General features: G+C 43.7%; 101 protein-coding genes and 1 pseudogene (2 of these 102 running past the window's edge). 42 read left to right on the top strand and 60 right to left on the bottom strand.

Annotated elements, in window-relative coordinates:
- Positions 1-1,012: the 5' portion of a TerC/Alx family metal homeostasis membrane protein gene (locus R8O10_RS03630; RefSeq protein ID WP_213907029.1), read on the bottom strand. Its footprint begins 8 nt before the window's first position; only the first 1,012 of its 1,020 coding nucleotides appear in the window; its start codon is at positions 1,010-1,012; the stop codon falls past the left edge of the window.
- Positions 1,013-1,634: 622 nt separating this feature from the next.
- Positions 1,635-3,377, bottom strand: coding sequence for a bifunctional metallophosphatase/5'-nucleotidase (locus tag R8O10_RS03625; RefSeq protein ID WP_017634173.1), 1,743 nt, complete (start codon positions 3,375-3,377; stop codon positions 1,635-1,637).
- Positions 3,378-3,645: 268 nt separating this feature from the next.
- Between R8O10_RS03625 and R8O10_RS03620 the strand changes: the two genes are divergently transcribed.
- Positions 3,646-5,280 carry an ATP-dependent endonuclease gene (locus tag R8O10_RS03620; protein ID WP_017634174.1) on the top strand — a complete coding sequence of 545 codons (1,635 nt, stop codon included), beginning with the start codon at positions 3,646-3,648 and terminating at the stop codon, positions 5,278-5,280.
- 153 nt (positions 5,281-5,433) lie between these two features.
- Here the strand turns inward: R8O10_RS03620 and R8O10_RS03615 are convergent, their stop codons facing one another.
- Together R8O10_RS03615 and R8O10_RS03610 are read right to left on the bottom strand one after the other, a co-directional pair.
- Positions 5,434-5,916 (bottom strand): DUF1097 domain-containing protein, encoded by a 483-nt coding sequence (locus tag R8O10_RS03615; protein WP_017634175.1) that lies wholly within the window; start codon positions 5,914-5,916, stop codon positions 5,434-5,436.
- A gap of 227 nt (positions 5,917-6,143) precedes the next feature.
- Positions 6,144-7,049 (bottom strand): LysR substrate-binding domain-containing protein, encoded by a 906-nt coding sequence (locus tag R8O10_RS03610; protein ID WP_318191106.1) that lies wholly within the window; start codon positions 7,047-7,049, stop codon positions 6,144-6,146.
- Between the two features lie 301 nt (positions 7,050-7,350).
- Here R8O10_RS03610 and focA point away from each other — a divergent pair, with 301 nt between their 5' ends.
- Positions 7,351-8,802: a formate transporter FocA gene (gene focA / locus R8O10_RS03605; RefSeq protein WP_318191105.1), complete on the top strand. Its 1,452-nt coding sequence runs from the start codon at positions 7,351-7,353 to the stop codon at positions 8,800-8,802.
- Between the two features lie 137 nt (positions 8,803-8,939).
- Here the strand turns inward: focA and R8O10_RS03600 are convergent, their stop codons facing one another.
- The 3 genes from R8O10_RS03600 to R8O10_RS03590 form a co-directional block, all read right to left on the bottom strand.
- The gene (locus R8O10_RS03600) at positions 8,940-9,509 is read right to left on the bottom strand and encodes a YceI family protein (RefSeq protein WP_017634178.1); all 570 of its coding nucleotides are present in this window, start codon (positions 9,507-9,509) and stop codon (positions 8,940-8,942) included.
- Positions 9,506-10,045 (bottom strand): cytochrome b, encoded by a 540-nt coding sequence (locus R8O10_RS03595; protein WP_025767789.1) that lies wholly within the window; start codon positions 10,043-10,045, stop codon positions 9,506-9,508. The genes R8O10_RS03600 and R8O10_RS03595 overlap by 4 nt, the downstream gene beginning before the upstream one ends.
- A 174-nt stretch (positions 10,046-10,219) precedes the next feature.
- Positions 10,220-10,462 carry a DUF2164 domain-containing protein gene (locus R8O10_RS03590; protein ID WP_005390155.1) on the bottom strand — a complete coding sequence of 81 codons (243 nt, stop codon included), beginning with the start codon at positions 10,460-10,462 and terminating at the stop codon, positions 10,220-10,222.
- A 183-nt stretch (positions 10,463-10,645) separates the two neighbouring features.
- On the opposite strand from R8O10_RS03590, the gene R8O10_RS03585 reads away from it, so the two are divergent.
- Together R8O10_RS03585 and R8O10_RS03580 are read left to right on the top strand one after the other, a co-directional pair.
- Complete coding sequence (locus tag R8O10_RS03585) at positions 10,646-11,278, top strand: hypothetical protein (RefSeq protein ID WP_005376385.1); 633 nt, start codon at positions 10,646-10,648, stop codon at positions 11,276-11,278.
- A 187-nt stretch (positions 11,279-11,465) separates the two neighbouring features.
- Complete coding sequence (locus tag R8O10_RS03580) at positions 11,466-12,254, top strand: EAL domain-containing protein (RefSeq protein WP_017820946.1); 789 nt, start codon at positions 11,466-11,468, stop codon at positions 12,252-12,254.
- 27 nt (positions 12,255-12,281) lie between these two features.
- Here the strand turns inward: R8O10_RS03580 and R8O10_RS03575 are convergent, their stop codons facing one another.
- The 3 genes from R8O10_RS03575 to R8O10_RS03565 all read right to left on the bottom strand — a co-directional run bounded on the left by R8O10_RS03575 (position 12,282) and on the right by R8O10_RS03565 (position 14,466).
- Complete coding sequence (locus tag R8O10_RS03575) at positions 12,282-13,541, bottom strand: DEAD/DEAH box helicase (RefSeq protein WP_213877320.1); 1,260 nt, start codon at positions 13,539-13,541, stop codon at positions 12,282-12,284.
- A gap of 67 nt (positions 13,542-13,608) precedes the next feature.
- Positions 13,609-14,211 (bottom strand): ACP phosphodiesterase, encoded by a 603-nt coding sequence (locus R8O10_RS03570; RefSeq protein ID WP_053303599.1) that lies wholly within the window; start codon positions 14,209-14,211, stop codon positions 13,609-13,611.
- An 81-nt stretch (positions 14,212-14,292) separates the two neighbouring features.
- The gene (locus tag R8O10_RS03565; protein ID WP_017820948.1) at positions 14,293-14,466 is read right to left on the bottom strand and encodes a hypothetical protein; all 174 of its coding nucleotides are present in this window, start codon (positions 14,464-14,466) and stop codon (positions 14,293-14,295) included.
- Between the two features lie 314 nt (positions 14,467-14,780).
- Here R8O10_RS03565 and R8O10_RS03560 point away from each other — a divergent pair, with 314 nt between their 5' ends.
- Positions 14,781-16,211, top strand: coding sequence for a methyl-accepting chemotaxis protein (locus R8O10_RS03560; protein ID WP_318191104.1), 1,431 nt, complete (start codon positions 14,781-14,783; stop codon positions 16,209-16,211).
- Positions 16,212-16,641: 430 nt separating this feature from the next.
- On the opposite strand, the gene R8O10_RS03555 is transcribed toward R8O10_RS03560, so the two are convergent.
- Both R8O10_RS03555 and R8O10_RS03550 read right to left on the bottom strand, forming a co-directional pair.
- Positions 16,642-17,310 (bottom strand): HAD-IA family hydrolase, encoded by a 669-nt coding sequence (locus tag R8O10_RS03555; protein ID WP_047103569.1) that lies wholly within the window; start codon positions 17,308-17,310, stop codon positions 16,642-16,644.
- Positions 17,311-17,505: 195 nt separating this feature from the next.
- Positions 17,506-18,015 (bottom strand): hypothetical protein, encoded by a 510-nt coding sequence (locus tag R8O10_RS03550; RefSeq protein ID WP_005376378.1) that lies wholly within the window; start codon positions 18,013-18,015, stop codon positions 17,506-17,508.
- A gap of 145 nt (positions 18,016-18,160) precedes the next feature.
- Between R8O10_RS03550 and R8O10_RS03545 the strand changes: the two genes are divergently transcribed.
- The 4 genes from R8O10_RS03545 to glgC all read left to right on the top strand — a co-directional run bounded on the left by R8O10_RS03545 (position 18,161) and on the right by glgC (position 23,909).
- Entirely contained in the window at positions 18,161-18,631 is a 471-nt protein-coding gene (locus R8O10_RS03545) for a CreA family protein (RefSeq protein ID WP_005397614.1), read from the top strand.
- A gap of 234 nt (positions 18,632-18,865) precedes the next feature.
- Complete coding sequence (locus R8O10_RS03540) at positions 18,866-20,170, top strand: inosine/guanosine kinase (RefSeq protein WP_005376376.1); 1,305 nt, start codon at positions 18,866-18,868, stop codon at positions 20,168-20,170.
- Positions 20,171-20,405: 235 nt separating this feature from the next.
- Positions 20,406-22,154 (top strand): formate--tetrahydrofolate ligase, encoded by a 1,749-nt coding sequence (locus R8O10_RS03535; RefSeq protein ID WP_213880732.1) that lies wholly within the window; start codon positions 20,406-20,408, stop codon positions 22,152-22,154.
- Between the two features lie 537 nt (positions 22,155-22,691).
- Positions 22,692-23,909: a glucose-1-phosphate adenylyltransferase gene (glgC, locus tag R8O10_RS03530; RefSeq protein ID WP_025767797.1), complete on the top strand. Its 1,218-nt coding sequence runs from the start codon at positions 22,692-22,694 to the stop codon at positions 23,907-23,909.
- Positions 23,910-24,006: 97 nt separating this feature from the next.
- On the opposite strand, the gene R8O10_RS03525 is transcribed toward glgC, so the two are convergent.
- Both R8O10_RS03525 and R8O10_RS03520 read right to left on the bottom strand, forming a co-directional pair.
- On the bottom strand, positions 24,007-27,168 hold the full coding sequence (locus tag R8O10_RS03525) for a chitinase C-terminal domain-containing protein (RefSeq protein ID WP_318191103.1): 3,162 nt from the start codon (positions 27,166-27,168) through the stop codon (positions 24,007-24,009).
- 277 nt (positions 27,169-27,445) lie between these two features.
- Positions 27,446-28,327, bottom strand: coding sequence for an AraC family transcriptional regulator (locus R8O10_RS03520; protein WP_017634187.1), 882 nt, complete (start codon positions 28,325-28,327; stop codon positions 27,446-27,448).
- A 206-nt stretch (positions 28,328-28,533) separates the two neighbouring features.
- Here R8O10_RS03520 and R8O10_RS03515 point away from each other — a divergent pair, with 206 nt between their 5' ends.
- The 7 genes from R8O10_RS03515 (at position 28,534) to R8O10_RS03485 (ending at position 35,068) form a co-directional block, all read left to right on the top strand.
- A complete protein-coding gene (locus R8O10_RS03515) occupies positions 28,534-29,682 on the top strand; it encodes an iron-containing alcohol dehydrogenase (RefSeq protein ID WP_017634188.1) in 1,149 nt (382 codons plus the stop codon).
- A gap of 294 nt (positions 29,683-29,976) precedes the next feature.
- Complete coding sequence (locus R8O10_RS03510) at positions 29,977-30,633, top strand: lysoplasmalogenase (RefSeq protein WP_005376394.1); 657 nt, start codon at positions 29,977-29,979, stop codon at positions 30,631-30,633.
- Positions 30,634-30,795: 162 nt separating this feature from the next.
- Positions 30,796-31,530: an amino acid ABC transporter ATP-binding protein gene (locus R8O10_RS03505; protein WP_203345420.1), complete on the top strand. Its 735-nt coding sequence runs from the start codon at positions 30,796-30,798 to the stop codon at positions 31,528-31,530.
- Complete coding sequence (locus R8O10_RS03500; RefSeq protein WP_238959052.1) at positions 31,530-32,327, top strand: amino acid ABC transporter permease; 798 nt, start codon at positions 31,530-31,532, stop codon at positions 32,325-32,327. The genes R8O10_RS03505 and R8O10_RS03500 overlap by 1 nt, the downstream gene beginning before the upstream one ends.
- Before the next feature lie 9 nt (positions 32,328-32,336).
- Positions 32,337-33,155, top strand: coding sequence for a transporter substrate-binding domain-containing protein (locus R8O10_RS03495; protein WP_318191102.1), 819 nt, complete (start codon positions 32,337-32,339; stop codon positions 33,153-33,155).
- 81 nt (positions 33,156-33,236) lie between these two features.
- Positions 33,237-34,157, top strand: coding sequence for an amino acid ABC transporter permease (locus R8O10_RS03490; RefSeq protein ID WP_171342925.1), 921 nt, complete (start codon positions 33,237-33,239; stop codon positions 34,155-34,157).
- Between the two features lie 92 nt (positions 34,158-34,249).
- Positions 34,250-35,068, top strand: a complete 819-nt coding sequence (locus tag R8O10_RS03485) for an EAL domain-containing protein (protein WP_005386068.1) — start codon at positions 34,250-34,252, stop codon at positions 35,066-35,068.
- 106 nt (positions 35,069-35,174) lie between these two features.
- On the opposite strand, the gene R8O10_RS03480 is transcribed toward R8O10_RS03485, so the two are convergent.
- Positions 35,175-35,708 (bottom strand): RNA-binding S4 domain-containing protein, encoded by a 534-nt coding sequence (locus R8O10_RS03480; protein ID WP_053303581.1) that lies wholly within the window; start codon positions 35,706-35,708, stop codon positions 35,175-35,177.
- A gap of 226 nt (positions 35,709-35,934) precedes the next feature.
- Between R8O10_RS03480 and R8O10_RS03475 the strand changes: the two genes are divergently transcribed.
- Positions 35,935-36,888, top strand: a complete 954-nt coding sequence (locus R8O10_RS03475; protein ID WP_053303578.1) for an endonuclease/exonuclease/phosphatase family protein — start codon at positions 35,935-35,937, stop codon at positions 36,886-36,888.
- A gap of 17 nt (positions 36,889-36,905) precedes the next feature.
- Here the strand turns inward: R8O10_RS03475 and cra are convergent, their stop codons facing one another.
- Positions 36,906-37,886, bottom strand: a complete 981-nt coding sequence (gene cra, locus R8O10_RS03470) for a catabolite repressor/activator (protein ID WP_170893210.1) — start codon at positions 37,884-37,886, stop codon at positions 36,906-36,908.
- A gap of 374 nt (positions 37,887-38,260) precedes the next feature.
- On the opposite strand from cra, the gene fruB reads away from it, so the two are divergent.
- From fruB to fruA, 3 genes are read left to right on the top strand one after another with little or no spacing between them, the layout of a single operon-like run.
- Positions 38,261-39,394, top strand: a complete 1,134-nt coding sequence (fruB, locus tag R8O10_RS03465) for a fused PTS fructose transporter subunit IIA/HPr protein (RefSeq protein WP_318191101.1) — start codon at positions 38,261-38,263, stop codon at positions 39,392-39,394.
- Positions 39,395-39,403: 9 nt separating this feature from the next.
- Positions 39,404-40,375, top strand: a complete 972-nt coding sequence (gene pfkB, locus R8O10_RS03460) for a 1-phosphofructokinase (RefSeq protein WP_042520798.1) — start codon at positions 39,404-39,406, stop codon at positions 40,373-40,375.
- A gap of 18 nt (positions 40,376-40,393) precedes the next feature.
- Positions 40,394-42,133: a PTS fructose transporter subunit IIBC gene (fruA, locus tag R8O10_RS03455; protein ID WP_005376409.1), complete on the top strand. Its 1,740-nt coding sequence runs from the start codon at positions 40,394-40,396 to the stop codon at positions 42,131-42,133.
- A gap of 82 nt (positions 42,134-42,215) precedes the next feature.
- On the opposite strand, the gene R8O10_RS03450 is transcribed toward fruA, so the two are convergent.
- From R8O10_RS03450 to R8O10_RS03435, 4 genes are all read right to left on the bottom strand, one after another.
- Positions 42,216-42,926, bottom strand: a complete 711-nt coding sequence (locus R8O10_RS03450) for a hypothetical protein (RefSeq protein WP_005376411.1) — start codon at positions 42,924-42,926, stop codon at positions 42,216-42,218.
- A gap of 175 nt (positions 42,927-43,101) precedes the next feature.
- Complete coding sequence (locus tag R8O10_RS03445; RefSeq protein ID WP_136977130.1) at positions 43,102-46,161, bottom strand: efflux RND transporter permease subunit; 3,060 nt, start codon at positions 46,159-46,161, stop codon at positions 43,102-43,104.
- On the bottom strand, positions 46,161-47,222 hold the full coding sequence (locus R8O10_RS03440; protein WP_136977132.1) for an efflux RND transporter periplasmic adaptor subunit: 1,062 nt from the start codon (positions 47,220-47,222) through the stop codon (positions 46,161-46,163). Before R8O10_RS03440 ends, R8O10_RS03445 begins: the two co-directional genes overlap by 1 nt.
- Positions 47,222-48,295, bottom strand: a complete 1,074-nt coding sequence (locus tag R8O10_RS03435; protein WP_017820965.1) for an efflux RND transporter periplasmic adaptor subunit — start codon at positions 48,293-48,295, stop codon at positions 47,222-47,224. The genes R8O10_RS03440 and R8O10_RS03435 overlap by 1 nt, the downstream gene beginning before the upstream one ends.
- Before the next feature lie 160 nt (positions 48,296-48,455).
- Here R8O10_RS03435 and vdeR point away from each other — a divergent pair, with 160 nt between their 5' ends.
- A complete protein-coding gene (gene vdeR, locus R8O10_RS03430) occupies positions 48,456-49,184 on the top strand; it encodes an efflux transporter transcriptional repressor VdeR (RefSeq protein ID WP_005376423.1) in 729 nt (242 codons plus the stop codon).
- A 71-nt stretch (positions 49,185-49,255) separates the two neighbouring features.
- Here vdeR and gcvT read toward each other — a convergent pair whose 3' ends face one another.
- Both gcvT and R8O10_RS03420 read right to left on the bottom strand, forming a co-directional pair.
- Positions 49,256-50,374 (bottom strand): glycine cleavage system aminomethyltransferase GcvT, encoded by a 1,119-nt coding sequence (gcvT, locus tag R8O10_RS03425; RefSeq protein WP_053303572.1) that lies wholly within the window; start codon positions 50,372-50,374, stop codon positions 49,256-49,258.
- 260 nt (positions 50,375-50,634) lie between these two features.
- Positions 50,635-51,258, bottom strand: a complete 624-nt coding sequence (locus tag R8O10_RS03420) for a helix-turn-helix domain-containing protein (RefSeq protein WP_005376429.1) — start codon at positions 51,256-51,258, stop codon at positions 50,635-50,637.
- A 379-nt stretch (positions 51,259-51,637) separates the two neighbouring features.
- Between R8O10_RS03420 and R8O10_RS03415 the strand changes: the two genes are divergently transcribed.
- The 3 genes from R8O10_RS03415 to gcvP all read left to right on the top strand — a co-directional run bounded on the left by R8O10_RS03415 (position 51,638) and on the right by gcvP (position 56,357).
- Entirely contained in the window at positions 51,638-52,933 is a 1,296-nt protein-coding gene (locus R8O10_RS03415; protein WP_005376430.1) for a serine hydroxymethyltransferase, read from the top strand.
- Positions 52,934-52,985: 52 nt separating this feature from the next.
- On the top strand, positions 52,986-53,366 hold the full coding sequence (gene gcvH / locus R8O10_RS03410; RefSeq protein WP_005376432.1) for a glycine cleavage system protein GcvH: 381 nt from the start codon (positions 52,986-52,988) through the stop codon (positions 53,364-53,366).
- Positions 53,367-53,492: 126 nt separating this feature from the next.
- Positions 53,493-56,357, top strand: coding sequence for an aminomethyl-transferring glycine dehydrogenase (gene gcvP, locus R8O10_RS03405; RefSeq protein ID WP_136977136.1), 2,865 nt, complete (start codon positions 53,493-53,495; stop codon positions 56,355-56,357).
- Between the two features lie 241 nt (positions 56,358-56,598).
- On the opposite strand, the gene R8O10_RS03400 is transcribed toward gcvP, so the two are convergent.
- From R8O10_RS03400 to R8O10_RS03390, 3 genes are all read right to left on the bottom strand, one after another.
- A complete protein-coding gene (locus tag R8O10_RS03400) occupies positions 56,599-57,000 on the bottom strand; it encodes a VOC family protein (RefSeq protein WP_005388788.1) in 402 nt (133 codons plus the stop codon).
- 250 nt (positions 57,001-57,250) lie between these two features.
- Positions 57,251-58,078 (bottom strand): MBL fold metallo-hydrolase, encoded by an 828-nt coding sequence (locus tag R8O10_RS03395; protein WP_225452537.1) that lies wholly within the window; start codon positions 58,076-58,078, stop codon positions 57,251-57,253.
- A gap of 266 nt (positions 58,079-58,344) precedes the next feature.
- Entirely contained in the window at positions 58,345-59,250 is a 906-nt protein-coding gene (locus tag R8O10_RS03390) for a LysR family transcriptional regulator (protein ID WP_136977139.1), read from the bottom strand.
- Between the two features lie 93 nt (positions 59,251-59,343).
- On the opposite strand from R8O10_RS03390, the gene R8O10_RS03385 reads away from it, so the two are divergent.
- From R8O10_RS03385 to R8O10_RS03375, 3 genes are all read left to right on the top strand, one after another.
- Positions 59,344-60,255: a DMT family transporter gene (locus R8O10_RS03385; protein WP_047104114.1), complete on the top strand. Its 912-nt coding sequence runs from the start codon at positions 59,344-59,346 to the stop codon at positions 60,253-60,255.
- A 195-nt stretch (positions 60,256-60,450) separates the two neighbouring features.
- Complete coding sequence (locus R8O10_RS03380; protein WP_042520770.1) at positions 60,451-60,912, top strand: carboxymuconolactone decarboxylase family protein; 462 nt, start codon at positions 60,451-60,453, stop codon at positions 60,910-60,912.
- 104 nt (positions 60,913-61,016) lie between these two features.
- On the top strand, positions 61,017-61,757 hold the full coding sequence (locus tag R8O10_RS03375) for a helix-turn-helix domain-containing protein (protein WP_170960428.1): 741 nt from the start codon (positions 61,017-61,019) through the stop codon (positions 61,755-61,757).
- 79 nt (positions 61,758-61,836) lie between these two features.
- Here R8O10_RS03375 and R8O10_RS03370 read toward each other — a convergent pair whose 3' ends face one another.
- From R8O10_RS03370 to R8O10_RS03355, 4 genes are all read right to left on the bottom strand, one after another.
- Positions 61,837-62,364: a YcxB family protein gene (locus R8O10_RS03370; RefSeq protein ID WP_062731000.1), complete on the bottom strand. Its 528-nt coding sequence runs from the start codon at positions 62,362-62,364 to the stop codon at positions 61,837-61,839.
- 223 nt (positions 62,365-62,587) lie between these two features.
- Complete coding sequence (locus R8O10_RS03365; protein ID WP_005376453.1) at positions 62,588-62,848, bottom strand: DUF5062 family protein; 261 nt, start codon at positions 62,846-62,848, stop codon at positions 62,588-62,590.
- 82 nt (positions 62,849-62,930) lie between these two features.
- The gene (locus R8O10_RS03360; RefSeq protein WP_318191100.1) at positions 62,931-64,007 is read right to left on the bottom strand and encodes a threonine aldolase family protein; all 1,077 of its coding nucleotides are present in this window, start codon (positions 64,005-64,007) and stop codon (positions 62,931-62,933) included.
- A 137-nt stretch (positions 64,008-64,144) separates the two neighbouring features.
- A complete protein-coding gene (locus tag R8O10_RS03355; protein ID WP_258481980.1) occupies positions 64,145-65,005 on the bottom strand; it encodes an immunity 49 family protein in 861 nt (286 codons plus the stop codon).
- Positions 65,006-65,361: 356 nt separating this feature from the next.
- On the opposite strand from R8O10_RS03355, the gene R8O10_RS03350 reads away from it, so the two are divergent.
- From R8O10_RS03350 to R8O10_RS03340, 3 genes are all read left to right on the top strand, one after another.
- Entirely contained in the window at positions 65,362-65,976 is a 615-nt protein-coding gene (locus R8O10_RS03350) for a PolC-type DNA polymerase III (protein WP_165401653.1), read from the top strand.
- 173 nt (positions 65,977-66,149) lie between these two features.
- A complete protein-coding gene (locus tag R8O10_RS03345) occupies positions 66,150-67,910 on the top strand; it encodes an ABC transporter ATP-binding protein/permease (RefSeq protein WP_053349140.1) in 1,761 nt (586 codons plus the stop codon).
- A gap of 492 nt (positions 67,911-68,402) precedes the next feature.
- Complete coding sequence (locus tag R8O10_RS03340) at positions 68,403-68,795, top strand: hypothetical protein (protein WP_213915778.1); 393 nt, start codon at positions 68,403-68,405, stop codon at positions 68,793-68,795.
- Between the two features lie 40 nt (positions 68,796-68,835).
- On the opposite strand, the gene R8O10_RS03335 is transcribed toward R8O10_RS03340, so the two are convergent.
- From R8O10_RS03335 to R8O10_RS03320, 4 genes are all read right to left on the bottom strand, one after another.
- Positions 68,836-69,840, bottom strand: a complete 1,005-nt coding sequence (locus R8O10_RS03335) for a metal-dependent hydrolase (protein ID WP_017820976.1) — start codon at positions 69,838-69,840, stop codon at positions 68,836-68,838.
- 328 nt (positions 69,841-70,168) lie between these two features.
- Entirely contained in the window at positions 70,169-70,627 is a 459-nt protein-coding gene (locus R8O10_RS03330) for a hypothetical protein (protein ID WP_005388759.1), read from the bottom strand.
- A gap of 93 nt (positions 70,628-70,720) precedes the next feature.
- Positions 70,721-71,749 carry a phospholipase A gene (locus R8O10_RS03325; protein ID WP_053349142.1) on the bottom strand — a complete coding sequence of 343 codons (1,029 nt, stop codon included), beginning with the start codon at positions 71,747-71,749 and terminating at the stop codon, positions 70,721-70,723.
- 226 nt (positions 71,750-71,975) lie between these two features.
- Positions 71,976-72,479 carry a DUF2938 domain-containing protein gene (locus tag R8O10_RS03320; RefSeq protein WP_047101474.1) on the bottom strand — a complete coding sequence of 168 codons (504 nt, stop codon included), beginning with the start codon at positions 72,477-72,479 and terminating at the stop codon, positions 71,976-71,978.
- A gap of 84 nt (positions 72,480-72,563) precedes the next feature.
- Here R8O10_RS03320 and R8O10_RS03315 point away from each other — a divergent pair, with 84 nt between their 5' ends.
- On the top strand, positions 72,564-72,971 hold the full coding sequence (locus tag R8O10_RS03315; protein WP_031778925.1) for a helix-turn-helix domain-containing protein: 408 nt from the start codon (positions 72,564-72,566) through the stop codon (positions 72,969-72,971).
- Positions 72,972-73,043: 72 nt separating this feature from the next.
- Here R8O10_RS03315 and def read toward each other — a convergent pair whose 3' ends face one another.
- The 5 genes from def to R8O10_RS03290 form a co-directional block, all read right to left on the bottom strand.
- The gene (gene def / locus R8O10_RS03310; RefSeq protein WP_047101472.1) at positions 73,044-73,550 is read right to left on the bottom strand and encodes a peptide deformylase; all 507 of its coding nucleotides are present in this window, start codon (positions 73,548-73,550) and stop codon (positions 73,044-73,046) included.
- Between the two features lie 234 nt (positions 73,551-73,784).
- Positions 73,785-74,249 (bottom strand): ABZJ_00895 family protein, encoded by a 465-nt coding sequence (locus tag R8O10_RS03305; protein WP_017635325.1) that lies wholly within the window; start codon positions 74,247-74,249, stop codon positions 73,785-73,787.
- Between the two features lie 538 nt (positions 74,250-74,787).
- Positions 74,788-76,233 (bottom strand): AGE family epimerase/isomerase, encoded by a 1,446-nt coding sequence (locus R8O10_RS03300; protein ID WP_047101469.1) that lies wholly within the window; start codon positions 76,231-76,233, stop codon positions 74,788-74,790.
- A 107-nt stretch (positions 76,234-76,340) separates the two neighbouring features.
- Positions 76,341-76,883 carry an AAA family ATPase gene (locus tag R8O10_RS03295; RefSeq protein ID WP_047101468.1) on the bottom strand — a complete coding sequence of 181 codons (543 nt, stop codon included), beginning with the start codon at positions 76,881-76,883 and terminating at the stop codon, positions 76,341-76,343.
- A gap of 289 nt (positions 76,884-77,172) precedes the next feature.
- Entirely contained in the window at positions 77,173-78,516 is a 1,344-nt protein-coding gene (locus tag R8O10_RS03290) for a magnesium transporter (protein WP_047101467.1), read from the bottom strand.
- A 215-nt stretch (positions 78,517-78,731) separates the two neighbouring features.
- Between R8O10_RS03290 and R8O10_RS03285 the strand changes: the two genes are divergently transcribed.
- On the top strand, positions 78,732-79,607 hold the full coding sequence (locus R8O10_RS03285; RefSeq protein ID WP_047101465.1) for a universal stress protein: 876 nt from the start codon (positions 78,732-78,734) through the stop codon (positions 79,605-79,607).
- A 43-nt stretch (positions 79,608-79,650) separates the two neighbouring features.
- On the opposite strand, the gene R8O10_RS03280 is transcribed toward R8O10_RS03285, so the two are convergent.
- Positions 79,651-80,040, bottom strand: coding sequence for a MazG nucleotide pyrophosphohydrolase domain-containing protein (locus tag R8O10_RS03280; RefSeq protein ID WP_047101463.1), 390 nt, complete (start codon positions 80,038-80,040; stop codon positions 79,651-79,653).
- Between the two features lie 26 nt (positions 80,041-80,066).
- Complete coding sequence (locus R8O10_RS03275) at positions 80,067-80,495, bottom strand: PaaI family thioesterase (RefSeq protein WP_031781242.1); 429 nt, start codon at positions 80,493-80,495, stop codon at positions 80,067-80,069.
- A gap of 211 nt (positions 80,496-80,706) precedes the next feature.
- Here R8O10_RS03275 and gloA point away from each other — a divergent pair, with 211 nt between their 5' ends.
- Together gloA and R8O10_RS03265 are read left to right on the top strand one after the other, a co-directional pair.
- Positions 80,707-81,093: a lactoylglutathione lyase gene (gene gloA, locus R8O10_RS03270; RefSeq protein ID WP_005376490.1), complete on the top strand. Its 387-nt coding sequence runs from the start codon at positions 80,707-80,709 to the stop codon at positions 81,091-81,093.
- 11 nt (positions 81,094-81,104) lie between these two features.
- Entirely contained in the window at positions 81,105-82,205 is a 1,101-nt protein-coding gene (locus R8O10_RS03265; RefSeq protein WP_136977151.1) for an alkene reductase, read from the top strand.
- A gap of 117 nt (positions 82,206-82,322) precedes the next feature.
- On the opposite strand, the gene R8O10_RS03260 is transcribed toward R8O10_RS03265, so the two are convergent.
- Positions 82,323-82,598, bottom strand: a complete 276-nt coding sequence (locus R8O10_RS03260) for a nitrogenase-stabilizing/protective protein NifW (RefSeq protein WP_033906505.1) — start codon at positions 82,596-82,598, stop codon at positions 82,323-82,325.
- A 241-nt stretch (positions 82,599-82,839) separates the two neighbouring features.
- On the opposite strand from R8O10_RS03260, the gene R8O10_RS03255 reads away from it, so the two are divergent.
- Positions 82,840-84,690, top strand: a complete 1,851-nt coding sequence (locus R8O10_RS03255; protein WP_318191099.1) for an acyltransferase family protein — start codon at positions 82,840-82,842, stop codon at positions 84,688-84,690.
- An 80-nt stretch (positions 84,691-84,770) separates the two neighbouring features.
- Here R8O10_RS03255 and R8O10_RS03250 read toward each other — a convergent pair whose 3' ends face one another.
- The 4 genes from R8O10_RS03250 to R8O10_RS03235 all read right to left on the bottom strand — a co-directional run bounded on the left by R8O10_RS03250 (position 84,771) and on the right by R8O10_RS03235 (position 89,763).
- Positions 84,771-85,241 carry an RES family NAD+ phosphorylase gene (locus tag R8O10_RS03250; protein WP_064369281.1) on the bottom strand — a complete coding sequence of 157 codons (471 nt, stop codon included), beginning with the start codon at positions 85,239-85,241 and terminating at the stop codon, positions 84,771-84,773.
- A 1-nt stretch (position 85,242) separates the two neighbouring features.
- Positions 85,243-85,695: an antitoxin Xre/MbcA/ParS toxin-binding domain-containing protein gene (locus R8O10_RS03245; RefSeq protein WP_017820987.1), complete on the bottom strand. Its 453-nt coding sequence runs from the start codon at positions 85,693-85,695 to the stop codon at positions 85,243-85,245.
- A gap of 165 nt (positions 85,696-85,860) precedes the next feature.
- Positions 85,861-88,035, bottom strand: a complete 2,175-nt coding sequence (katG, locus tag R8O10_RS03240) for a catalase/peroxidase HPI (RefSeq protein ID WP_065275255.1) — start codon at positions 88,033-88,035, stop codon at positions 85,861-85,863.
- A gap of 186 nt (positions 88,036-88,221) precedes the next feature.
- Positions 88,222-89,763, bottom strand: a complete 1,542-nt coding sequence (locus R8O10_RS03235) for a glutamate synthase-related protein (RefSeq protein ID WP_318191098.1) — start codon at positions 89,761-89,763, stop codon at positions 88,222-88,224.
- Between the two features lie 156 nt (positions 89,764-89,919).
- Here R8O10_RS03235 and R8O10_RS03230 point away from each other — a divergent pair, with 156 nt between their 5' ends.
- On the top strand, positions 89,920-90,399 hold the full coding sequence (locus R8O10_RS03230) for an aminoacyl-tRNA deacylase (protein ID WP_005376501.1): 480 nt from the start codon (positions 89,920-89,922) through the stop codon (positions 90,397-90,399).
- A gap of 176 nt (positions 90,400-90,575) precedes the next feature.
- Here R8O10_RS03230 and R8O10_RS03225 read toward each other — a convergent pair whose 3' ends face one another.
- The 3 genes from R8O10_RS03225 to R8O10_RS03215 form a co-directional block, all read right to left on the bottom strand.
- On the bottom strand, positions 90,576-91,988 hold the full coding sequence (locus R8O10_RS03225) for a coniferyl aldehyde dehydrogenase (protein ID WP_151515627.1): 1,413 nt from the start codon (positions 91,986-91,988) through the stop codon (positions 90,576-90,578).
- Positions 91,989-92,113: 125 nt separating this feature from the next.
- Entirely contained in the window at positions 92,114-92,686 is a 573-nt protein-coding gene (locus tag R8O10_RS03220) for a GNAT family N-acetyltransferase (RefSeq protein ID WP_031781379.1), read from the bottom strand.
- A gap of 104 nt (positions 92,687-92,790) precedes the next feature.
- The gene (locus tag R8O10_RS03215; protein ID WP_226084127.1) at positions 92,791-93,249 is read right to left on the bottom strand and encodes an NUDIX hydrolase; all 459 of its coding nucleotides are present in this window, start codon (positions 93,247-93,249) and stop codon (positions 92,791-92,793) included.
- 169 nt (positions 93,250-93,418) lie between these two features.
- On the opposite strand from R8O10_RS03215, the gene R8O10_RS03210 reads away from it, so the two are divergent.
- On the top strand, positions 93,419-94,324 hold the full coding sequence (locus tag R8O10_RS03210) for a DMT family transporter (protein ID WP_318191097.1): 906 nt from the start codon (positions 93,419-93,421) through the stop codon (positions 94,322-94,324).
- A gap of 79 nt (positions 94,325-94,403) precedes the next feature.
- Here R8O10_RS03210 and R8O10_RS03205 read toward each other — a convergent pair whose 3' ends face one another.
- Positions 94,404-94,718 carry a DMT family transporter gene (locus R8O10_RS03205; protein ID WP_005376506.1) on the bottom strand — a complete coding sequence of 105 codons (315 nt, stop codon included), beginning with the start codon at positions 94,716-94,718 and terminating at the stop codon, positions 94,404-94,406.
- Positions 94,719-95,112: 394 nt separating this feature from the next.
- On the opposite strand from R8O10_RS03205, the gene R8O10_RS03200 reads away from it, so the two are divergent.
- Positions 95,113-96,477, top strand: a complete 1,365-nt coding sequence (locus R8O10_RS03200) for an endonuclease/exonuclease/phosphatase family protein (RefSeq protein ID WP_318191096.1) — start codon at positions 95,113-95,115, stop codon at positions 96,475-96,477.
- Positions 96,478-96,761: 284 nt separating this feature from the next.
- Here R8O10_RS03200 and R8O10_RS03195 read toward each other — a convergent pair whose 3' ends face one another.
- The 4 genes and pseudogenes from R8O10_RS03195 to R8O10_RS03180 all read right to left on the bottom strand — a co-directional run bounded on the left by R8O10_RS03195 (position 96,762) and on the right by R8O10_RS03180 (position 99,615).
- Entirely contained in the window at positions 96,762-97,295 is a 534-nt protein-coding gene (locus tag R8O10_RS03195; RefSeq protein ID WP_318191095.1) for a DNA mismatch repair protein, read from the bottom strand.
- Positions 97,289-97,675: an MAPEG family protein gene (locus R8O10_RS03190; protein ID WP_005376510.1), complete on the bottom strand. Its 387-nt coding sequence runs from the start codon at positions 97,673-97,675 to the stop codon at positions 97,289-97,291. The genes R8O10_RS03195 and R8O10_RS03190 overlap by 7 nt, the downstream gene beginning before the upstream one ends.
- A 212-nt stretch (positions 97,676-97,887) precedes the next feature.
- Positions 97,888-98,790: pseudogene (gene rarD, locus R8O10_RS03185) on the bottom strand (EamA family transporter RarD); the annotation flags it as partial.
- 102 nt (positions 98,791-98,892) lie between these two features.
- Positions 98,893-99,615, bottom strand: a complete 723-nt coding sequence (locus tag R8O10_RS03180) for a sulfite exporter TauE/SafE family protein (protein WP_005390054.1) — start codon at positions 99,613-99,615, stop codon at positions 98,893-98,895.
- 445 nt (positions 99,616-100,060) lie between these two features.
- On the opposite strand from R8O10_RS03180, the gene R8O10_RS03175 reads away from it, so the two are divergent.
- Complete coding sequence (locus R8O10_RS03175) at positions 100,061-100,591, top strand: prepilin-type N-terminal cleavage/methylation domain-containing protein (RefSeq protein ID WP_005376513.1); 531 nt, start codon at positions 100,061-100,063, stop codon at positions 100,589-100,591.
- A gap of 49 nt (positions 100,592-100,640) precedes the next feature.
- On the opposite strand, the gene R8O10_RS03170 is transcribed toward R8O10_RS03175, so the two are convergent.
- Complete coding sequence (locus R8O10_RS03170) at positions 100,641-101,621, bottom strand: chemotaxis protein (RefSeq protein WP_025998672.1); 981 nt, start codon at positions 101,619-101,621, stop codon at positions 100,641-100,643.
- Between the two features lie 684 nt (positions 101,622-102,305).
- On the opposite strand from R8O10_RS03170, the gene R8O10_RS03165 reads away from it, so the two are divergent.
- Entirely contained in the window at positions 102,306-102,914 is a 609-nt protein-coding gene (locus R8O10_RS03165; protein WP_017635344.1) for a response regulator transcription factor, read from the top strand.
- Here the strand turns inward: R8O10_RS03165 and R8O10_RS03160 are convergent.
- The 5 genes from R8O10_RS03160 to R8O10_RS03140 all read right to left on the bottom strand — a co-directional run bounded on the left by R8O10_RS03160 (position 102,911) and on the right by R8O10_RS03140 (position 110,740).
- The gene (locus tag R8O10_RS03160; RefSeq protein ID WP_025767842.1) at positions 102,911-103,798 is read right to left on the bottom strand and encodes a LysR family transcriptional regulator; all 888 of its coding nucleotides are present in this window, start codon (positions 103,796-103,798) and stop codon (positions 102,911-102,913) included. The genes R8O10_RS03165 and R8O10_RS03160 overlap by 4 nt on opposite strands.
- Positions 103,799-103,955: 157 nt before the next feature.
- Positions 103,956-105,326, bottom strand: coding sequence for a GGDEF domain-containing protein (locus R8O10_RS03155; protein ID WP_005376517.1), 1,371 nt, complete (start codon positions 105,324-105,326; stop codon positions 103,956-103,958).
- Between the two features lie 9 nt (positions 105,327-105,335).
- On the bottom strand, positions 105,336-105,932 hold the full coding sequence (locus R8O10_RS03150; protein WP_017635347.1) for a response regulator transcription factor: 597 nt from the start codon (positions 105,930-105,932) through the stop codon (positions 105,336-105,338).
- Complete coding sequence (locus R8O10_RS03145; RefSeq protein ID WP_318191094.1) at positions 105,925-107,091, bottom strand: EAL domain-containing response regulator; 1,167 nt, start codon at positions 107,089-107,091, stop codon at positions 105,925-105,927. The genes R8O10_RS03150 and R8O10_RS03145 overlap by 8 nt, the downstream gene beginning before the upstream one ends.
- A complete protein-coding gene (locus R8O10_RS03140; protein WP_285384828.1) occupies positions 107,075-110,740 on the bottom strand; it encodes an ATP-binding protein in 3,666 nt (1,221 codons plus the stop codon). Before R8O10_RS03140 ends, R8O10_RS03145 begins: the two co-directional genes overlap by 17 nt.
- A 447-nt stretch (positions 110,741-111,187) precedes the next feature.
- Between R8O10_RS03140 and ylqF the strand changes: the two genes are divergently transcribed.
- Entirely contained in the window at positions 111,188-112,132 is a 945-nt protein-coding gene (gene ylqF, locus R8O10_RS03135) for a ribosome biogenesis GTPase YlqF (protein WP_005376521.1), read from the top strand.
- Between the two features lie 337 nt (positions 112,133-112,469).
- On the top strand, positions 112,470-113,651 hold the full coding sequence (cqsA, locus tag R8O10_RS03130; RefSeq protein ID WP_258470474.1) for an alpha-hydroxyketone-type quorum-sensing autoinducer synthase: 1,182 nt from the start codon (positions 112,470-112,472) through the stop codon (positions 113,649-113,651).
- 103 nt (positions 113,652-113,754) lie between these two features.
- On the opposite strand, the gene R8O10_RS03125 is transcribed toward cqsA, so the two are convergent.
- On the bottom strand, positions 113,755-115,343 hold the 3' portion of the coding sequence (locus R8O10_RS03125; RefSeq protein WP_318191093.1) for a response regulator. 457 nt of this gene lie beyond the right edge of the window; only the last 1,589 of its 2,046 coding nucleotides appear in the window; its start codon lies beyond the right edge, outside the window; its stop codon occupies positions 113,755-113,757.

Below are 115,343 nucleotides of genomic sequence, written 5' to 3'. Positions count from 1 at the left end.
TTTGATTAGTAATATTAACGCTAGTTTGACGCTTCGCTTTATTTTTTAGGAGTGATGCCACCACTGCCGATGTCATCACAACAACTAAAAATGTGAGAGACCATGTTGTCGGAATCTCATATTCTGTTCCAACCAATAGCATTTTTACCCCGATAAACATCATGATTACTGATAATGCTGGTTTTAAGTATACAAACTTGTCTAACATTGCTTGAAGAACAAAGTACAGCGATCGCAAACCCAATAATGCAAATACGTTCGCGGCTAAGACTAAAAATGGCTCTCGCGTTACCGCGAATATAGCTGGTATAGAATCCAACGCAAACATAACGTCCATTACTGCAATGACACCAACAACGATCAGCATCGGTGTTGCCACCCACTTACCAGCTTGCTTTAAGATTAAGTGATTTCCTTGGTAGTCATCTGTAACTGGCAATACCTTTCGAATCAACTGCTCCGGATATGGATTAACTTCTTCTGCTTCGCCTTTGTCGCGAGCTAGCTTAACACCTGTCCAAATAAGGAAAGCAGCAAATAAGTACAATACCCAATGATACTGTGCAAGTAACTGAGCACCAACCGCAATCATGACAGCGCGTAAAACTAGCGCACCTATCACCCCCAAAAGCAATGCTCTCGGACGCAAATGCTCCGGCACACTGTATTGTGCAAAGATGATGGCAAACACAAACAAGTTATCAACGCTTAACGACTTCTCTAGTAAGTAACCAGTTAAGAATGAAATCGTTGCTTTGTCGTTCGTATAAGCGCTATGTGGCGCGTAAAAGTCCCAGAATAAATAAATAGAACCTGCAAAAACAAAGGCAAGCAAGAACCAAAAAACACTCCAAACGATGGCTTTTTTCATCGTGATAGCGCCACCACGTGTTTGATAGATATCAAGCGTAACAAGAACAAGGGTAAATAAACCAAAAGCACCATACATCGCTAATGATTCTTGAAGAGGCACCGATTGGCTCAATTGGGTGGTATTTTCGATAAGAGACATATTTCCTCCCATGGCGGAAGGACTTCGTTTGGTGACCTTCCGCATACAATAACAACCAACAGCCACATAACGATTATGTGCTGCTAGTCAATGAATGCGTTGGTCTCGTTGAAGTGTTGATGTGAATAAACCACGTAACACCTTTACTTACCGGATAAGCTGATGCTTAACGAGATGACGATAAGTAAACTTGCGCTAACTACTCCCCAAACGTCGACATAATAACGCCGAGCGTCAGGCTTTCCAACAAAAAAACCTTGTCTTATCGAAATAAAATTCTTATTAAAAATCAAGAAGCACTATAAAAAGAAAGAAATGGATTCAACCACCGCAACTATAGTAAACAGACAAAAAGCAGCAAATGGCTCAAGACAAACTCTTCATTGGTTAGAGGCCTAACGGGGAAGATAGATACAAAAAAGGAGCATTACTGCTCCCTTTTGTAGCATCCACATTCTTAGCAATTCAAAAGCCGCTTAGAGGCACAAAGTAGACCAGTGTTGACCAAATTGCGATCCAGGCAACCACGACTGCCGTATCTGCCCAATCTTTATTCCACATACTGCCATCCTCATCAACCCATGTAGTAAGTGGACAGCAGCAAAATCAATACCAATATCTATTATCGACGTCGCTTTGTGTAAAGTTTGTGACTTTGATTCAAACAGTTTGGCTCATCGGTCAGGAGTTCAATAAAACAATCAGCCATGGACAAACTGGTCACACGCCCTTCTCCTTTCATCTCCTGCAATGCGTCGTACCCCTCTTTCCCTTTCATCGTATAGGCAGAAGAAGTCCCTCGATACCAAACATCATCTTGAACACCTACCCATTGTTTACCATCAAAAATCACTAATGATTGAACTCTTTCACCTTTTGGGGCATCTGCGTGGTACTCGAAGTTTAAATTGTAAGTGTACGGATAACTGCCAGATCCAGTGCCTTCTACGCCATTGTTGAGTGCATTATTTATCGCGCCTTCAAGTGCACGGCGAATAGCGTTGCCTTTTACATCGTAAAAGCCGATAGGAACGGCAAAAGGCAACAGCCGTCCGGCAATGTCTGCCACTGTGATGTTGCCAGGGTTCAAAGAGGTTCGCACGCCACCCGCATTATGAATTGCAAATTGAACGTCATATCCACGTTTGTTTAAACAGTGCAGAAATGATCGGGCAACGGAGGAAGCCAACTCACTCTCACCAAATTCATCGGGAATTCTCACATGACGCTTTTTGGTGTCAACACTAGCAATGACTTGTGACTGTAACTGCCTGACCTGAGGAATATATTTATCGCTCAGGATCGCTTGAGTTTCCGGGTGTTTCTTACAAACCACGACATTCGGTTGACCATGGATGAAGTCGCACGCGGTTTCGAATACACCTTGGTCGAGCTGTTGGTTTAGCGTTGAGTCCCAAAAAATACGTCGACCAAGCAACAGTTCATTTTGTCCACTCAACATCGTTGCTTTACCGTGTTCATCAAACTCAATGACGCAGTGCCCCATTGTCAAAGCATGGAAACCCGCTTGCACCACATAGGTATCATTAATTTTGATACCGTAGGGATCGTCTTGTCCTAACCCTATTGATGAAAAATCACCTTGCAACCGGTGGCTGTGTCCACCAACAATTATACCAATACCTGCGACTTGCTCAGCTAACTCTAAATCACCTTCATAACCTAAGTGGCTCAGAAGAATAATATTTTTTATACCTGATGAATGGATTTGTTTTACGGTCGCCTTGGCGGTTTCAAGTGCTGAGTGAAAAGGCGTGTCTGCATCAGGGTTTGCGATGTCGCTCATTTTATCTATGGATAATCCGAAAATCGCGACCCGCTCACCATGGAATTCTTTAACAATGTATTGAGCGCTCTGTGTATCCGGTTGGTAACTATATACATCCTTACAATCACTGATACGGTGAGGTTTTTTAAGTGATTCATTGGATAAATCCCAGTTGCCAGCAAGCAATGGGAACTGAGTACGTTGGCAAAACAATGCAACTGGCTCATTCCCCATATCTAATTCATGGTTACCTAACGCCATTGCATCAATCTTTAATGCGTTCAATAAGTCGGCATTGGCTTTGCCTTTAAATAGTGAGAAATACAGCGTACCTTGGAAGCAATCTCCGGCATGGAGGAACAACATCCCATGACCTTGGCGCTGAGCATCATCTCTTAACTGCTCGACTCTGGTTGCGATACGAGAAAAGCCGCCAGCACTGACATAGGGTTCTAGCGTGAGTTCATTGTTTATCTTAAGCTTTAACTGTAATGACGTTGGTTCAAAGTAGGAATGTGTGTCATTGATGTGTGCCAGTTTGATTCTCACTGGCTTATGATTGTTATTCATCTTCATCTTCTCTTTTTTCATTCCTTATAATAATAAGAAGTGAATCATGACAGAATCATGAATTTTATGAAACTGCGATTTAGGATTTCATGTTTAAGTGATCACGATGCTGTCCCCCGGCTTTGAAAGCAAGCCTCGCTTGTAACGGTCTCTATTCAGTAAGAGGCTCTCGTAATTTTGTGAACTGAGCTTAACTCAAAAATTCCGAATTCATATATGCTTAGGAGTAGCAAAATAACTCTCGATAATTCAAATAATTGCAAGGAGGATTGAGATGAGACTAGAACGCATCGAAATCTCCGGGTTTAGAGGCATCAAACGCCTTTCACTCTCTTTTGACGAACTCACCACGCTCATCGGTGAAAACACGTGGGGCAAATCATCATTGCTCGATGCCCTTTCCATCGCACTACCTGCCAATGGCTCATTGTATCAATTTAAACTGAAAGATTTTCACGTTGACTACTCAATTTCTCATCCACAAACACAACACTTACAGATCATTGTTTGTTTTAAAGCACAGGATAAAAACGAAGTAAAAGCGGGACGCTACAGACGCATAAAGCCTACATGGTGCACCAACGAAGATGGTGAGCAAGTCATTTACTACCGTATTAGTGCGTCTCGCGATGAGCACGGCATTAATACAAAGTACGCGTTTTTGGATCATAACGGCAAACCCAAAAAACTTCACCACTCAGAGAAACTCGCTATTGAGTTAATGACACTTCATCCTGTAATTCGACTACGTGACTCCCGACGCTTCCCAGATTTAAACCATGTCAACGGCGATGGTAAAAATGCTCGGATTGAAAAACGAATCAACAACACCTGTCGACGCTTATTGGCTATGCCTGGCCATGTGAATAAAGGTGAGATTCGTAGTAGCCTCGACTCAATGCAAACGCTTGTTGAACACTATTTCGCGTTCAGAAGTGTCAGTAAAGGCAACCCACGCAAACCTCGTGATGGTCTTTTCTATACAAGCCCTTCCTCTGATAAAGGCTTGAGTCAGTTCTTGAAAGAAACCAATGACAAACAAAGCCGCTTGCTTTTAATGGGGTTACTCAATGCCTATCTTCAAGCTAAGGGTCCCACCGATTTAAGGCGCTGTGCGAGACCAATACTGATCATTGAAGATCCAGAAGGTCGACTGCATCCAACTCATCTAGCGAGAGCGTGGTCCTTATTGCAATTGTTGCCAATGCAAAAGATATTAACCACCAACAGTGGCACGTTACTTGGTTCTGTTCCACTGTATTCAATCCGACGTTTAATTCGGTTATCAGACAGAACCATCGCTAAGAGTTTAAACTCAACAAAGTTTGGTCGAGACGAGTTGCGCCGAATTGGTTTCCATATTCGTTTTCATCGTTCAGGAGCATTATTTGCGCGGTGCTGGTTACTTGTTGAGGGCGAAACCGAAGTTTGGCTTTTTCATGAACTGGCTCGTCAATGCGGGTATGACTTGGCTGCCGAAGGGGTTCAAATCGTTGAGTTTGCTCAATCAGGTCTAAAATCACTCATCAAAGTAGCAAAAGAGTTTGGTATTGATTGGCATGTCGTTACTGATGGCGACCCAGCAGGGAAAAAGTACGCGCATGCAGTGCGAGCACAGCTCGACCATGATCAGGAAAGGCATCGACTTACGGAGTTACCCGACCGAGACATCGAGCACTTTCTGTACAACAATGGTTTTGAACTTTTCTTTAAGGACATCATCAAAGTTCCTCATGACCACCCTATCCCTGCTAAAAAAGTCGTAAATCGTGTTTTGAAAAAACATGCAAAACCGGACTTAGCTTTGGCTATTGTTTCTCATTGTGAAGAGAAAGGCATGGAGTGTATTCCTGTTCTTCTGCGCTGGACACTTAAACGCGTTGTTACCATGGCCAACGGCAATACATGAGTTAGGCGTATTTCACACTCAGCGTATTGTCTTGTAATACAAAAAAAGCACACCAATTTGGTGTGCTTGTATCAAACATCATTAATTTTGATTAAGGGTATTGAGAGGGATAAAACTCAATACACAGTGGATACCAATAAGATCGGGGGTTCACTACTGTGCTTGCTCAGCAAGCGAAGAAGAAGTAGCGGTTGATTTCGTATGCAACCATAGCCCTGTCGCTTTCATTAGATAGCCAAACACACCACCTAGCAACAACGATGGAATGACAAGTTGCCAGTTTCCGTCAGCCGCAAATGTTGCGCATGAACCAATAAAAGTACCAGGGATGTACGCGAGCCAAGCCTGTTTAGCTTGAATACACATGAAGAATGCCACAATAGCGGTAATCACATAGCCAATAATTTCCAACCCCACGTAAGTGGAACCGTGAATAATTACCATTGCCCAGAATACGCCTGTCATATTGGTGATTAAGCTGATGCCTAGTCCTTTCAATCCGCTCGTTGGCGCTGCAAAGTAGCTCGTGCAACCTAAAAAACCAGCCCAAGAAAGCAAACCTAAAGAGATGGCGATCCAACCCCATACGCCAGATAAAATTCCAGTAGTAATAGAAATAGCTAAAAGTGTCGTCATGGTAGTCATACCTACTCGGCTATTATCGTACCTATATGGTTCAATAACTGCCTTCATACATTGAAATCAAGGACACATGTTAGATACATCAGCTCAGCTTATCGGTGATATTGATCACAATAAGATATTATTATTTTCACAATTTACATTAAAAGTTTGACGCAACCGATAAATCAACAGATTTAGGGAATAAACCAACTCATCTCGTAGGCATATTTAATCAACCTTTAAAGAACTGAAGGCTTCCCTTTCATCATTCGCAGCCCCTCTCTTTTAATGCAGTCGACTAATGGGTTTTCTGCCATATCTGAACGCCATATAAATGAAAGCGTCCTTTCCATTTTTAACTCAGGTACATTTAATGCCACAAGGTGACCTGCTTCTATATATCGCTCTACATCTAAATACGGTAAGCAAGTAAGGTACTGACCATTAGCAACTAAACTACGTAACACCGGAACGTGTTCGTACTCGCGCCACACATCCAAATCTTCAATAAGGTGGTGAATAGAACTATCAAATGTTTTTCGTGTGCCAGAGCCATGCTCTCTTAGTACCCACTTCGCTTGCTCTAACTGCGCAAGGCTAACAGACTGATTACGCGCAAAAGGATGATGAGAAGCTGCGACAACAGTAAGATGATCACGACACCATACTTCTTGGTGTAAACGGTTATCATCACAGCGCCCTTCAATAATCCCTAAGTCATACTTGTAATCTAATACCCCATCAATCACCCCTTTTGTACTTTGTACACCGAGAGAAATACGCATTTCTGGAAAGTCATTATCAATGATACTGATAAGGCCGGGAACTAAGTGCTCTGCTGGGGTTTGACTCGCTCCCATACGAATCTCACCACTCAATAAATGTTGCTCATAGAAGCCCATTTCAATCTGCAATGCATCTTGTAGCAAGCGTTTTGCTTTTGGTCGTAACCACATCCCCCAATGGGTTAACGCCATTTGCTTGCCTTGCCTCTCAAACAACGGCCTGCCAAGCATCTTCTCTAATTGCGCAAGCGACATGCTCGTCGCTGATTGTGTCAAAGCCAATTTTTCTGCGGCTTGGCTTACACTGCCGGTATCTGCAACTGCGTCGAAAACCGCTAATTGCTTAAGTGAGTAGCGCAAAGTGTCCTCCATTATTAGTGGGTATTTCCCAATTCCCACAATTGTTAAAGCATGCCCCAATAAGCAATAGAGTTCATTTTACCTAGCCCCGTAAAGTTATCAATTAATTTGATGAGGTTTCTAAATATTATCAATTTTACCTTACTAACCGCTCTCCCTATTCTGAGTACGCGGTTCGGGAACACCGCAAGCCTCAATGGTTTTGAAACCGAAGTCATTGAGGCTCTTAATAAAAACAACAATTTCATTTTTGAGTTAATAACCAAGGATTTTTTATGCGATTACAAATTAAGGAGTCAATATGGCGGTGACCAGTTCTCAAAATCACCAGTATTTTTCTCCAAAAGAGATGATGGTTGAAGCGGAAAAATTTGCGTTAAGTAAGGCAAACAAAACCAGCAGTATGACATTAAGCCTCGCCATTATGGCCGGCGCGTTCATCGGGTTAGCATTCTTGTTTTACATCACGGTGACCACCGGTAGTACGGGCGCTGGTTGGGGCTTGAGCCGCCTAGCTGGTGGACTCGCATTTAGCATGGGATTGATCCTCATAGTGATCTGCGGTGGTGAATTATTTACCAGCTCCGTCCTATCCAGTATTTCTTGGGCCAATAAGCAAATATCGTTCGGTAAGATGCTTTCGATCTGCGGCAAAGTTTACGTTGGTAACTTTATTGGTGCGATGTTCCTACTTGCGCTGGTTACTGCTGCTGGTCTTTATCAGATGGATGGCGGTCAATGGGGATTAAATGCGCTTAACATCGCACAACACAAACTTCACCACACTCTCATTCAAGCGTTTGCACTCGGTATTCTCTGTAACCTGTTGGTCTGCCTAGCGATTTGGCTGACATTTAGTTCTGCAAATGCAATGACAAAAGCAGCAATGACAATTTTGCCTGTGGCAATGTTTGTCAGCAGCGGTTTTGAGCACTGTGTTGCGAACATGTTTATGGTTCCACTTGGTATTGTTATCGCGAATTTTGCACCTGAATCTTTTTGGGCATCTGTCGGTGTGCCCGCGTCACAATACACAGACCTAAACATTAGCCACTTTATTACCGCTAACTTAATTCCTGTCACGCTTGGCAACATCGTCGGCGGAGCGGTATTAGTTGGCCTTTCAAACTGGTGTATTTTTCGCCGACCAGAACTAAAAGCAGCGAATATTTCTTCTATCACTACAACTACAACACTGTCGTCAGTTAAGGATTTCACCATGAAAAATGCCTCTTTTGTTAAAGACATTATGAACCCAAAACCAGTCACCATTCGTGCAGAAACGCCAATTGCAGCCGCGCTGGATGTGTTACTTGATAACAACGTAACTAGCGCACCTGTTGTAGACGTACAAAATCGATTAGTTGGCTTCTTCTCTGCTCACGATGTGATGGTAGAACTATGGTGTGAGGACTACATTCCGGTGAAAGACCAAAAAGTCGTCGACATCATGAGCAGAGATGTGGTCGCAATTGACGCTGATGATCGCCTCGTTGATGTTGTGGAATTCCTATGTATCGATAAAGAGCAGTTGTACCCAGCGAGCAGTATGGGTATTGCCACTCGCTTGACGTCTTTGTCTCTCGAAGAACGCGCTAAAAGTATCAAAGTAAGTAAGCCACAAGTGCTTCCTGTGCTTGAAAATGGGCAGATGGTCGGGGTGGTTACTCGTACTGAAGTATTAAAAGCACTACGCCCGATTTTTGGTGAGCGTTTAAACTTAGTGGAAAAAAGTGAGTTAGAAACAGCGTAATTCGCTAAACATTTACAACGTCTATTGGCTTTCAATCGCTATCACTGACTGGTTTATCGATGTTAGTGATGTGATTAAGATAATAAAAAAGCGCTCTTCAAGTGAAGAGCGCTTTTAGTGTATCTAAAAGGAACTAATTACTTCTTAATACCTTCGATATGAAGTTCCATATCGACGTAGCTTGAAGCACCCATTACTGGGATGTCAAAGTCAGCAAGCTCTAGGCGAGTGTTGCCAACAAAGCCAGCGCGCTCGCCGCCCCATGGGTCACTGCCAGCACCAACGAATTCAGCCTCAATAGTAATAGGCTTAGTAACACCGTGTAGCGTTAGATCACCAGTTACATCTAGTTTGCCATTGCCTTTATCAACCACTTTTGTGCTCGTAAAGGTTGCTTCACTGTATTTACCAGCATCGATGAAGTCACCACTACGAATGTGTTTGTCACGTTCAGCATGGTTTGAATCTAGGCTGGTTGTATCAACAACAACATTTACTTTTGAATCAGCAATGTTGTTTTCATCAAAAGAAAAGTCACCAGAAAATGTATTGAAACGACCTTTGATGAAACTGTAACCCAAGTGGCTAACTTTAAAGTTGATTGAAGCGTGAGCACCTTTGGTATCGATGACATAATCTGCAGCTTGCGCACCAAATGGCAGTGCCATAGCGATAGCTAATCCTGTAGCGAAAAGTGACTTTTTCATTTTGAAGCTCCTAACATTTTTCTTAATGTGTTGTCTTTATCGATAAAGTGGTGTTTTAGTGCAGCAATAGCATGTAAGCCTGCAATCAGGATGACTGCCCAAGCTGCATAGAAGTGAATCTCACCTGCAATATCTGATTGGCCTGGGAATAACTCTCCCGCTCCTGGCACGGTGAACCAATTAAACACTTCGATGCCGCGTCCATCAGACGTTGAAATGAGGTAACCTGAAACAAAGATGGTGATCAATAGTAGGTACATGACACCATGCGCTGCTTTAGCAGCAAGCACTTCGTAACGTTTGCCTTCTACCTTTGGTGACGCCGTCACATGTTTCCATACGATGCGTGCCAAAGTTAAAATAGCGAGTAAAATACCGACAGAGCGATGGTAATGCGGCGCAGTTCGATACCATTCGCTGTAATAGCTAAGGTCGACCATCCACAAACCCACTGCAAATAGACCAATAATGCACAGCGCTGATAACCAATGCATCACGCGTGCAGTAAGGTTGTAATTCTTTACCAGTGTATCCATCTCAAGTTCCTAGATATATTCCTAAGTTAATGCTGAGCAAGAAACACTACATTAACCTATTTACGTCATATGAAACAGATTATTTACCATCATTTACATCCAGCCAATGGTACCGTATCTATCAAGTTGTTCGAATTTTTTGAAGGAACTTTAAATCGTTTGTAAAACTGAAACTTACAGCTTAACTTCTTGTTCTATCTCATACAGCTCTTCGGAAACTTCTAACATTCTGCGTTCAACCAGTAACTTAGCATCTTCAACACCCTTGTTATAATAAATTGGCCCTAGTTTTTCTGTAATAAAATCAATTAGAAACTCACTATCGAACTGGCCAATTTCAACATCTAGCTCGTCTTGCATGTAATCTTGAATGGCGGTGGCCAACGCCTCTTTTTGTGCGCGTTCTAGCTTTATCATTTTTTCCCTTTCAAATTTTTGTTCAACTTCTGCTTCTTTCGTGTTGCTCTATTAAAGATTAGACACGGTCATTTGTGAGAAATTTGGTGTTTAGATCAAGAAGTTGCCGAAGTAAATTAGTCTATTCTCAAAAGACTATGCTAACCTTTTGCAGTTCGTTTTGTAATTATTAAGGGATATTCTTTGCTACTCGACCTAGTTATTCAAAGTGTTAATGATTTTCAAGACGACTGTCTTAAGCTGTGTGAAAAGCATTACCCTGCGGTGCATAACCAAGGCATGAGTGAGCATCATCTTGGTCTCGCTTTTTCAAGAAGGATGGAACATACTTTTCGTCACTTTGGATACAACTGCGTGATAAAGCCAATCGAAGTGTTGGATTCTCCAGACCTTCCCCATCACTATCGAATTTCATCCGACATTGGCACTGTCTGGGTTCTGAGTCACCATATGGTCAGTGCCGGAAAATCTTGCCGGGAAAACTTACTCTCATCAATTACGGAATGGCAGAGTGAATATGGTTATGCCTTACAGCCTAATGACCTACTCTTTTTGGTTTGCGATCATTGGATAAGTCGCAGCAAAACGAGCCGAGAATTGCTTCATTGGTGGATGGGTGAACTACCCGATCAGATCAACGAATACACAGAACAAGGAATCACACTGTACACCAGCGAGTCGCAACTCACGCAATCTTTGGACACTCGATTCGGTATTAGCCCTTGTTACATTAAGTTTGGGCATCCTTTACGGCGTTCGAACAAACAGCAGTTAGTCAGAAAATATTTGCAGTTGTATGCCGTACTGCAATGGTAGCATCAAATTGAAGTGCTGAGATTATCAATTATTTCATCAATTTGTTTGATATCACTCGACAAAACTACCCATCCATTACCATCGTTCTTGCTTGAGTTAATGAGCACACTTAGATTCATTGCCAATGAAATAGAAAAATTAGCGCGATAACGCTGATGTTGAGACATTGATTTAGGTTGTGGTAACAATGATGAGCATCTCGCAACTACTTAGTTGCATCCGGAAACAAGCCGACGGGCAGTATATTGCGAAATACGCGAACTTCACTCTCCGCAGTGTCTTTCAACCCATATATAAGAACGATATTTCTATCGTTGGCCTTGAAGCACTGGTAAGAATTAGCAATGCCAATGGCACCATGGTTAGGCCAGATCAGTTTTTCCAATCCAAAGCGACTCCCACTCAAGATTTGCTCAATGTTGAACGCTTAAGTCGCCTAATCCATATCAAAAATTTCTCTCAGTCTCGCTTTCACACAAAACAATTGTTTCTCAATGTATTACCGGTAGCGGCAGAGATACTAGTCAAAGACATCACGTATAACCGACTGCTAAAACAAACCATTTATGAATCGCATTTGATGAATGAACAAATCGTCATGGAGTTACTTGAATTGAAGGTGGAGGATGAACTCTCTTTGTCGCAAGCAGCTCGTGAATTAAGCCAAGGCGGGTTTAAATTGGCGATCGACGATTATGGCGTCAATGCATCGACAACTGAGCGAGTGAGAAGCGTTTGCCCAGATATAATCAAGATGGATCGCTCTTTATTGCTAAGGTATGAAAACGGTGATTTTAAAGCGCTTAACGATGCATTATCACTCGCAAAAGCGTTATGCTCTAAAACCGTTATCGAAGGAATTGAAACCGAGCATCAACTTCGCTTAATGAAAAAGCTCGGTTTCGATATGTATCAAGGGTACCTACTTGCTATCCCCCAAACGTTAGACGTCTATGAAGAGGCAAAAACAGCCTGACTATGTAAGAACAAAAGTTTGCGCGGTTTAGCGAGAGCTACGTGATTTACCACGATTCTTATGAATCGCCAATTTTGCTTTTAGCTTACGCTTCTCAGATGAACGACTACGACGACGCCCACCCCCATTTTGTTCAGGCTCAACTTCTTCTACAAGACTTGGTTCGAAACCTGCCAGCCATTCTTGGGGTAAGCGTTGATCAAGCAGGTTCTCGATAGCTTGCAACAAGTACTCCTCATCTCTACTCATCAGAGAAACCGCCAAACCTGACTTTCCTGCTCTTCCAGTGCGGCCAATTCGATGGACATAATCTTCTGCTTTGAATGGCATATCAAAGTTCACGACTTGTTCTAGCTCTTGAATATCTAACCCTCGTGCTGCCACATCGGTTGCAATCAAAGCACGCACCTTACCTTGTTTAAATTCATCCAAAGCTCTTTGGCGGGCGCCTTGTGATTTATCGCCGTTGATAGAAACCGCTTTGATGCCATCTAACTTGAGCTCTTTCGCTAACTCATCACTGCCTTGCTTCGTTTTTGTAAATACAAGCACTTGCTGCCAATTCCGCGAGCCAATTAAGTACGCTAGCAATTCACGTTTCCGTTTTTTATCCACTGGATAAACCATTTGTGTTACCGTTTCAGCAGTCGTATTTGCTGGTGAAACTTCGACTTCAACTGGCGATTCCATGAGTTTATACGCAATAGTTTTGATTCGCTTCTCAAATGTCGCAGAGAACAATAGGATCTGTTTCTCAGCAGGCAAACGTCGGAAGATGCGCTGCAAGTCAGGCCAAAATCCCATATCTAACATACGGTCGGCTTCGTCTAACACGAGCATACCAGTTTCAGAGATGTTTACGTTACCATTAAACAGGTGATCCAAAAGGCGGCCTGGCGTGGCAATCAAAATATCAGCGCCCTCTTCTAACTTTCTCTTTTGTACGCCAATGCTTGTACCACCATAAACACACACAATGCGAAGTTCTGTTTCTGCCGAGTACTGATTCAAATTATCAAATACCTGCTGTGCAAGCTCGCGTGTTGGAACCAAAATCAATGCTTGAGGTGTGCCGTTAAGTTTCTTTTGCTGAACGGTTTGTATGATAGGTAAACCAAACGCAGCCGTTTTTCCCGTACCAGTTTGTGCAGCAGCAAGTAAGTTTTTTCCTGCAAGGACGTGTGGAATTGACTTTTCTTGCACTGGTGTTGGCGTCACGATATTTAGATTGCCTAGCGTCTCGATTAGCTTTTGTTCGATGCCTAAATCAGCAAAATTAACAGACATGTGTAACCTCATTATTTTTGGAGCGCAGAGTTTACCAGAGCCCCTAAAGCCATACTACTTTTCTATCTCATTGAGTTGAGTCATTAAGCTGTTGCTGAAAATCATACGACTGGCGCAAAACATCTCGATAAAGTGACGAGAACTTCTCTTCTAATTCGGTGTAATCACTTTCAATCACTTTAAATGTTGTGGTTAAGTCTGCCATCCTAGGACTTCTTTGCGACATCCGATGTAGTGCAAATTCTATATTGTCTAGATCTTGATAGGATTGAAGCCATCGGCCATGCCACATTCTGCTGTGGAGCACCAAAAAACGTGGCGGCAAATGTTCATGAACCTCTCGGTTTACTCTCTCGTATGCCGTTTTTACAAAGTGTTCGAGAGACACGGAGTGAAAGTCGTTCCAGTGTTTTGCGAGGCAATGATCCCAAAACATATCTAAAGCGATAGGTGCAAAACGTCTCGCAACACCAGTGAAATGAGGCTTACATTCGTTGACGATTGGATGATGGTCAGTAATACGGTCAACAAATCTATGTAATCTGATGCCATTTGAGATATCGCGATCATACAGCTTGCTTGGATCTCCTTTTACGAAGTCTCCAAGCAAGTTTCCCAATAAATGGCTGTTACTGTGTTCTGCGATATGCAGGTGGGCTAGAAAGTTCATTCGACGCCAGTTTTGGCCTCTAGGGCTTGGTGTGACATGAACCTAGTATAACGTCAATTACGACGAGATGAGAGTGTTCCGCTATTCGGCTTCGTTGTCTGAGCCAACGTATTCCGACAAGATAATGCCAATTTCAAGCGCATCTAGCAGCTCTAGGCTCTCATCGTTTTGGTATTGGTCGCTCATTGTGACCTCCTTTATTTTAAGCTCTCTTGCTTTTACTTGCTGACGGCCTGGCTCTTGCCATATCCACATCAGCAACTCCTTTTTATAGTCTTTATATGACACATTCATGACAGCGAGAAGTAAAGATTTAAAAACCTATGAGCATAATCAAAAGTAAACGATTGCAATTAGGTTTCATATCCACTTAACACTTTAGAGAAATGACTCTTTTATCAACATTCATGTCAATTTAAAGATATAACATACTGTTATAGGCGTCCTTAGATCTCATTTCTTAAACTAAATTTAGTATTCGTTACATATTTTGCTGATTAACTTCGCATATTTTGTTTCGATATAGCAATAGATTTGGTCAATATCTTTTATCTCTAATGGAGCTTTAAATGAGAGAAGTTGAGTTTAGAACGATAGACAGGCTGTTTATCAAGATGTCTATCAACGACAAAATGTGGGTTATATTCCTACTATTTTTAGTAGCCCTCACTTCAGTGGCTGGAAGCCGCTACTTCAATGAAATACAACAATTTGAGCAGCAAGCCATCTCGGCGAGCGAAGCGAAGCTTTCTGGTATCGTTGATGCTCAATCAAACCGCGCTACAGAAATTGACGGCGTATCGAAATCGAACCGCGTAAGCGAGAGTTCTTTTGTCGATGGGTCTGTCACCGCTTATGCCAAGTTGCATTCTGGAGAAGTGATTAAGCTGACTCAAAATGTGTCCACACAATACGAATCGGTAAAATCATCAGCTCTATCGTCACTATTACTCAGCTTCTTATGGGTTATTCCTTTTGCCCTATTCTCTCACTGGGTGGCAACGTTTATCGGAGGAGCTCTGTGGGTTTTATATACAACAACCGAAAAAATTGGTGACGGTGACTTAACCTCTCGTCTTGGTTTTCACCCTGGTCGAGATGAATTCGGTACCATCGGCTGTGCGCTAGACAAGTCTATGGATACCTTAAGTGAACTGGTTAATAGTGTTAAAAATAATGCAACGATGTTGAGCGAGACATCTTCTGCATTCGAAAAAGATATGCAGTTGAGTGAAACCCAGATATCTCATCAATATCAAACGCTTGATTCAGTCGCGACGGCAATGGAAGAAATGACAGCCTCTGCAAAGGAGGTATCAAGTATTTCTCAACAAGCAACGACGCAGTCAGACCAAGATGCCCAGAAGATCGAACTAAGCAGAAGCCGTGTACAAAACGTGATTGGCGAGATAGAGACGTTATCTAGCTATATTGAACAAGCCTCTACGTCAGTAACCAATTTAAACGAGAATACGACGCAGATTAATGACGTGATCACAACGATTAACGCCATTTCAGAACAAACTAATCTGTTGGCACTAAACGCAGCAATCGAAGCAGCCCGTGCTGGTGAACAAGGTCGTGGATTTGCAGTGGTTGCCGATGAAGTACGTACATTAGCAAGCAGAACTCAACAGGCAACAGTAGAGATCCAAGCCATGATTGAGAAGCTTCAAATAGAGAGTCAGAACATTGCTTCAATCACCAACCGAACCGTTCAGCAAGCTCAAACCAGCAGCCAGCTTATTGATGAAATCGGCCATGATGTTACCTCTATTGCCGAGTCAGCACGCTCATTAATGGACATGAGCATTCAGATTTCCACATCTGCTGAAGAACAAAGCGCAGTGGCTAACGATATTGCATCGGAACTTTCAGAAATTCGTAGTCAATCAAGCACAATCAGAGAAGTGGCGGAGCAATCTACCGCTGGCGTCGCTAATCTCACGCAAGCCTCCGTTTCTCTTGGTGAGATATTACAACGCTACCGCACCGCATAACGTTGTGGAACTTATGATCAACAAGGGCTCCTTAAGGAGCCCTTTTCTTTAAACCGTGTTCAACTATTACCTTCGATATTTTCTACGACATCCAAGTGGATATTTGAAGTGAATCTCAAGTTCTCGCTGTACCGGATGAAATAATGTTCTTAAACAAAGCGTTCCGCTATGCTTGATCTTGCCAATTCCAATTTGCTGCTGGAAAACAATATGAATAATTACAAAGACACAAAAGACATAGAGAACCTGAATTGCCCACTCTGCCAAGGAGATGAATATCTCATTTCATCGGATGGCGAGAAATTCACATGCGCTGCTTGCGGATTTCATACAAAAAACTTCTCATCTATCCAATGTCTACATCAAACGCCTTACCTACAGTCTAAACTTAAGCACATCCACAGCTTGAGTCCGGTTTGCCATTAATAGGTCAAACAGAGCAGCCACACAGCTGCTCTTTTAATTCATCTAAATGATGGATGCGAATTACACGCTCGTCATCAACACGATTGATAGCTTCACCATTAAATAACTGCACCGTTTTGATACCGGCGTTTAGTCCCGCCTCAACTCCTTTAGGAGTGTCATCAATATAAAGACAGTCACTTGGTAAAAAGCCCATGCTCATAGCACTGTACATGATTAAATCGGGCTCAGGCTTCCAACTATTCGCATCGAATGCCGAGAACACTTTCCCTCGGAAAGCATCGAGTAAACCGGTTAACTCCAAAGCGTATTCAATTTTATCTTTAGGTCCATTAGACGCCACACAATATTCGATATTATGCGAATCCAAAAACTGAATTAATCGTTTTGCGCCATCCATCGGCTGTAAGTGACGCACAAAAAGAGACTGGACTTCTTCTCGGTATTGCGGCTCTAAAACATCAATTGGGACTTTGATATCTTTCAATTCTTTAGTATCTAAAAGGATGTCAGCGAGCTTTCCTCCTTTAAAGTGAGAAACGCACTCTTCCATCGTTAACTCAGCCCCATGCTGGTTAAATACATTGACGAGCGCTTGGCAACACAGTCTTTCGCTGTCGACCAACGTACCATCACAGTCAAATATCACGCACTTAATATTGGTAATTGCCATAGCCATCTCCAGACGTCTTAAAGGCTCAAGCCCAAGCTGATTTTAAGAATGTTTGGATTAATCTTATTTGAGTTTGGGATTGTTGAAACGACGAGCTTGGCATTTCATGGAAATAGAAGGGAGCAATTACAGTTTTTCTAAGCAAGATCACCCAACGTCATCTTGCTTTACTTTTTATGCACATTGATGTGTAAGTTAGTTTTCGATAACCACTGAGTCTAACAGTTTTTGCTCGGTGCTTAGTCTTTTAGCCAGATCAGCCACAAACGAGCTTTTGTATTTTGATTCAGAAACAGCAACATCAGAGATGAGTGTATTTCCTTCGAGATGGCTAACAATAGCAGCACCAATTGGGACTCCAGATTTAAAACCAACATATAATTCAAAATCTGGCGTGAGGATAATCTGTGTCAGATATTCAATGATCATATCTTTATCATACTGCTGTTCCCAGCGCTGAGATTGCAAGATAGAGAACATAATGGTCAGTCGATGAAAATCGACCAGAAAAATATCGTCGGGGTTAAATTCAGAGTCACTTTCCAGTAGTGTGTCTTTGTCGACTACTTGATACGTTGCTTTTTCTAGCGTTTTGAAATAGACATCGCGCCCTTTCAAACTCTCTGGTGTCGGAAATTCAACTTCGACCAGATCATACAGCCATGTATTTTTACGCTCGATACTGGCTAACTGTTGTTCATTCATCTTGATACCTTCGTTTAGAGCAGTACATTAGCATGAAGCCCGCAACAAACCTAGCGCACATAGACCTTTCCGTGGCTAAATTTTGTTTTAGGTGCAAACCTCTGATAGATTTCATCAATATCTTTCCTAGTTAAGGACAAAAATAATGAAAAAGATGCTGTTAAGTGCATTGCTTGCTACTACTCTAGTTGGTTGTTCAGATAACGATGTTGCTGACGTGGGGCTCGGTTGGTTTACTTTGAAAGACATCAAAGTCGGTGAGTTGAAAGACGAGGTGGTAACAGGTGTCACATGTCACATCGCCTCTATCGAAGCGGATTTCAGCTTAGCAGATCCAAGTGATAGCTCAATATCATGTCGTCAGACTGGCGAAATCACACCGGAAATGATTGCAAAAATAGATAAGAGTAAGTCCGGTGAAATTGTATTTAAGAAGTCAAAAAGCATTTTCTTCAAAACAATGAAGGTTCGCCGTATTTATGATGCCGATAACCAAACCTTACTCTACTTGTCTTATACAACAAAAGAGACCGATGGTAGTTTTAAGCATAGCCTTTCGACAGTCCCACTTTGGGGTACCAAGGCTTACGTTGAGCCAACTGAAGTGAAAAAGTAACGCGGGTAAATTTAGTTAGCGCGGAGCAGGCTCTTTCCGGGCGCTGCTGAGCAACAAGTTTAAAAAACAACCCATTGCAATACGACAAGCCTCATAAATTGCAGCTGCTTTGGTTGCTATTTACTCAGCTCGCTGATTTTTTCAGCGAGCAGACTTCTTTGTAATAAATCGCTACGATTTTCATTTTTTTGTGATACAATCCCGCCTCTTTTTTTTTCTCACTCAAGAACAAGCATGAAGTTTCCTGGTCAGCGTAAATCTAAACACTACTTCCCAACTCACGCTCGAGATCCATTAGTAAACCAAATCCGACAGGCACCTAAGCTATATCGCCCAACTATTGTTGGTGTCGGTCAAACCATTGTAGATATCGAAGCACGTGTAGATGACGCGTTTTTAGAGAAATACAACCTGAGTAAAGGACATTCGCTCGTTCTTGAAGAAAGCAAAGCAGATGCTCTTTACGAAGAACTGGTTGAGCAAGGCCTGATCACACACCAATACCCAGGTGACACGATTGGCAATACTCTTCACAACTACTCAGTTTTAGCCGATAGCAAATCCGTTTTGCTCGGTGTGATGTCTAAGAACATTCAAGTCGGTTCTTTTGCTTACCGCTACCTTTGCCGTACGTCTTCACGCATGAACCTTAACCATTTACAAACGGTAGATGGCCCTATTGGTCGCTGCTACACCCTAATTTCTCAAGACGGTGAGCGTACATTTGCTATCAACGAAGGTCATATGAATCAACTACTTCCGGAAAGCATTCCTGAAGAGATCTTTGAGAAAGCATCAGCCCTGGTTGTTTCTTCTTACCTAATGCGTGGTAAAGAAGAAGATCCAATGCCTAAAGCGGTACAAAGAGCGATCGACTTTGCTAAGAAGCACGATGTGCCTGTTGTACTTACGTTAGGGACGAAGTACGTTATCGAAGGCAACGCACAGTGGTGGCAAGAATACATTCGCGAAAACATTTCTGTTGTCGCTATGAATGAAGAAGAAGGTGCGGCGCTAACAGGTGAAACAGAGCCGCTAGCTGCTGCTGATAAAGCACTTGAATGGGTTGATCTCGTACTGTGTACGGCAGGACCAAATGGTCTGTACATGGCTGGTTACACCGACGAGAAAGTAAAACGAGAAACCACACACGACATCCTTGAAAGCTCCCTCGAAGCCTTTAACCAGTACGAGTTTAGTCGTGCGATGCGTAAAGAAGACTGTCAAAACCCAATGAAGGTATACTCTCACATCGGCCCTTACCTTGGTGGACCATTAGAGATTAAGAACACTAATGGTGCAGGTGATGCAGCCCTTTCAGCCTTACTGCATGACATGGCAGCAAACTCTTTCCACCAAAAAGAAGTGCCTAACTCAGAAAAGCACGAAGTACGATGCTTAACCTACTCCTCACTTTCTCAGATTTGTAAATACGCAAACCGAGTAAGCTATGAAGTGTTGACGCAGCACTCTCCTCGCCTATCGCGAGCGCTTCCTGAACGAGAAGATAGCTTAGAAGAGACTTATTGGGATCGTTAAAACGACAGCTTTAAAGCTAAAAATATATCAAGGTCACCATTTGGTGGCCTTTTTGTTTTATCTAGCACTATAACGAGTAGATTTCGTTAGTATGTCGCACAATACGAAGCAGTAAACTCTTTACAAGCCTAACCGAAACAGTACCATCACCAAGCAGACCTTTGCCTCACAATAATACTCGTTATAACTCAGGTAGTTTTTCAACGCTACCTGTGTGCCACTTTGGGGATTCTCCATGCAGTCAGATATCGAAATTTGCCGAAACACACCACTTTCTTCTATTGATGTTATCGCGGAAAAAGTAGGACTATTGCCCGAAGAGTATGACACTCACGGGAAGCACAAAGCCAAAGTCCACCCAAAATGTTTGGAACGACTCAAAGCAAATGATGACGGTAAACTTGTACTCGTCACTGCGATCACGCCGACTCCTCTTGGCGAAGGAAAAACCGTTACGACGATAGGACTGGCGCAAGGTTTAGCAAAGCTTAATCAATCTGTTATTGCATGTATAAGGCAACCTTCGATGGGACCCGTCTTCGGTATTAAAGGTGGCGCAGCGGGCGGTGGTTATTCTCAAGTAGCTCCAATGGAAGAGTTAAACTTACACCTTACTGGTGACATTCACGCAGTGACAGCGGCGCACAACCTTGCTTCAGCCGCTCTTGACGCTCGCTTGTTCCATGAGCAACGCGAGGGTTATGATGCCTTTGAATCACGCACCGGGTTAAGAGCACTTAAAATCGACACGGCAAGTATTACTTGGAAACGAGTGATGGACCATAATGATCGTGCACTACGTAAAGTCAAAATTGGCCTCAATGATGCAGGGAAAAACATTAATGGTTTCGAGCGTGACGAAGGGTTCGATATTTCAGCCGCTTCTGAGTTAATGGCTATCATTGCACTAGCCAAAGATTTAAAAGATTTACGCCAACGTATCGGGAAAATTGTCGTAGCGTACGATTTGAACGGAAACCCGGTCACCACGGAAGATCTACAAGTTGCAGGAGCAATGGCAGTAACACTAAAAGAGGCGATTGCACCAACACTGATGCAAACTCTAGAAGGTGTTCCTACGTTGATCCATGCAGGTCCATTTGCAAATATCGCCCATGGAAATTCATCCATTATCGCGGACGATATTGCGCTAAAACTGTCAGGTTACACGGTAACTGAAGCCGGTTTTGGTTCGGATATGGGATTTGAGAAAGCGTGTAACATTAAAGCTGCTGCCGCCAACAAAGCTCCTGACTGTGTAGTGATCGTAGCAACATTACGCGGCCTCAAAGCGAATTCTGGACACTACGATTTACGGCCAGGTATGGCTATTCCAGATTCCATTTTTAATCCGGACCAAGCAGCATTGGAGGCTGGGTTTGAAAATTTAAAATGGCACATAAATAACGTTCATAAATACGGTTTACCTGCTGTCGTTGCCATTAACCAGTTTCCACAAGATTGTGTGAAAGAGCTTAAAGCTCTTGAAGAGCTGATTCACCAATTTAATCCAGAAGTTAAAGTAGCCATCAGCACCGCTTTTTCGCAAGGCGGACAAGGCGCAACGGAACTAGCTCAACATGTTATTGATGCGTGTACCACGCCTGTAGAGTTTTGTCCGTTATACAACAAAGAGCAATCATTACTCGAAAAGCTCATGGCAGTATGTGAAGCGGGCTATGGAGCAACCAATATAGAAATGACTCCTATCGCGACTGAACAGCTCAAACATTTTGAGCAATTAGGCTTTAACAACTTAGCGGTTTGCATCGCGAAGACACCACTATCGATAACCACAGACTCCGCAGTCAAAGGCGCACCAACTGGTTTTACCGTCCCAATCCGCGAGCTGCGCTTGTGTGCGGGCGCAGGATTCGTTTATGCATTATCTGGTACCGTGATGACGATGCCAGGCTTACCTGATAAACCCGCATTTATGAATTTAGATCTTGATGATGAAGGAAATATCATCGGTCTCTCTTAGTGCAGTGATAACGTATCGCTATCAGTGAAGTGAGCATATTCATTAAGTGAGTGGTCTACTTACCTATCCACTCACTCTCAACAACTGTGAAAAGAGTTGTCTCAGGCCTTCTACTCTTGAATTGTTGATACAAAGCTCTCTTGCCTTACATCAACGCGCCTGTTTTAGACCTTTAGAGTTAAGACGCTAACCCTAAGCCTTGTTTAGCCATAGTTATTAAGCTAGAAAACCCTATTTATCTTCTTGTTTTGTAGCCACTTTACATTGTAAATCCATACTTGTTGACCTCTCCTTTCTACAATTTTGCGCCAATTTGATGCACGGGCTATTTAGCGCTTCACTAATATGGTGCAGTTGTCTTACAGTGAAATTTTAACCTCCTTGATTTTTAAGGAGATATTCTATGGCTCGATTCTTGTAGTAGACTTTTCACTAATAAGCACATTAGCACATGCTTTTCAAAACCTCTGCGTTGCATACCACCTCCTTCAGGTTAGCACCGTTTTGATGCATGTCAGAAAAGGGAAAGGGAATATTATGGAAGACGCACTCGCCGTAATTTTAGCAGGAGGGATGGGGTCTAGACTCAGCCCACTCACCGATGACAGAACCAAGCCAGCCGTACCTTTTGGCGGAAAATATAGAATTATAGATTTCACACTAACCAATTGTTTACATTCGGGTTTACGCAAGATCCTTGTTTTAACCCAATATAAATCTCATTCACTTCAAAAACACTTACGAGACGGCTGGTCGATATTCAATCCAGAGCTAGGCGAGTACATTACTGCTGTTCCACCACAAATGCGCAAAGGTGGTGCATGGTATGAAGGAACCGCCGATGCGATTTATCACAACATGTGGTTGCTATCGCGAAATGATGCAAAGTATGTGGTTGTGTTATCCGGCGATCATATCTATCGAATGGACTACGCCGCAATGCTTGAAGAGCATAAAGAGAAAGGTGCTAAGCTCACCGTTGCCTGTATGGATGTTCCCGTAGAGGATGCTTCAGCATTCGGTGTAATGGGCACCACAGAAAACGGGCTCGTTACTTCGTTTATAGAGAAACCTGAAACCCCACCTACTCTTCCTGGAAGCGCGACCAGAAGCCTTGTTTCTATGGGAATATATATCTTTGATATGGATGTTTTGAAAGAAGCGCTTGAAGAAGACTCAAAACTCGATTCATCAAGCCATGACTTCGGAAAAGACATCATACCTAAGCTAATTGATACCGAATCCGTTTACGCTTATCAATTCTGTGGCAGTAAAGGGCGCGTCGATAAAGATTGCTATTGGCGCGACGTGGGTACCATTGATTCCTTCTATGAAGCGAATATGGATCTACTAGAACCTGTGCCGCCAATGAACCTTTATCAGTCTAATTGGGCGATTCGTACTTACGAGCCGCAGTTTCCACCAGCTCGTACTGTATCGTCGGCCACGGGTAATGAAGGCATTTTTATTAACTCCATCATTGCTACCGGTGTCATCAATTCCGGAGGCTCGGTACAGCACTCCATTATTTCCTCTAATGTACGCATTCAAGATAGTGCAACGGTAGTCGATTCCATCATTTTTGATGACGTAGAAGTCGGTGAAGGAAGTCAGTTGGTCAACTGCATAGTTGATAAACATGTTCGTATTCCGCCACATACTCAAATTGGCATCAACAAACTTGAAGATGCGAAGCGATTTAAAATCTCAGACAAAGGTATTGTCGTCATACCTGAAAGTTACCAATTCGATTAAACGACAAACTATCACAACAAAAAAGCGCACGATAATCATCGTGCGCTTTTGTTTAAGTGCCTGTAAACATTAGGCTATAACAAATAATCCATAATAATTAGATGTTACATACCGTTGACCAGCTACCATCTGTACCCGGTTCAGCCGCTGTCCACCAGTTCGCTTGATAAACCACACCGTTGTGGATGATCTTATCACCTTGGTTAGCGTGGCTTGGATTACCTGCCCAATCCGTTTGTGGCAGAGCTGGGTATGTCACTAAACCTGTTGTATCACACGTACCTGGTTCAGTGGTACCACCACCCGTGCCCGCATTGAGATCACCAATTGGTAGAGCTGGCTGTTCAAACTTAAACGCAAACTCTTTACCACCAGAAATCACTGAGTAGTTAGCCGGACCAGAGATTGGTAGGTAGTAAACCATATCAAGCTCGTAAGTGCCGCCCGCCGGCAAGTCTTTCCATGCTGGTAGAGAGAACGACACACGGTGCATTACGCCATCTAAGCCACCAATGTTGTTTGCTCGAGTATGTCCAGAAGCAATTACTTTCAAATCACCACCTGATTGGTCTTTCGCGTTGTCCGGCGCAGATACTGGGATATCGAATTGGAATTCAGTACCGCCAGGGATCGCTTGACCAGTGTTGTTCGTAAACGTGATTTTCGGGTTAATTGGGTAGTTTTGATCGCCAACTTTGAAGCCGCCAACACTAACAGTAATGTCTACTGCTTCAGTTGGTGTTGGACCAGTCGCTACTTTATTACCGTAAGGCGTCGCAGACTTAAACTTGTCGTAGATAGCTTTGGTCATAGTGTTACCCATGTGGTATTCACCATTACCCGCCGCACAAGCTTGTTCAGTTGCATCTACTGCCGTACGATTACCATTTGCATCCAGTACGTAACAGTTGTAGTCACCGGCTAGTTCCCAGAACATGATACCGCCGATCTCTTTATCGATAACGTAATCGGCTTTCACCTCGATAGAAGCTTTATCTTCCGTAGATAGGAATACGCTCTTCTCCGCGTTCCACAACCAAGGTGCTACAGCAACGCTATCGTAATGACGAGTATAAGTACCAACAAACTTATCTGAAGGATCATTAACTGGGTCAAGACCGTAAGCAGCTGCGTAAGAGCCCCATATACCGTTTTCTAGGTTCTTAGCATGCCACATTGGGTTAGAACCAGCGCCCATTTCGTTTCCTTTAGGGTCGGTATCATGCCACATGTTGTCGATACCAATAGCGCCGTGACCACAGTTGTTCTTCTCACCTTCACCTGTGCCCGGTTGGCACTCTGCTTGGTTTGGTAGTGCCGCTCGGCCCCAAAGGCCATTTTCACCACCAGTAACACCTTGCCAACCACGGGTGTAGTAAGGAACACCAATGTTAATACGACCTGCTGGCATAGAACCACGGAAGTAATGGTAAGCCCAGTCTGTGTTCAAGTAACCGATACCACCGTATGCAGCAGTGCCGTATACGTTCCACTGCGCTAGCTCAGAGTCTTTACCTGTATCGAATAAAGCCGCGTTATGACCAACGTGATCATTCCAAGCCCCATGCAAGTCGTAAGACATGATGTTTACGTAGTCTAGGTACTTAGTTACATCGAAGGTTTCCATCCCACGTAGCAAGTAACCTGAAGATGGTGCTGCGATAGTCAGCATATAATGAACACCATCTTGCGCGGATGCCGCATCAAGTTTCTCACGCAATACTTTCATCAGCTCTTGGTAAGACGCCCATAAATACTGACGACGTGGTTCCATGAAGCCTTTGTCGTAAGGGTTACCAGCACCAGCCATTGACGTCGGGTATTCATAGTCGATATCCAGACCATCGAACTTGTACTGACGCATCATTTCAACGGCTGAAGTTGCGAACTTCTCAATACCAGCATGATTAATAGAACCGTCCGCATTCGTCGTCATGGTGTAGAAGCCACCATCAGCTACACGATCGCCGTTCGTATCGAAGTGACCGCCCGTTTCAGCCCAACCACCAATCGAGATTAGCGTTTTAACATCATGTTTTTGCTTGTAAGTTGCTAGTGCACCAAAATGACCTTTAAAACCAAGCGCAGGATCTACCTCAACGCCTGGCCAAGTTTTACCTGTAGCAGGGTTGTTAGGATCATTTACGTCGCCAACGTTTACTTTGCCGTCAGAACCAATGCTCACAAACGCGTAGTTAATGTGAGTAAGTTGTTCCCAAGGAATGTCTTTAACAAGGTAAGTCGATTGTGGGTCGTCACCTGCTCTCCAACTGGTGAAGTAGCCGATTACACGACGTGGGTGATCAGCCCCCATTTTCTCACGGCCTTCTTCGTCATAAATAGAACAGTAAGGAACATCTACACCCGTTGTTTGATAAAGACCATCAGGACGACAATTAGATGTCACTGCGCCGCCGTTTACCGTTAACGTTGCAAGTGCAGAATCTGCTGTTGCTCCAGCATCATCGGTTGCTCTCGCATAAACACTTAATGAGCCAGCTTGTGAAGGGGTTACATCCAGCGTGTATGGTGCTGTTGTAGCAGTGCCAGCAAGCACACCTGCAACATAAAAATCAACTTTAGCAACGGTACCATCCGCATCCGTAGCATTTGCAGTCAGTGTGACGGAACCACCCAGGTCAATAGAGTTCGCAGAAAGCACGACATCCACTGTCGGCGCTTCGTTACCAGGTTGCGCTGATGCCACAGTTAACGTCACAACACTTGCCGTACTAACGGCACCTGCATCGTCATAGGCCTTGGTAGAGAACTCGTGCTGTCCTTCAGTTGCTGTCCACGATGCAGCATACGGCGCAGACGTTGCCTGACCAACTAATACACCATCAACAAAGAACTCTACTTTGCTAACAGTCCCATCAGTATCTGCCGCATCTGCAGCTAGGTTAACAACATCACCCGCAGTCACAGAAGCCGACGCAGAAGGCGATGTCAGAGTAACCGTCGGGACTTCATTCTGAGGTGGATCAACCGGTCCAGTGCCATCACAAGCGCCAAGTGTTTCCCACTCGCCCCACTCACCAGATTGCGCTGGATTGTTGTTTTGCGTCCAGTAACGCGCTTTATAAGCATTACCTTCATGCTGAACTTGGTCGCCACCGTTATAAACTTTTGATGATTGCCAAGTTTCTAGAGGGGCACAGTCAACTGCTGCGTAGCTATTGAAGGCCATAAGACAAGAAGCGGTGAGTGTGCTTAGTGTGAACACGTTTTTCACTGCATTGCCGTTTTTAAGGTGCATAATCGCTCTTCCTTAAGTTATTGTTAAAACAATACTAAATGCGCTAAACGAAGCGCATCTATACTTTTATTTCGACGTAAAATAACTTAAGTACAAGTTGGTGATTTCACACTATCTATTTACGAGTTTTCCACACCGCCTCGCAACAATCCACTAAATGATTGCAACAACGTACCTATTATTTGGCACCAGTAACTAATTTTATAACTTAAATAAATATGTCACTCGCAAATTAATAAAAAAGGTAAAAAAAGTCGCCATTTTGAAACAAAGATCACTAAGCCTTTGTTGACCTTGGCGTTTCATTAAAATGCCGCTTGTACTCGCGACTAAACTGTGATGGGCTCGTGTACCCAACCATTCTCGCTGCATCATTAACACGTCGCCCCTCTAACTGGATCAATTCGCGCGCTTTGTTAAGTCGAACTTTCTTAATATATTGCAACGGAGATTCAAGCGTGACATTGCGAAATGCTTGATGGAAAGCAGACACACTCATGTTGGCTTCTTCAGCCAATGCTTGTACGTTCAACTGTTCGTGATACGCTTGATGTACACGATTTAGTGCTTTAGCTACCCTCGCGTAAGAACCTTCTTGATGTGCTAGGTCAAATAAAACATACCCCTCTTTGCTCACCAAAGTACGATACACAATTTCCTCAAGAAGCAGCTCGCCAAGCATGATGACATCAAGCTCGTCACACATTGCTTTCATTAACCGCTTGCACGCATCCAACATACCTTCATTCATACGTACCGACTTAAGGCCGCAACGGGTCGCATCCAGACACTTATTACTGAATTTCTCACCCTCTAATTTTTTAACGAGTTTATGAAGAAGCGTTGGCGAAATATCTATCGAAATGCCAAGTAAAGGCTCATTGTTTGTCGCAAACGCTTCGCACTCTAGTGGCATGGGAACCCCGACAACAAGGTAATCATCGGGCCCATATTGCACTGGTGTATCACCAATATGAATGTTCTTATGCCCTTGACCCAATACGATGATGCCGGACTGATAGACAAACGGCTGGCGATGATTCCCTTTGCTACTGCGATAAAACCATACGCCATCTATCGCTGTTTTCTTCATACCTTCTAGATCATGCAGCCCCTGCTTTTCAACATATTGCTGCATGATATCTGCGAGAGTGTGCATTAGAGCGCTCCATCAATGACCAACGAGTTTGGTCTCTATTATCGTTTCGAGCACTATACTTCCTCTCGACTTTAACTTTCTAGCTCAAGAGCATTAATTTTGTAGAAATAGGCAAATTATTTGCAGAAATCGACCTGTTAACCATCGTTAATCAGGACTAATATGCATGTATTCAATCTCCTTCACTGGAAGCAAGAGGGCTAATAATGAACTTTTCTTATGTAAACCCAACCAAGATTTTCTTTGGTCAAAAACAAATCGCAGCAATCAAAGAAGCTATCCCATCCGACCAAAAAGTTTTAGTGGTATACGGTGGTGGCTCCATCAAAAAAAATGGCGTGTACGACCAAGTAGCGGAAGCTCTTGAGGGACATGAATGGCTAGAGTTTTCAGGTGTTGAACCAAACCCAACCAAAGAAACACTCGATAAAGCAGTCGCAATGGTAAAAGAGCATGGCGTTGACTTTATTTTAGCGGTAGGTGGTGGTTCAGTCATCGATGGCTCCAAATACGTAGCAGCGGCATCAAAGTATGATGGTGATGGTTGGGATATCATGATTGGTAAGCACCAAGTCACTGAAGCGACGCCTCTAGCTGCAATTTTGACATTGCCAGCAACAGGCTCAGAGTCAAACATGGGCGCAGTTATCACTAAAAAAGAAACTCAAGACAAACTTCCGTTCATGTCTCCAGCAGTGCAGCCAAAATTTGCCGTGTTAGACCCAGATGTAATGAAAACACTGCCAGAACGCCAGCTTATCAACGGCATTGTTGACGCATGGGTGCACGTATGTGAGCAATACTTGACGCTTCCTACCGGTGCAATGGTTCAAGATGGTTACGCAGAAACACTGCTGAAAACCTTAAAAACACTCGGAGAACAGTTTGCGGAACGAGACGACGATATGTGGCGCGCAAACTTAATGTGGTCTGCTAACCAAGCATTGAATGGGTTAATTGGTAGTGGCGTTCCACAAGACTGGGCGACACATATGATCGGCCATGAATTAACCGCTCTATGGGGCGTTGATCATGCGCGTTCTCTTGCAATTGTCCAACCATCGTTACTTCGTAACCAAATGCAGTTTAAGCGCCCTAAGTTAGAACAAATGGGTCGCAACGTATTTGCTCTTGAAGCAGGTGAGGATTTAGCAGAGCGCACAATCGAAGCTATCGAAGCGTTTTATCATCAACTTGATGTCGCAACTAAGCTCGAAAACTATGGTGAGAGCCGTGAACAAGCTATCGATGCCATCATTGATCAACTAAACAAACACGGCATGACTGTTTTAGGTGAAAACCAGGCGATCACACTTGAACGTAGCCGAGAAATCTTAGAGTTAGCTGTCTCATAACTGCAACAATTCTTCACTGCCCTTCCTAGGGTTTAACGGTATTGTGACTTAACAGTCACAATACCGTTTTTTTATGCTATTTTGTAAGCCACATCACGTTCAAAACGAGGAGGCTTCTAAAAACAACGATTCCCTCCAGACAAAAAATCGGCCGCGTTGGTTAGTAAAGAGACAACTGTCCAGCTTTACACAAATAAAAATAATTGAGATCAAAGAACGAGTTAACTCGTTAATTAAGTTTTGATTTGTTGTAGTGATGTACTACATAATTTTGTCTGTTCGAGAAAACACTTTATGTGGCTAGTTGTTGTCGTATTAGCATTCATACATATCATCAGTATCCGTAAAGGCTCTAAATGGCTCTTTTACGTTTCTAAACCATTACCAGTGCTCTGTATGCTTGGTATTTTAATTCAGTCCCCGGCTTACCCAATGCCATATGCGCATTGGATTTTGATTGGCTTATCGCTCTCGTTGCTTGGTGACGTGTTATTAATGCTCCCTAGAGACAAGTTCATTACAGGATTAGTGCTCTTTTGCTCTGCCCATCTCTCCTATAGTTATGGTTTTGCCATCATGTCAGCGTGGCATTTTACACCTTGGCTCCCAATTGCCTTGTTCGGACTCGGTATATGCGTCTACTGGTTGTTCCGACCGGATCTCGGTAAAGAAAAACGGCCAGTTGCTAGTTATATATTGGTACTGATGACTATGTGCTGGGCTTCGATCGAGTATTATTTGAGTGGGAAAACACAATCCTCCTCTTTTGCAGTGCTCGGAAGCTTTATCTTTATTATCTCTGGCATCGTATTGGCTTTCGAACGCTTTGGAGGACGGTCAATATTTTCACGACAAGTTGTCATGGTGACCTACTATTCTGCACAGACACTAATGGTTATGTCTGTTGTTGCGATTGTTGTTCGTTATCCGTATCTCGTTGAACTGAGTTAGTCACACTCTAGACTGCACCAACATTAAAGAAACATGGATGTATCTTGTAATCGATCTGAATAGAGTCTTAAAATCATCGCCTAAACATTAGCTTATTCTTAATGAAATTATGCGCACAACTTGCTATTGTAAAAGGATATTTTTCCGTTATAGCGTGCCCCTTTGAAAGAGAATACTCCCGTCGTTGAGTTTAGCGACGTAAACAAGTGGTATGGCGATTACCACGCTCTAAAAGACATCAACTTCTCCGTGCATTCTGGCGAGATCGTCGTGGTGTGTGGCCCTTCAGGTTCCGGAAAATCAACGCTCATTCGTTGCATCAATCATCTTGAATCGATTCAAGAAGGCCAACTTCATGTGTTCGACCAGCCTTCTCATGCAAAATCCCTTAAGCCCGGCAAAATCGGCATGGTGTTCCAGCACTTCCACCTTTTTCCTCATTTAACTGTACTGGAAAACCTTACCTTAGCGCCGATTCGCACACTCAAATTGTCAAAACAAGAAGCTGAAAAACGCGCACGGCATTACCTCAAGCGCGTCAATATTGAAGAACAAGCGAGCAAATACCCCATCCAGCTTTCCGGCGGTCAGCAGCAACGCGTCGCGATTGCCCGCTCCTTGTGTATGGAACCGGATTTACTCCTGTTTGACGAGCCAACTTCAGCGCTTGATCCGGAAATGATCAACGAAGTGTTGGATGTCATGGTTGAGCTGGCTCAAAGCGGAATGACGATGATTTGCGTCACGCATGAAATGGGATTTGCCAAAAAAGTAGCGAACCGCGTGGTATTTATGGATGAAGGCCAAATCGTGGAAATGAACTCTCCAGTCGCCTTATTTGAGACACCACAGCATCCACGCACCCAAGCATTTTTGAACCAAATTTTAAGTTACTGATGATAGTTCGCGTAATCAAACCTGTCCTTCAAGCTTTACTGCAAATGACGCTCCTCTTCATCGCGATTGTGTGGGTGTTGGACTCTGGTGCCGACGCTATGGGCTATCAATGGCAATGGGAGCGCGTACCTGATTACATCGCTTTTTATGAAGATGGCGAATGGTGGCCGGCAGAACTTATTGATGGGCTATTGGTCACGCTTAACATCTCGGCTATTAGTCTATTTTTTACCTTAGTATTAGGGTTGGTCACCGCGTTACTAAGGCTTAGCGATTCGAAAGTCGGCAATATTATTGGTACAACTTACGTCGAAGTAATACGTAACACGCCGTTGTTGGTGCAAATCTATTTACTCTACTTCGTGTTTGGCCCCGTGATTGGTTTGGACCGATTCAGCACCGCCGTTTTGGCATTATCCCTTTTCCAAGGTGCCTACACCGCGGAAATATTCCGTGCAGGTTTAAACAGTATTCCTAAAGGGCAATTCGAAGCAGCACAAACTCTCGGACTATCACCGTTTTACACCTACAAAGACGTAATTTTGCCTCAGGTTTTACAGCGCACATTACCGCCATTAACCAATGAAGTGGTTTCTTTGATCAAAAACTCTTCCATTGTAAGCGTGATGGCGATTTTTGATCTAACAACACAGGCACGCAACATCGTCTCAGAGACGGCGATGCCATTTGAAATTTGGTTTACCGTGGCAGCAATTTATCTTGCTCTCACTCTGTCACTTTCTGGCTTGTCTGCATGGCTAGAACACAAACTCGGAGCCAGTTGGCGCAAATTATAAGGAGATAACATGAAGTTATTCAAAGCGACCATTACTGCATTATTAGGGCTAGCCATCGCTATGCCTACAATCGCGAAAGAAGATGTTGCCACACCCAATGTAGATCAAATCAAAGAACGAGGCACTTTGCGCGTTGGTATGTCAACATTTGTACCCTGGGCAATGCGTAACAAGCAAGGTGAGTTAATAGGTTTTGAAATCGATGTGGCCAAACGCTTAGCACAAGATTCAGGTTTGAAAGTGGAATTCGTACCGACTGCATGGGATGGCATTATTCCCGCATTACTGGCGAAAAAGTTCGACGTGATCATTGGTGGCATGTCTGTTACGCCTGAACGCTCCAAAAGCGTCTTGTTTACTGAGCCCTACTCGCACTCAGGCGTTCAAGTAGCAGCAAACAAAAAACTCGCCTCTGGTTTTAGCGAATTTTCGGATTTTGATTCACGACGCGTAAAAATTGCGGCTCGTCGCGGCGCATTCACCGTTCAAGTAGCCAGAGAAACCTTCCCGAAAGCGAAGATCCTGCAATTCGATGACGACGCACAAGCGTTCCAAGAGGTGCTGAATGGTAACGCCCACGCGGTCATTGCTTCTAGCCCAAAACCAGAACATGAGACAGTGAAACACAGCGACAAACTATTCCTTCCATTCTCTGAGCGACTATCACAAGGTAACGAAGCCTTTGCAGTTCGTTTGGGGGAAGAAGATAAAAAGGCCTTTTTCAATAAATGGATTGAAGCAAGAACCCAAGATGGATGGTTAAAACAACGTTATGAATACTGGTTCTCGACATTAGATTGGCAAGATCAAGTCGCGCAAGGCCAGTAATCTTAATGGCTCGTGGACGCCGCGAGCCTATACTCTCCAATCATTCATTTTACTTTTCCATAACTTATCGGAGTCAAATTTTTGGGCGAACACACTACCACTCGCACAGCACCCGCGAAATCCAGCACAGGCTACCTTTTACCGCAATTAAACACACTAGACTGGGTACTACTTGTTATGTGCGGTATCGGTGGTGTTTGGCTGTACCATCGGTCCGCTGTTGGTGTGCATTATTTGTGGCAGTGGAAAGAGGCGCTTGAATTACTTTTCACGCCTAGAGCAGATGGTAGTTTGCCCTACTTCTTCCAAGGTTTGATTTCGACGTTAAGGCTCAGTGTTTGGGGCATAAGCTTCGCATTAGTGTTTGGCACTTTGTTAGGCTTAGGACGCTTCTCTCGTTCCGTTTGGTTGCGCACACCTGCCAATGCGTTTATCCAGTTAGTGAGAAACATCCCTCCGTTGGTGTTTGTTTTTATTTTCTACTTTTTCATTTCTAACCAATTGATCCCGTTGCTCGGTTTGGAAGATCTTCTACGAAACTACAACGGCGAACCAAATGCGCTACAGCGCTTTCTGTTTGGGCCTTCTAACCTTTGGGAAAACCTTGCCTCTGGCGTGTTATGCGTCGGCTTACTCTCTTCTGCCTACATTGCAGAAGTTGTGCGCGGTGGTTTACAAAGTATCGACCAAGGTCAGTGGGAAGCGGCTGACTCATTGGGCTTGTCTCGATGGGTGAAATACCGATTTGTTATCGCGCCACAGGTGCTTAAATCAATAACACCTGCACTTGCCGGTCAAACCATCTCTTTGGTGAAAGACACCTCTATTGTTTCACTGATTTCGATACAAGAAATGACGTTTGTTGGGACAGAGATGGCAAATTCATCAGGGTATATATTTGAAATTTGGTTGATTGTCGGCCTTGCTTACTTCTTAATTTGTTTTGGTCTGTCACTTATTTTTCGCCACATTGAAGCAAAATCGGAAGCCATTTCAAATTAACTCAACCGCATATGTAATTAGGCACATTTGATTCTTCAAATCAGAATTGCACCCTGTTACATTGGCAAGATGCTAAATTTTCGGCGTTTTTCATGGAGTTAAAGAATCAATCCGACTACGAGCGATACATAAAACAAGATAATCTTGGTGAATATTACGTAGTTCTCAATCAATTCACTTTTCACAGTGTTTATCAGCCAATTTTTGATAGACGCCAACGTATTATTGGTATGGAAGCCTTACTGCGTATTCGTGGCATTGATGGTTCCCTAATTCGTCCTGACGTGTTTCTGGCCAATAATGGTCTTGATCCCTACTTTCGCTTATGTGTAGAGTTTTTATCCAGAGCAATGCACATTCGAAATTTTGCACGCTATTTCGCGGGGACGCCGATCAAACTGTTTCTTAACGTCATGCCTCAAACGCTACTCACACTAACCAAAGACATGGGCTTTAAAGATAACGGCCTGCTTTACAAACGCCTTTCCGAACTTGGTATGAGCCCATCAGACGTCGTTTTTGAAGTAGTCGAAGAGTCATGCGGAAATACGGATTTATTAATCAAAGCCGTACAGTTAATGAAAGCAAATGGTTTTATCTTTGCTATCGATGATTTTGGCGCCCAACATTCTGATATCGCACGTGTTCAGCAGCTCTGCCCTGACATCATCAAAATCGATCGTTCCTATTTGCTAGACTACTGCGCCGGAGAAACCTTTTCCATACATAGCGCCGTTGATCTAGCGGATCATATGGGAGCAAAAGTCATTATAGAAGGGGTTGAAGAAGACGTGCAGCTACAAGCTATGTATCAACTTAATTTGGATTATTACCAAGGCTTTTACTTAGGAAAGCCTTGCGCCATTCATCACTGGACAGATAGCCTAAACATCGAGACGACTGTGCATTAACACTGCCCACTTACAGCACAGTGAAACCAAAAAAGCGCCGATATAATATGCTCGGCGCTTTTTAGTTTTACTCAGATGTCACTTATTTAGTTAAGCGTTCATTTCCCTAGAAAAAATCAATAGAATTACGACCGCTCTTCGGATCACGAGTGGCTTGCGGTTTGTCTTCTTTTTTGCCTTTCTTAGCAGACTGAGACAACGCTTCTTTCTGCGCTTTACGTTCTTTATGCGCTGCTTTTCGGCCTGTTGACTTAGGTCCAGAGCCTTTAGCTGGCTTGCTTTGGCGAGATTTCTCTTTACGTGCAGATTGCGCTTCTTTCTTCGCTTTCTTTTCTGCTTTTTGCTCTGCCGTTTCAGGTTCGGTTACTGGCGCATCGCAAACCACAACATAATATTCCTGGTTAAACTCAAAAAAGTCACCATCATACATCTTGCGGCGCTTACGTGTTTCTAGTTCACCATTCACCGCGACGTAGCCTTCCTCGATGATATGTTTTGCTTCGCCGCCACCGCTGACCAAGTTTGCGATTTTAAAAAGCTTGTACAGTTCGATTGGATGCGCATCAACATCGATGCCAATCGCTTCGATCTCAATCTCTTCGCCTTCTAAATACTCTTCGTGGTCGTAATCTTGGGTCATGTTACTTACTCTTACTATTTGATGCCCTGAAGTTTAAACGCAATGCTTAAAAATAGAAACCTCTGGCGATGTTCAATCACCGATTCACCTTGGCATTTGAGCACCTCTTAACCCATTTAGCTTGTCGCTCGTTAGCTTGTATCTCGATGCGTAGCTCAAACGAAGCTGCAATTACGCAACCTGAAGGTATATACTCTCTAAGTTATTGTTGAAAAGAGCGAATACTTTGTCTCAACCAAGTAGAATTACCTTTGTCACTGCGAACTTGTTTAATTTTGTCGCACCGCCTAACGCTTACTATGATTTCGAGAACATATACTCGTTAGAGCAATGGCGAGACAAACTTTCGTGGACGCAACGTCAAGTTGAAAAACTGGAAGGCGACGTGATTGGCTTACAAGAAGTATTCAGTATCGAGAAGACCCAGGCATTCTTTTCAACCATCGGCTACCCCTACTTTGCGACCGTTGACACCCCACATGTTGAGGATGAGTACATTTACTCAAGCCCTGTTGTGGCAATCGCATCTCGGTTTCCAATAGAAAAAGTACAAGCGGTAGAGTTTGACTTAGCAACGCTTGAGCCTTTTGGAGTAAGTGTTGTTCCAGAGTTCAGTCGCAAACCTATCTATGCCCAAGTAATACATCCTGTACTTGGTCATATCGCCGTTTACGTAACGCACCTGAAATCTCAACGCCCAGCCGACTCAGAACAACCAGAAACGTCTAGCACGATTATTGGGCGCTGGTTATCCACCCAGCAAAGAGGCTGGGAAGCAGCGATGTTAAGAGACGCGATGCAAAAGAGGTATCGAAAAGAACCAATGCCGACAGTGTTAATGGGCGATATGAATCAACCTATCACTCCTATCAGCGTTAACAGCTCATTAGTATCCAATACTAGTGACAGCGTCACTGAATTACAACTCAAAGATGGTTGGTTATTGCAAAGTGACCCCCTGAAGGATGAACGCCCAGCCACGCACTATCATTTTTCCACTGGGAATGTACTCGACTATATCTTGCTCTCACAAGAGTTTGACACCTTATCAGATATATCGGTTGCCGAGGTTGTTGACTATCAGGTGTCTAACCAACATCTGATCAACCCGATTTATGACAGAGATAAAAACGCCAGCGACCACGCATTTGTGGCGCTGACGGCTGAAGTAAAGCTTTGAGCAACCTATTTAGTGACTTAGTGACGTCTCACAATTTTACGCGGGATAAGTTCTACGCCAGGCTTGTAACGCTTAGCGGAAGCGTTGAGTGCTAACTCCATTGCGCTGTCCGCGATCAACTCAAACTGTTGAGGCAAAGAGTTGATTTTCACAGGCAAGAAGTCCAGCAGTCGATTATCACCAAATGTCGCTAAACGCACCTTTCCCATCAGTTCTGGTTTTTCTAGCATTACATCCAACACACCTTCTAACAGTGTGTATGACGTTGTAACAATGGCATCTGGCAATGCGTTCTCTGTTAACCATCTCTCTAAGACTTTCTTGCCTTCTTCCCGGGAGAAGTGTTGTCCATAACCCACTGTTGCCGTTTTACCACCTTGTTGAGAAGCAGATAGAAAACCGAGCTCACGCTCTTTTGAGACTTGAAGATCTTGCAATGCACCGATTAAGCCAATGGACTTAATATCCTCTGACAGTACTGACTGAGTGAGTTCAAGTGCGGCATCAAAATCTTCGCTGATGACACAACAAAAGTGCTCATCATCCATTGGACGGTCTAGCGCGATAACTGGCGTACCAGAATTTTGCAACTTAAGATAATACTCGTTTGCAGTGGGCATACCACTTGCCACAAACAACGCATCAATACGACGACTGACTAATGCTTCCGCCACCTTTTGCTCTGTATCAGGATCATCATCAGAGCAGCCAATCAAAATTTGGTACCCCGCTTTCCGAGAGTTCTGCTCTATCAACTTTGCAAGACGCGCATAACTGGTGTTCTCTAAGTCTGGGATGATAAGCCCAAATGAGCGTGAATTACCTGCCCGCAAGGAAGACGCCGCATGATCTGGCTTATAATTGTACTCATCTACAACGGCCATCACCTTTTTCTGAGTCTTCTCGCTGATGCGGTATTTCTGCGCTTTTCCGTTAATCACATAGCTTGCAGTTGTCTTAGAAACACCCGCTAATTTGGCTATTTCATCCAGTGTCATATTCTAAACCTTATTCTGTGCGCGCGATCATATTAATACATCAACGATCTTTCGATAAGTTGAATTATAAGCTGAACCGATTCAGTATAAAAGCTGAAAGGATTCAGCAAAACTTAAAAATTGACGTAAATCACCTGAATACACAACAAACCAATTTGTGAGCTAGGCTATAGGACAGCGGCAAAGGCTCGTTTGTTAACGTCAGTTTTTAAAACAGTTTTTCTGAGTCTTTTAAAAAATTTACCAACAAGCTGAATCGATTTAGCTTGAAATATAAAAAGGTTTGAGGAGTGATAAGCGCTCAGAAGAAGCGGCGTTCAACTTCTCACACAGAATACATTTTTAAATTGATACCTTAAGGCTGGAGAAGCACCATGCTTAAGCTAAATAAGAACGACATTACCCTCTCGCAATCAGCGACAGATAAGTTTGAAGCAATAAAGAGTATTGCTCATAGCCTGACTGATAAAGGCCTAGTTGAGCAAGGTTACGTTGAAGGCATGCTAAACCGTGAAAACCAAAACTCTACGTTTTTGGGGAACGGTATTGCAATACCGCACGGTACAACCGACACTCGTGCAATGGTGAAAACAACGGGTGTTGCTGTGCACCACTTCCCACAAGGTGTCGACTGGGGTGATGGCAATACTGTGTTCGTCGCTATCGGTATCGCAGCTAAATCTGATGAACACCTTGGCATTCTTAAACAGCTCACCAAAGTGCTAGGCGCAGATGGCGTAGAAGAACGTCTGCGTAATGCAAAAAATGAAGACGAAATCATCGCCCTACTGCACGGTGATGTTCAGCTTGAAGCAGACTTTGACGCTTCTTTAATTCAACTGATGTTCCCTGCGAGCGACATGCTACAGATGAGTGCTGTTGCTGGTGGTCTGTTGAAAAATACGGGATGTGCTGATAACGAATTCGTTGCAGATCTCGTTACCAAACAACCAACTCACTTAGGTAATGGCCTGTGGTTAATTGGCAGTGACAAACATGTCACTCGCACAGGTGTGTCATTTGTCTCGACGGCAAACGACTGCGAATATGAAGGTCAAAAAGTGCGTGCACTTGTCGCGTTCGCGGCATGTAACAATGCTCACCAACCTATGCTAAAAACGCTTTCTAATATTGTGTTTAACAATGAACACGGCAAGCTTTTAGATGCATCAGTAGAACAGATTCTTGCTTTGTTCAAAGGTGAAGAAGTCACAGCTGCATCTTCAGAAGAAGGCAATACCGCTGTATTTAAAATCAAAAACTCTCACGGCCTACATGCTCGTCCGGGGGCAATGTTAGTCGCAGAAGCGAAAAAGTTTGAATCCACTATACGTGTTTCCAACCTAGACGGAGATGGAAAAGCAGTAAACGCGAAGAGCCTAATGAAAGTCATCGCGCTGGGCGTTAAGCACGGTCACCAACTTCAATTTACAGCAGAAGGCCCTGATGCGCCGCAAGCCTTGGAGTCTATCGGAAATGCAATCGCTTCTGGCCTTGGTGAAGGTTAAGGATCCGATATGACAAACAAAACAAATAAGGTTGTCACTATTACGCTCAACCCGGCATTGGATTTAACAGGTTCAGTAAATGAACTAAACGTTGGTTCCGTGAGCTTAGTACAGCAAAGCAATCTCCACGCTGCAGGTAAAGGTGTCAACGTAGCAAAAGTGTTGAGCGATTTAGGCGCAGATGTCACGGTTACCGGCTTTCTTGGTAAAGATAACCCTGAGCTATTCCATCAGCTTTTCAATGACATCGGCGTTAAGAATGAGTTTGTAGAAGTACAAGGTGCAACTCGTATCAACGTCAAGCTCGTTGAGGCTAATGGAAACGTTAGTGACATTAACTTCCCTGGTGTTCAAGTTACGGCAGAAGAAATCGCGCGCTTTGAAGAAACCCTATTCCGCCTTGCTGAAACACACGATTACTTTGTATTGGCAGGCAGCCTACCGGGCGGTGTTACTGCAGAGCAATGCGCTGCATGGATAGAAGCACTGCATCAACAAGGCAAAAAGGTGTTGTTCGACAGTAGCAAAGCCGCATTGAAGTCAGGTATTGATGCTCACCCATGGTTAATTAAACCTAACGATGAAGAACTTGGTGATTTTGTTGGCGAACATCTAGCAACACCTGAACAGTGCCAAGCTGCAGCGCAAACACTGAGCGACAAAGGCATAGAAAACATCGTGGTTTCTATGGGACCTGACGGTGTTATGTGGCTCAACCAAGGCGAATGGCTTAGTGCAAAACCGCCTCGAATGCATGTCGTGAGCACCGTTGGCGCAGGCGATACGCTGGTCGCTGGCTTGTGTTGGGGCCACATGCAACTGATGCCTAAAAACGATTTATTGCGCTTCGCTACGGCACTTTCTGCTTTGGCAGTTAGTCAAGTTGGCGTAGGGCTAACCAGTCAGGAAGAACTGGAAAATATCAAGCGACAAACTGAAGTTAGCGCGCTTTACCCTATTACAAACTTAGAACAAAACTAAGGAACAGAAGGTTATCGTATGAATATTGCCATTATTACTGCCTGTCCGAGCGGTGTAGCAAATAGCATCCTTGCGGCAGGATTACTAGAACAAGCCGCCGCAAAATTAAACTGGAATGCCAAAATAGAATGTCAATCAAGTGTGGTTGAACCAACACTATTGACGGAAGCTGACGTTGAACAAGCAGAAGTCATTGTCATTGCGGCAAATACTAGCGTCGACACTTCTCGTTTTGTAGGAAAAAAGGTTTACCAAGCGGAAATTAGCGAAGTAGCAAAAGACGCAACTGCGTTTCTCCAGCAAGCGGTTGAAAACGCCACTTTACTTGAAAAAGCAACCACACTTGCAGCCCCTATCACTACAGATACAACATCAGCATCAAAGAAGATTGTTGCAATCACGGCATGCCCTACTGGCGTTGCGCATACCTTTATGGCGGCAGAAGCTTTAGAAGAAGAAGGCAAGCGTCGTGGCCATCAAATCAAGGTGGAAACTCGTGGTTCAGTTGGCGCTAAAAACCAACTGACTGAGCAAGAAATTGCAGACGCCGATCTGGTGATCATTGCTGCGGATATTGAAGTGCCACTTGATCGCTTTAACGGCAAAAAGATGTACCGCACGAAAACAGGTCCAGCTCTGAAGAAAACAGCCGAAGAGATGGACAAAGCATTCGAGCAAGCCACGGTGTATCAACATTCTGGTTCAGCTAACTCTTCATCTTCCACCGAAGAGAAAAAAGGCGCTTACAAACACCTAATGACGGGTGTTTCGCACATGCTTCCTGTCGTCGTTGCAGGTGGTTTGATCATCGCTCTATCTTTCGTGTTCGGTATTGAAGCATTTAAAGAAGAAGGCACACTAGCAGCAGCCTTGATGAACATTGGTGGTGGCTCTGCATTCGCATTGATGATTCCTGTACTTGCTGGTTACATCGCGTTCTCAATTGCTGACCGTCCTGGTCTGGCTCCTGGTCTTGTTGGTGGTATGCTAGCAAGTTCAACGGGTGCTGGTTTCCTAGGTGGTATCGCAGCTGGCTTCATTGCCGGTTACGCAGCGAAACTCCTCGCAGATAAGGTGAAACTGCCACAATCGATGGAGGCGCTTAAACCGATTCTGATCATTCCATTTGTAGCAACATTGTTCACTGGCCTTGTCATGATCTACATCGTAGGCGGCCCAGTTTCAGGCATCATGAACGGCCTGACTGACTTCCTAAACAACATGGGATCTGACAGTGCAGTACTACTGGGTATTATCCTTGGCGCAATGATGTGTTTCGACCTAGGAGGCCCGGTAAACAAAGCCGCTTACGCATTTGGTGTTGGCCTTTTGGCTTCACAAACTTACGCGCCAATGGCGGCAATCATGGCCGCAGGTATGGTTCCTGCGCTAGGTATGGGTTTAGCGACCTTCATTGCGAAGAACAAATTTGAACAAAATGAACGTGAGGCAGGTAAAGCATCATTTGTCTTGGGACTTTGTTTCATCTCTGAAGGCGCAATTCCATTTGCTGCGAAAGATCCAATGCGCGTGATTCCATCTTGTATGGCAGGTGGCGCACTTACTGGTGCCCTATCGATGCTATTCGGTGCGAAATTAATGGCACCACACGGCGGTCTATTCGTGCTGCTAATTCCTAACGCAATTTCACCAGTATTAATGTATTTAGTGGCTATTGCAGCAGGTACAGCGGTAACTGGCTTTACTTACGCATTCTTAAAAAGCAAAGCAGAAGCGAAACAAGAAGTCGCAGCTTAATTAGAGCGACTCCGGTTAACAATGCCACCCTCGAATTTGGCATTTAGCACCTCCCTTTAATTCCGGTTAAGGGAGGTGTTTTTTATTCCGCAGCCGGAACGGCTACAATGTCTACTTCCCCACTGCTCATATCCACCGTTGCTTGATAAGCGCTATGCGGGTCACCGTAGTGCTTGAAGGTAAAGTGGTAAACGTTAGCTGGCGTCCACAAGGTTTTTGACTCTGCGGGCAGAATGTCATAGCCGTCTTGCTGATAAAGCTCTGTCGCCATTACATTTGCGATTGCCGCCTGCTGGTTAGCGTCTCGATCCACCTTTGGCTCTAGTGACGGGTTACTTGGATAAGACTCACCGTTGTAACTCATGAGTCGATATGAGCCATTACTCCAAACGATAAAGTCCTGCCAACCATTACTGTAACTGTCGGCTAGTACAATAGGCGTGCGAGTTACCGACATTCGATTAATAACGTTTCCCTCATTATCAAACATATATGCAGAGCAGCCACCACTACCACAGAAATAGCGATCTTGAAGCAACACTATGTGTTCTGCCTTTCCGTCGCTGTTTAGGTCGGCGCTACCCGATAGATAACGTAGATTGTCTTGCTCGAGCGACAGCCCTTCAGGGGCTAAAACCTTACTATCAATCCAACTGGAAATTACTTCAGCACTAACACTGTTGACTTTAGGGGCAGGTTGTTTGGTTTCTGTCGGCATGCTATCCGTCGCGGTGCAGCCAACCAAGGTGAAAGAACCAACGAAGAAGAGTCCGTTTAATATGCGCTTATTCATGTAATCTCAATCTTTGATGTGTCGTTACATCAGTATACGCATGATTTGCATTGTAATCGTAAGAAAATCATTAAAATCAAGCAAATGAATGGTTTGGTATATATTAGTAAGATCAAAAAAGCCCCGAAGAAAACCTTCAGGGCTAGGCAGGAAGCTGGCAAATAGCCAGGAGTCCCTATGCAGTGGTCGGTTTTACCCTAAACAGAATTGCAAACATCACTGGCACCACTATCAGTGTCAGTACAGTAGCAAAACCAAGACCTGCCATAATCGTTATTGCCATCGAGCCAAAGAAGGCGTCGAAGACCAGTGGAATCATCCCCAAGATAGTTGTTAGCGCAGCCATACTTACCGGACGAACGCGGCTTATCGCACTATCAACAATCGCGAGGTAAGGATCTTTACCTGACTCCAACTCAAGGTTAATTTGGTCAAGCAACACAATACCGTTTTTCAAAATCATGCCACTTAGGCTTAACAAACCAAGGAATGCTGTAAAACTGAACGGCATGTTCGTGGTAAGCAAACCAAAAGCAACGCCAATGATCGCTAACGGAACGGTGAACCAAATTACCAACGGCTTTTTGATTGAGTTAAACAATAAAATAGTAATGATGAACATCAACAAGTAACCCATCGGCAATGAACCGAATAGGCCTTCTTGTGCATCTTTGGATGATTCGTACTCACCACCCCATGTGATTTCGTATCCTTCTGGAACATGCAATACCATCACTTTAGGCTGTACACGAGCAAATAAGCTTGCTGCCGTGTCGTCACTCAACACATCATGGTCCGCGAGAACGGTTAACGTACGCTTACGGTCACGACGCTGAATTAGCGGCTCACTCCAATCCAGTTGAACGCCATCAATCACTTGATCAACCGGAATATACGTTTGCAACGAAGGACTCCAAATGGTCACGTTTTGTAGTGATTCAAAATCTACGCGTTCTTCTTCAGGAAGACGTGTCATAATTGGCAACGTATGTGTACCATCACGCAAGTAACCTAAGGTGCTACCACCAAACGTCATTTGCAGTGTGCTTGAAAGATCTTCTTTCGAAATACCTAAGCGACGAGCTTTAGACTCATTGAAAACGGGTACAAGTTCCTTGGTGCGCTCTCGCCAATCGTGACGAATGTTTCGGGCACCAGGGTCGGTATGAAGGATGTCTTCGACTTGCACCGCCAAGTCACGTAAAACTTGTGGATCAGGGCCAGTAATACGCGCTTCGATCTTAGACGCTGGTGATGGACCAAATTCCATCAATTTAAACTGGAACGTAGGCGCATCAAATGTTTTCGCCAGATTCGCATCTAACTTATGCAGTAAACCAAACATTTTCTCACGATCAGTCGCGCGAACTTGGAACTGAGCGTACGCTTCGTAACTTTTTTCTGGTTGATAGGTTAAAGCAAAACGCTGTAGGCCCTGCCCAATCGAAGCAGAAACAAAGTCAATATCATCTTGCTGACGAATGTAGCTTTCGATCTCTTCAGCTTTTTTGATCGTTTCACGGATGTCAGTACCCTCTGGCATCCACATATCCACGTAGAACATCGGCGTATTCGATGGTGGGAAGAACTGCTGTTTTACATTACCAAATGCCACGACAGCACCCACTAATAGCGCCACCATGCCAGCAACGGTAAGCCAGCGGAATCGCAATGCAAATTTCAGTGATGCCCCAAATACGACAAACAACCAGCCTTTATAAGGATCATCTTCGCTAGTACCTTGCTCTTTGTTTTCCTCTTTCAACAAAAGCTCGGCAAGGAAAGGCGTCAGTGTAATAGCGGTAATCCAGCTTAAAAATAGTGAGAAACACAGCACCCAGAATAGAGAGCCCATGAACTCACCTGTCGCATCTTGCGACAAGCCGATAGGTGCAAAAGCCGTAATTGCAATAACAGTTGCGCCCAGCAAAGGCCATTGTGTTTGCTTTACAATATCGACAGCCGCTTGAACTTTGGTACGTCCTTTCTTTAGGCCAACCAATATGCCTTCCACGACAACAATCGCGTTATCAACCAGCATACCCAAGGCAATAATTAACGCGCCAAGAGAAATACGATGCAGTTCGATGTTGTTGTAATTCATCAAAATGAAGGTACCAAATACCGTCAATAACAACACAACTCCAATGATGACACCACTGCGTAAACCCATAGTAAACAGCAACACAATGATTACGATCGCCACTGCCTCCGCTAGACTAATTACAAACGCTTTAACAGATTCATCCACCTCATTGGCTTGGTTGTAAAAGTAGTTCATATCGATGCCAGCAGGCTTGATAGACTCAAGGCTCGCGAGCTCCGCATCCAAACGTTCACCAACCTCAACCACGTTCACACCCGATGCAAACGAGATACCGATATTAATCGCTTTTTGACCGTTAAAGAGTACGACGTTGCTTGGCTTCTCTTGAATACCGCGAGAAATCGTTGCTACGTCTTTTAGACGAATTAGATTTCCTGTGTCACGGCCATGAATGATCAGATTTTCTAGTGCTTCTACAGTGTTTAAGGTGCCGCTTGGGCGAATAACAAGTCTTTCGCCATTGACCATCACTTCACCTGCTGAAACCACATTGTTTTGCTGGTTCAACAAGCTCGAAACCACATTCATGTCTAAGTTCAGTGCAGCAAGGCGATCAAGTGAGATCTCAACGAATAGCATTTCTTGCTGATCGCCCGTGATGTCTACCTTACCAACACCATCAACAAGCTCGATTTCACGGGTCAGGTAATCCGCATAACGTTTCAGCTCTACATAGTCGTAATCGTCACCAGTGAGCATTAACATCACGCCATAAACGTCACCGAAATCATCAATGATCTGTAAAGACTGAACACCTTGAGGCAATGATGGTCGTAAATCATTAATTTTACGGCGCATTTCATCCCAAATTTGCGGCAGTTCATCAGGACCATAGTCCATTTCCATGCTCACCGTTATTTGAGACATACCATTAGAAGACGTAGAGGTAATTTTGTCGATATAAGGGAGTTTTCGAATCTCTTTTTCTAGAGGATACGTCAGCTCTTCTTCAACTTCTTTTGACGTCGCGCCAGGGTATGTTGAGATGATCATGGCATCTTTGATCGTAAATGACGGGTCTTCTAATCGTCCCAGCTCCAAAAATGACGTTAAACCACCAACAGCAAGGATAATAATGAACAACCAGCTGATGACTTTGTTTTTTATTGAATACTCAGCAATGTTCATTATTGGTTATTCTCCACAACATCCACATGTTTACCTTCGCGTAATTTACGCAGATTTGAATTAATCAGAATATCGCCCTGGCTAACACCTGACGACACAATGGCTCCATTGCCATTCACTTGAGAAATCATGACAGGCACCCGTGTGACAATGTCACCTTCTTTTTTCCACACAAAGAACTCATTCCCTTCACTGCCTGCTTGAAGCGCCGTGACAGGCACACTGTAACCATCGATAGAGGTAATGCCCGCCTTCACCATATCGACCAAAACGCTTACGCTGGTTCCCGGCAATATCTCTGTTTTTGGCTGTGGCATCGTCAAGTACATTTCGTAGGTTTGAGTTTCAGCGTTGGGTTCACTTGTGTGCTCTAAATAGTCCAAAGCAAATCTGCCATCGATGCCGGAGAAGGTTGCTCTAGGCTTGTAGCTCATGCTGTCTGAGTTTGGGTCTACCATCGCTAAAACATTGTCGGAAAGCTCAATACGCACGTAAACCAAATCGTTTTGGTATAGGTTTAACACGGGTTCACCAATTGCCACACGCTCAAAACGTTCTTTGAAAACATCGGATACTTTACCGGCGAACGGGGCGAATAAACGGGTGTAATTCAATTGATTGGTCGCGTTATAGAAAGTAGCCTCAGCTAGCTCTTTATTGGCGGTTAGCTCATCAAGTTCCGCTTTTGAAATCATTTGACGTGCATGCAAGTCTTCACCGCGTTTAAGCTGACGAATTGCAAGTGTGTATTGTGCTTCTGCGTCATTCACGGCTTGCTTCTCTTTGCTATCATCTAGCTTTGCGATCATTTGCCCCTGATTCACAACGTCACCCGCTTTAACCAATACGTGCTGAACTTCCCCAGCGCGGCGAAATGCCATTGGCGTTTGCTCTGCAGGCACTACTATGCCTTTGAACGCGCGATGTTGACTTTGTACTGGTGCATCCACCGAGATAGTCGACACAAAAAGTGGCTGCTCGACGATAGCTTGGTTTTCATTTTTGCACCCTGTTAAAACTGCAAGTGCAATCGCAGAGATCGTAAGTAGAGAACGTTTCATTAAATGCCTCCCTCACGAACCCAAGCTTTCACCACTTGTCCTTCAACCAGTCTCTCAACACCAGCAATAACAACGTAATCATTGTTATCAAGCCCGGCTTTCACACCACCTGCTGCGTCAAGTGACACAGTGACTTTATTGACCTGCTGCGTGCTTCTGTCCATTACCCAAACTTCACCTTGCGTCCCATTTTTGTTGACCCAAGCAGACTGAGGTAACGTCATCGCGTCCGATACATGTTGTTTAGCAATGTGTACCTGCCCAGTCATACCTGTCAGCAAATTGCGATCTTCTGGTCGAGTGATGGTCACGATCGCCTCATAACTATTGGTATCGATGTTTGGCTGCGTCGAGATTTCTTTAAATTGCCCAGGGATACGTTTTCCTGGCTCGCTATCCATCGTCACCCACATATCGGAGTTTTGCAGTGACTCAAGTGATACAGATTCCGCATAACTTACTGGCAAGGTGAAAGATACATCCAACGTCGTGTTATCAATGAGATTCAAGATCTCCTGCTTCTCTGCTACTACTTGAAACGGGTTGACATAGGTATATGACACAATGCCATCAAACGGTGCGTGAATTTTGGTATAGCTCAAATCGGTTTTAGCTTGTTCGTAGTTCGCCAATGCCGCTTTATATTGAGTTTCTTTCTGATCGTACTCATCAGTACTAATGAGTTTTTTTCCGTAAAGGTTTTTCGCGCGGTCCCATTGTGTTTTCGCTAACGCGTACTGCGCTTGAGCGGCATCTAACGCAAGCTGAAGATCTTTAGGGTCTAACGTTGCGAGCACTTCACCTTTTTGGACTTTTTGACCCATGCGTACACGTAATTCATCTACCTCTCCACCAACCTGAAAAGAAAGCTGCGCGCGATGTGTTGCATCAATACGCGCTAAAAAGGCGTGCGAGTCTTCAAGTTCTAGGTCTTTCACCGCCAGTAATTTTACAGGTTTGATTAAAGGTTCAGACGGCTCAGAAATGGCTTTATTACACCCAGTTAGCATCCCAGAAAGACTTAATGTCACCACTGCGCCAACTAAAGTGCGCTTTAAATATTGTTTTCGCACCCGCTTTCTCCGTAGGTTTTATATATTACACAGCCGTGCAGTATAAGCAGAATTTGAAATTGATCAACATATTTTCCAGGTGGATAGCAAATTAATTAGTCAAAGCGTTCGGTTTCTGGTAAAAGTAAGCGCGTGATTAATATTCGGGAAAATTCGAACTATGAATGAAAGAAAGCAGGGGCGTAGAAGTGCTGAAGCAGCAGAACAAACTAAGTGTCTGATCCTTAAAGTGGCAGCAGATATGTTTTGTGAACTTGGTTACGAGCGTGTCTCGCTGCGCAATATCAGTGAAAAGGCTGGTGTTTCACATAGTTTGATCCGTCACCACTTCGGCAGCAAAGAGAAAATCTGGCAAGCGGTTAGCGATGCAATGGACGAGTTCATGCAGTGCTATATGGCTGAACTCATCAATGAAATGCCGGAGAACACACCTTCGAATAGAAAAATTTATCTGTTTATGGTTCGCATGCTAGCATTTGCTCTCGTCAATCCTCACCCAGTACAGATGATCGCCGATGCCATTCGACAAGGCGATGACGGTGCTCTGCTGCAGTATTTCTTAAAGTCAAAAGATGAGTTCGCTGCGATATTTACCGGAATTTTCGAGCAGTACAACAGCGAAAACCCTAATGCACAATTTGATCAGTGGGAATCAAAGTGGCAAATGTTGATCTTCGCACATGGTGCTGTCAGTCTCGCGCCAATGATGCAAGAAACATGGCCGGATATTGCAGATAATCGCGAAAAACTGCTGATCAAGCATTGGGAATTGTTTAATACCATTATGGCCTCTCAATTTGGGATCCCAAAAGAAGAGATGATTCATCCGGAAAAGCTTGAAGATATCGTTATTGATATGTGCTGTACTATTGATGAAGCAGTAAACTAAAAGTAAACAAGCGAAAAGAAGACATAAAAAATGCCGAGCTACAAAGCTCGGCATTTTTGTTTCAATTCGTTTTAACCACGGTAGTAGCGTTGTGGTACGAACGGCATTTTTTCAACTGTCATTGGTAGCATTTTACCACGCACTTCAGCGAACACTTCAGTACCAATCGCCGCCAAATCCGCACGAACATAACCCATTGAGACTGGCTTACCTGCATTCGGACCCGCCGTACCGCTGGTTACAACGCCAATTTTAACGCCGTCAGCATCAAACAGTTCAACACCTTCACGCACTGGCGCTTTGGTTTGACCTACTAGACCCACACGCTTACGCGCCACATCTTTAGTCTCAATCTGCTTAAGAATAATGTCTGCGCCAGGGAAACCACCTTCACGTTCACCACCAATACGACGAACTTTTTGGATACCCCATAGCAAGCTCGCTTCAACAGGTGTTGTTGTTGTGTCTAGGTCATGACCGTATAGACAAAGGCCACACTCAAGACGAAGTGAATCACGAGCACCAAGGCCAATCCATTCAACTTCATCTTCCGCAGTCAGTTTACGTGCTAGCTCTTCCGCTTTGTCAGCAGGAACCGAGATTTCGTAACCGTCTTCGCCTGTATAACCACTACGAGAAACAATGCACTCGGCGCCTAAAACATCGACTTTACAAATATCCATGAACAGCATTTCAGAAACTTCTGGTGCAAAACGCGCCAATACAGCTGCCGCTTTAGGGCCTTGGATTGCAAGTAGAGCTCGGTCTTCGATAATTTCTAGCTCAACACCAGATGGTAAATGCGCTTGTAGGTGTGCGATATCTTGTGCTTTACATGCTGCGTTCACAACCACAAACAGATGATCGCCTAGGTTAGCCACCATCAAGTCGTCCATGATGCCGCCCTCTTCATTAGTGAAAAAAGCGTAACGCTGTTTACCAGACTCAAGATCCACAATATCCACTGGGACTAATGTTTCTAGGAACGCAGCTGCACCGTCACCAATTAGGCGAAGCTGTCCCATGTGAGAAACATCAAACAGACCTGCCGCATCACGAGTATGTAAGTGTTCCTTCTTTACGCCTAGAGGATACTGAACAGGCATATCGTAACCCGCGAACGGGACCATTTTGGCACCAACTTCAACGTGAAGTGCGTGTAGTGGTGTTTTCAGTAGTTCTTGAGTCATTTTCGTCTCCATTTAGATAGACCCGAGAATGCTATCGGCATTCGATGTGTTTCCAATAATAAACATGGCTCATTCTATTTTGCACGAACAAGACGTAGATCGACTTGCAAAAGTGTGACTCTTAACATTTTAATCACAACAAATCGTACAAAAAAAGCGCTTTAATGAGTAAGCTCTCATCAAAAAAGCGCTTTTTCATCATAACGACCACCAATAGCAATCGTTTGCTTTCACTATAGGAAATTTACAAGTATTTATCACTATTTGGCTGTCACCCACAAAATGAGCGCATCTTCCTCGCTAACACTGGTCAACATATGTCCCATATTTGCATCGTAATAAACGCTGTCTCCCTCGCTTAAAACAACAGGTTCGTAAAACTCAGAATAGAACATGACCTCACCAGATAAGATAAGTAAAAATTCTTCGCCGTCATGACGAACCCAGTCTTTATATTCATCAAAACTACGAGCTCGAATTTGGCTCTTAAACGGCATCATTTTCTTATTGGAAAGTTGTGTCGCGAGCAGTTCATGTTCATAGGTTTGTGTTGGGTGTGGTTTACCTTCATTCTTCTTGGTAACATCCCTGCGCCCTGTCGCTACCTTTTTTCTAGGTGGCTCAAAGAGTTGTGGCATGTCAATTTGTAAGCCTAGTGCCAATTTTTGCATCGCTTGAAACGTCGGGGAGATCTGCTCATTTTCTATTTTGCTCAGTGTAGATCGAGCAAGCCCGGTTCTCTGACTCGCTTCTTCTAATGTGATACCGAGTTTCGAGCGGATATCCTTAATACGCTGGCCCAGTTTTAACGGCTCGATATTTTGGTCATGTTGCTCTTTTGCCAACGTCATCGATGGGTATTCATCGTAAATACTTTCTGCCATAAATCCCTCTATAGATATCCATATTTTTTGTCTTACTCGCATTGTGCATGAAGCACATAGTGGATAGAAGTCCACCAAGTGAATTAAAGCGTGCTCTTGTTAACAAATTTTGAAATCTTGTTTCCTATAGGAAATTTTTGGTTGATTGTTCCCGCCACAGGCGCTATGTTACCAACTTGTTAGATGTAGAGATGCATATTTCCGTAAGAGATTGGTAAAAGAAACACGCAATCCAACGGAGTTTTTGCCCAAATTTAGGGCCGGATGTTCACTCTGTTCTGCTACGCAGTTCAGCTGTTTTTGAGGACAAATGAACCACAACCGCAAATCATAACTCATCTATTGCGGGTTCATTTTCAGATTTGGAAGGTCAACTACCATGAATAAGAGTTACCCTAACCACAGCTTGGAAAACTTTTTCTCTACCAACCTCTCTGCGACAGATGATGCTGTCTTTGCTGGAATTCAAGCGGAATCCGCTCGCCAAAACGAACAAATCGAACTTATCGCTTCAGAGAACATTGTTTCTAAAGCGGTAATGCAAGCTCAAGGCACATGCCTAACAAACAAATACGCTGAAGGCTACCCAGGTCGTCGTTACTATGGTGGTTGTGAGCACGTAGATACAGTGGAAGCCATTGCTATCGAACGCGCAAAAAAACTTTTCAATTGTGAATACGCAAACGTTCAACCACACTCAGGCGCACAAGCAAACGGCGCAGTAAAACTAGCACTGCTTCAACCTGGTGACACCATTCTTGGTATGTCTTTAGACGCAGGTGGTCACCTGACGCACGGTGCACGCCCTGCACTTTCTGGTAAATGGTTTAATGCAGTTCAATACGGTGTTGATCGCGAAACACTGGAAATCAACTACGAAGATGTTCGTGAGCTAGCACTTGAGCACCAACCTAAAATGATCATCGCAGGTGGTAGCGCTATTCCACGTACTATCGACTTTGCAAAATTCCGTGAAATCGCAGACGAAGTAAATGCAATTCTTATGGTCGACATGGCACACATCGCCGGTCTTATCGCAACAGGCGCGCACCCTAGCCCACTGCCACACGCACACGTTGTTACGACTACAACACACAAAACATTGCGTGGCCCTCGCGGCGGTATGATTCTTACTAACCACGAAGACATCATTAAGAAAATCAACTCAGCCGTATTCCCTGGCCTACAAGGTGGCCCACTGATGCACGTTATCGCAGCCAAAGCGGTCGCATTTGGTGAAGCGCTTGGCCCTGAATTTAAAACTTATATTGATTCGGTGATCAATAACGCAAAAGTCCTAGCGGAAGTATTGCAAACTCGCGGTTGCGACATCGTAACTGGTGGCACAGACACGCACCTAATGCTGGTTGACCTTCGTCCGAAAGGGTTGAAAGGCAATAAAGCAGAAGAAGCTCTAGAGCGTGCTGGGATCACATGTAACAAAAATGGCATCCCATTCGATACAGAGAAGCCTATGATTACATCGGGCATCCGTTTAGGAACGCCTGCGGGTACAAGCCGCGGCTTTGGCGCTGAAGAATTCAAACTCATCGGTAATTGGATTGGTGACGTACTGGACGGTTTAGTGAACAACCCTGAAGGTGACGCAGAAGTTGAAAAACGCGTTCGCAAAGAAGTAAAAGAACTTTGCAGTCGCTTTCCTCTATACCAGTAAACGATTTTTTGAAATCATAATAATTCCTGACAAGTTATTCGGAGATTAAGCAATGGACAAAACACTGAAGTTTGCAGATAGCCACGAGTGGGTACGTGACAACGGTGACGGCACAGTAACAATTGGTATTTCTGAGCATGCACAAGAAATGCTAGGTGACGTGGTATTCGTTGACCTACCAGACGTAGAAGACGAAGTTGAAGCAGGTGAAAGCTTCTCTCTCGTTGAATCTGTAAAAGCAGCGTCAGACATCTACGCACCAATCACTGGTGAAATCGTAGAAATCAATGAAGAACTAGAAGACAGCCCAGAGCTAATTAACGAAGAGCCGTACGAAGGTGGCTGGATCGTAAAAGTGAAGATGTCTGATGTATCTGAACTAGATAACCTGAAAGACGCAGACGAATACCTAAACTCTATCGAAGAAGAGTAATTAGGATGTGACGAAAGCTGTTCCCTAGCCTGTTTAGAGAACAGCTTTTTTTCTAGGTTCGGACGTATAATTTAATTTATCAGTAACGCAAATCCGTTACCCGAACCAAGGAGTAGGTAAAGGACAATGACTGAATTACTTCAAAGCCTCAGCACACAAAACGAGTTCGTTGCTCGCCACAATGGACCAAACAAATCTGACCAACAGAAAATGTTGGAAGCGATCAACGCAGTTAGCCTAGATTCGCTTATCGACGAAACCGTACCAGCACAAATTCGCCTAGAGCAACCAATGAGCTTGGCAGAAGCGAAAAGCGAAGCAGACATGCTGGCAGCAATGCGTAAGTTCGCCGATCAGAACCAAGTTAAACGTACATTCATTGGTCAGGGTTACTACAACACCTTCACGCCGAACGTGATTCTACGCAACGTGATGGAAAACCCGGGCTGGTACACTGCTTACACCCCTTACCAACCAGAAATCTCACAAGGTCGTTTAGAAGCACTTCTAAACTACCAACAAATGGTGATGGATCTTACTGGTATGGAAATCGCGAACGCGTCATTGCTCGATGAAGCAACGGCAGCAGCAGAAGCGATGACACTTTGTAAGCGTGCGGGTAAAAGCAAGAGCAACGTATTCTTCGTTGCTGACGACGTTCACCCACAAACCATCGAAGTGGTAAAAACTCGTGCGAAATTCATCGGCTTTGAAGTCTTGGTTGGTTCTTTAGAATCACTACCAGAGCAAGACGTGTTCGGCGCACTAGTTCAATACCCAAGTACAACAGGTGAAGTTCGTGACCTAACGGACATTATCGCTAAAGCGCAAGCAAACAAAACACTAGTGACTGTAGCAACGGACCTTCTTGCTTCTACCCTACTTAAACCTGCTGGTGAAATGGGCGCAGACGTAGCAATCGGTTCAGCACAACGTTTTGGCGTGCCGATGGGTTACGGCGGTCCACACGCTGCCTTCATGGCAACACGTGACAAGCACAAGCGTACTATGCCAGGTCGTGTTATCGGTGTTTCTATCGATACTAACGGCAACCAAGCACTGCGCATGGCAATGCAAACGCGTGAACAGCACATCCGTCGTGAAAAAGCGACATCAAACATCTGTACTGCTCAAGCACTGCTAGCGAACATGGCGTCTTTCTACGCGGTTTACCACGGCGCAGAAGGTCTACGCACGATTGCTCGTCGTACGCACCACATGACAGCCATCCTAGCCGCTGGCCTAACTAAAGGCGGCTTCGAGCTTGCTCACAACAGCTTCTTCGACACCATCACTATCAACACAGGTGCACAAACTGAAGACCTATACGCGAAAGCACTAGCCGCAGACATCAACCTACGTAAGTTGGGTACTCAGCTAGGTGTGAGCTTCGACGAAACCACAACCGTGGCAGATGTAGAAGCCCTATTCGCAGTATTCGGTGTGAAAGAAGAAGTCGCAGCACTATCAACTGAAATCGCAGGCAACGAGTTTGCAGCCATTCCAGAAGCATTGCGCCGCACAACAGAATATCTAACACACCCTGTGTTTAACACGCACCACAGCGAAACACAGATGATGCGTTACCTAAAACAGCTAGAGAACAAAGACTTCTCACTCACGCACGGCATGATCCCACTGGGCAGCTGTACGATGAAGCTGAACGCAGCAGCAGAGATGATCCCAGTTACTTGGCCTGAGTTTGGTTCGATCCACCCGTTCGCACCAGCAGAACAAGCAGCTGGTTACGCAGCACTCGCAAAAGACCTTAAAGAAAAGCTATGTGAAATCACTGGCTATGACGCATTCTCACTACAACCAAACTCTGGTGCATCGGGTGAGTACGCAGGCCTTATCGCGATTCAACGCTACCACGAAAGCCGTGGCGAAGGTCACCGCAACGTATGTTTGATCCCAAGCTCTGCGCACGGTACTAACCCTGCGACAGCATCTATGGTGTCAATGAAAGTGGTTGTGGTTAAGTGTGATGAAGAAGGCAACATCGACATCGACGACCTAGCAGCGAAAATCGAGAAACACAAAGACAACCTATCAAGCGTTATGATCACTTACCCTTCTACGCACGGCGTTTACGAAGAGAAAGTGAAAGAAGTGTGTGAAATGGTTCATGCCGCTGGCGGTCAGGTTTACCTAGACGGCGCTAACATGAACGCGCAGGTTGGTCTAACATCACCAGGCTTCATCGGTTCAGACGTTTCTCACCTAAACCTACACAAAACCTTCTGCATCCCGCACGGTGGTGGCGGTCCGGGTATGGGTCCTATCGGTGTGAAATCTCACCTAGCTCCTTTCTTACCAGGGCATATTGAAGACGGTGTAGAAGGCGCAGATTTCGCAGTATCAGCAGCAGATATGGGTAGCGCTTCTATCCTACCTATCTCTTGGGCTTACATCGCAATGATGGGCGAACCTGGCCTAACAGATGCAACAAAAGTAGCAATTCTGAACGCAAACTACGTGATGGAAACACTTCGCCAACATTACCCTGTTCTTTACCGTGGCAAAAATGGCCGCGTAGCGCACGAATGTATTATCGACATTCGTCCGCTGAAAGAAGAAACAGGTATCAGCGAAGAAGACATCGCGAAGCGTCTAATGGACTACGGTTTCCACGCGCCAACTATGTCGTTCCCTGTAGCGGGCACGCTAATGGTTGAGCCAACGGAATCGGAAGATCTAGAAGAGCTGGACCGCTTCTGTGATGCGATGATCGCTATCCGCGAAGAAATGGAGAAAGTGAAAAACGGTGAATGGCCACTGGATAACAACCCACTTGTTAACGCGCCACACACACAAGTTGATCTTTCAGCTGAAGATTGGGACCGCCCTTACTCTCGCGAGATTGGCTGCTTCCCGTCTAAAGCGACCAAATCTTGGAAGTACTGGCCAACGGTAAACCGCGTAGATAACGTATACGGCGACCGTAACCTAATCTGTTCATGCCCAAGCATCGATAACTACGAAGATTAATTTTTGTAGTCTCTAAATCGACAAAGGCGAACCGTTTGGTTCGCCTTTTTGTTTTTGGTGTGCCGCCCTAACACTTGTTGATACATCGAGAAGGAATGATGGCTAGTTATTGTTTGCACAAAAGTGATTTAGAAATACAGTAACTTCTGAGAACCTTTGAATTAGCACTAATATCTCAGAGCCTTAAAGGCTTGTTGGAAACTCCTCATGAACACTATGCTATGCAGGTGCTATGTAGTTTCTAGTTCAGTTGCAGTAAGTCCCATTTATTACCATAGAGATCTTGGAACACCACCACTGTCCCGTATTCTTCCACACGAGGCTCTTCATTAAATACAACACCATTTTTCTTCATCAACTCGTAGTCACGCCAAAAATCATTAGTTTGCAGAAACAGGAAAACACGACCACCTGTTTGATTTCCTACTGCATGCGTTTGCTCCGGTGTACTCGCTTGAGCTAAAAGTAGGTTTGTACCATTGGAGTTTGGAGGAGAAACTTGAACCCAGCGTTTACCACCACCTAGGTTGGTATCTTCAACCAGAGTGAATTGAAGTTTTTGAGTATAGAATTCGATAGCATCGTCGTAATTTTCAACGACTAGAGCAATGTTTCCGATTTGCTGCTGAACAGTTTTGGCCATGATGATTTCCGCTGTGTCAAAACGCTAATTGTACTCTATTTTGAGACTTTTCTAGAAAGCACATAACGCCTTGCAAATGTGTAAGGCACACAATACGAATGCTTACGCACGGCGCCTTTGCCACTAGAACCTACAAACAATATAGCTGCCACCAGTGTCGAATCTTGATTGAGCAACTTATTAAAGCCTTAGCTATAACTCAAGAGCAAATCTCTAACCTAATAAAGAAGGCTGCTCGTATACCACGGTATTATAGTTCTTCTAGTTTTCCCTTAGCTAAATCTTCTTGTTGCTTAAGGAACATGAAGAAGTTTGCCTCACTGATAAACGGGTTACCGCTTGTGCCGAGCTTCTTCCTATTTTCAAAAAGGAAATTTTTATGTGGATGGTTCGAAAGGTTAACGTTCACAATAGGTGCCTGTAGTGAAATTTTTCTAATTTTCTCCATGCTAGTCAGGAACTGGCCAATAACTTCTGGATCATTGCTACTTACGCTATGCCCACCAACGATAAAAGCACGATATTGTTCGCCATTATCTTCAACAGTGAAGTCTAAGGAATAATCACCTTCCGTGTGGCCAGGTGTGAGATAGAACTTAAACTCATGTCCACCAATAGCCATAGAGCTATCGCTTTTTATCTCTATGTCTAAATTTGGAGGAAGGAACTTGTTCTCACCTTCGCTTTTGTTTGATTGCTGTATAGATAGTTCATGAGCGCTTTTGGTCATCACGACTTTGGAACCATACTTCTCTTGAAGTAACTGGGCGCCTCCAACGTGGTCAGAATGCCCATGAGTTACCAATATGTGCGTTATTGGCTTATCTTTTAGCCCTAGCTTCTCTAGGTTGATAGGTATCCACTCAGAGTAAGGGAAGTCAAGCGTATCAATGATAACAAGTCCGTCGTCTGTAGCAATGGCATATGATGAGACCCACTTGTCTCCTACATAATAGACATTATCAAACATCTGAAATGGTTCTACATAACCGTTCTTATCATTCATTGCTGGAACATATTGACTTAAGGAAGCAAAAGACGAAGCACTGAAAAGTAAACCTACAATAATTTTTTTCACGAAATCACACACAAATATATCCTTAATAATTTCTTATAGAACCTCGCGGATGAGAAAGCTCTAAACGATTTTCAGACGCAAATACAACTGCAAATACTTTCTACTTAGCTTTAGTTTTAGCTGACCGAATCACTTGTAAACTCGAATCCCATTAACTGCCTATGTATTCATGATTCTTTTAGAGGTTAAATAAATGAACTCAATTGAAGCAGAGTCATGAAGCTTCAATTGAGGTTACCGGCACAGCACAATGTGATAAACCTCTTTCAAGCAAACATTTGAATGCGATTTTTCCAATTTAAGACATGTTCAATAAATGCATCAACTCTTGCAGGCCTTTTATCGCGGTCTCGATACATAATGAATACTTCTTTACCCGAGCATTGCCATTCTGGCAACAAAGGCAGCAGGTTATGTTGATCATGATTTAGCTCATGAAAGTAATAGGTTGGAATCCACGCAATTCCTAAACCATGGATGACGGCGTCTCTAACTAGCAGTACATCATTTGAAGTGAATTGAAACTTTAGCGGATGATCAAATGTTTCATTGGTGATTTGATTAACTAATTTCCATTGGCTGTCGTTGTTTACCGTAATTAGGCGATGATGAACAAGTTGTTCTGGATGGGTAATCGGTTGGTGTTGTTCTAAATAGCTTCGTGATGCACAAAGCGCAAATGGAATCGACCATAATTTCTGAGCAATCCAGTCTTGTTCAATAAGATCACCAAGACGAAAACTAACATCGACACGGTTAGATACAAGATTGATTTTTTCATTCTGTACATCTAAATCGATACATATCTTCGGATGTTGCTCTGCAAATTCATAAACGCACCGCTTTAACCACATCTGTGTCATGTTAATTGGCGCTGATATTTTGATCGTTCCGCTTAAAGACTGACGCTCAGTCGCAATTCTCGATGTCACATTATTTAAGCTAAGAAGTAACGGCTCACAGAGTTGATAATATTTTTCGCCATCAGTTGTTAACGCAAAGTGGTGTGCACTGCGGTTAAATAGTCTGCAATTTAAGTTTATTTCCAGCCTTTTTAACTTCCGGCTTAGCGTGGCTAACGGGACATTAAGACACTCAGATGCTTGTGTTAGGCTTTGATAGCGAGCAACAGAAACGAATAACAAAAGGTCATCCAAAGAGTGACGTTCCATATTTGGGATTAACCCTCTTAAATTTGGCTATTAAAAATCAAATATGAAATATATAGCATTATCGCGTCAAGTTAATTTTTATCAGGAAGATCTATGTCTAAGCATTTATCAATTTGGTGCGGTGTTGTTGTCGCTATCTTTTTTTGGTCTAGTAACTTTAACGTAATAAAGGCTATTAATAGCGATGTCTCTCCTTTGGATTCAGCGACGTTACGATTTTCCGTTGCAGCTTTAATACTCTTACTGATAAGAGGAACTAAACGCTCTCCATATGGAGCCAAACTCACACGAAAAAGTATGTTGTCGTTGTTTGTTATAGCAACCGTGGGTGTAACTATCCAAAACTTCTCTATTTTCTCTGCAATGAGCTTTACTACCCCAGTTAACGCAGCGGTTGTTCAGGCAAATCTACCACTTGTCACTATCTTGTTGTCGGGCTTTATTCTCAAAACTTCCATTTCGGTTAAAACTATTTTAGGTGCACTAATCAGTTTTTGTGGAGTGGTAATCGTCATTACAGGGGGAAATATTCATTCTATTAGCAGCAATAGTAATATTGGTGATCTATACATGTTATTTGCTTTAATTAGTGGGTGTTTATACACAATTCTAGCGAAGCGTTTAACATCTCATATCCCAGTAACTCAGCAGTTACGTTGGGTGTTAAGTATTGGTGCCATTCAAATGGTCGCTATAGCGATGTACCACGGCGACTTTAGCCGTAGCTTAAATGCCATAACATTTAAAGACCTATCACTAATAGCGTACATGAGCCTGTTTGGCACTTTGATCGCTTATTACTTTTGGATGAAAGGCGCTATCGTTCTTGGTCCAGATAAGATGTCTCCATTATTTAATATTATGCCGGTATTCACTCTACTGATTTCGTTCATTTCTGGTGAGCAGGCTCAATGGGAAAATGTTTTAGGCGTCTTTATCGTTGCGGCTGGTGTGTATATAGGTAACTCAGCACCTTTTGCTCGTTTACGGAAGGTGGTGGAGTAAAAATAGACGCCAACCTTAAGTCCATTATTTAGAGCAATACTTTGTTAATTGGCATAAGTTTTCTTGGTTTCCAATAGGTACACTTTTCGCTTTCGTCGTTCACTCTTTTATCTAACTTTATTGAGTACATGTCGAAAATCTTCAATCTTTTGCTAAGAGCGTTTTTTACTATGTAAAAAACAGAGGAGAATGACCATGAAGAAACGACTCAACTATATTGAAGTAGCGCCAAAAGCAATAGAAATCCTATACGCTCAGGAGGCTTACTTCCATGAACAATTTAGCCAATCAGAAACCATGAACATGATCATATGGGAACTGGTTAAGTTACGCATATCGCAAATCAATCAATGCGCATTTTGTATCGACATGCATAGTAAAGATGCGCTTCAGTTAGGTGAAAAGCCGGAACGCATATGGGGGCTTAGTGCATGGAAAGATATGCCATTCTACAGCGATGCAGAACACGTTGCACTAGGCTGGGCTGAACTACTAACTGCTGGCCTACCAGTAGATGATGATACCTATCAGCTGACCTTGAATACCTTTGGAGAAGAAGCTATGGTCAACCTAACAATTGCGATCAACGCGATCAATAGTTGGAACCGAATAGTTAAGGCATTTAAGCCAAAGGTTGGAGTCTATAAACCTCGATAATTCTATTTGACGGTTCTTACTTGTAAGCCGCTGCTTATACCTCAACTTAATAGGATGAAAAGTACATGTGTATCACTTTCTCATTTAAGTTGAGGTTAAATAGGATGATTCATTTGAACTTAGAATTTGATATTTTAAAACCTCAAAAGGCTTTAGCTGGCTATGTTCAAGCCATTTGGTCAGCATCCGTCAAACCTGATACGACGCAAACCGTACGTAAACAATTACTCAGTGATGCTGGTACAGGTGTGGTATTCATTTTACAGAATGAAGTACAAATGGATGGTGAGTGGCAAACGCCAGGGGTTGTCCTACTGCCTATAAGCATTCTGGCACATCAGGTCTGCCTACCGCCAGGCGCGGTGATGACTGGCGTACGCTTTCATCCTGCTGTTGGTTATCAACTATTTGGTAAACGTCTAGAACAGCTATTGCGGATTCAAGACGACCACCCTTTGGCTTCTTCTGCGCTAGCAACATTTGAGTCTCTGCAAACAGCGCGTTCGCCATATGCAAGGATTTCTACGTTATATCGCTGGGTTCAAACACTGATTGAGGAATATGAACCGCAGTATGTCGGCCACATTATTGACCAACCTACAGGGACCATCAGTCAGCGCCAGAGAGAGCGCAATTTTCAGAAATGGTTGGGGATTACTCCTAAACATTACCAACGCATTAAACGAGTGAAGCACACTTTAGAGCAACTCCGAGCGCAACCCGATCTTACTTTATCGGAGTTGGCGCTGGAGCAAGGTTTTTCCGATCAAGCACACATGACTAGAGAGTGTAAGCAGATTGCGCGCATGACACCGAAGCAGTATGTCCGAAAGAGAAACCTCTAAACCTTATTAGCTTTCTACATCAAACCCCATTGATTCAGAATCGACCATATACTTGTTACAATGTTCGATCATATATCACCTACTTTTTCGATCGCTCATTCCAGCTTGATGTGAGTTGGTTAGCTCGCTTTTGATGCCGCTCTACCATAAACGCGATCACTTCTTCGTTTAAGCAAGATTTGCTGATGTATTGGCGTTGTTTACCAAGGTGAAGGATAAAGCCCAAATCAGTTTGTTCGAGTTGGTCGATATCATTCCAAGCGAGGCTGCGGTCAACTTTACCGCTTTTGTAGCGCACGCCATCTGCATTCACTTCAAACACCACTTTACTGCCGCGGCTTGAGCTGATGGTTTGACGCCACAGCCACCAAGTTCTTTTGAAGTAAACGCTGCACGCTTCAATCACACTCAATACGATAAAGAACCAACCGACGTAACCGTTAGGTAGCAGTTCAAACTCCAATAAAACCACACCAAAAATTAGAAAGAGGATCCCTTTCAAATACGCTTGCGGGAACTTAACTGGCTGGCTAGTTTGATCATAACACTCAGCAAAAAATGGCTTGTCGAGTGTGTATTCTGTAGTGAATTCGAAATCTTTAGACATGTATGGTTACTTCAAGGCTTCTGTAAATGAGTATTCTTGGTTGCACTCTTGCAACGCGAGCATTGTAGCGCTTCTCTGGCTTTATCTTTAGCCCTTTTGATGCTGTTTTGTAAATCAATGATAACGAAACATTAGAAGACCTCGGTGCACTCGCCAAGATCAAACAAGGCGAACCATTTGGCTCGCCTTGTTAATTAATGACCTATATGACTTATGAGGTTTTCTACTTTAGAGGGTCGTTGTCTGGCAATGCACTGTGTATCCAGACTGCCAGTCGGTGTTTGATGCTTGCGCCGTCTAGCTTGCTTTCCGGTAATGGGGTGATCTGTTTGGCATCAACCAAGAATAGGTAAATCGCTTTTACTCTTAGAGGTTGTGGTGACTGAGGAAGGTCAAAGCCTTGTAGCTTCGCCATCTTCCCACCAATCTCTAGTGCCTTCTTAACCAGTTTGTCTTCATTGTGAAGTTTGGAGCTTTTTGACATTGATAAATCCTCTTCTTCGCTTCAATTAAGAATACATGAAGTGCCACGTATGGCGTGTTAGTAAGCTCGCATATTGATAAGTTTATGCCTTATTACCGAGTAACTGATTGAAAAACGACCTTAATTCGTCATCACCAAGATTGAGCAGGTAGTCACCAACATACCATTCAATGATCGATTGATTTGGATGTGCCGTGACTTGCGGGTTACCAAACCAAATGCCCTTTTCCGTGGCAAACGTGTATTGGAGTTCTTTCAACTCTTCGCAGCTAAATGGCAGGATAAGGTGCAACATGTTTGCTTGAGGCTGGGTTGGTCTTACCGCCAAAGTTGGGAACTCTTTAATGATCTTGTAGATCTGCTTTGTTCGCTCAAACAGAGCTGGCATTTGTGCCAACCTTTCATCAAACTGCATCGCCGCAGACACCACATAAGGTGTTCTGTGATACAGGTTGCCACCTTGGCGCTTCATCCACATTGAGGCCAGTTCAATGAACGCCTTTGAGCCAAGCAGCATAGAGCCGCCCATGCCGTTGATGCCTTTGTAAAGTGAAACATAGGTCGTATCAAAACTAGCGGCGATCTCGCGGTATTCTTTCTGATAGTAAGCTGCGGTTTCCCATAGTCTTGCGCCATCCATGTGGAGATGAATGTCATTTTCGGCGCAGTACGTTTTAATTTCTTCTAGTTCTTGCCATGAAGGTAGCTGACCGCCAATTTCTCGCATTGGGAGTTCATAAAGAACGGCTGCGATTTCATCCGGCCACGCAGTGAGATCCTCAAGCTTCCATGTTTGATAAGGGTTCCCTACTGGCAAAATACTAAAGCGATGTTGAAGCTGATAACCTTGTTTTTCATGCACCGGAATATGGCTAGATGCGTGCATGGCGACAATAGGATTACGCTTTTGTCTTGTGACAATTTCAAGCACCGTTGGTTGCGTCATCGTTCCTGTTACAACAAAAAGCCCTGCCTCGTAACCCAGCAGATCGGCAACCTTTTGCTCGAACGCTTGAATCGTTTCGCCCTCGCCGTAGACATCGTGATTAACGTTGTTTTCTCCGCACCACTTCGCCATTTTCGCAAAGTGTTCGGCTGGAGAATCTTCTTTATTACCGGAGAGATGGGTATGACAAAGCTGTTTTAGGTGGGCACTCATTGTTCTGTCCTTTGAATCAAAGTTTCAACAATGTAACTTGTTAAAACGGAGGCGTAAACTGCATTTTCGCGATGCATTTTCTGCTTATGCTTCCATGCTGAACCTCCGATTGGACATAGATTTAACTTAAGAGTGATTTACGCAGAACGAAGATCATGCTCACCGTAAACAAGCCATTTCGGTAAATATGCGGCTTCTGGAATCGTCCAACCATACTTATCGTATGCCAATGCAGCAAGACCAGTCAGTTTCAGAGAAACATTTCCTTTTGGCGAATAGCGAACATCTTCATTCATGTAGAACTGGTAATGCGCCTCTAACGCATCCCTCAGTGCTTCTTGATAATGCGCCTCATCGCCATCGATAATGGCAACAAACACATTCACAAATGGAATAAACAAAGAGTGTACATATGGCACTCTGGTTGATTCTAAGTATTGCGGGGAGGATTTCTCCATCACAGTTTGCAATAACTCTGGTAACGCTGATGAATTGCTAAATACACCGTTAACGAACTCGACTAGCGCAACATCGAATGGATCTTTTAAACGCACTAACGACTCATCCATGATGGTCATCAGCTCTACGCAGCGCCAATCTCTCGCGGCCATCGCTAAACAGATTTCATCCAACCAAGCATCCATCGTTCCCCCTGCAATAGAACGGTTACCTACTTCCGAAAAATGTCGGTGCCCAACGGAGAATTCAACCACTTTGTCTGAATGATTGGCCAGCAAGTACACGTTATTCAGTAACTCAAGCGCTCTTTTTATATAAGCTGGCGAGGCCTGATGTTGTCCGTATTTTGAAGCAGTGAAGAATGAATCAAGCGAATACCAAGCGTCGCCTTTCATTCTTTTGAGAGGTTGCTGATAAAAAGATTGTTTTTCATCAAGCATTTCTTCCCAGAAGTTGTAAAAATCTTCATCTTCCTCACGAAAAATACGCAATTTTCTTTCTTCAGGTATCTCTAAATAATGATTCTTCATTGCTTCCATCGTTCCCTAGCCTCGCATTATAAGTTGTTCTAATTTTTTGCCGTGATGATATTCATACTCAAAATCAAGCCGTGAATGATGCCGAAGTTAATTTATAAAATCAATTTATAATCAGTATGTTGTATCGAAAGTTAATGCTTAACTGAAATGAATCGAAAAGCCGAAAAACATTTGAAATATAAGGCTACCGCACAAGCCGCGATGGGTAAGCCAGAACGTACCTGTCCATAAACAGTGGACGACGAACACTGACTTTGTGGAGTAAAGATAGACAGATATTCACCATTGTGTTCGCCTTTCTTTTTCTGTCGCTTTCGATAATACTCTTGCGCAATATTACTCAGCTGGAAAATTTTATGCCTCAAGCAAACTCTGTGGTCGTACTCGACTTTGAAACCACAGGTCTCTCTCCTACTTTAGGTGATCGCGCAATAGAAATTGGTGCAGTAAAGTTAGTCAATGGCGAGGTTGTCGATAGTTTTCAGCAACTCATGAATCCCGGTTTCAGAGTGAGTTCTTTCATTGAGAACTACACCGGCATTACCAACAATATGTTGCGATCGGCACCAAGCTGCGAAGAGGTAATGGCGTCATTTAGTGAGTTCATTGCAGGCGAAAACCTTATCGCTCACAACGCGTCCTTCGATAAACGATTTTTAGATGCGGAGCTTGAACGAATCAACTGTGGTTATTCGGGTGAGTTTGCTTGCTCCTTACTAGTGGCAAGACGGCTCATTCAAGAAGCCCCATCACATAAGCTAGGTGAACTTGTTCGCTATAAAAATATCGACAACGACGGTGTTTTCCACCGAGCACTAGCCGATGCGCAAATGACAGCCAAGCTTTGGCTCTTAATGGTCGAAGGGATAGAAAACTCAGGCATCGAAAAACCAAGTTTTAAGTTGATGCAAACGGTCAGTAAAACAGCTAAAGGAAAAGTCGACCTGCTACTCGCCAAAAGCCGTGCGTAACACCCTCCGAACTAAAAGCGGATTCTAGTCTCTTCGACGTTTAAGTGATTTTCGATATACATGCGATATTGGTTATCCCAGTTAATTTCCTAATCCGAAAGCGGCAGTTCGCTGGTCTCACCAACCAAACTGGCTTACTATGCCAGTTACCTAAAACGCTTTGTGAGTCACTCATGAGCAGAAAAAATAACAAAAATCTCAGCATTCTTCTTAAACTCAACACCTTTATTGCACCTTATAAATGGCGGGTTGCGGCAGCCTTGGTTGCCCTTGTCGCGACAGCAAGTTTGACGTTATCCGTTGGCTATGGAGTGCGCATTCTTATCGACCAAGGCTTTGCTCAGCAATCATTGCAAGAGCTCACCAATGCGATTCAGTTTATTGTCGGTGTCACATTGTGTATTGCCATTGGGACTTTCTTTCGCTTTTACCTTGTCTCTGCCGTAGGTGAGCGCGTTAGTGCGGATATTCGCCTTGCGGTGTTTAACCATGTGATTACGCTGCATCCGAGCTATTTTGAGACTAACAGTAGTGGCGACATAATGTCGCGCCTGACTACCGATACCACATTGCTGCAAAGCATTATCGGTTCATCGTTCTCAATGGCGATGCGTAGCGCTTTGATGTGCTTTGGTGCCATCATTATGTTATTCGCTACCAACGTTAAGCTCACGCTGATTGTGCTTGCTTCTGTGCCTTTGGTTTTGGTACCGATTTTGTTTTATGGACGACGTGTGCGTGCGCTCTCTCGTCAAAGTCAGGACTCAATGGCTGATGTTGGCAGCTACGCTGGAGAAGCGATAGAACATATTAAAACCGTGCAAAGTTTTAGCTCAGAGTCGCATGAACAAGCGGCTTTCGCTGTCGAGGTGGAAAAAGCTTATGAAATAGGCAGACAGAGAGTAAAACAGCGAGCGATCCTGATATCAGGCGTTATTGTGATTGTGTTCAGCGCGATTGCAGGCATGCTTTGGGTAGGCGGCAGCGATGTGATTCACGGAAAAATGTCTGCGGGTGACCTAGCCGCATTTGTGTTTTATGCCATTATGGTTGCCTCATCGACTGCAACCATTTCCGAAGTCATGGGTGAATTGCAAAGAGCCGCAGGTGCTACCGAACGGCTGATTGAGATCCTTCAAGTAGACAGCGATATTAAAGCGCCGAACAACTATTTGCCTGTCCGTTCCGACATGCCTGCTGAGGTTAACTTTAATTCGGTGAGTTTCAACTACCCTTCTCGACCAAATCAACCAGCAATCAAAGAATTAAATCTAACCGCTGAACAAGGAAAAGTGTTGGCGTTGGTCGGCCCTTCTGGTGCAGGTAAAACAACACTATTCGAACTGCTGCAACGCTTTTATGATCCGCGAAAAGGGCAAGTGTTATTTGGTGGTGAAGATATTCGACAGTTCGACCCAAACGAACTTCGAAGTCAAATGGCGCTCGTACCACAACAACCAGCGCTGTTTAGCCATGATGTTTTCCATAATATTCGCTACGGTAATCCTGAAGCGACGGATGAACAAGTTATCGAAGCCGCGAAAAAAGCCCATGCCCATGAGTTTATTGAGAAGCTTCCCGAAGGCTATCACAGCTTTTTAGGCGAGCGCGGCGTTAGGCTATCGGGCGGACAAAAGCAGCGTATTGCGATTGCTCGCGCGATTCTAAAAGATCCAAAAATCTTACTGCTAGACGAAGCTACCAGCGCCCTTGATAGTGAAAGTGAACATCACGTTCAGCAAGCACTTGAAGCTCTAATGAAAGGACGCACAACGCTGATTATTGCTCATCGTCTTTCGACTATCCAACATGCGGATAAAATTGCGGTGCTCGACAATGGCGAGTTAGTCGATGTTGGTAACCACCAATCATTAATGCAAAGCTGTGAGTTGTATCAGCGACTTGTGGCATTGCAATTTAAGCACTTGGAGTAACGCCTAGTTAAGCGTTCAAAAGTAAGCAAAGGCGGACCAAATAATTTAATAACAGGAGTTTAACGATGTTTTTGTGTCAGTCCAGCGAGCCTTGGCGAGACTAAGAATCTAGCTCTGAGTGGTTAATGAGATAATTTAGACCATGAAGAGCTAGGATAGAAGATCCCACATCATGTCCCATCGTCGCTGTACAAGGTGACGAAATACAAAAGATGCCACTCGCAGTTAAACGAGCGGCATTAAACCAAGCAGCTCGCCTTTTAACAAAGGAATTCCAGTAAGAATCCAGTAACCAGCGTATTCTCCCTTCAACTAGAAACACTCGTTCACAACTACCATATAAAAACCATTCAACTTCATTTGTAACAATCTAGGTTTCAAAAATAGGAAATCATTGCTGAAAAAGTTTACCGCGTTTTGTGTTGCTATCTATGGTTACAATGTTTGAGACATCAATGCCTTTAAACCAAGCAACACAAAAGCGGCACCGATATGAACAGCGAAGCGAAACAACTATTTTCTTATCTATGTCAGCGATACGATGCGCTTTCTCAAGAGCTTGAGTCTCGCCCTTTTCCTGAATTTTCTGAGACTATTACTCATCCTCTTGGGAACTGTTTAGTCCGTTGCCCAGCAGGTAGCCAACGCTTTTCTATTGTAGCAGTCAACTTTGCACCCTCCGTTCGCGGGCAAGGCGTGCTTACTGCATTTATCGACTACATCAAAAGCAATCCTTACCACTACCAAGGTGTTGAGGTTGCAATCATTGAAAACAAGAACTTAGCTAAACGGCTTTTGTCTCTTGGCTGGAAGTACAAGTCCCTGTTTGGCAAGATTTTCTTCGCTAGCAAGCCGACCCTAGTAAAGGACTTTCAGTCTGCGTAATAGTTATTACGAAACCGCATCGACATCCAAAGTAAAACCATCACTCAAAATCCGTAAGCATGTTGAAAAAAACTTGGCGATCTTCTGCAGTACTTCCTCGATGAGCAGTGTATTCAACGTGCGCGTCTGCGCTGGCTTTTGGGGATAGATTGATTCCCCATAACGCATTAATTTGGTTTGGTACGATGGAATAACGCATATCAACAATTCGCATTTCATTATTCGGATCCGTCGCTACAAAACCATTTGAAAACCAACGGAAACGTTCGATGTCTCTTGCTTGTTGCGATTGCGGGTTTAGCCACGGAAATTGCTCTTTTATATTTAACTTTGGAGTTGATTCGCCAGGGTAAATTTTTATTGAACGCCCCACCCTTACGGCATCTACATAGTAGCTCTCTTCCGTTTCATAAATTAGTTTCCAAACCAAAAGATTGCTGAAACTTGGTTTGGCTTTTAATTGTATAGCGTTGTGTTGTCGCTCTTTGACGATTTCCCAACCAGCTACTTCTGCTCTATCTCGTTGTATCGTTCCAAGACTTAGGTAAGCCAGGCACCACAAAAATGCAATGCGGGCATAGTTTGGGCTTCGCTTCAGTGCAACAAACAAAAGCAATATTAAAATAGGGAGTGTGAACGCGGGGTCGATTACCGAAATAGTGTTCCAAGCATAACGCGTGTTGCTTATCGGCCATAGAAGCTGTGTTCCATAACTGGTGCATGCGTCTAATAACGCATGGGTACTATAACCAAGCGCGCAGTAAAACCAACTCTGCCGGAAGCTTAGTCCTCGCTTTTTTGCGAACAATGGATACAACAACAAAGCACAAATGAAACTACCAAACGGGATAAACAAGAGCGAGTGAGTAAATTGGCGATGGTATTCCAAATACAGCAAAGGATCAGTTGAAGAACGGATTAGCACATCTAAATCCGGAGCCATCCCAGAGACCACGCCCAACACGCCAACAACTGCAAGGTTTCGCTTGTTGCTCACCGCCAGTGGCAAAGCTGCACCCAATAAACCTTGCGTTAACGGATCCATCGTTCACTTCCTTTAGATAGATGAAGCTCAGCTGGAAAGCGTACACGCTCAATAGTCGATTCCAATTTAAAAACCAGAAGGTTCTTCGACATAAATTATCCGCATTTAAGTGGAAAACAATACACGACTTAGTCATGCATTTGCTTGTTTAGCAACAAACACCTTGATTTAGTGTAAGAAGGAATCACGCCGTTCGCTAGTGAACGAACAAATCTGAGTCTAGGCTTGTTTGGTATTTCAAACCCGAAGGTTTATCTGACGCAAAAAAACAAGGCGAACCCAATGGCTCGCCTTGTTTCTAATTTACTGAACGATAAACGACAGGTGTTTAGTCTTGAGGATTCTCTTTCGCGTTGATTTCAGCGTAAGTGTGCAGCAGCTCCGTCAATGTTTTTACCCACGCAAAAACATCCGAAGGTGCATTTTCGATTAGTTTTTCCACTAGAGCACAGTGTGTTTCTAGCGTGATGGCCTCTTCCAAACGGAATGAGATCGCGTAGAAATGCCAAAGCACCAATCGCGTCATTCGCTCGCTATTTTGCTTTGCGTTGTCTGAGTCATCAAACGCTTGTTGAATTTCACTCAGTGCGATTGCTGTCATGCGTAGCATTGCATCAAGACGTGCAGACAACATGCGGTCTTCACTATCCACTTCTTCTTGATCAAAAGTGAACAGCTCATTCATCACGTCTTCTGGCACCATTTTACTGATCATACGAGCACTAAACTCTTCCAGCTCATGGCGAGGCATAGTTACAAGACAATCGAAGGTGTAATCACGAAGCATAAAATCACTCTAGGTTAGAAATCAATTTCAGCCTCGCATTCTAAATATTGAAATTTCAATTGCCAGTGTTAATTTCTATCCATCTACGAAAAACTACAAAACACCGTTGATTGCAATACCAACACCAATCCGCTGCTGATTATGATCATAGTCGATCAAGCTCTTACCATAACCCGCTGAGTATTGTGCGTACCCCTGAACTTTGCCCCAAATCGGAAATGACACACCCAGTTCTGCAAAACCCTTATGTGTTTGAAAGTTCTGGCGACCTAAAAAGGTAAACTCGTAACCATTCCACTTGTAAGCACTCGATAGCTCAAAGTGTCCCATATAGTCTTCGATATCCGGGTTATCATCACCTTTGGGATCATTAGGCGATGTCTTTTCATCTTCAGGTATACGCCACCAAGGCTGGATAGAAACCGCAAAATTGTCTTTTGCAAAGGTTACGTTGGCATAGACACGGTTCCAACTGCGCGATAGCTCCTGTCTCTGACCGTTAGACTCATGTTCAATACCAAAACCTAACCAAGTCGAACCATCAAGTGGTTTCCAGTCTGTTGGGGTGTAGTAAAAAAGCTCTGGACGATAATTGGTTTCACGGAATGGACGAGATGCTGCACCCGTGTATACCTGCCAAAATGATTTAAGAGTCATTCCAAAAAACAGACCATCGCCATCAAACAACAAGTCATCATAGTTCATTGGTACTTTAAAACTGATTTGGAACTCCGCCTCTTCCTTACGCAGTTCATCGCCGTATTTGGTGTCGGCATACGCGCGTTTATTTACACGATCACTGTATGTAAACGGAAGAATATAGTTAACGCGATGCGCGACTAGGCTAAACGGTTCAAACGCGTTTTCTCGTTCTGATTCCAAACGCTTGTCGACCAAGCTTTCCTGAAGTTCTTCTGGCTCTTCAATTTCTGGATCAGCGGGCACTGTACTGGTTACTGTGTCAAGCTCACACTGCCCGCGAATGCTCTTTATGGTTTCCTCACCTTTGCTTTGCTTTATTTTGTCTAGCAAACATAAATCATAAGCACTGGCTGTTTCTCCCATCGCAACTGGCGCTGCCAATAAACTCAGTATTGATATCCCTGCCACTTTTGAAGCCATCTGAAACCCCTAATATTCTTTATGTCAAACCAAATAATTTTAGTTTTTCTTGGTAAACCGCTTGCCATTCTGACGTTAAGGCAATGTTAAATGTCCGCCGACTTTACGTCTTGGATAAATGCAACAGACTTTAGACATATCGGTCAACTATGATCAAAGCGCAAAAAACAACCAAGAGTTGAGCATCATAGATAAAAACCACTCGTTTGCATGATGCTCATGTTCTCTATGCAAAATACTGGCTCGTAACTTTGATTGCAAACCCGGCTATGAATAAACCCAAACCATAACCCAAATGCGCCAATGTGCTAAGAAAACGCGCTTTCCAAGGTGTTGGGGTTTTACTCGCAGCAAAACCAAATCCTAGACAAGGTTGAATGACCAAAAATGGGAAGATCAACGTTACCACGCCTGTAATTAAGCTGGGCATTAGACTGGGCTCTACCAACCAATGATGACCAAAAACAGTAACGTGAGCCAAAGCGAAAGTAACGCCGATGGCATAATGAAAAAACCAGCCCAGTGACTTTTCTCCCGGCATCGCCTCTGACGCCATAATTGGCGCATGCATAAACTTTCCTTGGGGCATGTACAAAACCCAGCGCGCAACCAACGCATAGTTTAATGAAGGAATACCAAACACTCTCCTTTGTAACCATGCCCATAAATCCATTATCAAAGTGGCACCAATCCCTATTAGCACCGCTTGCAATCCCATTAAAAGCAGCATTTTTCTCTCCTCAAGTTTTTGATTTGTTAAGGTCTTAGTTGCATGCTACAACTTAAAGCCAACTTGAAGTCAATGGGGAATAATATGGATATTGCAGAAGTGGTTAGAAAATCAGGATTGCCGACTTCAACGCTCAGGTACTACGAACAGCTGGGGTTAATTCGCTCGATAGGAAGGAATGGATTGAGACGCCAATATTCACCAGAGGTACTCAATACACTCAATTTAATTAGTTTGGGGCGTATCGCTGGAATATCGCTTAACGAAATGGCAGAAATGTTGAATCAATCAGAAGTTTCAAAGCCATATATCGATCGTGACTTACTAACGAAAAAGGCACTTGAGATTGATGAGCAAATAAAACGTTTGAAAGCGGTGCGAGACAGCCTAAACCATGTTGCCACCTGCCCTCATGAGTCACATATGGACTGTTCTTCATTTCAGAAGCTTATGAAGGTCGTAAAGCGTTATGTCCCCCAAAAACAGAGATAAACCACTCTCACTACCTTCCTATTCTTGATTTAAAAGGAAGTAACTCGACATGGAGGGTTACTTCCTCTCATATTACTTAGCTTTCGCTTTTACGTACTTCTTCACTTTTTTCATCGCCATTTTTTGCTTCAGCGGTGAAAGGTAATCAATGAACAAGTTACCAGATAGGTGATCAATTTCGTGCTGCATCACAATCGCCAAGAACTCATCGCTCTCGATTGTAATCGGGTTGCCATCACGGTCTAGTGCAGAAACAACAACTGACGTGTAACGCTCTACATCTGCGTAGTACTCAGGAACAGAGAGGCATCCCTCTTGACCAAGTGCTTTGTTTTCTCCGCTCACCACTTCTGGATTGACTAAGATTAAAGGATCATTGCGTTCGTCAGAGATATCGATGACAACAACCGCCTCTTTTCTGCCCACTTGGGTTGAAGCTAAACCGATACCATTGCCCGTTGCGTAAAGTGTTTCTAGCATATCGTCGATCAACGTTTGTATTGTCGATACATCAGTGACTTTTTCTGCTTTTACTTTAAGCCTTGGGTCTGGAATGGAGAGAATTTCGAGGACTGCCATACTTACCTTTCATATCTATAAATCGTAATTCGTGGCGAATTATACACACGTTTCTCGATACATAAACCTGCTAAGCTATCTTGCGCACAAGGCATAAACCATTAACTCAAACGACAACACAATAAATGGGTTTGCCTTTTAGACAAAAAATCCTACAAACAGGAAACTAAAACGCCAGCACATTATGGCTGGCGTCTTGTCATGATCCTAATTGAATCGTTTGTTGTATTTTATCTACTGACTTTCCTTGGCTTTGAGTAATACTCTAATCGCCATTTTCTCACCACTTTTTAAAATTAAGTAGGCGATGCCAATCGTTATTAGCATTATGATAGCAATAAAAATACTTACCCCACCGAGCTCAGATAATAAATAAAACGGAGAAATATCTAACGACATTAAGATAAGAGAGAACACTACCAAACTTGCTAAAGTCCACAGTAAAACAGCATACCATCTTGTTTTTGATGGCATTACATCTCCAGTCTTGTAGCCGAAGTAATAACCAACACTCATGGCTGGGATTAACGTGCTAAGAAAGCCTGTACCACTCATTTCTATCCCAACAATATATTCAATGGCCAACAGCAATGCAGCCCAACAAACGGACGCCAGACACAACAGAGACGTAACAAGAAGTACCGATGGTGGCTGGTTTATTTCTGATTCTGAATAGTTATTTTTTAATTCCACTTTCATTTCTTTCCATTTATTTGAATAAAATAAGCGTTTTAGATCATGCTTCCGCTTGGACAACCTAGAGAAACAACACCACAAGAAATACAACTTGTAGCTTTTTAAATAGTTTTATTTTCATTTAACCTAGATTCCAACTAACTGTTATTTTTTAAAACTAAACCCTCTCTCTCAAATTGTATATTCAATAAGTTTACTCATATGGGCCTAGTGCAACCATGTTAATACGTTCTATGTATCAGAAACAATTCATTTATTTCCAATGACACTAGTGAGATTATGCGACGTGATTGGAATCTCACTTAAGTTTTCATGGACCTATCGCGCTGAAAATTGAATCCTCTACCTGTCATAGAATAAAAAGCCGTCAAAACCAGTTGGTTCTGACGGCTTTTTGTAAGCGCCCCGTGGGCATTACCTACACCATTATTGCTTGAAGCTTATCTAGTGACAGACCTAGATAGCTAATAGTCGCACTTGCTGTCGGAGGATTTTATTGGCTTTTACGCGGACTTTAACCAACACATCACCATCGACCAACCTAAGGTCGAATATTGGTGAATGTCGCGATGGTGACTCCATCACTTTGTGACGACAACGATTTTACGTCTGCGCTAAAGTAATATGGATTAAGTGGCATTTTACTCTCGGCTAGTCGCGCGTAGTAAAGCTTGGCGGGCTGTTTTGCCATTTGTTGCGCGTACAAATACCCGACCAACGCATGTTCAAACTGGTGGTAACCATTTCCCCAATGGAACGCTTTGGTTGATTTAGGATTCAGACCAACACCTCCGTACTGATGATCCACCCACACGTCCATAAAAGTGGGTAACGTGTATTGAAGCGTTTCTTTCATCGAACCATCAACAAGGGAAACTGTCATTGCCGCTTGATCGAGCTCTGCCCATTCCCAAGACGAGCTATAGTGCTTGTATGGTCTTGATTGCCAAGCAGGAATGCTCTCTTGTGTCCATTTACTCTGCCATTCTGGTGAGAAGAGCGCTTTGACTTGCTCAAAGTTTTGCTGGTATTGCGCTTGTTTAAGTGTATGTTTCATTCCTTTGAAGCCAAACTCTGTCCAATTGGAATTCTCCAACAACTGACCAGTGAGATACGTCATCCAATACGCTTTGATGGTGTGTCCAAAATCATTGTGTTTCGCATCTGGCATCATTACCGCTTTGTGGTGTATCGCGCCATAAAAACGCCGCTCTTTGTCGGAGTGGTAGTTATCCAGCATCACTTGCGTCAGCCATTGCAGATCTTGTTTCCACTTGGCTTGCGCTGGCGGTGGTAAAAGTGGCGCCGTTAACAACAGGTAGCCATTAATTTGGTCAAGTTGAGCGACTAACTCTTGCTGCTTCTCACTTTCCCCATCACCATCTTTCAAAACCCACGCCAGACCGCGATCATCGCTTCGTCGGTATTGTTTAAATATAAACGCTTGCTGGTCGATAAGCGCTTGTTCAACCTTTGGATCTTGCGTCAAGTAGTAGTACATCGCCAAGCCCACCAAAGCGTAAGCTTGGTCTTGAGAAGTTCGCTGTTGCCACTCCATCCCCGGTTTTCCACTACGCGTAAAGCTCACGAAGCCGCCGTTTTTCTCATCTTGTAGATGATCAATCAGGTAATAAGCCCCTTTCTTTGCCAGCTCTAATGCTTGCTTGTCACCCGTAAGATGAAAAAGCACGCCATAAGCGTAAGTTTGGCGCGATTTCATGCGGGTGTATTCGCGATCGAAGTGCGGGCTAATCCACCCTTTGTTTAATTCTTCACACGGCTTTTGTGGGTCGAGAATGACACCGTTATCACAACGAAAAGTCGGAAAATTCCCCGCAGGTTGTCCATGCGCGCTTTCCATCATCCAATATGGGGCTAGGCCATTCGTCACATGGTTTAACCAATCATCCCCCGAAGGCAAGCCTACATCAGCAAAGCTGCTCATGCTCGTCGTTGCGAGCAATAAGGTAAGATATTTAAAAGACATAACACTCAATTAAGTTATTGAATTTTATCCAGTATAAATAACTCCCTTTACGCATATTGTTGTCGTGCTCACAATCGCCTTACGCATTTGTTTGCATCAATCATCTTTCAGCCTTGTTCGATGACTGAGCCGAGAATAAACGCTACTCTGTCTTCGACTGACATTTTGGGCACTTCGATCAATTGATAACCAAATTTGTGATAAGCGTTGACCATCTGTTGATACGTAGCCACCGCTTCAGAAAAATCTTGCTTTCGCTCTTCGTCATTGCTGAATATCGATGCCCAAGGTGGAAAAATGAACACTTGAGAATGATAACGAAGCGTCTGGCAATGCGTGATGAGCTCATGCGAGATTGGCAGTTGTTCCAACTTACTGTAGCCATATACGTCCACAATACTGCGATCAAAAAACACATTCCCTTGGTGGACATTGAAAGCTCGGTAATTGCTCACTTCTGCCTTCATAATTTCGTCTCGAAAAGCTTGTTTGTCATTCCAAGGTAATGCTGAACCGTGATTGGCAACCTGCGTTTGTATCACGTGACGACCGGTTTCTGGCGCGCAGATAAAGCCTTGTGTTTTTAGCTGTTCGATTACCGAAGTTTTCCCTGCACCGGGACCACCAGTGAATACGATGAGTTTATTCAAAATTGTTTCCTTATTTTTTGTTTGAGTGAAGTAATGCGTGTACAGCCAAGAAAATGGGCATCATCTGGCGTTTGAAATTGGCATTTGGCACGCCAGCGTTAAGCGAGATCGGTAGTGGGAAATTTGGGGAATAGAACTGGGCAGTGAAGAGATATACAAAGTAAGAACCGAAACGACGTGTTCATCGGTTATGGAAAACGGAGGAATGCTGAGTGAAGCAAGCTCGCCCAAAATACTGGGTTGGGAAATGGTGCGATTGGTTCTGCTAGTTAACGCGTCAATTGGATATTTATATCAAGAAAATGGCACCTAAGCCTAAGAACGCAAAGAAACCAACGACATCGGTAACGGTCGTCAATACTACCGAGCCAGCCACGGCGGGGTCAATGTTAAACTTTTTCAACGTGAATGGTATCAACGTACCCGATGCCGCGGCCGCCAAACTATTGAGGAAAATGGCACAGCAAATAATAAGCGCCAATGGCAAAGAGTCAAACACCATGTAAACGACACCCGCGATCACCAATCCCATAATTAAACCATTAATGGTGGCGATTTTTAATTCCTTATTCACCAATAGCTTCAAGTTACTTTGGTGCAAGTGGTTTAGTGCGATACCTCGAATGGCCACCGCTAAGGTTTGGCTACCCGCGATGCCGCCCATACTCGCCACAACGGGCATTAAGATCGCAAGCGCAACGACTTGCTCGACCACATTATCAAAAAGCCCAATGATGGCGGAGGCTACGAAAGCGGTCAGCAAGTTAATCACCAACCAAAGTGCTCTTAGCCTTGTCGCCACGCTTAATGGTGTGAACAAATCTTCTTCGCTTCGTACGTTTTCTGCCACTACAGCTTGTAGGCTGAGTTCGCGCAACGTAATCGCAATGGTCGCCATCGACAAGACGCCCATAATTTTGCCACCAGCCATGATAGGAAACCAATGTGCTCCACCATCAATCGAGACTTGTTTGCTGACGCTTTGAATCGTTTGAATATCTTCTAGAATTGGCGTAACTACGGTCAAGTCGGTAAGTTTGATATGATTTTCGTGCAGCAACAGGGTATGCGGCTCTATCGTACCAATCACACCACTTGCATCACGCACAATAATCAACCGCACAGGACTTTGCCCGCGTTTTAGCAGCTCGGTTTTGATGCCTCCTACGCTGTTTTTAGGGTTTGCGACCAGAAAGTGAGGCTCGGCATAACGTCCAACTTTGTTGTCTTCATACGACAATGCTTGTTGGATATGCGCGACCGACTCTTCACTTTGGTCGATAAGGTACTCATCCACAAACTCGGTCGGTAGAAAGTCTGCAAAGATGATCAGTTCCGAATCCGTGATGTACGCTAAGCGTTCATGTTGCAGCTCTTTGTTGAGTGATTGATGAATGTGCTTGGCGGTGTCGTATCGCAGCAAATTTAATACCGTCCAGTACTTCTCTGGCGGCACTGCTTCTATGACACGCTTACGGTAAGCAATGTTGACCGATTCCAAAATGTTCGCAATCTGTGCTTCTTGATAGTCTTTCAAAAAGCTCAAGTCTTCGGTCGATTCTATCGCTTTAATGATCTCAGCAAGCAAATGTGGCACTTTGCGGTTAATTTGCAATTGGTTGGAATCTATCATTACTTTTACCTATAGCTTTCACTACCACATTCGCCGCATTGACGATATGTGCTATCCGAAGGCATGAATTCTTGATGTTAAAATTCTAGGCGATAGTTGACTTAATTGCGGAATTTATATTTCGCTCGCAGAAACAAAACGCCTCTGCATCAGTTCATGGTATAGACTTGAATGTGTGTCAGGCTCATTCGCCTTGTTTGATAATGGAGTAATCAATGGCACCTGTATTTTTTCTGACTCAGCAGGCCGCCTTACCAAGTCGTAAGGTGCTTCGTAAAGTGATTCAATTTTCGACAGCGTTGGCTCAGCCTATTGTGGTTTTAGTGGAAGACCATCGCCGAAGTGAAGATCACGCATTCGCTCATTTTCTCAGTTTCAACTCTGACCATATAGAAAAAAGACAAGCTGAGTTTGAAGCTTGGACCTTAAAGTTCAACGCATTAATTGTCGAACTTTGTGAAGAAGAAGAGCTTGAAACGCCAACGCTCTCTTACGAGCATTTCAAAGGGAGTCATTGGGTTGAGCAAGTTGCGAAACGACTTGTTGACCACACTGACTTACTGCTCGTGGGACACTTTAACAAACACGAGATTCAAACGATGCTCACAGAACTAGCACAACAAGATTGCGACTTGTTGCTACTGAGTGAGCGTTCATGGCCTTCTCACGCCAACATGCTTTGTGCAATCGACCCACTTCATCGAGGGGATGAAAAGTCGATAGTAGATAAAGCCATCGTCTCGCGAGGCTCAAAATTAGAACAAACCTTAAGCGGGAAAATGACGCTCGTTTACTGCCGATACGTCGCGCCATACCTCTCTCGCTATCGTGCAGAGATATTAAGCAACCAAAAAGCAGGCATTACAGATTTTATTAGTGCGCAAAGGTTAACTCGAGTACCACTACTGCTGCCAGAAGGAAACCCTGAAACGGCGTTACCAAAAGCAGTTAAGCAATCACAAGCAGCGATTTTGATTATGGGGGCATGTAAACGAAGCATGTCATCTCAATTTTGGTCTGGCAGCACTGTAGACACGTTACTTGATCAACCACCTTGTGACCTACTGTTGGTCAACAGCTCCAAGGGCTGACTAGGTATTCCCTATTAACCTATCCTTTCAATACCAAGCGCAGTTATTGGCTCTTTACATCTTCTAACTGCGCGGCTTCATGTTCCGCGTTCAAGGCTTGTTTCTGCTGCTGTTTTATCTCATCCCAACTGCGTCCCGATTCAATCGCAGATACACGCTGCTCGTATTTAGTGCAGGCTCTTTCGAGTACTTTCTCAGGATCTATACCCTTTTCTCTTTCCAGCGCTTTTAATACGTTAAGGTAGTTCCACAACACATCGCCTAACTCGTCTTCCAAATGACATAGGCGATCCTCGCGAATCTCTTCGCGGACTTCATCAACTTCTTTGCCAATGGCCTCCAGATAAGTCTCTACGCCTTTAAACCAAGTATTGGTTTGGTCATATTGAGATTTTCTCGTCGCAATTGCATACAGCTCATCAAATTTCTTCATTGCCTCTCCGTAGAACACGTTTTTATTTATGCCTTTTTAGGACGAATAAACTTCCCTTTAGCCGTCACTCTAACTTCGCTTTCGACCCGCAATTGAGCCACCAGTTGATATATACCGCGTCGTTCACCTTCACAGTGTGCAGTAATCGTGACTCGATCATCTAACTGAATAGGTGCATGGTAGCGCACATCCAACTGCGCCGTAAGGGCTTGAATGTCTCTAGATAACAAACAATGCGTCATTGCACCATCGAGAAGCGAACTGGCAATACCACCATGCAACAGGTCTGTGTAACCTTGATGACGCGGTAAAACGTGAAACTCTCCGACAACAGAGCCATCGGCTAGGTATTGGTAGTTCACGGCCAAAGAGTTCGGATTCACATTAATTGAAGAACAAACCGCACATTGATGATGAGACTCGTGAGTGTAATGACAGTAGCTGTTTGTGGACATGATAGTTACTCGGTTTCTCAAAAGAGTAATTAGCATATGCCAATAATTAAAAAGAAACGGCGAGTAATCTTTGTTTGCATGTTGCAGGGCCAGCAACCTCGCTTTTCATAACACTAAATAATCATTTTAATAATTAACGATAATTTCCAGTTTATTTAGAGTGACGATATGGTTTGCATAGTGATTACGCAACGTTATGAAAAGGCGACTTATGAAGTTTCTCCACACGATGATCCGTGTAGCTGACCTAGACAAATCTATCGAATTTTATACAAAAGTTCTGGGAATGAGTGTTTTGGATCGTTTTGAAAACCAAGAATACCGTTACTCACTGGTGTTTGTTGGTAACCCTGATCAACCAGATGGCGCGACCATCGAGCTAACTTATAACTGGGATACCGACAGTTACGACTTGGGTAACGCATTCGGACACATGGCACTGGGGTCTGAAGATATTTACGCCGCTTGCGAAAAAATTAAAGCGCTTGGTGGCAACGTTACTCGCGAGCCAGGTCCAATGAAAGGCGGAGAAACTCACATCGCGTTCATTAAAGATCCCGATGGTTACCAAATCGAACTCATCCAAACTCAAAAATAACGAGGTTTCCTATGACAGACGCATTATTTCAACCCATTCAACTTGGCTCTCTCTCATTAAAAAACCGTATCGTTATGCCTCCGATGACGCGCTCTCGTGCTTCTCAACCAGGTAATATCGCTAACGACATGATGGCGACCTACTATGCTCAACGTGCTGAAGCGGGCCTAATCGTTGCTGAAGGCACACAAATTTCGCCAATGGGTCAAGGCTATGCATGGACACCAGGCATTTACAGCCCAGAGCAAATTGCTGGCTGGAAAAAAGTAACTGCTGCAGTGCACGAGAAAGGCGGCGTTATCTTCGCGCAATTATGGCACGTTGGTCGTGTGACTCACCCTGATAACATTGGCGGTGAGCAACCTATTTCTTCTTCTGCGCTAAAAGCAGAAAACGTGAAAGTATTTGTCGATAACGGCACAGACGAACCGGGTTTTGTCGACGTGGTTGTGCCACGTGAAATGACCAAACAAGACATCAAGAACGTTATTGAAGAGTACCGCCAAGCCGCACTAAACGCGATGGAAGCCGGATTCGATGGTATCGAGCTTCATGCAGCGAATGGCTACTTGGTTAACCAGTTTATCGATTCTGAAGCGAATAACCGCACCGATGAATACGGTGGCTCTATTGAAAACCGTCTGCGTTTTCTTGGTGAAGTGATAGAAGCGATGACGCAAGCTATTGGCGCTGAGCGCGTTGGTGTTCGTCTTGCACCATTCACTTCGTTAAATGGCACCGTTGATAGTACGCCAGTCGAAACCTACACCGCCGCTGCAGCGCTGCTTGATAAACTCAATGTGGTTTACATTCACATTGCAGAAGTGGATTGGGACGACGCGCCAGACACTCCGCACAACTTTAAAACCGCAGTTCGTGAGGCGTACAAAGGTACACTGATTTATGCCGGTCGTTACAACGATGAAAAGGCGCAACACGCGATCGAAAGTGGTTTAGCTGACATGATTGGCTTTGGCCGTCCGTTTGTTGCAAACCCCGACTTACCAAGCCGCATCAAGCATGGCTATCCACTGGCAGAACATGACCCTGCCACATTGTTCGGCGGCGGTGAAAAAGGCTTAGTGGACTACCCTGCGTACCACGCGGGTTAATTCATCTACGTAAAGCTGATTCGCAACTCGCGACAAACCAATAGCGAAACCAAAAGAACCTTGCTCTTCCCCCTGTAACGCCAAGATGCAGGGTTCTTTTTAGGCAAGCCATCAGAATTAACGTCTTTGACAAGATGTACAACCTCGACACGCAGAGCGCGTCTTTTTACTGAGCAAACTGCGTTGTACTTTACAGTAAGCATTCTTTAAAGCACGACGACCTGAAAACCAATCATCCGGTTTAGTGAGGATTAAGTAGCCGTGAAACCTCTTAACCAACTCGGTTCGATTGTTTTCGATAAATCGGCTATCAAACTCGATGTCGAAGTAATTCAAAGCCTCTTCGATACAAGTAAAGCTGGCAATTTTTTCCTGAATCGTATTCTCTGTCATCGTTTCTTTAGCGTAATCATTTTCAATGGAGTCTAAGTGCCTCGCGCTTTACGTTCTTTGATTTAGCGCTTCTTAAGATCATTCTTTATGGGTTTTCCATATTGAAATTCAATTTGGGAATTCGTTAACCCACCTAGCATTTTCATTTTGACAATCACTTTAAGGCACTGATTTAAATAAACATTACTTCTGGTTCATATTTTGCTCTACTTCATTAAACGGAATGTTGGAGCAACACGATATGACTTACAGAGCAGAAGTAGACGGATTAAGGGCGATTGCTGTCACGTTGGTGATTTTGTTTCATGCAGGAGTTGAGCAATTCGCTGGTGGCTTTATTGGCGTCGACGTGTTCTTTGTGATCAGCGGCTATTTGATCACTATCATCGTGATTAACGACTTAGAAAACCAGAAGTTCAGCCTTGGTGATTTTTATGAGCGACGCATTCGTCGCATACTCCCCCTCTTACTAGTGGTGATCGCCGTCAGCTATTTGATGTCTTGGTGGCTATTTTTGCCGCAAGCACACAAAGACGTTGGTCAATTTGCAGTGTCTTCCATTCTTTCCGCATCCAACATTCTTCTGTATTTAAAAGGCCACAATTACTTCGGTTTAGAAGATCAAGCCAACCCGCTGTTTCACACTTGGAGCTTGGGCGTTGAAGAACAATACTACATTGTCATTCCTTTGCTACTCATGCTACTCGCTCGTGGCAAAAACGCGTTTTACCTGACTTTTTTTATCACGGTATTTGCGCTGAGTTTGATGACTATTGTCTACGCGAGCAACGATCCTGATTTCGCTTTTTACATGATCTTCTCTCGTGCTTGGGAACTGGCAACCGGTTCATTACTCGCATTAGTGATGAGAAAAGTCCAAGTTCAATCTAACGATACTCTAGCAACCATTGGCATCGTTTTGATATTGGCTTCCGCGCTTTTGTTTGAAAAATCGCAAGATGGCGCGGGCATTACGCTGCTGGTGCCGGTCATCGGTAGCGCGTTGGTGATTTTGTTTGCCTCTAAAGACAATGTCTGCGGTAGATTACTGAGCCTAAAGTGGGTCGTGTTCGTCGGCTTAATCAGCTACAGCTTATACTTGTGGCACATTCCATTATTTGTCTTTTACCGCTACGTGTTGGACGCAACACAAGACGTCAATATCCCGCTTTACGTTATCGCTCTTTTTGTACTGTCTTACTTCACTTGGCGCTTTATTGAAAAGCCGTTCCGTAGCCGAAAAGCCATGAGCATGCGCACTGTGTCCGCGGTTATTGTGTTGTTGACGTTGCCCTTGCTAACGTTCGGCGTTATCGGTCATCAAAACGGTGGTTTTCCAGAAAGAAGCGTATTTTTCGAGGCCATGCGCGTTAACAACGGTTATGGTTTAGATTGCAACGGCAACACCAACGTTAACGATGTGTGCTCGTCTGCGCCGCAGCCCGCCATCGCTGTGTTAGGCAATAGTCACAGCATGGTTTACGTGAAGCGTCTATCCGAAGTAACACCAACTGGCGTGGTACAACTTACTCAAGATTCCTGTGCGGTCGGTTATGTCGACACCATCAAAGGCGCTGGCTCAGTTCCTTGCCGACAGTTCTTTAATGAGGCTGTCGATACCATTCTAAGTACCCCTTCCATTCGTCGCGTTGTTATCTCTTCTAATTTCAATAAAGAGCTTTCACAAGCCGATTATGAAGCATCATTAACCAAATTATTGAATGAACTGAAAGGAAAGGAAGTGGTCGTTTTTGGTCCAACCCCTTCTGCACCGTTTGCGGTAGGAGAATGCCTTTGGAAAGCGCGTTTGTTTGGCGAGACAGAAGAGTCTGCCTGCGACTTTTCTCCCAAACAACATCACCCTCGAAACGTGGCGAAGTTAGTGAACTACTTTGAGCAATTTGAGCACGTTGAGTTTGTCGACTTGACCGATGCCATTTGCAGAAGTGGCGTATGTCGAATGAAAGTTGGTACAAACAATGCGATGTATACGGATGACAGCCATTTATCTTACAAAGGTGCTGAGTTGGTGCTTGGGCATTACCTCAACACTACAAATGAAGAGCAACAGTTCACTTACGACCGACAATAACCAAGGAAATAAACTTTTATGCTTCAGCGCTTATCTCAGGTAAGCGCTGAATGCTTTAAAGCAAGACAAAACCAGCACGTCTATTTGAAAATGCGCGGATCAAACGCGAAATCGAGCTTTTCGGCTTTCTTGATGATCTCTTTTATTTTGGGATGATTTGGATTAACCACGTAGTTTTTATCACGAGGTGAAATCGTTGAAGGCACTTGCAGCGCGGCAAACTCTGGATGAGGATCATTGAGAAACTGATCACCAATGTACTGCGTAGACTCGCTCGCCGGTATTGCTCGCCACGTCACAGGGAGATCTTCTTCATCTAAGGTGGCGATGAGGTATTCTGGCATTTCAATACGATATAAATCGTAAAGTTTGGTGATAGCAGGATCGTTGTTTACGTGCACAAACACTTCCAACGAGCAAAGGGATTCCGATTCAGAGAAGTAGAGGGCTTCGGTTCCTTTTGAGTTCCATCGCCCTCCAAATAACTTTGCGCCAACGGGGCTGAATGGCGTGTCAGCAAATTTCTTTTGTGTGAGACGATAGAGCTTCATATTACGAGAATACCCCGTGCTCTAAACGGCCGATCAAATCTTTTACGATTTCAAAATCCACCGTGGTCGAGACCATATCAAGTGGACGTTTTCCACCTAAGCCATACACATTCTCTCTCATCCATTTTAACGCGCGCTCTTCGTCGTCAAACAGTTCTGTCGCGAGTTTCAATAACATCGCTAATCGATAGATTGCATCACTTTCTTGCGTATTGAAGCGCTCATCGTTTTTTAGACGACGCTTGATCGTGCTAACAGGTATCAATGTGACGTTTTGAAACTCACTCTGAGAAAGCTTCACACGCTCAACAATATTGCGATACACCTTTGGCTCAAAGCCTTTGTGAACCGCATCAGTGCGACCTGTTTCAGCGTCTTCAATACCCAACATAAACCAGAAATTGGCTTTATGAGGTTGTTTCGGTTTGAAGCTTTTTAATGCTGCAGTTGCCATATCAAGCTCCTATGGTTCATATGGTCCAGTTATTATGGTTCAAATGAGCTTAACTTTCAATCAAAGTAACAATCAAAGTAAAAAGATAGGTAAAGAAAAAGGCGAGCTTTTCGCCCGCCTCTCTTACTTATTCATCAACCCATCTACCGACGGGCATCGTTTCACTTATTGCAAGTCAAAACGATCCGCGTTCATGACTTTCGTCCATGCGGCGATGAAGTCATGGATGAATTTTTCCTGATTATCATCTTGCGCATACACTTCCGCATACGAACGCAGGATCGAGTTTGAACCAAAGACAAGATCCACTCGAGTAGCCGTCCACTTCACAGCGTCGGTTTTACGATCACGGATTTCATATTGATTAGCACTCACTGGTTTCCACGTATATGCCATGTCAGTAAGGTTCACGAAGAAATCATTCGACAAAGTGCCTACTCGGTCAGTAAATACGCCCTCTTTTCCACCGCCGTAGTTACTGCCTAGAACACGCATACCACCGATAAGTACCGTCATTTCTGGCGCCGTTAGCCCCATAAGCTGAGCACGATCTAATAAAAGCTCTTCTGGCTTAACCGCGTAGTCTTTCTTCAACCAATTTCGGAAACCGTCAGCAACAGGCTCAAGTACTTCGAACGATTCCACATCCGTCATCTCTTGGGTGGCATCACCTCGGCCTGGCGCGAATGGTACGGAAACATTATGACCTGCGGCACGCGCAGCCAGTTCAATACCTACGTTCCCAGCAAGCACGATAGCGTCTGCAACACTACAGCCCTCTTCTGCTGCTATTTTTTCTAGCACAGCAAGAACACGGCTTAGACGTTCAGGTTCGTTCCCTTGCCAATCTTTTTGCGGAGCCAAGCGAATTCTCGCGCCATTTGCACCGCCTCGGCGGTCAGAGCCACGGTAAGTACGCGCACTATCCCACGCCGTACTTACTAACTCACTAATGGATAGGCCACTTGCTTCGATTTTTGTTTTTACTAAATCAACATCGTAGTCTGTCTTACCTGCGGGCGTTGGGTCTTGCCAAATAAGATCTTCGCTTGGCACATCAGGGCCGAAATAACATGATTTTGGTCCTAGATCGCGGTGTGTCAACTTAAACCAGGCACGAGCAAAAACGTCATCAAAGTACGCAGGGTCATTTTGGAACTTTTCTGCAATCTTACGATATTCAGGGTCCATTTTGAGCGCCATATCGGCGTCGGTCATGATTGGATTGTAGCGCTTAGAACCGTCTTCAACATCGACAGGCTTGTCTTGTTCTTCAATGTCGATTGGCTCCCATTGCCATGCGCCAGCTGGGCTCTTTTTCAGTTCCCAGTCATACTTAAATAGTAGGTGGAAGTATCCGTAATCCCATTGTGTAGGGTGTGTTGTCCAAGCACCTTCAATACCACTCGTTACCGTGTCACGGCCAATGCCACGTGTTTTGTGATTAATCCAGCCAAGACCTTGCTCATGAACGTCTGCTGCTTCGGGCTCTGGGCCAAGGTTTGCGGCATCACCATTACCATGACACTTACCCACCGTGTGACCACCAGCTGTGAGCGCGACGGTTTCTTCATCGTTCATTGCCATTCGCGCAAAGGTCACTCGCATGTCATGTGCTGTTTTGAGAGGATCTGGGTTACCGTCTACCCCTTCAGGGTTCACATAGATAAGACCCATCATTACCGCAGCAAGCGGGTTTTCTAAATCTCGCTCACCAGAGTAGCGGCTGTTATCAGCGTCACTTGTGGCTAACCATTCTTGCTCAGAGCCCCAGTAAGTGTCTTTTTCTGGGTGCCAAATGTCCTCTCGTCCAAACGCAAAGCCAAAGGTCTTAAAACCCATGGATTCGTACGCCATGTTACCGGCAAGGACAATCAGGTCTGCCCAACTTAGTTTGTTGCCATATTTTTTCTTGATTGGCCATAAAAGGCGTCGAGCCTTATCGAGGTTGGCGTTATCTGGCCAAGAGTTGAGAGGAGCAAAGCGTTGGTTGCCTGTAGCAGCACCGCCACGGCCATCCGCAATACGATAACTGCCCGCTGCATGCCATGCCATTCGGATCATTAAACCACCGTAGTGTCCCCAGTCGGCAGGCCACCAGTCTTGGCTATCAGTCATTAAATCTTTTAAATCTTTTTTAAGTGCTTCGACATCTAGCTTTTTCAGTTCTTCTTTGTAATTAAAGTCCTGACCAAATGGGTTGGTTTTGGAGTCGTGTTGATGCAGGATGTCTAAGTTCAAGGCATTCGGCCACCAATCCATCACCGACTTATCTGTAGATGTTTGCCCACCATGCATAACTGGACATTTACCTACCGAACCGCCGTTTGCTTTGCTCATATAATGCTCCTTCGTGTCGTGGTTGTGGTAACCACTCTTTGTTATTCAATAAATCGAATATCCACCTCAAACAGCGTAGTTCATACACTGTTTTTTTAGTTAACGCCAAGTCAAAATTTCAAACATTTCAGCGAATAAATAATTGTTATCAAACATGTACCTATATGCAGAAAATATGGATAGAGATCAGTTTAAGTCCATACCTGAATACTTAATCCCAGACAGCCTCGCCATGTTGTGATCCCAGGTCGCTAAATCATGATGACTAAATTCATTCAGAGCGTGATGACCACACGCCCTCGCCATGACTTTCATGAGCTCGACCGAGGATTCGAAGAAATTTTTCAGTTGCTGGGATGACTTTTCAACGTCGAGACGCTGCCTCAAACCGGCATTTTGTGTCGCAATGCCTGCCGGGCAATTATTGGTGTTGCAGATGCGAGCCGCGACACAACCGATCGATTGCATCGCACTGTTTGCTATCGCTACTCCGTCTGCTCCAAGTGCCAACGCTTTGACAAAATCCGTAGGAACTCGCAACCCACCGGTGATGATTAATGTGACACGGTCACTTACGCCTTTTTCATCTAAGTACTTACGTGCACGAGCTAATGCAGGGATGGTGGGTACACTAATATGATCACGGAACATAGTTGGCGCCGCACCCGTGCCACCACCGCGACCATCTAAGATGATATAATCAGCCCCAGCATCAAGCGCAAACTGAATGTCTTGCTCAATATGGTTGGCACTGAGTTTAAATCCAATTGGAATACCGCCTGTGATGCCACGAACTCTGTCAGCAAACTTTCTGAAATCGTGAGTAGTGTGAAGATCTTTGAACGTTGGTGGTGATATCGCTGGTTGTCCCTCGGGGATGCCTCTCACCTGAGAGATCTTACCTACATTTTTATTTGCAGGCAGATGACCACCCGTGCCCGTTTTTGCTCCTTGCCCGCCTTTGAAGTGAAACGCCTGAACATTAAGAAGCTTAGATTCGTCGTAGCCAAATTGAGCACTAGCAAGCTCATAGAAATACCGTGAATTGGCGGCTTGCTCTTCCGGTAACATGCCACCCTCACCAGAGCAAATCCCAGTCCCTGCCAACTCTGCACCTTTTGCTAGTGCAATTTTCGCCTCTTCAGAAAGTGCGCCAAAACTCATGTCCGACACCAACAAAGGAATGGCGAGTCTGAGCGGCTTACGCGCGTTTGGTCCCACAATCAACTCGGTAGACACAGGAACGTCTTCCAACAACGGTTGTGTCGCCATTTGCGCCACCATGATTTGTATAGCATCCCAATGTGGTAGCAAATGCCTAGGAACCCCCATTGCAGCCATCGGACCATGATGACCGAGTTTAGAGAGTCCTTCTCTCGCTAATTGGTGGATAAACTCGAGGGTTGGTTCTTCTTGTGTAGCAGACGCTGTTGGTTTGTCTCTTTTCTCTCGCTTTTGTTCCGGTCCCTCTTTACCGACTTGCTCTGCGGTAAATCGCTTGTGTGTACCATCACAAAAAGGAGCATTGGCGGTATGCTTACATTGGCAGAGATAGGCATCTTCGTCTTTTTCCGCACTAAAGCTCATTGGCTTTAAGCCGGTTCCCGAATGAGACCCATCGCAGTAAGGTTGTTTTTTAGAACGCCCACATCGGCAGAAGTAATATTCTTGCCCAGCTTTCAACTCTACTTTGATCGGCTTGTTATCAGCGATGATTGGCTTGCTCATGTTGCCCCCTATTTATTATTGTTAACCATGCTTTCTCGCTGGCTTGCAATAAGCGTAGAACAGGAGCGTAAAGAGCGTCAGTGTCGCCGAGTAAAATGCGCGATTGTCGCCCGACTAACCTATACTTTTTATGGGTCTCATACACGTGGAGGCTATATGACGATTGCAACCCGATTAGATGAATATTTGACTGAGCATAACATTCACTTTCAAACCGTGAATCACAGCCACAGTCATAGCTCGCTACAAAGTGGTGTTGCAGCAGGTGTGCCTTTAATGAATATCGCAAAAGGTGTGATTCTAGAGGATCATGAAGGGCGTCATATGATGGCGGTCTTACCTGCCAACAACAAAATCAGTTTGTCGCGATTAAACGACGAATTTAATGCCACCTTCCACTTGGTGAAAGAGCGTATGGTTTACCGACTCTTCACCGATTGTGAACACGGCGCTATTCCACCGATTGGTAGCCCTTACCACATGTCGACAGTTTGCGATGAAAGACTGGCAAACTTGGAACATGTCTACCTTGAAGCTGGCGATCATGAAACTCTGATTAAGCTGGACAGAAAGGCGTTTAAAGAACTGATGAACGACTGTAGATATCTAAGATTCAGCAGTGAAGTTCTGCATTAAACTTGCCAAAATCTCTCGACATTTCCTGAACAAGGCTCTTTCAACAAGAGCCTTTATTTGTTGTGTTGGTAGCACGCGAAGGAAGTTTCTCGAACTTTGCTGCCCAGCGTTTCAGAGCATATAGAAACAAAAAACCGCCTATTCGGGCGGTTTTTTTATCAATCAAATCATAATTATTATCGAACAAAGATCTTTTGGATCGCTTTTATCGCCATAGCCCTACGGCGCATTAATACGCTCGTTCTTGGCAACCATTTCGGTGTGTAAAGAATGGTTTTCGCATGACTAAAAGTTCTGAATCCTTCCTCTCCGTGATAATGCCCAATACCCGATTCACCAACGCCACCAAAAGGCGCATCTTCAGCGCCAACATGTAAAACCGTATCATTAACGCCGACGCCACCACTGTGGGTGTTGCGTACAATATGTTTGATGGTCGATTTGTCGTCCGACATAACATACAGCGCAAGTGGTCTTTGGTGCTGATTAATGTAGTCAATCGCTTCATCAACGGCATTGTAGGGCTTAACAGGTAGAAATGGCCCGAAGATCTCCTCTTGCATGATTCGCATATTCGGCGACACATCCGTGACCAAATGAGGATACAGAAGTCGTTCCTCTTGGGGCGACGCCTCAACAGTGTGAAGGTTAGCACCTTGCGCTTTTGCATCCTCAAGTAGCGCAGTCAAACGATCATATTGTCGTTGGTTGACAATATGGGTCAGCTTTTGATTCTTGTTGGATTTTAAATAGAGCTTTTCAAAACGTTTTAAGAATAGCGAAATGAACTCTTCGACACGTTCTTGCGGTACAAACGCGTAGTCAGGCGCGACACAAATCTGGCCTGCATTAATGCATTTACCAAACAAGACAGCATCAACGGCTTTCTTCATGTCTGCATCTTTTGCAATGATCACCGGGGACTTTCCACCCAACTCTAACGTCACCGGGGTAAGGTTTTCCGCTGCCGCTTTTGCCACTGCGCGACCAACACTCGTAGAACCCGTGAACAAAAGGTGATCGAATGGCAGTTGGCTGAATGCTTGTGCGACGTCTGCTTCACCCTCAAAAACTTCGACATACTCAGACAACCCACGGCAAATATCGACGATGACTTTATTGGTTTTTGGCGTAAATTCGCTGAGCTTCATCATCACGCGGTTGCCAGCAGCCAATGCTGTCACTAAAGGCGCAAGGCTCAAAATCACAGGAAAGTTCCACGGTGAAATGATCCCGACGACACCTAACGGTTGATACTGAACGGTGACTTTAGAAGGTGCGAGCAATAAGCCGGATTCGCGCTTGCTGGGTTTGCACCATTTTTTTAGTCGTTTGAGGGTATAATTAATATGCGAGACCGTTGGCAAAACGTCGGTCATGGCGGTATCAAATTCTGAGCGATAGCCAAAATCGTCACTTAACGCTTCAACCAGCGCTTGTTTGTTCTCAAGCAGCGATTTTTTTAACAAAACGAGGCGCTGTTTACGTTCATCCAAACTAGGATAAGGCTCGGCTGCATATGCCGCTTTTAAGCGTTCGAGGCTTTGCTGTAACAAGTTATCTACTTCAACCTCTGTGATTGCGTTCATGATGCTTCTCCTAGCCTAGTTTCTGCCAATGACGCCCCAAGTTAACACGAGCGCAACAATGTTACTATTGTAGCGCTCGTGAAGTTAGAGTTCGAACTCTGATTAAAATATTTCTGGGGTGGATACTACATCAAACGTAGTTCATAAATGCCTAGTCGTTGAGAGCGGTCAAGCATATCGAACTCATGATCAACGTATTCTTTTAATGTGGCGCCTGCACGCTCAGCAATATTGATGCTAGCGATGTTATCTTCCATACAATGGAACTGAATGAATTGTGCGTGCCCTTTCTTCTTCAAGAAAGGGATCAATACTGCGAGTACTTGATCAATCACACGATGGCCTCGCCCATTGTTGGCAAGCCAGTAGCCAATTTCAGTAACACGTGTATGTGAATCCACACCTTTAATGCCAATAACACCCGTAAGTTGCTCATCAAAATAAATTGCGCACCAGTGGGAATCCAGCGCGTTACTGTTCACTCGCTGGGAAATGTAGTTAACGGCCTCTCTATGATTCGTGACAGAATCCGTCCAAGGTAGATAGCCCTCAAGGCTCTCTCGGTGAGTGTTCACAACCTCTAGTAAAGCGGACGCGTGTTTCGTGTTGAGGGGCTCAATTGAGACCCTTTGCGAGACGGAAAAACGCTTCTGTAAGTGATTTCCTTGATACGTCTCTTGGCATGTGACTTCATCCATAGATGTTATTCCTTTTTATTGTGAACGCTCAGCGCAAATCCTAACGCTTCATTTTATGAGAACAAACCTCTCTATAAAAACTAATCAAAGCCGTTGCCGCTCATTTAGCCCTTTTGATCGATCAGCGTAAATGGCGTTAGTGATGCCACATCTACATAATGTTTCCATACATGTTCATAGAGGTGATGCTGATTGGCAAACGGAGCCAGCTGCTTAGCTTCTTCAAGCGTACACCAGCGATACTCTGTATGCTCTTCGTTAAAAACAACTGATTGGTTAGGCGGACAAAATAGCACAAAACATGGGATAACCATGATACGGTTATTTTTTGCTTCGTAGAACTGCTCTAGAAAGTCTGCTGTATGTAACTCAACTTGGTCAATTAGTGTCTCTTCTTTTAACTCTCTTAAAATGGTTTGCCACCCGGCTTCACCCGCTTCGATACCACCTGCAACGTGGCACCAATAGCCACCTTTTACGCGTTTGAGTAACAGCATTTTTTCTATGCCATCAATTTTTGAAATGACAACGCCTGAAACATGCGTTGCTTTTATCGGGATCATGTAAGCTCCTTAAATATCGAGTTTTTATTGTTACGCTGAAGAGAGGCAGATTAATTGCTACGTATTCTACTGTTTATTCATCTTGTCGACAGAAGTGTTTGAGTTGAGAGGATTTAATCACTAACTAAGTATGCTAAAGTGAGATCTGTCGCAACAAATGAGCAGTAAAATGTCCAATTCATTCAACACTATGATTCCCATCGGTGTGCGCTTTATGGTGCTTTCCGCGTTCGGCTTTGCTCTGATGTCGGCTACAGTAAAGCACGTCGGCAACTACGGTATCCCCGTTTTTGAAATCGTTGCAGCAAGAGCGCTCGTTTCACTTATCATTAGTTATTTCGATGTAAAGCGAAAACGAATTTCTGTATGGGGCAATAATAAGCCATTACTATTTGCACGCGGTGCTGTGGGCACGATGGCTCTGATGTGTGTATATTATTCAGTGACCACCTTACCTTTGGCAGAAGCGACGATATTCCAGTATATTCATCCGGTATTTACTGCACTACTCGCCGTATTTTTCTTGAAAGAGCGCATCCAGCCGTCAACTTTCCTTTGTATTGCGTTGTGCTTACTCGGCATCTATATCATGGTAAGCCCAGAAACTGGGCAAGGCTCAGATAGCGCTTTACCAATGTTTAGCGTCATGATTGCGATCTTAGGCGCATTTGGTAGCTCAATTGCCTACGTCATTGTCAGAAAACTGAGTCAGACAGAAGACAGCTCAGTGATCATTTTCTATTTCCCGTTGGTTGCTCTCCCCGCTTCACTCTTACTGATTGGCGACGATTTTGTAATCCCCGATCTATATCTGACTTTCATGTTGGTTCTAGTTGGTGTCTTTACCCAAATTGGGCAATTGGGGTTAACCAAAGCGATGCAAACTCAACAAGCGGGTAAAGCCTCCGCTTATTCGTATATCCAGATCGTATTTTCTGTGTTGTTAGGCATCATTTTCTTTGGCGAGGTTCCGATCATTTGGACGTACGTCGGTGGCGGTCTGATTGTTACAGGCACATTAATTAATGCGTTTGGTCATCACTTACGGTTACCTTTTGTTAAGCGCAACGCTTGATATACCTACCTAGAACCGTAAACACGACATTTAGAAAAACAGCCAGAGTGACTCTGGCTGTTTTGTGTTTAGCCTAACGTTAAGCTGATATTTTTAACCCTGCGATACCAGCGACAATCATTAGCAAGCTTAAGGCTTTGATAAGTGTTGCTGGCTCATTGAACAGATAAATACTCACGACTGCCGTGCCTATTGCGCCAATCCCTACCCATACGCCATAAGCAATGCCTAAAGGCAAGGTTCTTAACGCAATGCCAAGCAACCAAAAGCTCAATAACATAAAGACAATAGTGAATGCCGAAGCACCGAATTTGGTAAACCCTTGTGAATATTTAAGACCGACAGCCCATGCGATTTCACACAAGCCCGCAATGAAGAGAATTCCCCAAGCCATGTCACATTTCCCAACGAGATGGGGTCGTCCCCGAGAAAAGATAGAGCGGTGAGGTCGTCCTCACTTCTGATTGACTGCTTATTATATACAGAAATTTAAACATAAAAAATAAAACACGGCGATAAGCATACAACTCAAACATCTCATGCACGCTTAAATTCTACGCTTTTCTTTTTAACGGTGGCGGACTCTCTATTTCGCATCAATAACGACACCGTTTTTTAACAATTTACATATAACCTTCTGGTGTTGAAAGTGTTGCATTTATTGCACAAATCACACAAAAACTAATTGAACATGTAAATATGAAAACGTTTGTGTGACTAATATCGCTTAAAACAATGACTGATGACTTTAATATTCAGCCGAATTAATTATAAGGTATGACGTACCCATGAAAGCAATCAAAACCTCTATCGCTGTCCTTGTTGGCGCCGCTCTACTATCTGGATGTAATGACGATACTGAATACGTCAATGTTCAGCCTAAAGAAGTAAAAATAGCGACTTACAACCTCTCTTTTGACCGCGCTACCTTCGAAACTTTGGTAGATGAAATGCAAATTGAACCAACGCAGCAAGCTGCGTTGGTCACCTCTTATTTAGACGGTTCAATCGCAGCCGAAGACAAAACCACTGCGGAAAAAGTCATTCAAATTCGTAACGTTGCAGCAATCATTCAAAAGAATCGTCCTGATGTCCTCATGATGGCGGAATACAACAACGATGGAACAGGTAAAAACAAAGCAGCCATTGAAGGATTCCAGAAGAACTACTTGTCTGTCGCGCAAAGTATCGATGGCGCGGGCGGTGAAGCAAACCTTGAGCCTATTGAATACCCTTATGCTGAATCTTATTCAACCAATACAGGGTTGTTGAGTGAGTTTGATCTCGACAACAACGGAACCGCAGGTCAAATGCCAGGTGATGCATGGGGCTTTGGCATGTACCATGGTCAATATGCATTTGCCCTTATGTCTAAGTATAAAATTGACACGGCAAACACACGTACATTCCAAGCATTTAAATGGAAAGATATGGAAGGTGCGAAAATTCCAACCATTACTATCTGTGACGGTTCGCAAAAGATTCCAGACGGCATGAAGTGTGGTGATGAATGGTACTCAGCGGAAGAGTGGGATCAAGTGCGTCTATCTTCGAAAAATCACGTCGACGCGCCAATCATCATTCCAACACGCAATGGCGAGGAAGTTGTACACTTGTTGATGTCTCATCCTACTCCACCAGTATTCGACACCGGTAAAAACAAAGCGCAAAACGCAGCAGAAGTGGAGTTTTGGCATCATTACATTCAAGGCAAAGACTATTTTTACGACGATGCGGGTAAAACAGGTGGCTTAACGAACGGCGCTAAATTCGTAATGATGGGTGATCAAAACCTTGATCCAGTGGCTGGTGACGGTATTAGCTCTGTAATGCAAGAGCTGCACAACGATCCATTGGTTAACCAAACCGTGATGAATGGTGAGCTTTACCCAACAAGCTTTGGTGCAGCTGAACACGCTGTTGACCGCAGTTCAACTCACCCATATCCGAATCGCATCACTTCAACGTTTGGCTTAGGGGTAGACTATGCCTTGCCTTCAGCAAATTTGAATGTAATAGACTCTGGTGTGTACTGGTCAGCGTCTTATGAAGAGGGCCGTAAACTATTTAACGATGCACGTATCGGTAAGTATGGTGATGGTAAGGATGTATCTTCCGACCATCGCATGATCTGGATTAAAGCACAGTTCTAGACTGCATAAAAAAAAGCCAACCACAAGGAGTCGTGATTGGCTGTATATATTTGTGAACAAGATGGTTCACTAACAACGTCAGTTGGCTAGGTGACCCTCGGCTTAGAAAGGGTCACTCATACTAAAGCATGAGGCGTGCCAACTTTTCAGCGCACAAAAACAGGTTGTTATTTAATCACTTTCATTAAAACTTAACCAATAGCTACTGTTTGCTCACAGAATAAATTGCAATTTGCAAACTACCATTGGCATTTCGCAATAAACCTGATCTTTAGCTCTTGCTTTTATTGCTTCCTAGCTAAGTCGCGTGCAAGGATTAACGCAAGTCCGAATACTTGCAAGAAGAGTCCGATATTCTTGTACCAAGCGATCTTTTCATCCTGCTTTGCCATTACCTCATTGAGCCCTACATTCTCAATGTAGTAATTATCGATGCGGTCTCTATACGAAGCTTGTGCCTGATTTATCTTTGACATCAGTTGAGGAAGTTGATCAATTTTTATTTCATCCGACTCGTTGAGAACCCAAGAAGATAAATGCCCTGCTAATACCTCTTCTAGCTCTAAAGGTATCGCTACGCTCTGACTTATGTGCACATGCAGCAGTAAAGCTTCTCTTTTCCTTTCTAGGGTTTCCACACTGTTCCATGCGAGTTGGATGGAATACAAGTTTTCTGCTGTTTGCTCTGCGAGCTGCGAGTGCTGTTTACCCAACTTATCAAGGACTAAGCTAGTAACGATGATCGCGCCAATATTCAGTACTAATCCAATCAGAACGAGTACCCAAGGTGGTGGAATGTAACGTCGCAGACTTACCATAACTTATCGTATGGCAGGTAAATCATATTTAACACAACCAATGAAAGTATCACCAGAAATGTCACCTGCATCCCTCTAATGCGCTTTTTCAAGTCTTTTTTCAATATGCCTTTAGCATGAATAACTCGACCAATTACAAAAATAATACCGGTGAGATGTATCCATGTTGGGTAAGCACTATTAAATTCTAAAAGTGCCATTAAAATCAGGGTGATGGGGATATATTCTGTCGCATTACTCTGGGCACTACGAGCAATTTGTAGAGCCTCTACCCCACCATCGGCATAAGCAATTTGATTTAAGCGACGTTGCTTAATTACTTGAACAGCCAACCAAATAATGAGTATTGCGAGAATGTTGGCATACAGAGCTGTGATCATATGTCGTCCTTCTTGATCTGGTTTTCACTTATATAAGCGTGTCACTTGGCTATAACTATAGCGGTATCATTATGATAATGCGTCAAATAATCTCAAGTTATGATTTCTATTCGGGCAAAAAACGAAAGCCAATGCTTTATGGTATTAAAAATGCCCTCGAATGAGGGCATAAGAATAAAGAAGCTAATATGTGAGAATATTGAAACCACTAGTAAGGGGTGTTTGACCAGCTTTTTGCGCCGATGCCCTTTGATAATACTTTCAAAAATTGTGAACAACAGCCCTACCCAAATAAATGCAAAGGTCACCGCTTTCACTTCGTCAAACAACTCGCCAAAAAACATAACTGCCAACACAAACTGCAAGCTTGGCTCGATGTATTGCATTAGACCGACGGTTGATAAATTAGTTATACGTATTGCGATAGAATAAAATACGAGTGGTAAAAGTGTGATAGGTGCACTGCCAAAATACAAAAGCAATGTTGTGGTATCTGTGCCCGAAGCCAGTTCACCAGTTGCCCATTGTTTATAGAGCAAATAGGCGAGTGCAACTGGAGTCAGTAACAACGCCTCAACAAACAAGGTTGTACTCCAGTCATAATTTATCTTCTTCTTGTACAGCCCATACAAAGCAAAGAACAACCCCATCGTTAGTGCGATAACGGGCAGCTGACCATAGTGAATCACTTGATACATAACACCAATTGTTGCCAGCACGATTGCAATAAGTTTGCCTTTTGAGAGCCTATCCCCAAGAATAAATACGCCCAGCGCAACAGATACTAATGGTCCAATAAAGAAGCCTAAGCTGGCATCGATGACCCGATGATGGGTCAAAGCCCAAGTGAACGCACTCCAAGAAATACACATCAAACTGCTCGCCACAAACGTGTACCACAAGGATTTTTTATCAAGCCAGATTTCTTTCCAATTCAGCCCTCGACGGGTTATCCCAAGTACAATTAGAAACCCGACAGGTACAGACCCAATGATTCGCCATGCTAGCAACTCATCCATAGAAGCATTCGGTAAATAACGATAATAAATTGGTAGCAATCCCCAGATCACAAAGGAGAATGCTGCCATAAAAGTGCCATAACGAGTGTTATTCATAAAACTATCGCCCATCTAAACGACCAATTTGGCGTAAGTAAACAAGTCCGCCATACATAAAAAGGAATGCAATCCCGCAGTGGCTTTATGATGCAGATGGCATTATTGGCTCAACGCTTGTACGACGGCGGTAAAGCCACTCACAAAACACAACATAAGTGCCCCAAACCGAATCTTTTCTTTTGGTAACGACTGGGTAGTTTTCATTGCTAGCCAGTAACCAAGCGCCGCAGCAGGTAATAGAGGAATAGTAATGACCAAATGATGCAATGTGAAGAAGCCCACTGGGATTTGTACTATTAGTGAAATAATCGAACTGAAAACAAAAAAAGCCGATAAGTTGCCGCGTAACTGATTTGCTTCTTGATGCTGCAACAATAACGCCATCGGAGGGCCTCCAATCGCAGAACTGGTACCAAACAACCCAGAAAAGAAGCCAGCACATGTCATACGCGAAGGCGTAGGCTCAACCCGAAACGGTAAAACACTCACCAAGACTGCAAACAGCACCAACAAACCAATCCAAAGCGTGAGAGTTTGTGTAGATACAAAAAAGAGTAGCAAGCCACCAGCAATTGATCCCGGCACTCGCCCAATCAACGCCATCTTTAAGCCGCCGATTTCAACACTACTGCGGTGCTTCATCGCATTCATCAACGAAATAAATAACGCGACTAAACAGATTGGCGCAGGAACATATTCTGGCGCCCAAAGAATCAGTAAAGGTGCGGCAACAATAGCCAAGCCAAAACCGATTGCGGTCTGGACATAAGAGCCAAGAAATATCAAACCTATTGCAAGGAAGTTTATCGAATCGAATTCCATTTAGATTATTCTTATATTTGAAAAATAAACACAAAAACCAAAGCACATTCACATGGTGAATACCTCAGGCATACTGCGATATGAATTCCGCGTAGCATTCATCAAAGTGAATAAAAAGACAATCCATTTGTGCGGTTCGCCCTCATTTGCATTTTGTATTTCATTCCGCTTATGTACATGTTTGCTTACATCGAAGAGGATTCATGCTCGCCTGTTCACGCAGCATTTCTTCAGCGGAATTAATGACCTCTTAAAATCTAGCAGAATTAAACCCGTGAATTCTCCATTGCATTTAATGGATTAAGTCAATTAGTGCGGCGTCGGTATAGCACTTTACAACTCACCTCTTTATACTACTGATCGATTTATCATTACCGTACTTATTTACACAATAAACAAGTGTACGGTCAGTGTTTTTCTACCTTTAACTTGCTGTGAAAATAATATGAAAAAACAAACGGGATTTACTCTAATAGAGTTAGTCGTAGTTATTGTCGTGCTCGGTATTCTTGCTGTCACTGCCGCGCCACGCTTTTTAAACCTTCAAAGCGATGCACGTGAAGCACGTTTGGAAGGAATGAAAGGCGCTATTGCGTCAGCATTAGGCGTGGGTTATGGGAAAATGGCGATTGCGGGATTGGAAAGCAAGCCTTACGTTTCAAACTTCGTAGACAGTGCTTTAATGGCAGATTTACCATTTGACGGCTGTAATATTGGTGGTTCAAAGCGCTGTGTTTTTTTATATGGATATCCTGATTCTGATAGCGAATCGATGAAGTTACTCGTGCAAGGACTGAACGAAGAAGACTCGGATTGGAAAACATTTCATCACCCGGCTGGTTCAACAACTCGCGAAATGGTCATTGCTGCAGCCGACGAAAAAAGAGCTAGCCTTACACAATGCGGAATTTTATATGGGCCACCGCAGACTCCAAACGAGAGTTACACCTTAGATATTCTTCCCTGCCCTCAATAAAAATAAGGCTGCCAATCGGCAGCCTTATTTGTTTCATCTGATCGGTTTTTTACGCAAAGTTAAACACGTATTTATCCATCATATTCACCATGCGGCCAATCTCTGGCTTGGTAATCGTATCATTTGCGCCAAGAGATAGTGCTTTCGCTCGGTTATCCTCACTCATCAATGACGAGAACATAATGATCGGCATTTCATGAAACGCTTCGGTATCGCGTAGTCTCTTCACTAAGTGCATACCATCCATTCGAGGCATTTCTACGTCCGTAACCACCGCATCTAATAGCTCTTTAACTGGCAAGTTTTCTTCTTTCGCAACCTCGATCAAGCTCATCAACTTCTCATGCGCCTCACCACCGTCTTTACATGTGATCACATTGTAGCCTGAAGAAGCTAATGTATCTTGGATCAAAGAGCGAATAAATGCTGAGTCATCCACCACCATGATCGTTTTAGCATTACGCTTACCGACCATTCTCTGGTTGAGATCCACCGACTTGTCCCCTTTCACATCGTACTTTTCCATACTCAGTTCTGGGTTGATGTCTGCGATGATTTTTTCAAAGTCGAGAATCATGATCAGGTTGCCTTCTTTACGGACAACGGCCACTACACAGTCTTGTTCGCCCGCTTCCAAAAACTGACTTGGTGATTCCACATCATTCCAAGAGATACGATGAATACGCGAAATGCTGTCAATTAAGAAGCCATTGGTCATTTTGTTGAAATCCGTAACGATTACAAACTTGCGCTCCAGATCTTGTCGTGTTGGCACACCTAACCAACCAGCTAAATCCACTAAAGGCGTCAGTACATCTCTGGATGAGAACACACCAATCATATGAGGTTGTGCGTTTGGATAATCGGTTGTTTCTGGCACGCGAATCACTTCTCGTACTTTCGCAACGTTAATGCCGTAATAACAAGTTTTTGTGCTGCCATCTGGCAATGTTTTTTCTAAATGAAACTCGATGATTTCAAGCTCATTGGTACCACTTTCTGTCAAAATGGTGCTGGTTACGTTACTCATAAAGCCAATTATCCAACCAAAAATACGCATCAGAAAAAGTTTGATGCAAACGCCATGAGAAGCCATTCTCTGGCTAAAAATCCAAAAGTCCTTTTTAGTCGTTACAACAAAATTTGTAAACCATCAAAAGGACGGCTAACGCACATTTCCATACCAAACCATGTAAAATTGTCTCATTTTTGAACACGACATTATGAGTGGCCAAAGTGCGAATTAACACCTCCACTTTTAGCGACCGAGTCAATGAAAAGTTTAGAAATAATTTGAAGTGATGTTCAGCGTCAATAGCCAAACCTATCCAACAGATATCAGTGCAAAGTTGGCTACTGTGCTCATGCCTGGTGTAGAACAAGCTCTCTTCAAGTGGCATGGTATAAAACTGCGCTTGTGAACACACGAGTTTAAATCGAAGCGCTAGAGGCATCGCAAGAAAATCTGAAGGCATAGAACACTGAAAGAACACTTTCAGTTTGTTAGTTTTCTGTCAGCGTAAGTTTTAAGCAATCATCCTATCACTAGGTATTTCAATACCTGACATCGTTATTCCCATAATCAAGACACTGATTTTCACTTTTGGAAAGAGTCATTTTCCTTCCTCTTAGCAAGGTTTTTCCTACAATCCTATTCATCCAATTGCGCTGTCGCCTGACAGCACACTAGTTGATGTATTAGGTGAGGTTAACTTTGAATAATGTTCTTATTATCGACGCTCAACCATTGTATAGCGAAGCACTTGCTTCTCTAGTTGAATCTATAATCAACGCAGCTGAAGTGATTCAAACCACTGACAGTGCGGAAGTGATGGATCTTGTCCGAGGCCAAAAGATTGATTTGATTATTTTAGACGTAGTGCTTGGCGACCGCGATGGTATGCGTTTAGCCAAAAACATTTTAGCGACAGGATATCGTGGCCGACTGTTATTTGTTTCTTCACGTGACTACTCGAGTCTTTCTAAAGCAGCGTACGAAATGGGCGCAAATGGCTTCTTAAGCAAACATGAAACAAGAGAGACCATTATTGACGCAATTGTGAGTGTTTCACGCGGTTACTCAATGTTTAAGTCGACTCACACACCATCGTCGGGTAACGTAACACTTTCAAATCGCGAAGCCATGGTGTTCCATTATCTTGTACAAGGCTACTCAAATAAGAAGATTTCTGAACAACTTTCACTCAGCGCTAAAACAATCAGCACCTACAAAACGCGTATTCTGAAAAAGTACCATGCGGACACGTTGATTGAACTTCTGCATACTATTCCTCAGTCAGAAAACATTGAGTTTTGCCGCTAAGCGCTCATGTATTTTGCAATAGCACCGATTAACAACTGGTGCATTGCATCATGTCTTAAGCTTTGCTTCACCTGTACAACCACTTTTGGCCAGCCATCTGGGTAAAAATGCTCTGGCACTCTTATAAATTTATATCCATCAATTGGCGCCTGATATTCAAGTAATACGGTTGCGGCGCTTTTTTGCTTAATTAGCTTCAATACGCTGCTTACGTTGTCTAGAGCCGCAATACGGTTGATGACCATACCGTGGCTTTCCATTGCACGCTTAACGAGCTGCTCTTTCTCTTTCCAACCGATAATCTCTAACATGATAAAGGGAAGTTTGGCCGCTTCTTCCAGGGTGGTAATTCCCAGCTCTTCAGGGACAACTAACACAGCAGGCGCATAGCCGATGAACTTCTGATAAACAGATTTCGGAACATCCTCGTTGAAGTAATGTAATTGCGCATCCACTTTGCCTAGGATTATCTCTTCTATCGTATACTCTGTAATCGTTGCTATCGAAATGTGCGCCTTGGGAAACAGCGCCATTAAATCCATTGCAAGTAAATGCCCAAATGAGTATTGAGCGGTTTGCGGTAAACAAATGGTGATGTCTTTTTCGTAATTTTCCGGTTCAAACTCATCTCTAATTAGACAAGTTTCAAGCTTCTCGAGTGCATCGGAAATTTTAGGTAATTGACGTTTTAAATAGTCCGTCGGTTCCATGTGGTGAGGATGCCGAATAAACAATTCATCGTTTAGCTGGAGTCGCAATCGGGCAAGGTATTTGCTAATTGACGCTTCGCTCTTCCCCATCGCTTTCGCAACGGGCTTGAGCTGACGGTGCTTATCCAGTAAGACAAGTATTTTAAGTAAGTTTAAGTCGAGATCTTTGTTCACGTGCGACACCAGATGTAAGGTCGATAATAAATAGAGCAATCACTATTTGTTGACTGCTCTAATATAAAAGACCACTCATTCTGTTTGGTCAAATTAATCAAACAGTTATGTCATGGTTATGTTCCGTAACTTGGCATTTAGTCAATACCAGACCTGCTTAATGGGACTTTTGTCTGTGTTTTTTCATCTCATAGAGATCTTCATCTGCACGTACAATAACGTCCTGAAGCGTTTCGTGTAACTCATTCGCCGCGATACCAGTACTCACACTAACTTCGATATCCAAGGTCTTTAGTCGGTTATCTTTAACGACACTACGAAGCTTCTTCGCCAATATTGAAGATTGGCTGATACTGCAACCTGGCAGAATCGCAACAAACTCATCACCACCAGTTCGAACTAGATAATCACTATTTCGAAACACTTTAGACATAGCATCAGCAATAATCCCAATAACTTCGTCCCCTACATGGTGACCGTAATGGTCATTGATTCGCTTGATCCTATCGCCATCTATTGCAATGACGGAATATGGCGCGGTTTCCAAACGACGTTTGAATTCGCTATCTTGAAAGACTCTGCGGTTAAACAATCCCGTTAAATCATCTTTCGTCACGTTCGTCAGTGCCTTAGCGAGGCGAAGTTTGCTCTCTTTAGATTCATAAGCTTTGTTGTAATACGCTAAAGTTACGAAAAAGAAGATGATAAACAAGAACACGTAATCCAGTACAATTTTACTGAATGGGTACATGTAAACAATGAGATTGTTGTTGTCTGCGACATATGATTGGGTGTACGCGAATGATGGAAAGGGGTAGCCAGCGAAGTAAATCACCATTTGCTTGTTCCCATTCGCTATTTGAACATCCACCGCTTTCCCATCATTATAAAGCGGCGAGAGGTACAATTGTTCCGAGAACTCTCCCACTAACTCACCTTGAAAGTAAACCGGACTCATGATGCTTATCGCCATGTCATCGGAGTATGTCGTTTTAAATGGTAGGGAAAACAATACCCGGTCCGTTAGTTGCTCTTTCCACGCGGCTAACACACAAGAATAATTACTTTTACACCAATCAACATCAAATGTGGCTTTCACTCCCTCTAACGCTTCAATCGGTCTCTCTAAGATGAGTTTGTTTCCAGTATAAGAACGAAAATACATAACGGCATTTTGTCGATTGAACGCATTTGATAAATACGCTTCAGCCTGATGAAGCGATTTCCGTGCAACAGCTTCAACGTAATTAAGTTTTTCATAAGGTGACAGGGAGTAAATAGCATCTTGAAAGCTCAGCTCTGTTTGCGCTTCTACTTCACTCACGCTCATGCCTTTGTATTGCTCGAGCTGCGCTTCCGTCAATAGCCCCATGAGAATTACTTTTTGTTTTATTTTGGCTAAATTATTCGCGTAAGTGTTGAACTGCTTTACTTCATAAGAAATTAACACAGCACCAATCATTGTGACAGAAGTGACGAATAGTAATGTTGCGATGAAAAGAGACAACGCGATACTTTTAAGTGTCATGATGCGGTCTTACGCCCCCGCCACTCTTGTTAGCTCAACAATGTTCTTTACGTTAAATTTATCCAATAGACGGCGTTTGTATGTGCTGACTGTTTTATCACTTATTGATAGCACTGAAGCGATTTCTCTATTGGACTTTCCTTGTAGTAAATACTTCATTACTGCACTTTCTCTGCTTGAAAGTTGTGGCATTTCTCGAACGCTGTTAACAACTTGCTTAAATTTGAAGAAGGTATACCCCTTCTCTACCGCTTCTATCGCGTCTTTAAGAATGTCGTGATTTTCCGATTTACACACATAGCCATCAGCGCCAGAACGAAAAGCCATTTGGCTGTACATTTGGCTAGTTTCAGCGGAGAAGAAAATGACTTTGCCTTCATAACCATGGGATTTGATACGTTTGTAGAAATCAAACCCATCGCAATCTGCCAAGTTCACATCTAAGATCAACAGTTGAATTTCTTCCTTTTTCAATATTTGTAATGCCATCTTCGCTGATGTTGCAGTAAATACCCCATTTGTTTTCCCTAACTCTTCCAACAACGACTTGATTGCAACACAAACGAGAGGATGATCGTCAAAGATCAAGTAATTCAATTTATTCATATCTTTCATTTAGTATGGTTATGGCTTCTAGTGGCATGGGTTTATCAATGTAGAAGCCTTGGCAAAGATCAATGCCATACTCACGTATCGCTTGCAGTGTGACTTCGTCTTCAATACCTTCCGCGACCAGTCGTATATTCAAACTTTTCGCTAACGCGCAAATAGCAACAACGATGTTGCGTTTTTTGATGTCGCATTCGACACCTTGTACAAACGAACGATCGATTTTTAACTCGTTGAATGGCAGTTGAGCCAGTTTTTCAAACGTTGATGAACCCGTGCCAAAATCATCTATTGAGACAGTGACACCGTTCATCCTCAACTTGAGTAAATTCTTGTACAGGGACGCGCTAGTCTGAAATGTATCTCGCTCTGTAATTTCAATGGTGATTTGTGATGGGTCAATCTCGCTCTCTAAACATTGCTGTAAAAAGTAATGAGAGAACGCCGTATCTTCTAAATTTTCATGGTCTACATTGATGGATACGTTTTGCGTCAATCCTCGGTGTTTCATGTCATAGATAACATTACTCAATACAGCTTGAAACAACTCTCCTGAAAGGCGGCAACGCTCTACAATTGGCAAAAAATAATGAGGTGCTAACACACCATAAATGGGGTGATTCCAACGCGCGAGCGCTTCATACCCAAGCACTTTCCCACTTTGCACATCGACTAAAGGCTGGTAATAATTTTTCACGCGCCCTTCAGCCAGAGCAAACAGGAATTCTTGATCTTCCACTTCAATAGGTTGAGCAAAGCTGACTTGTTTCGCTTTTTCATCTTTTATTTTACGTAACAAATCAACGACTTCATTTTCATCGTATGGCTTGGGTAGCTTCCCTAATACTTCAAAGCTAAATCCCTCGCACATGGCTCTTACCGCAGAAATAATGGTCAATTCCATTGCACTGACCAGTACAACTTGCCCCTGGTACTGGACTTCATCGAGCATTTCCATCATATCGATGCCGTCTTTTCCGGGCATTTGGATATCACAAAAAATTACGTCAAAATGTTGTTCCTGCACACTCTGAATAGCAGCATCCACACAGTTAAAGGGGATGACTTGCGCGCAATAGCGATCCAATATTTGCGTAAGTATTGTGGTTTGTAGCGGATGGTCATCAATCACCATCACATTAAATTGTGTATTCATTTGTCTCTACCCAATAGTTTATGTTTTCGATCTCCTGCTCGATTCGTAAAATTAGCTCCACTGTTCGCCTGTCAAACTCCGCAGCAGTAACTCGTTCTGCCTCAATGCAAAGCTCAGTCAGCATGCTTACCCCTATCGCCCCAACCGCTCCTTTGATGCCATGAATGACCCGTTTTTTGTCTCGCTCAGTCGATGCGGCGTTTAAGTTTTTTATATCTGTAGACATTGATTGACTAAACACGCGCGCAATCTCTTTTGCGTCCTGTGCTTTGAACCGTTTAATCCAGCCGGGCAGCCTACCCCTCTCTTTTTCGCCAATAAATGGAATCAAAACGGTTTTTAATTGATTAAGGTCATAGGGCTTGTAGAGCACATCATCAATGCCGATATCCTGTGTGCGCTCAATGGCAAGACGAGCATCTTCTGCTGTCACACCGATGATTGGAATTGCTTTAAATTCGGAGTTTTTCACGTGCCTAACAAGCTCATAGCCATCCATTTCTGGCATATGAAAATCGGTCAGCAGCAACACAACGTTTTCATCTTGGTTGATGTATTCCCATGCTTCGCGGCCGTTATTCACAATGACAGGTTCGATTCCAAGTTCATGAAGCTGCATTGCTATCACACTTTGGTTAATGGGATTATCTTCTGCGACCAGTACCGTGCCGAGAACCCAAGAAACCACTTCTTGATTTACGTCACTAAGCTTGGTTTCTTGCTGCGTTTGGCTGAGCAAATTGAACAATGTATCTGGATATTGAATCTCTCTTAGCGTAAGACTGCCAAGTACCCTTTGTTCGTCACGCAGCATTAGGCCATTAAAACTGGCATCGCTGTCGTGTATAGGGTGAAGGTTCGCCACCATTGTTTTTAACGTCGCTGGACGCATTTTCCACGCATCACACCACTGGCGAATATTAAGTGGTAAGCTCTCGCTATACGTCCAGTTCAAACAAACGTCTGGCTCAGAGTCGCAATGCTCAATTGGCAGTTTGACGGTAATCGTCGTGCCCAAGCCAAATTGTGAATCGATGCAGAGCACGCCGCCCATGCAGTCGATCAATCGGTCAACAATGCTCAGCCCCAATCCAGTACCGCCATATTTACGCGTAATAGTGTCATCCGCTTGAACAAAAGGATTGAGAATGCCTTCGAGTTGGTCATCCGTCATGCCGATACCTGAATCCGCCACTTTCAAAATAAGCTGCTTTTCATGAAGAATGACACTGATTCCAACCTCGCCTTCCGCAGTGAATTTCACCGCATTGGAGAGCAGATTGGTGGTAATTTGCACCAATCGCAGCGCGTCGATTTCAATGAAAGCATTCGAAAATGGTTTGATTGTCACTTTGTAATCCAAACCTTTCGCGAGCGCTCGTGGTTCAAAGCTTCGAAACACATCGCACAAGGTTTTAAGCAAGTCGGTCTTAGCTGGGGCGACGGTTAAGTGCCCTGCTTCTAACTTTGAATAATCCAGTACTTCGTCTACTAGCGTATTCAAATGATTGAGCGAGCGTATGGCTTGGGCAATTAACTCGCGATTTGAATCTGCCGTCACTTGGTGATTTAGCAGATCGAGGATGCCGTGTGCTGCCGACAATGGCGTTCTTAATTCGTGACTCATGGTTGCCAAAAAGTTTTCGCGCGCACGTACCGCGGTTTGCGCTTCTTTTTGCGCATCGATTAACGCCTGCTCACGTTCTTTTTGCTGGGTAATATCTTGAATAACCGTCAGTACAAACTTGTTCTTACCGCTAGGAGAAGCGATGACTTTGCGTTCTCGATATACATGTTTAATATCAAGTTCACAGCCCGACGAGGCAACCTCTTCTGAAACACGCTTTCCAGCAATAACAGTGGTCAGTTCATCAAAATTATTCACCAGAGGAGCGTGCGTAGAATCACTTTTCAACTTACATTGTTGGCACTGTTTACTGTTGTAGTTGGCACAATTGCTCATCTCCATATGGTTATTTTCACTATGGATAAAAACCAAGCTATTGATCTCTTTGATGATGTCCATCAGCCATTGCTTTTGCGCTTCCTCATTGTCAGCATTAAATTCGGCTAACCTCACTTTAAGTCGCATGTCAGATAAGGTGAAATACGCCGCAATTAACATGAGACAGAATATGAATGAACCAGCAACAACAAATGTAGCGATCTGCTCCGCGTCATAGCCATAAGTCAGTTTGAAGCTTCGGTGAGAACGCTGCAGTTTTTCGATCTCGTTAGAATCAATGGTTTCGATGATGCTGTTCAACATGTGTTGCAGTTGTGTATTGTGGTTTGCAACCGCAAATGCATTAGAGAACGTCAAAACGTCCTCCGCATTGATCACCAAGCCATCGACTTGATCTTGTGCAATCATGTTGTGAACGATGTCGTCAGGAATGTAAGCCACATCCAAAACGCCCGATTTCAAATCGGTAAGCAGCTTTTTCAAATCATCATAATGATCAACTTGGCCTTGCTGCCAAGTGCCCAAATGAACTAACCCTTGCTTTTTCAAAGTGAGCAGAATACCCGCTTCTTTCAATGCAGATTTATCTCGCTTGCTCTGCTCCGCTTGGATAGCCACGTAATTACTGTGCATGAATGGTTTAGTGAACAACCAATCTGACTTAGGTAGCTCACCCACATAAGAAACGGGGACTATATCGGCATCAAATGCCGTTAATCCATTAGAAAGGCTCGACGTCGGTTTCACATACTTAAAGCTCAAGCCAGTACGAGACTGCAATAAGTCGATGAAGTCTGGAAAGAAACCGTCTAGCTCGCCCGTTTGCGAATCTCGGTAGAGAAACGGATAAGCTTCGTCACTGCTGCTGTAAGTTATCACTAGTTTGTTTTGATGATTACGTCGGTAATCTACCAATAACTTATCACTGATATGGTAAGGATTTTTCGAGGCGACGGAGCGAATATTTTTTCCATTTTGCTCCCACTGAAGGATTTTGTTGATGTCATCGATCAGACTCTGTTTGTCCAACGAAGCGATAAAACTCACCTCTTCGTTTTTCAACCAACTGGGAATATCGACAACCCCTTTTACAATGTCATTCAAATCCAAATATTGGGTAATACCAACATAAGTGTAAATCAGCGCGTTCGCTTTACCTCGCTTAACTTCATTAAACGCCTCTAAACGTGTTTTAACGTAATGTATCTTATCGATACCGCGTTCAGTGAGGTTGTCACAATATACACTGCCCTCAACACACACCCATTTAAGATCACGCGCATCACTATCTCGGTAAGTGGCATTCCGATACCAAACAGCGATAGTGCTCGAAAAAAAAGGCATCGAAAACAAGAAACGCTTTTCTCTTGCTGCTGTTTTACTAAATCCAACCGCACCATCAATCCTCTTGCTTTCGACATCCGCAAGTAAAGACGGAATATGCTTGTAAGTCCGAAGTTCTAACTCATAATCCAAAGCTTTAGTAATGTTAGACAAATACTCAAGACTAATTCCGTACGAAGGACCAACGCTACCGTCAAACGAGTCTTTAGCTTCGTCTTGCGCAATAACACCAACGATGACCTTCGGTTTAGGACTCTGTTTGGCAGTTGAGCAAAAAGAACTCGCTAAAAAAATTAAGGCGACGGACGATACCGTAATACTTCTAAGAATACTGAGCATGACTGCTTCCTCTGAATGGAAGCTCAGACTAGTTTTTGTCAGATAAAAGTCAAACTTCGCTCAATAGCGAAATAAAAATAAAGCTTTGATATAAAACCAAAAAACCAAAATTCGTCAGAACAATCTGACAACACAATCCACCTTTGACTACACAGTGTTTGCGTTCGGTCTCTCACCCAGACGGATATTCACTGCGAGTCGGTATACATAAGGGATGTGTGCTTTTAGGTTTGCACGCCATAGCTTTTTACTTTCATCTTGAATGATTCATCATCATTCCATGATAAACTGGCGTATTAACATGAAAGAAAGCTCAACTCCGCGGTTTCGAGCAGCTTGAAGTAAACACAGTTTTAGAAAATGCGTTCTAGTATTGTGTCACTCAAGATTCACATTGCTACTTTTACAACCGCTGGAGCATTAGAAAAATTAAGGTATTAAATTCAAATGGTTAATAACTCAATCCAGTGGTTTCCTGGCCACATGCACAAAGCACGTAAAGAGATCGAAGAAGCAATCCCTCAAGTGGATGTGATCATCGAAGTACTGGATGCTCGTATTCCTTTCAGTAGTGAAAACCCTTTGATTTCTCAAATCCGTGGTGACAAACCTGTCGTTAAAGTTTTGAACAAACGTGATTTGGCCGATCCAGAATTAACTCAACTGTGGATTGAGCACTTGGAGCAAGAGCAACATGTAAAAGCAATGGCGATCACGACTTCTGAACCACAAGAAGTGCATCGAATCATGGAGCTTTGCCGCAAACTTGCCCCACACCGAGAAGAAATTGGTAAAAACATTCGCACCATGATCATGGGCATCCCAAACGTTGGAAAGTCGACGATCATTAACACCCTCGCAGGTCGAACAATCGCTGTAACAGGTAACCAACCCGCGGTTACACGTCGTCAACAACGTATCAACCTGCAAAATGGCATCGTATTATCTGATACTCCAGGGATTTTATGGCCAAAAGTGGAAAATCCACACAGTGGCTTCCGCCTTGCGGCTACTGGCGCGGTAAAAGATACAGCGATGGAATATGACGAAGTCGCATTCTATACCATTGAATACCTAGCAGCTCATTATGCAGACAAGCTTAAAGAGCGTTATCAAATTGAAGAGCTTCCAGAATCAGATATCGAGATCATGGAAGAAATTGGTCGCCGCCGCGGTGCACTACGTGCTGGTGGACGTGTTGACTTACACAAAGTATCAGAGATCTTATTGCACGAACTTCGCCAAGGCACTTTGGGCCAAATTACATTAGAACGCCCAGAAATGATCACTCAAGAGCTGATTGAAGTCGAGATTGAAACCGCCCGTAAAGAAGAAGAGAAAGCGAAGCGTAAAGAAGAGCGTCGTAAGCGCTATTTACGTAATAAGCGATAAGCTTGTCTCTTATCTACTCATGTTTCAAGGCGCGATTTTCGCGCCTTTTTTGTTATCTAATGCGCCCATTTTTTTCACTTTTCAAACTTTATATTCCTCATCCAAAATCCCAGATATGAAGCACGAAAAAACACCGAAAAATCGCCGTATAAACTTTAAGCACAAACTAGTTTAGACCCCGGGCCCCTATAGAGTTACAGCCACCATCCAACCCTCAAATGTCGAGTTTGCAAGGGTCTGCAAACTTATGCAACCTGGTTAGTGACACTCTCCCCAAAATCCGCAATATGAATAAGTGTCAGCGCTGGCGTTTTTCCATATGAAGAAGAGATTTATTATGAGTGAAACTATACAAAGCAAACCACTTCCCTCCTTTATCGAGGAACGCCTAGATTTTTATATTCAAGATCTAATCGAACCAAATGAGAACAAAAAACACCTTGTTCTTGGTAAACGCCCACCGTGTAATGCCGTTGTCCTGCAAAGCAATGATTACCTTGCACTGTCTCATAATAAGGAGATTCAAAACGCGCATCGTGATGCGATTTCCCAGCACGATGACAACGTCGTGATGTCCGCGATTTTCTTACAAGACGATGAATCGAAACCTGCATTTGAAACGCAACTAGCCAGTTTCGTTGGTATGCCTAGTTGTCTACTTTCTCAATCTGGTTGGGCTGCGAATGTCGGTTTATTGCAGACTATTTGTGCACCGAACATACCTGTGTACATTGATTTCTTTGCACATATGTCTTTGTGGGAAGGCGCACGTATTGCCGGAGCACAAATTCATCCGTTCATGCATAACAACACCAGTCACCTAAGAAAACAAATTTCACGTCACGGTTCAGGGATCATTGTTGTGGATTCGGTTTACAGCACTATCGGGACCATCGCTCCTCTACGTGATATCTACGAAATAGCACAGGAGTTTGACTGCGGCCTGGTTGTAGATGAATCACACTCTTTAGGTACACACGGTCCACAAGGTGCGGGGGTACTGCAGGGTCTTGGCTTAACTCATAAGGTAGATTTTATTACCGTTAGTCTTGCCAAGACATTTGCTTATCGTGCTGGCGCGATTTTAGGCCCAGAAAAACTGGCGAAGACGCTTCCGTTTGTGGCGTACCCTGCAATATTTAGTTCTACCGTATTACCGCAAGAGATCATTCGGCTAGAGAAAACACTGGACGTCATAAGAAAATCAGATGATAAGCGAGATATTCTGTTTGAAAGAGCCAAGTCTTTAGCCGTTGGTTTAAAACGCATTGGATTTACTATTCGCAGTGAATCACAAATTATCGCATTAGAATGCGGCAACGAGAGAAACACTGAGCGAGTCCGCGATTTTCTCGAAGAGCGAAATGTTTACGGCGCAGTGTTTTGCCGCCCTGCAACTGGAAGGAACAAAAACATCATCCGTTTTTCAGTCAATGCCGACATGACAGCTGCTGAAGTTGATCATGTACTCACTGTCTGCCAACAAGCATTTGCACACCCTGACTTAGAGTTTGTGTAAGTTAGTGTGTAGATAAAACTAAAGAGCTCAACAGTTTTGCTGAGCTCTTTATTCGTGTTATTCGTTGTGAGCAACTCGCCTCAAGAAAACAAGTCGCGAATGATTAGATCCAGTTTGCGATTTTATCGAACAAGCGATTTTTATCCGCCGGTTTTACGATGAAGTCAGACATACCCGAAGACCCAATTTTGTCCAACGTGACAGGTGAACTATCCCCTGTATGTGCAATAATAGGTACCGACGCATAGTTTTTATCCGAGCTTCTAATTCGCCTAGACGCTTCTACACCATCCATAATTGGCATTTCGATATCCATCAGAATGAGATCAACATCTTCTTGCTCTAGTGTATCCAGAGCCTGCTGCCCGTCTTCTTTCTGAATAACTTCAAAGCCTTGCTTTTCAAGTAACATTGCCGTGAATTTACGCAAAGATTCATTATCATCCACGACCATAATTGTGCGCTTATTTGAATTATCTAACGTCACCGAGGCCGTTGGTGTCGATACATAGCTTGAATCATATAAGAGACGCTCAATAGTTGGTTTAGTATTCAATAACCAGGCTTGCGTTTCGATCCAAATAGGTTCATATGCAGCCTTACGTGCTCTCTGAGTCGGATGATGCTCAAAAAGATAAACGATGCGTGCTTCAGTGAAAGACAAGAGAGATTCTAATCTATCCAATTGGTTTGCTCTTGGATCTAAGCTCTCAAGATCGATAAAAATCAGATCGAATTCGAACTCGTACTCTTTCTTTTTGAGTACTTGGTTGGCATCTAAAATCGTCGAGTCAAAGCCCATAAAACGGCTAATATCTGTTACTTTAGACACCAAGATATCTTGGCTAGTCACCGTTAGAATGGTTTTGAGTTTAGTCAGATCGTTTTTGATTTCATTAACGGTATCAGATGTCGTTAGTGGGAAAGTTAATGTAAATTGAGACCACTCCCCTAACTGAGATTGACACTCAATGTTCCCCCCAAATGAACGCATGACTTTTTTACAAAACGGTAAGCCCAAACCATAACTTCCTGATTTGCCAGTGGTGTAAAAGTCTTGAAAGATATTGCGTAGAACATCAGGAGCAATGCCAGCACCATTATCGGTTACAACAATTTGATTAAAGCGTTCTGAACTTATCATGGATACATGTATGTGAAAATCTTCAGATTTACGGTGATGGAAGGCATTCTTGAAGAGGTTATACATAACGTATTTAAGTAACGTATCACTACCTAGAAACTCAAACTCACTTCTCGCATCCAGCGATATGGCAAATCGATCAGTGGCACGTTTATAACTGAAGCTTTCAATTGCCTGTTCAACGACCGAGTGAGCTGAATATTTTTTGAAGCTAGAACGAGAAACTCGATTTTCATCAATCGAAGTCAGCAATAAATCGATGGTTTCATTACCCGATTGGATAATGTTCATTGCATCCTGAGTCACTTCACGTAATAAGGTGACATCTTCTACACTCATGACGTACTGCTCTTTTCCTGCCTCTTTCATGTTGGGCAAGATCGACTGGATAACATCTATTGAAGTGCAAAGCCCACTCAACGGGTTACGCATTTCATGTGCAATCCCTGCCCCGAATGATTTTGCCAGCGAGACTTTCGCTTCATGTTCAACTTGGTTACGAAAATAGAACAAATTACCGAAGACATAAATAAACAGAAAGATTGGCA

The sequence above is a fragment of the Vibrio sp. 1727 genome (assembly GCF_033344415.1).
Taxonomy (GTDB): domain Bacteria; phylum Pseudomonadota; class Gammaproteobacteria; order Enterobacterales; family Vibrionaceae; genus Vibrio; species Vibrio alginolyticus.
This window is presented reverse-complemented; position numbering and strand designations above follow the sequence as displayed.

What these genes read in the sequence shown, in the direction of transcription:
- R8O10_RS03420 (WP_005376429.1), bottom strand. Translation starts at nt 51,258, where the DNA reads ATGGCAGAAAGTATTTACGATGAATACCCATCGATGACGTTGGCAAAA.
- R8O10_RS03565 (WP_017820948.1), bottom strand. Translation starts at nt 14,466, where the DNA reads ATGTGGATATGGCAAGAGCCAGGCCGTCAGCAAGTAAAAGCAAGAGAG.
- R8O10_RS03575 (WP_213877320.1), bottom strand. Translation starts at nt 13,541, where the DNA reads ATGTCTGTTAATTTTGCTGATTTAGGCATCGAACAAAAGCTAATCGAG.
- R8O10_RS03275 (WP_031781242.1), bottom strand. Translation starts at nt 80,495, where the DNA reads ATGTCCACAAACAGCTACTGTCATTACACTCACGAGTCTCATCATCAA.
- R8O10_RS03145 (WP_318191094.1), bottom strand. Translation starts at nt 107,091, where the DNA reads ATGAATACACAATTTAATGTGATGGTGATTGATGACCATCCGCTACAA.
- R8O10_RS03200 (WP_318191096.1), top strand. Translation starts at nt 95,113, where the DNA reads ATGAAAGCAATCAAAACCTCTATCGCTGTCCTTGTTGGCGCCGCTCTA.
- cqsA (WP_258470474.1), top strand. Translation starts at nt 112,470, where the DNA reads ATGAGTGAAACTATACAAAGCAAACCACTTCCCTCCTTTATCGAGGAA.
- R8O10_RS03225 (WP_151515627.1), bottom strand. Translation starts at nt 91,988, where the DNA reads ATGAACGCAATCACAGAGGTTGAAGTAGATAACTTGTTACAGCAAAGC.
- R8O10_RS03235 (WP_318191098.1), bottom strand. Translation starts at nt 89,763, where the DNA reads ATGAGCAAGCCAATCATCGCTGATAACAAGCCGATCAAAGTAGAGTTG.
- R8O10_RS03415 (WP_005376430.1), top strand. Translation starts at nt 51,638, where the DNA reads ATGAATAAGAGTTACCCTAACCACAGCTTGGAAAACTTTTTCTCTACC.
- R8O10_RS03230 (WP_005376501.1), top strand. Translation starts at nt 89,920, where the DNA reads ATGACGATTGCAACCCGATTAGATGAATATTTGACTGAGCATAACATT.
- R8O10_RS03265 (WP_136977151.1), top strand. Translation starts at nt 81,105, where the DNA reads ATGACAGACGCATTATTTCAACCCATTCAACTTGGCTCTCTCTCATTA.
- R8O10_RS03330 (WP_005388759.1), bottom strand. Translation starts at nt 70,627, where the DNA reads ATGCTTCGTGATTACACCTTCGATTGTCTTGTAACTATGCCTCGCCAT.
- R8O10_RS03170 (WP_025998672.1), bottom strand. Translation starts at nt 101,621, where the DNA reads ATGAGTAACGTAACCAGCACCATTTTGACAGAAAGTGGTACCAATGAG.
- fruA (WP_005376409.1), top strand. Translation starts at nt 40,394, where the DNA reads ATGAATATTGCCATTATTACTGCCTGTCCGAGCGGTGTAGCAAATAGC.
- R8O10_RS03175 (WP_005376513.1), top strand. Translation starts at nt 100,061, where the DNA reads ATGAAAAAACAAACGGGATTTACTCTAATAGAGTTAGTCGTAGTTATT.
- R8O10_RS03305 (WP_017635325.1), bottom strand. Translation starts at nt 74,249, where the DNA reads ATGAAAGTGGAATTAAAAAATAACTATTCAGAATCAGAAATAAACCAG.
- R8O10_RS03390 (WP_136977139.1), bottom strand. Translation starts at nt 59,250, where the DNA reads ATGGAACGTCACTCTTTGGATGACCTTTTGTTATTCGTTTCTGTTGCT.
- R8O10_RS03340 (WP_213915778.1), top strand. Translation starts at nt 68,403, where the DNA reads ATGAACAGCGAAGCGAAACAACTATTTTCTTATCTATGTCAGCGATAC.
- R8O10_RS03500 (WP_238959052.1), top strand. Translation starts at nt 31,530, where the DNA reads ATGATAGTTCGCGTAATCAAACCTGTCCTTCAAGCTTTACTGCAAATG.
- R8O10_RS03345 (WP_053349140.1), top strand. Translation starts at nt 66,150, where the DNA reads ATGAGCAGAAAAAATAACAAAAATCTCAGCATTCTTCTTAAACTCAAC.
- R8O10_RS03540 (WP_005376376.1), top strand. Translation starts at nt 18,866, where the DNA reads ATGAAGTTTCCTGGTCAGCGTAAATCTAAACACTACTTCCCAACTCAC.
- R8O10_RS03290 (WP_047101467.1), bottom strand. Translation starts at nt 78,516, where the DNA reads ATGATAGATTCCAACCAATTGCAAATTAACCGCAAAGTGCCACATTTG.
- R8O10_RS03440 (WP_136977132.1), bottom strand. Translation starts at nt 47,222, where the DNA reads ATGAAACGTTCTCTACTTACGATCTCTGCGATTGCACTTGCAGTTTTA.
- R8O10_RS03625 (WP_017634173.1), bottom strand. Translation starts at nt 3,377, where the DNA reads ATGAAGATGAATAACAATCATAAGCCAGTGAGAATCAAACTGGCACAC.
- R8O10_RS03580 (WP_017820946.1), top strand. Translation starts at nt 11,466, where the DNA reads ATGATGAGCATCTCGCAACTACTTAGTTGCATCCGGAAACAAGCCGAC.
- R8O10_RS03335 (WP_017820976.1), bottom strand. Translation starts at nt 69,840, where the DNA reads ATGGATCCGTTAACGCAAGGTTTATTGGGTGCAGCTTTGCCACTGGCG.
- R8O10_RS03385 (WP_047104114.1), top strand. Translation starts at nt 59,344, where the DNA reads ATGTCTAAGCATTTATCAATTTGGTGCGGTGTTGTTGTCGCTATCTTT.
- R8O10_RS03250 (WP_064369281.1), bottom strand. Translation starts at nt 85,241, where the DNA reads ATGAAGCTCTATCGTCTCACACAAAAGAAATTTGCTGACACGCCATTC.
- R8O10_RS03560 (WP_318191104.1), top strand. Translation starts at nt 14,781, where the DNA reads ATGAGAGAAGTTGAGTTTAGAACGATAGACAGGCTGTTTATCAAGATG.
- glgC (WP_025767797.1), top strand. Translation starts at nt 22,692, where the DNA reads ATGGAAGACGCACTCGCCGTAATTTTAGCAGGAGGGATGGGGTCTAGA.
- R8O10_RS03325 (WP_053349142.1), bottom strand. Translation starts at nt 71,749, where the DNA reads ATGGCTTCAAAAGTGGCAGGGATATCAATACTGAGTTTATTGGCAGCG.
- R8O10_RS03190 (WP_005376510.1), bottom strand. Translation starts at nt 97,675, where the DNA reads ATGATCACAGCTCTGTATGCCAACATTCTCGCAATACTCATTATTTGG.
- gloA (WP_005376490.1), top strand. Translation starts at nt 80,707, where the DNA reads ATGAAGTTTCTCCACACGATGATCCGTGTAGCTGACCTAGACAAATCT.
- R8O10_RS03180 (WP_005390054.1), bottom strand. Translation starts at nt 99,615, where the DNA reads ATGGAATTCGATTCGATAAACTTCCTTGCAATAGGTTTGATATTTCTT.
- R8O10_RS03285 (WP_047101465.1), top strand. Translation starts at nt 78,732, where the DNA reads ATGGCACCTGTATTTTTTCTGACTCAGCAGGCCGCCTTACCAAGTCGT.
- R8O10_RS03485 (WP_005386068.1), top strand. Translation starts at nt 34,250, where the DNA reads ATGGAGTTAAAGAATCAATCCGACTACGAGCGATACATAAAACAAGAT.
- R8O10_RS03510 (WP_005376394.1), top strand. Translation starts at nt 29,977, where the DNA reads ATGTGGCTAGTTGTTGTCGTATTAGCATTCATACATATCATCAGTATC.
- gcvH (WP_005376432.1), top strand. Translation starts at nt 52,986, where the DNA reads ATGGACAAAACACTGAAGTTTGCAGATAGCCACGAGTGGGTACGTGAC.
- R8O10_RS03255 (WP_318191099.1), top strand. Translation starts at nt 82,840, where the DNA reads ATGACTTACAGAGCAGAAGTAGACGGATTAAGGGCGATTGCTGTCACG.
- def (WP_047101472.1), bottom strand. Translation starts at nt 73,550, where the DNA reads ATGGCAGTCCTCGAAATTCTCTCCATTCCAGACCCAAGGCTTAAAGTA.
- R8O10_RS03545 (WP_005397614.1), top strand. Translation starts at nt 18,161, where the DNA reads ATGAAAAAGATGCTGTTAAGTGCATTGCTTGCTACTACTCTAGTTGGT.
- cra (WP_170893210.1), bottom strand. Translation starts at nt 37,886, where the DNA reads ATGACACTGGATGAAATAGCCAAATTAGCGGGTGTTTCTAAGACAACT.
- focA (WP_318191105.1), top strand. Translation starts at nt 7,351, where the DNA reads ATGGCGGTGACCAGTTCTCAAAATCACCAGTATTTTTCTCCAAAAGAG.
- R8O10_RS03375 (WP_170960428.1), top strand. Translation starts at nt 61,017, where the DNA reads ATGATTCATTTGAACTTAGAATTTGATATTTTAAAACCTCAAAAGGCT.
- R8O10_RS03365 (WP_005376453.1), bottom strand. Translation starts at nt 62,848, where the DNA reads ATGTCAAAAAGCTCCAAACTTCACAATGAAGACAAACTGGTTAAGAAG.
- R8O10_RS03615 (WP_017634175.1), bottom strand. Translation starts at nt 5,916, where the DNA reads ATGACGACACTTTTAGCTATTTCTATTACTACTGGAATTTTATCTGGC.
- R8O10_RS03300 (WP_047101469.1), bottom strand. Translation starts at nt 76,233, where the DNA reads ATGTCTTTTAAATATCTTACCTTATTGCTCGCAACGACGAGCATGAGC.
- R8O10_RS03280 (WP_047101463.1), bottom strand. Translation starts at nt 80,040, where the DNA reads ATGAAGAAATTTGATGAGCTGTATGCAATTGCGACGAGAAAATCTCAA.
- katG (WP_065275255.1), bottom strand. Translation starts at nt 88,035, where the DNA reads ATGAGCAAAGCAAACGGCGGTTCGGTAGGTAAATGTCCAGTTATGCAT.
- R8O10_RS03355 (WP_258481980.1), bottom strand. Translation starts at nt 65,005, where the DNA reads ATGGAAGCAATGAAGAATCATTATTTAGAGATACCTGAAGAAAGAAAA.
- R8O10_RS03140 (WP_285384828.1), bottom strand. Translation starts at nt 110,740, where the DNA reads ATGCTCAGTATTCTTAGAAGTATTACGGTATCGTCCGTCGCCTTAATT.
- R8O10_RS03620 (WP_017634174.1), top strand. Translation starts at nt 3,646, where the DNA reads ATGAGACTAGAACGCATCGAAATCTCCGGGTTTAGAGGCATCAAACGC.
- gcvT (WP_053303572.1), bottom strand. Translation starts at nt 50,374, where the DNA reads ATGACTCAAGAACTACTGAAAACACCACTACACGCACTTCACGTTGAA.
- R8O10_RS03590 (WP_005390155.1), bottom strand. Translation starts at nt 10,462, where the DNA reads ATGATAAAGCTAGAACGCGCACAAAAAGAGGCGTTGGCCACCGCCATT.
- R8O10_RS03445 (WP_136977130.1), bottom strand. Translation starts at nt 46,161, where the DNA reads ATGAACATTGCTGAGTATTCAATAAAAAACAAAGTCATCAGCTGGTTG.
- R8O10_RS03600 (WP_017634178.1), bottom strand. Translation starts at nt 9,509, where the DNA reads ATGAAAAAGTCACTTTTCGCTACAGGATTAGCTATCGCTATGGCACTG.
- R8O10_RS03195 (WP_318191095.1), bottom strand. Translation starts at nt 97,295, where the DNA reads ATGGTAAGTCTGCGACGTTACATTCCACCACCTTGGGTACTCGTTCTG.
- R8O10_RS03350 (WP_165401653.1), top strand. Translation starts at nt 65,362, where the DNA reads ATGCCTCAAGCAAACTCTGTGGTCGTACTCGACTTTGAAACCACAGGT.
- R8O10_RS03400 (WP_005388788.1), bottom strand. Translation starts at nt 57,000, where the DNA reads ATGGCCAAAACTGTTCAGCAGCAAATCGGAAACATTGCTCTAGTCGTT.
- R8O10_RS03210 (WP_318191097.1), top strand. Translation starts at nt 93,419, where the DNA reads ATGTCCAATTCATTCAACACTATGATTCCCATCGGTGTGCGCTTTATG.
- R8O10_RS03495 (WP_318191102.1), top strand. Translation starts at nt 32,337, where the DNA reads ATGAAGTTATTCAAAGCGACCATTACTGCATTATTAGGGCTAGCCATC.
- R8O10_RS03380 (WP_042520770.1), top strand. Translation starts at nt 60,451, where the DNA reads ATGAAGAAACGACTCAACTATATTGAAGTAGCGCCAAAAGCAATAGAA.
- pfkB (WP_042520798.1), top strand. Translation starts at nt 39,404, where the DNA reads ATGACAAACAAAACAAATAAGGTTGTCACTATTACGCTCAACCCGGCA.
- R8O10_RS03315 (WP_031778925.1), top strand. Translation starts at nt 72,564, where the DNA reads ATGGATATTGCAGAAGTGGTTAGAAAATCAGGATTGCCGACTTCAACG.
- R8O10_RS03450 (WP_005376411.1), bottom strand. Translation starts at nt 42,926, where the DNA reads ATGAATAAGCGCATATTAAACGGACTCTTCTTCGTTGGTTCTTTCACC.
- R8O10_RS03570 (WP_053303599.1), bottom strand. Translation starts at nt 14,211, where the DNA reads ATGAACTTTCTAGCCCACCTGCATATCGCAGAACACAGTAACAGCCAT.
- R8O10_RS03525 (WP_318191103.1), bottom strand. Translation starts at nt 27,168, where the DNA reads ATGCACCTTAAAAACGGCAATGCAGTGAAAAACGTGTTCACACTAAGC.
- R8O10_RS03220 (WP_031781379.1), bottom strand. Translation starts at nt 92,686, where the DNA reads ATGGATGAAGTCACATGCCAAGAGACGTATCAAGGAAATCACTTACAG.
- R8O10_RS03260 (WP_033906505.1), bottom strand. Translation starts at nt 82,598, where the DNA reads ATGACAGAGAATACGATTCAGGAAAAAATTGCCAGCTTTACTTGTATC.
- R8O10_RS03360 (WP_318191100.1), bottom strand. Translation starts at nt 64,007, where the DNA reads ATGAGTGCCCACCTAAAACAGCTTTGTCATACCCATCTCTCCGGTAAT.
- gcvP (WP_136977136.1), top strand. Translation starts at nt 53,493, where the DNA reads ATGACTGAATTACTTCAAAGCCTCAGCACACAAAACGAGTTCGTTGCT.
- R8O10_RS03205 (WP_005376506.1), bottom strand. Translation starts at nt 94,718, where the DNA reads ATGGCTTGGGGAATTCTCTTCATTGCGGGCTTGTGTGAAATCGCATGG.
- R8O10_RS03155 (WP_005376517.1), bottom strand. Translation starts at nt 105,326, where the DNA reads ATGACACTTAAAAGTATCGCGTTGTCTCTTTTCATCGCAACATTACTA.
- ylqF (WP_005376521.1), top strand. Translation starts at nt 111,188, where the DNA reads ATGGTTAATAACTCAATCCAGTGGTTTCCTGGCCACATGCACAAAGCA.
- R8O10_RS03595 (WP_025767789.1), bottom strand. Translation starts at nt 10,045, where the DNA reads ATGGATACACTGGTAAAGAATTACAACCTTACTGCACGCGTGATGCAT.
- R8O10_RS03550 (WP_005376378.1), bottom strand. Translation starts at nt 18,015, where the DNA reads ATGAATGAACAACAGTTAGCCAGTATCGAGCGTAAAAATACATGGCTG.
- R8O10_RS03245 (WP_017820987.1), bottom strand. Translation starts at nt 85,695, where the DNA reads ATGGCAACTGCAGCATTAAAAAGCTTCAAACCGAAACAACCTCATAAA.
- R8O10_RS03480 (WP_053303581.1), bottom strand. Translation starts at nt 35,708, where the DNA reads ATGACCCAAGATTACGACCACGAAGAGTATTTAGAAGGCGAAGAGATT.
- R8O10_RS03320 (WP_047101474.1), bottom strand. Translation starts at nt 72,479, where the DNA reads ATGCTGCTTTTAATGGGATTGCAAGCGGTGCTAATAGGGATTGGTGCC.
- R8O10_RS03370 (WP_062731000.1), bottom strand. Translation starts at nt 62,364, where the DNA reads ATGTCTAAAGATTTCGAATTCACTACAGAATACACACTCGACAAGCCA.
- R8O10_RS03520 (WP_017634187.1), bottom strand. Translation starts at nt 28,327, where the DNA reads ATGCACACTCTCGCAGATATCATGCAGCAATATGTTGAAAAGCAGGGG.
- vdeR (WP_005376423.1), top strand. Translation starts at nt 48,456, where the DNA reads ATGAATGAAAGAAAGCAGGGGCGTAGAAGTGCTGAAGCAGCAGAACAA.
- R8O10_RS03215 (WP_226084127.1), bottom strand. Translation starts at nt 93,249, where the DNA reads ATGATCCCGATAAAAGCAACGCATGTTTCAGGCGTTGTCATTTCAAAA.
- R8O10_RS03535 (WP_213880732.1), top strand. Translation starts at nt 20,406, where the DNA reads ATGCAGTCAGATATCGAAATTTGCCGAAACACACCACTTTCTTCTATT.
- fruB (WP_318191101.1), top strand. Translation starts at nt 38,261, where the DNA reads ATGCTTAAGCTAAATAAGAACGACATTACCCTCTCGCAATCAGCGACA.
- R8O10_RS03515 (WP_017634188.1), top strand. Translation starts at nt 28,534, where the DNA reads ATGAACTTTTCTTATGTAAACCCAACCAAGATTTTCTTTGGTCAAAAA.
- R8O10_RS03555 (WP_047103569.1), bottom strand. Translation starts at nt 17,310, where the DNA reads ATGGCAATTACCAATATTAAGTGCGTGATATTTGACTGTGATGGTACG.
- R8O10_RS03150 (WP_017635347.1), bottom strand. Translation starts at nt 105,932, where the DNA reads ATGAATAAATTGAATTACTTGATCTTTGACGATCATCCTCTCGTTTGT.